Raw genomic sequence first — 115343 nt, forward strand, 5'->3', positions numbered from 1 at the left:
GTTAACTCTCCTTCGCTCATTGTCGGATATTTTTGAAACAGATACTGCGATACAGTAAGTTCCAGTACTGCATCTCCAAGAAATTCAAGACGCTCATTGTCTTCATGCGGTTTTTTTCGATGCTCATTCACATACGATGAATGCGTAAATGCTTGAGTCAATAATTTTTCATCTGTAAACGTAATACCTATCTTTTCTTGAAACACTTTAAACGCTTCACGATATTTTGTTTCGTATTTTTTTTCTCTATATTTTCGGTACGGCATAGGTCCCTCCAGATATAAGCCGAGAAAGCCCCGCTAAATAACGGGACTTCACTTAAGCATTATAGATGACTCTCTATGTAAGTCACAGCATCGCCAACAGTAGCAATCTTTTCAGCATCTTCATCAGAAATTTCCATTTCGAATTCATCTTCTAATTGCATTACAAGTTCTACTACATCTAGGGAGTCTGCGCCTAAATCTTCTTTAAAGCTTGCAGCTGGTACTACTTCAGTTTCTTCTACACCTAAACGATCAACGATGATTTTTGTTACACGCTCTAAAACATCTGCCATTCCATTCACCTCCCCTCAAATATTATATTAAATATTGTCCAAAAAAACTAGATGAAATCGATTCTTTTATTACATTACCATTCCGCCATCAACATTTAACGTTTGTCCTGTAACATATTTGCTTTGATCCGAAGCAAAAAACGTTACAGCATTCGCGATATCTTGCGCTTCACCAAACTGTGCAGCCGGAATAACTTTTAACATTTCACCTTTTATATTTTCATCTAATACGTCCGTCATATCAGTTGCAATAAATCCAGGAGCAATTGCATTAACAGTTATATTTCGACTTGCTAATTCTTTTGCTGATGTTTTTGTTAATCCAATTACACCAGCTTTAGCAGCAACATAATTAGCCTGCCCTGGATTTCCTACAACACCAACAACAGAAGCAATATTTATTATTCTACCATGACGTTGGCGCATCATATAACGAGATACTGCTTTTGTACATAAGAATACACCTTTTAAGTTTGTATTAATAACTGTATCCCATTCTTCTTCTTTCATACGCATTAATAAATTATCTTTTGTTACGCCAGCGTTATTTACAAGAATATCGACTTGTCCAAATGTATCTACTGTTTGTTTCACCATATTTGTAACATCTTCAGCATTTGCAACATCTGCTCTTACCGCAATTGCATCTGAACCTAATTTCTTGATTTCATCTACTACTTCATTCGCCTTTTGTTCATTACCAGCATAATTTACTACTACATTTGCCCCTTGTTTCGCTAAATCGATTGCAATCGCGCGACCAATTCCACGTGAAGCACCAGTTACTAATGCTACTTTCCCTTTTAACATCAGTTTTCTCCTCTCAAATTTGAAATGGTATCTTTTAATGTCGCTTCATCATATATGGCATATGCTTTCACTGATGAATCAATCGACTTCATAAGCCCAGCAAGTACTTTTCCAGGTCCAATTTCAATAAATATATCCACACCTTGTTTCACCATAGTTTCAATAGATGGGTACCATAATACAGGTGAATACAGTTGTTCAATTAGCTTCTCTTGAATATCTGCACCACGTGTAATAACATCTGCTGTAACATTTGCTATAACAGGAATATTCGTATCCTGAATTGTAATTTCATCTAACACACTTTGAAACTTCTCAGCAGCTGGCTTCATAAGAGAGGAATGAAATGGTCCACTTACTTTAAGCGGAATTGCTCTTTTAGCACCATTTTCTTTCGCTCTTTGAGAAGCAAGTTCTACCCCTTGATTTGTTCCAGAAATTACAATTTGCTTCGTACTATTCATGTTTGCAATCTGTACTGCATACCCTTCACTTGTTACTTCTTCTGTAACTCGTTTCAGCATATCTGGATCAGCACCTAAAATAGCTGCCATTGCCCCTTCCCCACCAGGAACGGCTTCTTCCATATATTCGCCACGTTTTCTTACAGCATATACAGCATCTTCAAAAGTTATAGCACCAGCTGCCACAAGAGCGCTATATTCACCTAAACTATGTCCTGCTACAAAATCAGGTGTAATGTCATACTCTTTCAAAGCTGTCAAAATAGCAAAACTCGTTGTTAATAATGCAGGTTGTGCATTTGTCGTTAATGTAAGCTTTTCCTGCGGCCCTTCAAAAATCACCTCTGAAAGTGAATCGTGCAACACCTCATCTGCTTTCGCAAACACTTTCGCAACCTCGTTATTATTCTCCGCTAACTGTCTACCCATTCCAACTGCCTGTGAACCTTGGCCCGGAAAAAGAAATGCTATTTTTCCCATTTCAAATCCTCCTCTTATTGAAGCGGCTCCTTCTCCATTACACTTGAAATTGTAGGAATTACTTCTTTCGCTACCATTTCTCTCGTTTGACGAATCGCACTAAATATCGATTGGTCATTTGAAGAACCGTGAGCCTTAATGACAGGAGCTTTCAATCCAAACAATGCCGCTCCTCCATACTCCGAATAATCCATTTTATCTTTTAATACCATAAGTTTTGGTTTTAATACCGCTGCTGCTAATTTGCTCGTAAACGAACTCATTAATTGCTCTTTTAACATAGAGAATAGCGCAAGCGCGGTTCCTTCTAGTGATTTTAGAGCTACGTTCCCTGTAAAACCATCACACACAACAACATCTGCTACACCTTGCAATAAATCTCTTGATTCAACGTTTCCAACAAAATTAATTGGTGCATCTTTGAGCATAGCAAAGACCTGTTTTGAAAGCTCGTTTCCTTTTCCATCCTCTGTTCCAACATTTAAAAGTCCAACACGAGGGTTTTTAATTCCTCTTACCTTCTCTGCGTAAACAGAACCCATCACTGCATATTGATATAAATGAACTGGTTTTGCATCAACGTTTGCTCCAACATCTAACATAACAAAACCTTCTCCATCAACAGTTGGCATTGTCGGTGATAAAGCTGGTCGTTCAATTCCTTCCATACGACCGACAACAAATAATCCTGCTGCCATTAAAGCCCCTGTACTACCTGCTGATATACAAGCATCTGCAATACCATCTTTCACTTGCTGCGCTGCTAGTACCATTGAAGCTTGTTTTTTTCGACGAACCGCCCTTACTGGCTCATCTGTCGATTCAATTTTTTCGTCTGTATGAAGGATAGTAATTCGCTCTTCACTCGTTAAGTATTGACGGATTTCTGCTTCTTTCCCTACTAACGTAATATGTAAATCTGAATATTCCTTAATAGCTTTCATTGCTCCTAATACTACAGCCTTTGGAGCGTGATCTCCGCCCATTGCATCTATTGCGATTTTCATAAGTTGTTACCTTCCTCACTATTATTACTAGATCGATACATTTCAAAAGTGCCTGTAAAAACAAGTTCTTCTCCAACAAAGCTACGCACTTTGACAACCGTCCGTCCTTTATCATTCTCTACATCTTCAACGCGCGCTTTTGCAACTACACGTTCTCCTAATTTTACAGGACGAATGTATCGAATGGTAGACTTTGCAGTTAAAGCTAATTCTTCATCAATAACTGCAACAGCTAGTGAGTTTGCTTGCGCAAACAAATGATGCCCACGAGCAATTTGATTTCTTTTAAATACATGTTCTACCTTTACTTCAAAGATAGATATCGCATGTCTATCTAATTCTATATCGATAATTTCTCCGACAACCTCTTCTAACGGTAAAGATTTCACATCTTCTTCATGTTGTTTTGTAGCCACATGCTTAATTCGTTCTCTCAATTCAGGAATAGATAACTCCATACGATCCAGACGAACAGTCTGTATGCTCACTTGAAATTTTTCTGCTAAATCTTCATCCGTTATAAAAGGATTCGTTTCTATTGTTTGTTGTAATAATTCTTGTCTTTCTTTTTTACTTCTTCTCTTTTTCATACCGCACCATCCATTTTTATGACTAGGTACTAACAGTAGTATATAATCATTAAAAGTAGAATGCAACAAAAACTTTTGCAGACTACTTTTAATCGAGCTTCTCTCCCTGGAACACACCTGTTCCGTCAAGATAAGTACGCAACGAAGCATACTGATCATTATGCCAAAACGCTTCTGAATCAACTAGTATCGCCGCATCTTGTCTCGCTGTTTCTAACGCCCGATAATCATGTACCATATCAGCAACCTTAAATTCTGGTAGACCACTTTGCTTACTTCCAAAGAAATCCCCAGGACCTCGTAACTCTAAATCTTTTTCTGACAATACAAATCCATCATTTGTTTCAGTCATAATACGCATTCTTTCTTTTCCTGTTTCTGATTTCGGGTCTGCAATTAATAAGCAATATGATTGTTCACTACCACGCCCAACACGCCCCCTGAGCTGATGAAGCTGCGATAAACCGAAACGCTCCGCGTCATAAATAACCATAACAGTCGCATTTGGTACATTCACACCTACTTCAACAACTGTTGTCGAAACAAGAATTTGCACTTTATTTTCACTAAACTGTCCCATTATCTCTTCTTTTTCTTGAGATGATAGTCTCCCATGCATTAATCCAACTTGGCACTTACCTTGATAATGATGAGTCAGCATACTATGTAAATCGATAGCATTTTGTACATCAAGTTTCTCAGACTCTTCAATAAGAGGACAAATAACATATGCCTGTCTTCCTTTTTTTATCTCTTTCTCCACAAAGCCGAGAACACGGTCTAACATATCATGTTTTGCCCAATACGTTTCGATTACCTTTCTACCAGCTGGCATTTCATCGATAATAGAAACGTCCATCTCTCCAAATGCCGTAATAGCTAACGTTCGCGGAATTGGGGTTGCCGTCATAAACAATACATCTGGACTTTCACCTTTCTCACGTAAAACCCGGCGCTGCGCTACACCAAATCGATGCTGTTCATCGGTAATAACGAGACCTAACCTATGAAATATAACTTCATCTTGAATTAAAGCGTGCGTCCCAACAAGGATATCTACTTCTCCCTGCTCTAATCTCGCCAAAATTTCCTGACGTCTCGCACCCTTAACAGAACTCGTTAACAGTTCAACCGTCATACCGAAACGAGAAAACGTCTCCGCAAGCGACTGATAATGTTGTTCGGCTAAAATTTCTGTAGGAACCATTAAAGCACCTTGATAATGAGCTAATTTTGCGGCATAGAGACCAATCGCAGCAACAACTGTTTTCCCAGAACCAACGTCACCTTGCAACAGCCTGTTCATCCGATAAGGAGATGTCATATCCTTTAAAATTTCATCTACAACCCGGTGCTGTGCACCAGTTAACGGAAACGGAAGTGCATCGATAAATTCTTGTAATTCTGTTGACGGGATTTCCTTCTTCGTACCTTTTGAATTTTCTCTCTCCATTTTCCTTAGTGTTTGCATTTTTAGCTGAAATAAGAAAAACTCCTCATATACAAAACGGCGACGAGCTTGCTTTAAATCTTCTTGCCCTACCGGAAAATGCAACGCCCTGAGTGCTTCATAACGTGGTAATAATTTATACCGATTTAACAAACCATCTGGTAGCACTTCGACCATAGAATCTCCATACTCCTTTAGCGCTTGTGCAATAAAACGGCGCATCTGTTTTACTGTAAGCTTTCCTTTCACTGAATATACAGGCTCTACTTCTTGTTGACGAACAACCGATCCAAAATGAAGCTCTGATACAGCAATTGTTTGACGATGTTGATCCCATTTACCAGTAATCGTTACCGTTTCATCCAAATTTAACTTTTGCTTATAGTAAGGTCTATTAAAACATACAGCCGTAATTAAATAACGACCGACGAGAACACGAACTGTAAGACGTGATTTTTTCTTACCATAGTATTGTAGTAACGGAGCACTATGAACTTTCCCTTCAACTGTTACACGCTCATCATGCTTTACTTCAGCAAGATCTTTCATCGCATAATCTTCATAACGGTACGGAAAATGCTCTAATAGATGAGAAACTGTATAAATTCCCATCTCGTGTAGTAATTCAGATGTTTCTCCTCCGATTCCCTTTACATCTGTAACAGGAACTTGTACAACGTCATTCAAGATTCTCACACTCCGTCACATTATTTTCTTTGTTACACTCTATTTGAGTATCAATTAACATCTGCAATCGCTATCTTTCACCTTATATATTCTATCATAGGCATTCTAAGAGAAACTACTCAAATCCCTTATACACAACAAGTAAAAAAGAGCCTCACTATTAGCAGCAAGGCTCTTTTCTTTATTCCATATGCTAGCCTTTTGAATAAAAACTAGTAATAACGTTCACATTACTACTTCTGATCCATTAGCAAGTAAGTGATCCATTTATTTTCAAAACGAATCTTTTTTATTCTACAGAGAAGATGAAAGAATACACTGGTTGATTCCCAGCATGCACTTCTACTTCAGCATCTTCAAATTTCTCTTCTACAAATGCAACTAACTCAGCTACTTCTTCATCAGTTGCATCTTCACCTTGTAGAATCGTTACGATTTCAGACTCTTCATCAATCAATGCTTCTAATAATTGCTTTGCAGCTCCTACTTTTTCAGCATTTGTTGATACGATTTTTCCATCCGCAATGCACATGAAATCGTCTTTTTGAATTGCTACACCGTCAATTTCCGTATCACGAACAGCATACGTAATTTGACCCGTTTTCACATGAGATAAAGCTTCTTTCATGTTTTCTTCATTTTCTTCTAACGTTCCAACTGGATTAAATGCTAACATTGCAGCCATACCTTGAGGAACTGTTTTTGAACGAATAACAATAACTTCTTGATCAACAACTGACGCTGCTTGTTCTGCTGCCATCACGATGTTTCCGTTATTTGGTAAGATGATGATTTTTTCAGCATTCGCCTCTTCAATCGCCTTCACAATATCCTCCGTACTCGGATTCATCGTTTGGCCACCTTCGATTACTTTCGTTGCACCAATGCTCTCAAATAAAGTTTTAATACCAGATCCCATAGCTACAGTTACGATACCATATGGTTGTTTTTCTTTCGATTGAGTTGTTTGCTCAGGAACCATAGTAGGTTCATCTAATAAAGCGGTATGCTGTTCACGCATATTTTCTACTTTAATCTTAATTAAACTACCATAGCGTTGCCCATAATTCATAGGATCTCCAGGATGTTCCGCATGAATATGAACCTTAACAACCTCATCATCTGATACAACAAGTAGTGAATCTCCGTATACACTAATATCTTCACGGAATTTTTGTTCAGAGAAATTATGTTCCTTCATTTTTTCAGGCTCTAATTTCACCATGAATTCCGTGCAATATCCATACTTTATATCTTCTGTACTCAATTGGCTTTGTACACTACGGTGATGTTCTGCGCGTACCATGTCATTCATAGATGGTTGGGCAGACACATCAGAAGAAATTGTTTCTCCTTTTAAGTCAGCTAAAAATCCTTCATATACAACAACAAGACCTTTACCACCGCTATCTACAACGCCAACTTGCTTTAATACAGGTAATAAATCTGGCGTACGATTTAACGATGCATTGGCTTCTTTCACAACGTCTTCCATAAACAAAACAAAGTCGCGCTGTTTTTTCGCAACTGTCACTGCATATTTACCCGTTTCTCTTGCAACCGTTAAAATCGTTCCTTCAATCGGTTTCATAACCGCTTTGTAAGCCGCTTCTACCCCAGCATCTAAAGCTGCAGCAAAATCAACTGTTGTTAATTCTTCTTTTTGTTCAATGGATTTTGAAAAACCACGGAATAACTGAGATAAAATAACACCAGAGTTACCACGAGCTCCCATTAATAATCCTTTGGCTAAACTTACACCGACTTTACCAGCGTGCTGTGAAGGATTTGCTTTCACTTCACGTGCGCCTGAAGTCATTGATAAGTTCATGTTTGTACCGGTATCGCCATCTGGAACTGGAAATACGTTTAATGCATCAACAAGCTGAACATTATTTGTTAAATTATTCGCTCCTTGCATGATCATTTGTGATAAACGTTTCCCATCAATTTTTTGAATTGACACAGATTTTCCTCCTTAATGCACATTACAAGTTTATTACTTTAACTCCTTGTACGTAGATGTTTACAGAATCTACTGCTAGTCCTACAGTTTGATCTAATGTATATTTCACTTTCGTCTGCACGTTATGTGCTACTTCTGAAATTTTCGTACCATAGCTCACAATAATATACATATCAATATGTACTTCATCTTCATCTTTACGAACAATAACACCTCTAGTGAAGTTTTCTTTTCGTAAAATGTCTGTTAATCCATCTTTTAACTGATTTTTTGATGCCATACCTACGATACCGTAGCAATCTACCGCGGCACCTCCAGCAATTGTTGCAATTACATCTGTACTAATATCAATTTGTCCGTACTTCGTTTTAATTTCAATTGACATCTCGTTTCCCCCTTCATAAATGGTGAAAGTGAGCTAGACTACTTTAGTTACTATCATATAATCTTTTCAAAGAAAATTCCATCGTTCTTTCTTTTCACTCTCATATTTTATGTTTTATACTACACTTTTCTATGATGAGCAAAATAGTCCATTGTTATTATACAACATGTACCACTATAATATGTCAAGCAAATTTTCTTGATTTCAACTTTTCTTCACTTACATATAGTGTCAAGTAATTTTTCTTGATTTCTTTTTTCTACAGTGTTGCATTCTCTTTTTAGTTGTGTTAAATTATAGTAGTGTTTTTAGCATCGCAAAAAAGACTAACATTGAAAAATTACGTATGGTAAGGTGTCAAGGGAGGGAAATATAAATGGCTCGTGTTTGTGCTATCACTGGAAGAAAAGCTCGTTCTGGTAACTCTCGTTCTCACGCAATGAACGCTACAAAACGTAAATGGGGCGCTAACCTTCAAAAAGTTCGCGTACGCATCGACGGTAAAGTTCAACGTGTTTACGTTTCTGCTAGAGCATTAAAATCTGGCAAAATCGAACGTGTTTAATAATAAAAAAAAGAGCCGCTAGGCTCTTTTTTTACTATACCAATGGAAAAAGCACCTATTATCGGTGCTTTTTTTAGTCTTTTTTGAAGGTGTTTAACATCGCACGAACAATTCCACCAAGAAATTTAGGTAACTTAATTGTATAAAATCTCATGGTTTCCCTCCTAATCCCCTTTACTCCACTTGCCCACTATATGATGCAAGGAGCAAAATTGTTTCTTCAATCAGTGCTTCTTATCATCATTAATATGCCAGATGCGAATGAAAAAGTACCTTTTTCCTCAATGAGTTCATTACTAATACAAAGTGTCGATCCCCACTCTATCGTTTTATTAGTAAGAGGGTACTTAAATCCTTGTAGTGTAATACCTTCTACACTTTCAGTAACTGGCACAAATGATACATAGGGGAAATTTTTATTTATTCCAATTGTATATGTACCAACTTTTTTCACCATTATTTCATTTTTATTATCCACAATACACATTTCCACTTTTGCTTCTAAACCCTTTAAAAGCATCTGTATATTTGCTAAACCATGATCCAACCGCCCACCAGTTGCACCAAAAATACGAATTAATTTGGGTTTCTGTTCTAAAGCCCAACTAATTGCAATCTCTAAATCCGTTTGATCTTTTTCTCGTGGAACAATATGTAATTCATCTGTTCGCTGTCCCATCCATACTAATTCTTCTTCAGTTACTGAATCGTAATCTCCGAACGCAACAGATGGAGTAATCCCTCTTTTTAGTAAATGGTACACTCCTCTATCAACCGCCGCCCACACTACTTCTTCATTTTCATATCGAGAAAAATCTGCGCAATATTCTGCAGGGCCTCCTGCTAAAATATGAATAATCATTTTTCCTTCCCCTTCTATTGTAAAAAGGCAATCTGCCATTCGGTAGATTGCCTTTTTACATATTTTTCGCTCTATCCTTTCTAAATAGTGAAGTCTTACTAAACCCGAAACTTCACTAGGATAGGGATCTGTTCATTCATTATCCACGAATGATACGGATCGCTTCACCGCGGTCTTTTTGATTGTATACCGCTGATCCAGCTACAAGTACATTTGCTCCTGCTTCAACACAAAGTCTTGCCGTTTCAGCGTTGACACCACCATCAACTTCAATTTCGACTTCTAGATTTCGCTCTTTAACCATTTCTGCAACTTGTTTAATTTTCGGTAATACAGAATGGATAAATTTCTGTCCACCAAATCCAGGATTCACCGTCATAAGTAATACCATATCTATATCTTCTAACACATGCTCAATCACCGAAACTGGCGTATGTGGATTTAATACAACCCCTGCTTTAATGCCATGAGATTTAATTAACTGAATTGTACGATGTAAATGAGGACACGCCTCTACATGAACAGTAATAATATCCGCTCCCGCTTTCGCGAAAGTTGGGATATAGTTATCAGGATTTTCAATCATTAAATGCACATCTAACGGTAATGATGTAATCGGACGGATCGCTTCTACAATTAATGGCCCAATCGTAATATTCGGTACAAAATGCCCGTCCATTACATCGACATGAATGTAATCAGCTCCGCCTTTTTCTACATCTTTAATTTCTTCCCCTAATTTTGAAAAATCTGCTGATAAGATCGATGGTGCAATTTTAATCATAACTAATACCTCGGCTTTCTCTCTCTAATTTCTTCTACGAATTGTTGGTAATTCTTATAACGATATTCTGTAATCTTTCCTTCTTCAACCGCAGCTTTCACCGCACATTTCGGTTCAGAAAGATGTGTACACCCTCTAAATTTACAGTATTGGCTCGCTTCTTTCAACTCAGGAAAACAATATGTAAGATCTTCTACCTCTATATCTATGAAATCAAGTGAACTAAAACCAGGTGTATCCGCAACAAGTCCACTTCCAACTGCAATTAATTCCACGTGTCTTGTCGTATGTTTTCCGCGTCCTAAATGTGAGGAAATATCATTTGTTTTTAGTTCTAAATCCGGACGTAATACGTTAAGCATCGAAGATTTCCCAACACCTGATTGGCCAGCAACGACAGAAACACAACCTTCTAAAAATGGTTTTAAAATAGCAATACTTTCCGATGTATTTATAGAAGTAAATAATACATCATAACCCATTTCACGATAATCATTTGCATAAGCTTCAACGGTTTCTCGCATCTTTTCATCCACTAAATCCATCTTACTAATACAAATAATCGGCTTAATGTTATGATATTCAATCAGCACTAAAAATCGATCTAACAGTCCAGGATTAAAATCTGGTTCTACTGCAGAGAAAACAAGGATTGCTTGATCCACATTAGCAATAGGAGGCCTAACAAGTTCATTTTTTCGATCAAATACTTCAAGCACGTAGCCTTCCGTTGGGTTATCTGCTTGAAAAACGACTTGGTCTCCTACAAGTGGTGTAATTTTATTTTTTCTAAATACACCACGCCCACGACATTGTGTAACCCCTTCTTCATGTTGTACATAATAAAATCCACTTAAAGCTTTTACAATTTTTCCTTCTGGCATATAATTCTCCTTTATTTTGTATAAAGTGAAGCTGTAATTAAAACGAATAGACTAGAGTTCTTTAAACAATTATTTTAAAACCCACCAATATATAACCAGGTTCATATATTTAATCTCTACCATCAATTCGAAATATTTTTTACAACAATATCACTTGTATAGCTTTTTGAATCATATATTTTTGCCTGTTATACAGTCCACCTTGTAGACAGCATAACAGGCAAGGGTAATGCATTCCATTCTCTATAAAAAGAAAATGGAATTCACTATTATTGAGTTGGATATGGTACTTCCTTATCGATAATCGTTACTCCATCCCGTACGATTTTATAGTGACCCTTTGAGCCTTCTTGAATTACAAATTCTAAAGAAATTGTTGCCGACTCTGAAATCGTTCTAGTTTCAATTGGTCTATCCATCTTTTGTTGCATATCTTCTTTATAAATTTCTATTGTTTGCGGTTTTTTCTCACCTATTATAGAAGACTCATATGGGATAGAAATGTTATCCACCTTCACTGTTTTTGTTACTTTCGGCTTAGGGCCATTCGAGATGATAAGTGTCACTTTATCTCCTTCTTTTAACGGAGTTCCTGGTTTTGGCGATTGCGAAATTACAAGACCTTTATCAACCGTATCTGAATACTCTCGTTTTATATCTGGAGTTAATTTTCTCTCATTCAAATCACCAGTTGCACTATTTTCAGTCCATCTTGAAAAATCACCTGGTCTATTTTGATAAGGACCTTTACTTATCCAAACTTTCAGTTCTTGCTCCGCCTCTACAACCATTTGATCAGGTGTCGGTATTTGTTCTACAATTTCACCTTTTGGTTTATCATTTTCAATATAATTTTCAGTAACCTGTTTATATCTTTCTTCTAACTCGGGTTTTACACTCTCAAAGTTTTGACCTGTAAAATCCTTCATCTTACTTTTCTTTTTTCCACCTGATTGATAGATAGTAATTTTAGAACTTTCCTTCACTACTCTTCCTGCTACAGGATCAGTTTTTATTACATCTCCAGCTTCCACATCATCTGTATATACAATATTAGGTTCTGTCACTTCAAAACCTTTTTCTACCAACTTATTTACAGCTGTCGTATATTTCATACCAGCCACATCAGGAACTTTTACATCTTTCGGAATAAAGAATCCCGGAATAACAGTAAGAGCTAATGTTATTCCAATTGCTAAAAGTAAAAATGTCGTAATTAAAACCTTAATCCATTTATTACTTCGTTTTTTCTTCTTATCTAATTCAGTATGTTCTTTTCTTTTTGGTTCATCCACTTTACTTCCACTTAAAACAATCGTTTCATCAGTTACATTTTCAAATAATTGTTCTTGTTGGATAATTGGAATCGCTTTCGTCGCTTCCATATCTTCTGGTATGTAAAATGGCTGTTCATTAATTCGTTCTGGATATAAAGCCGTTTCAATATCTCGTTTCATCGCATTAGCAGATTGGTATCGATGGAACGGATCTTTAGCAGTTGCCTTTAATATAATATTCTCAACACTTTGCGGAATATTTTCATTCCATCTTCTTGGAGACGGTATTTCACTTTGTAAATGTTTTAAAGCTATTGCAACAGCAGATTCACCAGAAAACGGTTGTCTTCCTGTTAACAATTCGAACATAACAATACCAAGCGAATAAATATCTGATTGTTTATTTGCTATCCCGCCGCGCGCTTGTTCTGGTGATAAATAATGCACCGAACCAAGTACTGAATTTGTATGTGTAATAGTTGTTGCACTTGTAGCTGTCGCAATTCCAAAATCTGTTACTTTTACTACTCCATCAGCTCGAATTAAAATATTGTGCGGTTTTATATCACGATGCACAATTTCAAAATGATGAGCGTGTGCCATGGCGGATGTTAATTGCTCCATAATATCAAGAGCTTCCCCTATAGGTAACATCCCTTGCTCAATTATGTATTGCTTTAATGTTTGTCCAGGTACATACTCCATTACAAGATAATATATACCATCTTCTTCTCCAACATCATACATATTCACAATATTTGGATGCGACAACGTTGTAACAGATTGCGCTTCTCGATGGAAACGTTTAATAAACTCTTCGTTATTGGAATAGTCGAGTCTTAATATTTTCACCGCTACATCTCGGCCGAGTATGTCATCATGAGCTAAATATACATTGGCCATCCCTCCACCGCCAATCATTTTTAGCAGCTTATAACGGTCATTTAAGCGTTTTCCAATCAGCACGTTGCACTTCACCTACTTTCGTTTGTCGAATCCGCATAATCAATAAGAACAAGAGTAATATTATCCTCTCCACCACGATCATTCGCCAATTGAATGAGACTTTGCACCTTAGCTTCGAGCTGTTCATTTAACTGTAAAATTTGTTGCATATCAGTCATAGGGACTTTATTAGACAATCCATCAGAGCAAAGAAGCAATTGATCATCTTCTTCAAGTACCAATGTTTTAACATCTAATCCGACTTTTTCTTCTGTTCCTAGCGCTCTTAACAAAACATTTTTTTTCGGGTGGTATTCTGCATCTTCCTTTGAAATTTCACCATGTCTCACAAGTTCATTTACAAGTGAATGATCTTCCGTTACGAGCGACATTACTCCCTCTGATACCATATAACAACGACTATCTCCTATATGACCTATTGTTACAAAATTAGGCGTACAAATTGCTATGATAATCGTTGTTCCCATACCATCACACTCTACGTGTTGTTTAGAATATTCAAAAATGCGTTCATTAATAATTCCAACACTAGTATGTAACCACTCTTCTACTTTTTTAGGCTCATTCATATTATGCGTTTGCTTCCAATAATCATGGAATAATTGAATGGCCATCGAACTAGCTACATCGCCAGCTCGATGACCTCCCATTCCATCTGCTACTACCGCTAAAATATTTCCATCTAAATTGTGAAAAACTCCTGCACTATCTTCATTATGTTGACGAACTTTCCCTTTATCCGATAGAAACACGGCTTTCATCTCGTCACCTCGTCTCTTCTTTGCGCTCCTTCGCACGCAACTGACCGCAGGCAGCATCAATATCGTGACCTTGTTCACGGCGAATTGTTACATTCACTCCACGATCTTTAAGCGTTTTTTCAAATAAGAAAATTTGCTCACGTGGTGTTCGTACGTAATCACGTTCTGGTACGTAGTTAACCGGAATTAAGTTCACATGACACTTTACACCTTTTAAGAGCGCAGCAAGTTCTTCAGCGTGCTCAACTTGGTCATTTTCTCCTCCAAATAGTCCATATTCAAATGTAATACGACGCCCTGTTCTATTTACATAGTATTTAATAGCTTCCATTAAATCAGGTAGCTTATAAGCACGGTTAATCGGCATTAATTTTGAACGTAATTCTGAATTTGGAGCATGCAATGAAATCGCAAAATTAATTTGTAACTCTTCTTCAGCAAACTTGTAAATTTTCGGAATAATACCACTCGTCGAAACTGTCATATGTCTTGCACCAATATGAAGTCCTTTTTCATGGTTAGTGATGCGTAAAAATCCCATTAAATTATCATAGTTATCAAATGGTTCTCCAATTCCCATAACAACAAGAGAACTTACACGTTCTTCCGTTTCATCAAGCGCGCGTTGCACTTCTACTACTTGCGCTACAATTTCTCCAGCTTCTAGGTTTCGTTTTAACCCGCCAAGTGTAGAAGCACAGAACGTACAGCCAATACGACAACCAACTTGTGTTGTTACACAAATAGAATTTCCGTATTCATGTCGCATTAATACCGTTTCAATAGAGTATCCATCATATAACTGGAATAAGAATTTAATCGTTCCATCCGAAGACGTTTGTTTTACTAACGTGTTTAAAGTAGTAATATCAAAGGAATTCGACAATTTATCACGCAATCCTTTAGAAAGGTTTGACATATCCTCATAATTTTTTACACGTTTTTTATATAGCCAGTCAAAAATTTGTCCAGCACGGAACTTCGGTTCTCCTTGTTCCTTTAACCAATCTTGCATTTCATGAAGTTGTAAAGAGTAAATTGATGGTTTTTTCGTTTCTACATTTTTCTTTTGTTTTTTTACAGTCGTTTCCATGATGCTACACCTTCTTCCTTAAACAAGCAATATAAAAGCCATCCGTTGCAAAATAATGCGGTAAAATTTGTACTTGACCTTCATTAATATACGGACTTAATTTTTCTGGCATACGTTCTTTTATCGTAGTATCCCATTCAAATTCAGGATGTTCTTTTAAAAATTTATCTATTACTTGTTCATTTTCTATTTTCTCAATTGTGCACGTACTATAAACAAGACGACCGCCTTGTTTTAATAATGGTGCTATCTTTTCTAATATCGCAAGTTGAATCGTCGATAATCTTTCACTATCGCCTTTATCTTTTCCTAACTTAATATCAGGTTTACGTCTAATTACCCCAAATCCAGAACATGGTGCATCTACTAATATTTTATCAAAAGTTTCATTTGCAAAGTGCTCTTGCACTTTTCTAGCATCTAACGCTTTTGTTTCTATATTTTCTAGACCAAGTCGCTCTGCTTGTTGTTTAATTAAACGCACTTTATGCGCGTGTAAATCAAGAGACATTACTTTACCAGTTCCCTTTAAACGCTCAGCTATATGCGTAGTTTTACCACCAGGAGCAGCACAACTATCAAGAACTGTCTCTCCCTCATTCGGGTCTAAAGCACGTGCAACAAGCATAGAGCTTTCATCTTGAATAGAAAGGAACCCTTTTTTAAACGCTTCTGTATGCGCTACATTCCCTCTTTCAATTTGAATTGCATCATCTGACAAATCGCCAGACTTTGCTTCTATTCCTTCACTTGCCAACAACTCAATTGCTTCTTCTACCGTTACTTTATCAACGTTCACACGTGCTGTAGGTACTGGTGGTAACATGTTTACTTCACACATTTTCTCTGCTGTCTCTAAACCATATTCAGATGCCCAATCTTGTACTAACCAAACTGGGTGACTCGTTGCAATTGCAAGACGTTCCACTGGATCTTTGATTTCATCTAATGAAGGTACACCTTCTCGCTGAATTGAACGCAATACTCCGTTCACCATGCCTGAAATCCCTTTATGCCCACGACGCTTTGCTATTTCAACCGCTTCATGAATAGCCGCTCTTTCTGGCACTCGGTCCAAATATATCATTTGATATAAAGATAAGCGAAGCAATACTCTTACCCACGCCTCAACCTTCTTTTTTAAAAAAGGCTGTAAATAATAATCTAATGTGTCACGACGTTGAATCGTTCCATATACAATTTCAGTTAATAAACCAATATCTTTTCTATCAATTGCATTTTTTTCAATTAGATTATTTAAAAGTAAGTTACTATATGCACCACTTTTTTCTACTTGAATTAAACCATCAAGAGCTAATTCACGAACATTTTGTCTCATGCATTTTCTCCTAACTTCGTGCCAATTTCAGGTTTTGTCCCACGTAAAAATTGTGAACAACTCATACGCTTTTTACCCGACGGTTGCAATTCAGTAATTTTAACACCTATTTCATTCCCTGTTGCAACAACAAATCCATCTTCTTCAAGACCAACTATTGTACCTGGTTCAGCTTTCGCTTCTAGAGAAACTTTCTCTCCCCACCATACTTTAACAACTTGTTCTGCTAAAGTCGTATATGCAACTGGCCATGGGTTCAATCCGCGAATGTGATTGTATACTTCTTCACCTGTTTTTGTCCAATCAATTTTCTCTTGCTCACGTTTTATATTATATGCGAATGTCACTTCATCTTCATTTTGTTTAATCGGTTCTAACTTACCTTGAATTAATAAAGGTACTGTTTTAGATAGAAGATGTGCACCGGCTTCACTTAACTTATCAAATAACGAGCCCGTCGTTTCACGCTCTTCAATTTCCACTTCTACTTGCGTTAAAATATCACCAGCGTCTAATTTTTCTACCATATACATAATTGTAATTCCTGTTTTTTCTTTACCTTCCATAATTGCATAATGAATCGGTGCACCACCGCGTAGTTCTGGAAGTAAAGAGGCATGGACATTAATACATCCGTACTTTGGCGCTTCTAAAATTTCGTTTGGTACAATCTGACCGAACGCAGCTGTTACAATTAAATCCGCCTCTAATGCTAATACTTTTTCATATTCGTCTTTTTCACGAATTTTCAGTGGTTGTAACACCGGAATACCATGTTTCTCCGCTTCAACTTTAACAGGTGTAGGTGTTAATACTTTTTTTCTACCTACCGGACGATCTGGTTGCGTCACAACACCTACTACATCATAGCCATCTTCGATAAGACGACGAAGCACCGGCACTGAAAAGTCCGGTGTTCCCATAAATACTACTTTAATCATTTAAAAACCGCTCCTTTTAACACCTATTCTAATTCGTTTTCTTCATAATATCTTGTCACTTTCGATGTAAATAGAACACCGTGTAAATGATCGATTTCATGTTGAATTGCACGCGCTAAAAATCCTTCCGCTTCTAATAAAAACACTTTACCTCGGCGATTCTGTGCTCTTACTTTAATATAATCTGCACGTTCCACTTCACCATAAAGTCCCGGGAAGCTTAAACAGCCTTCGGGACCTACTTGTTCACCACGTTTTTCTAATATTGATGGATTGATTAACTCGATTTTCCCAGTATCATCATCGACATCAACAACTGCTACTTGCAAGCTTACCCCTACTTGAGGTGCAGCTAAACCGACTCCGTCCGCCATTAACATTGTTTCATGCATATCTTTCAACAATTTCACTAACTTTTTATCAAAGTTAATTACTCTTTCACATGGTGTTTCTAACACTTCATTTGGATGCTTTACTATTTCTAAAACTGCCATATTTCCCTCCGCTACATTAACATTGTTGGATTAAAATCAATTGAGATTTGTAGCTCTTTTTGCATTTCTGCTTGATAATGTTCATTTACCATTTTGAGCACGTTCTTTAAGTTTGGTTCCCGTTTGTATTTTATCATGCATTGGTAACGATATCTATCTTTTATCCTTGGAATTGCTGAAGCAACTGGCCCTAACACCATCGTTTGCTGCGAACAATGCATTCGTAAATGACCGACAATTTTTTCCGTCACTTGCACTGCCTTTAATAATTCTGGATGAGATACCGTTACAAGTACAACATAGTAATAAGGTGGATATTGTCTTGTTCGTCTCATTTGCATTTCTTGGTCAAAAAACACATCATATTGCTGGTTCTTTGCTAACTCTATACTATAATGTTCTGGCGTATACGTTTGAATTACAACTTCCCCTGGCAATTCATGTCTACCTGCCCGTCCACTTACTTGCGTCAATAATTGATATGTTTTTTCACTCGCCCGAAAATCAGGTAAGTGAAGCATCGTATCTGCAGTTAAAACACCAACGAGCGTTACTTTCGGAAAATCAAGTCCTTTGGCGATCATTTGTGTCCCGAGTAATATATCTGCTTTCTCTTCACCAAATGCCTTTAATAACTTCTCATGCATTCCTTTGCGACTTGTCGTATCTACGTCCATTCGAATGACTCGCGCTTCTGGAAATAGTTTTGTAATTTCTTCTTCTACTTTTTGTGTGCCTGTACCAAAGAAACGAATATATGTACTTTGACAAGCTGGACACGCAGTTGGCATATTCTCCTCATAACTGCAATAATGACATTTTAAACGATGGTTCATTTTATGATACGTCAGCGAAATATCACAATGTGGACATTGTACAACATACCCGCAATCACGACACATCACAAATGTTGAATGACCTCTCCTATTTAAAAAGAGAACCATTTGTTCTTTCTTTTCTAGTCGATCTGCTATTTTTTCATGCAACGCCTTCGAAAACATTGATCGATTCCCGTCGCGAAGTTCTTCACGCATGTCAACAATTTCTACTGTTGGTAAAGCTTGTTCGTTCATACGTTTTTCCATCGTTAATAGTTCATAAACACCTTTTGTCGCTCTTGCAAATGATTCAAGTGTAGGCGTTGCACTTCCAAGAACGATTGGACATTTATGATATTGCCCTCTCCACACCGCTACATCTCTTGCATGATACTTCGGGTTATCTTCTTGCTTATAACTCGATTCATGCTCTTCATCAATAATAATAATCCCTAAATTTTCAAAAGGAGCAAAAATAGCTGAACGGGCACCAACTACCACTTTCACTTCTTTTCTTAAAATCTTACGCCATTCATCATATTTTTCACCAACAGACAGTGCACTATGAAGAACCGCTACTTGCGAGCCAAATCTACCTTTAAAACGATCTACCATTTGAGGCGTTAGCGCAATTTCAGGAACGAGTACAATAGCTTCTTTTTCCTTCTTCAGCACCGCTGCTATAGATTGTAAATATACTTCTGTCTTTCCGCTTCCTGTAACACCATATAGTAAAAATGGATTGTAAGTTTCATTTGTAATTGATGATAAAATAGGTGTAATAACTTGCTTTTGTTCCTCTGTAAGTGGAAATGGTTTCGTTTGTTCAAAATCATCATCTTCATACGGATTCCGGTATACTTCCACATATTTTTCTGAGATTAGCCCCTTTTTAACAAGTGATTTTATTGGAGCATCTGTTATTTGTAGCTCTTCTGTTAACAATTTCAACTGTACACTTTTATAATTTTCCACAAAATAATAGAGTACATCTTGTTGTTTTTTACTTTTCAATTCAAATGCAGCTAATTCTAATTTATCTTCCGGCAACTCTGGCTGAACGACTCTTTGTTTCTTCTTCTGCACTTTATCTTTCACTTGATATACGACTTCCATCGTACCATTTTTAATTTCTTGTTGAATAGCGCGGTATAAATGTGGCTGCGCCTCAATAACTTCCCAATCGATTGCTTCCTTATCCTGAAATAAATACAGTATTGCAGGTGCTACTTCTTCTTGTTTACGAAGTTGTAGACGCTTTTTATACGTTGCTTTTATCGCTGTCGGAAGCATGACTTGAAATGCTGAAATCATATAACATAACGTTTCACTTGTAAGCCAATATCCAAGCTTTAATAATTCATCATTTAAAACCGGTGTTACATCTAATATTTCATGGATTGTCTTTAATTTCTTACTTTCCACGTCAACCGAATCTTTAATCTCAATAATAAAACCTTGCAATTTTCTTGGACCAAATGGAACTACTACACGCATTCCTGTCTGTACAATATCTTCCCATTTTCTAGGGATAATGTAATCAAACGGTCTATCTGTCTGACGGGCAGGTACATCAACAATTACACTTGCAAATTTCATAAACGATCATCTTCTAACATCATTTCAATTTGCTTTAATATTTCGCGAGCTACCTCTTTCTTTGTTAAAAGTGGCAACTCAATAACTTTTCCATCTTTTCTATACATTGTTACAATGTTCGTATCTGTGCCAAATCCAGCTCCTTGCGCTTTTACATCATTCGCAACAATCATATTCGCATTTTTCTCACGTAACTTTTTCGTTGCGTATTCCTCTACGTTTGTCGTTTCAGCAGCAAAACCGATAAGTAACTGTTTACCCTTCTTCTCACCTAGCGTTTTTAAAATATCTACCGTTCTCTCTAATTCAATTACAGCATCACCATTCTGCTTTTTCATTTTATTATCATGAACATATTTCGGGCGATAATCTGCAACAGCTGCTGTTTTGATGACAACATCTACATTTTGATAATGTTGAAGGACTGCTTCTAACATATCCTGCGCTGAATCCACTTGTATCGTTGTTACATGTAGTGGCGGATTTAATGCCGTCGGCCCCGAAACAAGTATGACATCAGCCCCTAAGTTCGCTGCTACTTCTGCAATCGCATACCCCATTTTTCCAGAAGAAAAATTCGTCATAAAACGAACTGGATCAATCTTTTCACGCGTCGGGCCAGCAGTTATTAACATTTTCTTACCTTGTAGTGGTTTTTGTTCCGTGAATGCTTCTTCTAACCGCGCAATAATTGCTTCAGGTTCCTCTAGTCTTCCCTTCGCTACATAACCACACGCTAAAAAGCCTTCCCCAGGCTCAATAAATGTATATCCTAACGTTTTTAACGTCATCATATTTTTTTGAACAATTTTATTTTCGTACATATGCACATTCATAGCAGGTGCAATCCATACTGGAGCTGTAGTAGCTAACAAAGTAGTTGTAATCATATCATCCGCAATACCACCAGCTAACTTCCCGATACAATTGGCTGTAGCAGGTGCAACAAGTACTACATCTGCCCAATCTGCTAAATCGATATGAGCAATAACAGCTGAGTCTTTCTCATCGAATGTATCTGTATATACATCATGACGAGAAAGTGCTTGGAATGTAAGAGGCGTAACAAACTTTATTGCCGACTCACTCATGATCACCTTTACAATAGCACCAGCTTGTGTCAATTTACTAGTTAACGCAGCCGCTTTAAAGACCGCAATGCCTCCTGTTACACATAGGAGTATCTTTTTCCCTTTTAGCATATGGCTCGTCCTCTTTCTTTTTCAAACTTATAATACTGAAACAGGTTTCTCAGCTCTTCAGTACCAATATTTCATCCTATCGTAAAAAAATAACAACCTACTTGTAAATAGGTTGTTACCGTTACATAGAAAATTATAAAGTCTATGTTTTAATTTGTCGAAAATAATATCTTAATCAATTATTTTGCCTTCGCTTGGTACATATTTTAACACTTCTACATCGATTTCTTCTAATGCTTTACCTACACATTTATGAGAAACAGGTTGTTCAATAACACAGTTGTTAGCAAGTTGCATTTCACGTGCACGCTTTGCAGCTACTGTTACAAGTGTATATTTAGAATCGATTTTTGTTAGTAATGAATCAATTGATGGATTTAACATAATTATAGACCCTCCGTCATTTCTTTATAATATTTTGCTACTCTTTCGCGGCGGCAATGTTCACCAACCACAATTGCTTTAATTCTATCACAAGCTAATTCAACTTGATCATTTTCTACAACATAGTCGTAAGCGTCCATCATTTCGATTTCTTCTTTCGCTACAGTTAAGCGATTTTCAATAACATCTTCAGTTTCTGTACCACGGCCGACAATTCGGTTTTTTAGCTCAGATAAACTTGGGGGTGCTAAGAAAATAAATACACCTTCTGGGAAAGCTTTCTTAACTTGAATTGCTCCTTGCACTTCAATTTCTAAGAATACATCTTTTCCTTCTTGTAATGTTTTTTCAACATAGTCAATCGGTGTTCCGTAATAATTACCTACGAACTCAGCCCACTCAAGTAATTTTTCATTACGAATCATTTCCTCAAATTCTTCTCTCTCTTTAAAGAAATAATCCACACCATCTACTTCACCTTCACGCGGCTTACGTGTCGTTACTGAAATAGAGTATTGAAAACGTGTATCCTCATGGCTAAACAGCTCTTTTCGAACCGTTCCTTTACCAACCCCAGAAGGTCCTGAAAGAACGATGAGCAATCCTCTTCTACTTCTCATAAATATGTAAAACCTACCCTTCCTCACTTAAATCTTCTTTATTATTCAAACGATGTGCAATCGTCTCTGGCTGAATTGGACTTAATACAACATGCCCATCATCCATAACAATAACCGCCCTTGTTTTTCTCCCATACGTAGCATCTAGTAAAGCATTATGTTCACGTGCTTCCTGTACTGTTCGTTTAATAGGAGCTGACTCCGGACTTACAATAGCAATAATTCGATGAGCAGATACAATATTTCCGTATCCAATATTTAAAAACCGCATGGCCATAGTTTGCGCCTCCTAGTAAGTCTATCCGATTTCTCCACCACGTATAACTTTATATATTTTTTGAAAGCTACTCAATATTTTGTACTTGTTCACGAATTTTTTCAAGGTTATTTTTCATTTCTACAACATATTTTGAAATTGTTAAGTCATTTGCCTTCGAACCAATCGTATTAATTTCTCGATGCATCTCTTGCACGATGAAGTCCATTTTTCTTCCAACAGGCTCTTCAATCTGCAGTGTTTCACGAAATTGTTCTAAATGACTTTGTAAACGAACTAACTCTTCATGAATATCACAACGCTCTGCAAACATCGCGACTTCTGTTAGCAATCTTTGTTCGTCTAGATCTTGATTATGTAATTCCTTTAAGCGATTTTCTAATCGTTCACGATATTTTTGTGTAACAATCGGTGCATGTGGAGTAATTGCATTTACACAATTGTGAATCTCTTGTAAACGATACGCCATATCTTTATGTAATCGTTCTCCTTCGCCATCTCTCATCGTTTTCAACATTTGAGCAGCTTGGCGAACAGCCTCATATAAACTATTCTCAAATTGTTCATTTACGTTTTCTATTTCTTCAATTGCCGTTACTTCTGGCATTGCCATTAATTGCCCAAGTGTAATAGAATCTTGCAATTGAAATTTTCCTTTTATATCTTCCATCATCGATTGGTACTGCTTGAGAAGCGACCAATTCACACTTAATTTTCTTTCAACAAGCCCTTCACCCGTTATACTAATAGACACTTCAATGCGCCCACGTCGAACTTGCTGTGCGATTATTTTACGAATTTTGTCTTCAAATACCATCATTTGCTTCGGAAGTCGAATACTCATCTCAAGAAAACGGTGGTTCACCGATTTCATTTCTACTGTAATCTGAAAAGTATCACTTTCTACTTTCGACCTTCCAAACCCTGTCATACTAGAAATCATTTTTATCACATCCAAGCCATGAAATAACTCAATGAAAAAGGTAATAGAGACAAGGCTCTACTACCTTCTGTAAATTATATCACATTTTCATATCATTGACTATTTCAAGTTTAATCCCTTCTTATATAAAAGTGGCTTTTTCTCCTTACCTTTTTTCCTTGTTAATAAAGAACCTACTAATAAGAAAGTCGGAATTGATGACAAACCTCCAATTAACAACCAATCTCTTGCTTGTATTGGCATTGTACTAAAAATTGGTTGTAACGGTGGATAATAAATAACAACGAGCATTAACAACAATGAAATGATAACAGCCCCTACTAAATACACGTTCCCAAATGGATTGCGATGAAAGACAGAATGTTCACTTCGGCAATCAAACACATGAATAAGTTGCGCAAGTACCAAAGTCGCAAATGCTACTGTCTGTGCATATTTCAGTTCATTCGGATGTTGATTATATGCGATAATAAACGCTACTAACGTCACTGCTCCAATGAGGAACCCTCGACTTATAATTTTCCAGGCAAGCCCTCTGGCGAATACTCCCTCTTTCGGATGCCGCGGCGTTCTCTTCATCACATCTCCTTCCGCCTTATCCAAACCTAATGCCATCGCTGGTAAACCGTCGGTAACTAAGTTCACCCATAATATTTGAATTGGAACCATCGGCAATGGCAGTGCCAGTAACATCGCAAATAACATAACTAAAATTTCGCCGACGTTTGATGCTAACAAATATCGAATAAACTTTCGAATATTTTCGTATATGTTTCTACCTTCTTTAATCGCTGATTTAATCGTCGCAAAGTTATCATCTAACAATACAAGCGAAGAAGCTTCTTTCGCAACGTCTGTTCCTGTAATACCCATCGCTATCCCAATATCCGCTGTTTTTATAGCTGGTGCATCGTTTACTCCATCTCCTGTCATCGCTACTATATGCCCTTTATTTTGCAATGATTTAACAATTTTTAATTTATGTTCTGGTGATACACGAGCAAATACGTAAGTATCTTCTACAACATTTTCTAGTTCCTCTATATCCATATTTGCTAGCTCAACACCTTCCACCACACGACCTCCTGGTGGTAAAACCCCTAATTGTTCCGCAATCGCCATCGCTGTTACTTTATGATCTCCTGTAATCATCACTGTTCGAATACCAGCTTCTTTACACTCTTTTACCGCCTGCGCTACCTCTGGTCTTGGCGGATCGATCATACCTTGTATACCGATTAACATAAAATCTTTTTCAACATCTCTCTCATGTTCAGTGGAATCTGTTACTTTTAATGGCTTAAATGCAACCGCAATTGTTCGAAGCGCTTGGCTACCTAAACTATGAATAGCCGCCTGTACTTCTTTTCTATATAACTCACTCATCGGTTGCTGCTTATCACCCCATAAGATTGTTTGGCTCATTTGCAGGAGGACGTCTGGAGCTCCTTTCGTAACAACAAACTTTTTCCCATCTCGATCACGGACAATAACACTCATCATCTTTCGAGTCGAATCAAATGGGAACTCACGAATAATCTCGAACTTCCCTTTCAGTGCATCACGTGTTATTCCCGCTTTCATTGCTGCAGCTACAAGTGCTCCCTCTGTTGGATCCCCATCTAATACATACGCCTTTTTCTTTTGAATAATATTTGCATTGTTACATAGTGAACCGAATGTAAGTAGCTGATAAAGCGCTTTTGTCTTAGCTGGATTAACTTCTATTTCACCTTTCATAAAAGATCCATTAGGTTCATATCCTTGACCAGTCACTTTCCACAACTCTCCACCTGACCACATATGTGTTACCATCATTTTGTTTTGTGTCATTGTTCCTGTTTTATCAGAACAAATTACAGAAGCACAACCTAATGTTTCTACAGCTGGTAACTTTCTTACAATTGCTCTCTTTTTTATCATACGCTGTACACCAAGTGATAAAGCTACTGTAACGATTGCGGGCAATCCTTCTGGAATAGCAGCAACAGCTAAGGATACACCTGCTAAAAACATATGGTATACTTCATTCCCTTGATACACACCTGCTAATACAACGAGTGCTGTCAAAATAAGAGCTACAATAATTAATATTTTCCCGAGTTGCTCTAATCTTCTTTGCAGTGGTGTTTCCATTTGCTCTGCATTTTGCAACATATTTGCAATTTGGCCCATTGCGGTATTCATACCAGTCGCTACAACGACTCCTGTTCCAGATCCTCGCGTAATCATCGTACCCATAAAAGCCATATTTTTTTGATCACCAATTGAAACATCTTGCCCTTGCAATGCTTCTATCTTCTTTTGTACAGGTACTGACTCTCCTGTCAGGGCAGACTCTTCGATATATAAACTCGATGCCTCAACGAGACGGACGTCAGCCCCAATACGATCACCACTGGAAAATTTAATAACATCACCTAAAACAAGTGCTTTAGATGGTGCCTTTACCCACTTTCCATTCCTCATTACCGTAACTTGCGGGGCGGCTAGTTCTTTTAAAGCTTCCAATGATTTTTCAGCCTTTCTTTCTTGAAAAAAACCTAGAATACCATTGATAATGACAATGGCAACAATAGCTATAGAATCAATATATTCACCTAAAAATGCAGAAACAATTGTTGCTCCAAATAAAACAAGTACCATAAAATCTTTAAATTGTGCTAAAAATACCATTAGTGCAGAAGGCCTTTTTGCTTCTTCTAATTCATTTGTACCAAATTTCTTAATTCGCCCTTCTGCTTCTTTCTCTGTAAGTCCAACCTTTACATTCGTATTCGTTCTTTCTTCCACTTCATGTGCCCGCATTCCATACCAGTTCATCCTGCCATCGACCTCCTGATTCCAGACATACTCTATTGAAAGCTTATTCAGCCTCGTCCAAAAAAATGCTATAATTAACTTTTAGTTAGAAAGGAGTGTTCATTTATGGCATTCGATGGATTATTTACAAGAGCAATTACACATGAAATTGCAAATTCTCTTTACACAGGAAGAATTTCCAAAATATATCAACCTTCAAAATACGAGATTTTATTACATATTCGAGCAAACGGAAAGAACCAAAAACTAATTCTTTCGTCTCACCCTACATATGCGCGTATGCACTTAACGAATCAAAACTACGATTCACCAGCAATACCGCCGATGTTTTGTATGCTTCTTCGTAAACATTTAGAAGGCGGATTTATTGAAAAAATTGAACAAATTGACTTAGAACGTATTATTCAAATTACAGTTCGCAGTCGGAATGAAATCGGAGACGAATCATTAAAAACATTAGTAATCGAAATAATGGGACGACACAGTAACATTATCTTAGTAGATACGAAAACAAATGTTATTTTAGATAGCTTAAAACACATATCTTTAGCGGTAAACCGCCATCGTACTGTATATGCTGGAGCTGAATATGTTGCCCCTCCAGCACAACATAAGGTTAATCCGCTTCTTATCGAAACAGCAGCTGATTTTATTAGACCGCTAGACTTTTTATCCGGAAACATGGACAAACAACTTGTCGGAGCATTTATGGGAATTTCCCCATTATTCGCAAAAGAAGTTGTAAAAAAAGCAGGTATGGCAAATGAAAAAGCATTATCTGAAGCGTTTTTCTCCATACAAAAACCATTACTAACTCATACATATTCACCAACAATGATTACTGCAAACGGAAAAGAATTCTTTTATCTTTTCCCTCTTACACACTTGCAAGGAGAAGAAAAAACATTCTCATCTGTTAGTGAATTGTTAGACCGTTTCTTTTTCGGAAAAGCGGAGCGAGACCGTGTAAAACAACAAGCTCATGATTTAGAACGCTTTATGCAAAACGAAAAAAACAAAAATGAGAAAAAACTTATTAAACTTGAAAAAACATTACAAGATGCTGGAAAAGCAGATAAATATCAACTATTTGGAGAGCTACTTACAGCCAATATGTACGCTTTGAAAAAAGGCGATAAAGATATTGAGGTCGTTAATTATTACGATGAAAATGGCGGTACTGTAAAAATCACATTAGATCCTTTAAAAACACCGTCTGACAATGCACAACGCTATTTCCAAAAATACCAAAAAGCAAAAAAATCAGTTGTTGTGGTAGAAGAACAAATCGAAAAAACCAATGAAGAAATTCTTTATTTTGATAGCTTACTTCAACAAATGGAAGCTGCTTCTTCAAAAGATATTGAAGAAATTCGTGAGGAATTAGCCGAAGAAGGATATGTGCGTAATCGTAAGACGAAAAATGCAAAGAAAAAGCCTACAAAACCAGTATTAGATAAATATGTAGCTAGTGACGGTACAGAGATTTTCGTTGGTAAAAACAATAAGCAAAATGATTATTTAACAACGAAATTTGCCCGTCGGGATGAAATTTGGTTACATACGAAAGACATACCTGGTTCTCACGTTGTCATTCGTTCTTTAGAACCTGCTGAAGAAACTTTACTAGAAGCTGCAAAAATTGCCGCTTATTACAGTAAAGCAAAAGAGTCTAGCTCTGTACCTGTTGATTTTACAAAAATACGCCATGTGAAAAAACCGAGTGGTGCAAAGCTTGGATTCGTTACGTACGATAACCAACAAACAGTATATGTAACACCAGATGCTGACATCGTAATGAAATTAAAAGCGTAAATATAAAAAATGCGTTGCTAGATAGCAACGCATTTTTTATATTCATTCACATTCGTTCCTATATCCATTAACTAATTCACACTATCTTTCTTTTGTCATTTTATATATTGTCAAAAAGATTGACAGTGTCATTACGCATTTGTATAAATTTTTTTACAGTATGTATATAAAGTTCAACTCAAGTCAATGTTTTTATCCCCTACTAATTGCAATCTGAATTTTATTAACGGCACGCCTCCCACAAAATAGCTGGATAATCGTTTATTTTCCCTAATATATATTTTGGCACGCTATTTGCTTTATTCAATACTGTGAAAAGGAGGAATTAACATGACTTTAAAAATTGATAAAATCCAAAATCAACTACATCATTATGGACTTGACGGATTACTTATTACAAAAAAAGAAAATCGCCAATATGCAACAGGCTTTACAGGTAGTGCTGGTGTCGTCTTACTCTCTGCAGATCAAGCTGTTTTCATAACTGATTTTCGCTATGTAGATCAAGCCAAAGTACAAATAAAAGACGCGGAAATCATTATGCATAAAGGGAATTTGGAAGAAGAAGTTGCCAATCAAGTATCCAGATTAAACATTCAAAAACTTGGAATTGAAGAAAATAACATGACATTGCAACAATATAAAAACTTACAAAAATACGTACATGCGGAAATGATTCAAGTGTGCGAAATCATCGAAAATATTCGTATTATTAAAGACACGCCTGAAATAGAAACAATGAAAATTGCAGCTACTATTGCTGACGAAGCATTTCACCACATCCTTACCTTTCTAAAACCAGGAATAAGTGAAACTGATGTACGAGATGAGTTAGAATTTTTCATGCGAAAAAGAGGAGCTACATCTTCATCATTCCAAATCATTGTAGCTTCTGGCGTTCGTTCTTCTCTTCCTCATGGCGTTGCATCAAATAAAATAATCGAACGAGGCGATATCGTTACATTAGACTTCGGTGCACTTTACGACGGATATTGTTCCGATATAACACGTACTGTAGCGATCGGAGAACCGTCAGAAGAATTCAAAAAAATATACAATGTTGTACGAGAAGCATTAAAACGTGGAACTGAAGCAATTAAGCCTGGAGAAACTGCGAAAAGTATCGATGATGTAACGAGAGATTACATTACAGAACATGGATACGGTCAATACTTTGGCCACTCTACCGGGCACGGTCTTGGGTTAGAAATACACGAACCGCTTCGCCTATCCCAAGAAAGTAAGGCAACTTTACAAGAAGGTATGGTTGTTACAGTTGAGCCGGGCATTTACATACCAAACTGGGGCGGTTGTAGAATTGAAGACGATATCGTCATTACAAAAGAAGGCTATGAAGTTATTACAAAATCAAATAGAGAACTAATTGTTATCCCTTGTTAAAATCATGGCCCTTTTTAAAAGGAGTTTTTCTCTACACATAGAATTCCTTCTCTGGAGTATTCGTTTAAAGAGGGGGAATTTAAATTGAATTTTGTAATCGATAAGATAGATGGTTTACAGCTTGAATTTTCAAAACTTGTTTCCATGATGAATTACGCCCGTTACACAACGATGCAAGCAGTGGAAGGTTTAACAATTGATGAACTTGATTATTTATATGACGAAGAAGCAAATTCAATTGGCATGCTATTATATCACATGGCTGCTATTGAATTTTATTACCAAATTCATACCTTTGAGGATCGTGAACCGACAGATGCCGAATTAGAACGTTGGTTACCTGCTGTAGAGTTAGGGGCTATTGGACGAGAAAAAATAAAAGGAAACTCCATCGAATTTTACATCCATACATTACAAGAAGTACGCTCTAAAACAATTGAAACTTTTCAATCCTTACCTGAGGAATGGTTATTTAAAACGACAGACTTTTGGCATGACAAACCAGCAAATAATTATTTTAAGTGGTTTCACGTATTTGAAGATGAAATTAACCATCGTGGACAAATTCGTTTAATAAAAAAGATGCAAAAAGCTCATTCAGTAAAATAAGAAAGTGCCACCTTATCCGGTGGCACTTTCTTTTATTCATTTACAAATATTTTCCCGTTTGCTTTTTTAGCAATAGCTGTTACCACTATTAAAATGAATAGTAAGTATAACCATTTTGCAACAAGTAACCACCCTTGAAAAATTGCTATGTCATTCATTTGTTCATAACCTTTTTTTAGCAAGAACGGAATTGTACTAATTATAATAACAAACTCAATGCTATAAATAATTTTCTTTTTCCGACTATACGTTTTCCACTCTTTCCAGCGGTACAAGGGAGCAAAAATGAATATGCCTATACATAATATAAATGGTGTCCATTCACTTTTTAAAAATTGTGCTGAAATGATAGATACTATTAAACAACCGAGCACACCATAATACCCTACTTTCTCTCTCATTCGTACTACCCCCATTCTATTCGCTCTTTACTATATAACTCCCTATTCTTATCATGACTCTTAGGAAAATAACGACTACAATTACAAAATAAAGACCTTTCGCAGACGACATCCATTGTTGAAAAATAGACATTTGCTCCATTTGCTTCTGACCTTCTATTAAAATAAAACCTACTACAAATGAACTAACAACAATGATATCTATCATAATTCCAATACTTTTCTTACTATGCTGTTTCATGTCATCCCAGCGAGATAAAAGCAAAAACACAAACCCGAGAACAGGCATAATACTTATCCATTCATTGTTTGTAAATAGATCTAAAATGATTAATAGACTACAAGAAATGATAAAGTGAAACTTTAATCCATGGGGGTGTCCCCCACGGATTATTAGTTGAACCAATCGGGCTTTTACGGGCAGTTGATTTCCTACCTAACTCCCTCGCATTCGCCAACTTTTAAAGTGGGAATCTTACTGCCCGTTAATGCGGGATAAATCCCCAAAAACCAACTTTTTTTGCGCATACGCCCTCCTCTAATTCCATTTTTAGGATTAATTGTATTGTAACATCCATTTTATATCCTTACCATTACAGTACATGAAATTTTATTTTTTCCCTATACTCACATACATTCACCGCTTTCATACAATGAACTACACGAACGCCTAAAGGATGTGAATGTTGTGGGAGTTGAATTAACGCTTTTACATGCTCTCTATATTCTTTGTTTACTCACTATTATTACCTTTTTTATTTTTAGAAAAGATACAACGATTATTTGTATCATTTTCACCTTTTTATTAGCATTAACCGCTACAAGTTCTATCCCTCTTGCCGTTAGCAGTATTTTTCAAAGTTTTATTTATGCCATAACTGAACTATTACCAACTATATTGATCATCTCCATTATCGTATCGATGAGTAACCTACTCGTTCATACTGGCATAAATGATACGATGATTTTACCATTTACAAAGATGATTCGTACACCTACACTTGCCTACTGGATTATCGGCCTTTTAATGATGACAATTTCTTTCTTCTTTTGGCCTTCCCCAGCTGTCGCGTTAATGGGGGCTATTTTATTACCCGTCGCTGTACGCGTCGGCCTGCCACCAATTGGGGTTGCAATTGCTATGAACTTATTTGGACACGGAATTGCTTTATCCGGCGACTTCGTTATTCAAGGTGCCCCGAAATTAACAGCGGATGCAGCTGGTTTACCAGTTTCTAGCGTCGTATCCGCAAGTGTCCCCCTCGTTATCGTTATGGGCGTTGTTACAACTTCTGTTGCTTTTTTCTTCTTACGAAAAGAATTTCATACAGGCTTATCGTTGCAAGACTCTTCTTCAGCAACTGAACCATCCAAAACTATCATTTTATTATCTCCTCACATAAAGAAATGGCTCGCCATATGTATCCCTATCGTATATATCATTGATATCCTTTGCATGATTCAATTTAAACTACAAGGAAGCGATGCAACAGCACTTATTGGCGGGACGACTGTTATTATGATTATCATTATTGCTCTCATCGCCTACAAAGGAAATGGCCTGAATAAAACGACCGATTATTTTATAGAAGGGCTCCAATTTGGATTTAAAATCTTTGGTCCAGTTATCCCAATTGCTGCACTTTTTTATTTAGGGGATAGCGGATTTGTAAAAATTATCGGGGACTATTTACCGAAAGGTTCACACGGAATCATTAACGACTTAGGAATCGCCTTATCTCAAACTGTTCCTTTAAACCAATATGTATCAGCGGGAACACTAACTATCGTTGGTGTCATAACAGGGTTAGATGGATCTGGCTTTTCCGGTATATCACTTGCTGGTTCGATTGCCAATCTTTTCGGCACAGCACTGGGGAATGAAACAGCTACATTAACAGCACTTGGGCAAATTGCTGCAATCTGGACCGGAGGCGGGACTTTGATTCCTTGGGCGCTTATTCCTGCCGCTGCCATTTGTAAAGTAGATCCATTTGAACTTGCACGCCGAAACTTTTTACCAGTTATAATTGGCTTAATTGTCACCACAATCGTTGCGATGTTTATTCTATAAAGTAAGCAGGTGTTCTCTTGCTTACTTTTTTATTGTGAAATCAATCATTTATTACGGACTTTCAAAAGGGATTATGTATATGTTAGCGAAGTTATATTAGGAGAGTATTTATTTCAAAACGTTTACGAGAAACAGATTACTTCCATTCGAAAAGGGGACATAACTATGAATGAATTGATTTTCGTCTTATTAATTTGTCCATTACTTATCTTTATCGTTTCTGTTATTGGAACCCGCAAGACGCAAACATATTACGTAATGCCAATTGTAACGTTTGCTAGTTTTTTAATACTAGGTGTCATCGCTTTTACTCCAAAATTTTTCTTTTGGATTGGCATGTATAGCATTTTCTCATTTATTGTTTCTTATATGACTCTCTTGTTTGTGAAAGGATATGAATTTGTAGAAAGCACTAAGTAGTTAGTAGTAAGGGGCTTTGATATTGATGGGAATTTGCTTGAATTTATATAAAAAGACGACCGCGTTCCCCCGCAGTCGTCTTTTTTCATATTACGCTGTGATCCAAGCTTCGTTAGCTGGATTTTTACGCCACTCTTGTAATTTTTTCGTTTCAGCTTGTCCGATCATACCTTTTTCTGCTGCTACTTCAGTTAATGCACTGTAGTCGCTTAAAGAGTATGATGCTACGTTAGTTGCTTCTAGTTTTTCTTTTCCTGCTTCTAACTCGTATGTGAAGATTGATACGATTCCTAATACTTCACAGCCTGCTTCGCGAAGTGCTTCTACACATGTAATTGCACTACCACCAGTTGAAATTAAGTCTTCTACTACTACAACTTTTTGACCTTTTTCAGCTTTTCCTTCAATTTGATTCCCTTTACCGTGGCCTTTTGCTTTACTACGTACGTAGCACATTGGTAAATTCATACGATCGCTTACCCATGCAGCGTGCGCAATACCAGCAGTTGCTGTTCCTGCAATAACCTCTACAGTTGGGAAGTGCTCTTTAATTAACTCTTCTAATCCAGCTGCAATCGCTTGACGTACTTTTGGATAAGATAAAGTTAAACGGTTATCACAATAAATTGGTGATTTCATACCTGAAGACCAAGTGAATGGATCATTCGGTTGTAAAAATACTGCTCCAATTTCTAATAAATGCGATGCGATTTCTTTTTTCATACTGTTACACCTTCCCACTGTTGTTTTACTGTTTTATACGCTTCAAGCGGATTTTCTGCTTTTGTAATACTACGCCCAACTACGATGTAGCTTGAGCCAAGTTCCCTCGCACGTTTCGGTGTTGCTACGCGCACCTGATCATTCACATCATCGCTTGCAAGACGGATCCCCGGTGTTACTGTTACAAATTCATTCCCGCATACTTCACGTAATTTTGGAACTTCAAGCGTTGAGCAAACAACGCCATCAAGTCCACTTTCTTTCGTTAATTTTGCATAATGAGCAACCGCTTCTTCTAACGTTTTCTCAATGCCGATCTCTTTTTTCATCATAGCTTCCGAAGTGCTTGTTAGTTGTGTAACTGCAATACAAATCGGTCTCTCTTTTCCTTCTTGCTTACCTTCCTCTAATCCCTCAATCGCAGCTTTCATCATACTGCTTCCCCCAGCAGCATGAACATTTACCATATCAACATCTAGACTAGCTAGGCTACGCATAGCGCTTTTTACTGTATTCGGAATATCATGAAGTTTTAAATCTAGAAAGATTTTATGTCCTTTTTCTTTTAAGTACGTAATAATCGCAGGGCCTTCTTTGTAAAATAACTCCATACCAACTTTGACAAATAACTCTTCCCCTTCAAAGTGGCGCAAGAATTGTTCTACATCTTGTTTCCCCGGAAAATCTAGTGCAACGATTAACGACTGTGACATGTTTGCTTCCAGCTCCTTCCTTGACATTCCGAAATGTGATCAAATCCTAATTCATCTAGTAATGCTGGTAACTCTTCAATAATTGTCGGACATACGAACGGATCTATGAAGTTCGCTGTACCTACTGCAACTGCGCTTGCACCAGCGTAGAAGAACTCAATTACATCTTCTGCTGACTCAATACCACCCATTCCGATAATTGGAATGTTAACCGCTTGGCTTACTTCATGTACCATACGAATTGCTACTGGCTTAATCGCAGGACCTGATAGTCCGCCCGTACGGTTTGCTAAAATTGGTTGGGCTGTTTTTAAATCTAGACGCATACCAAGCAATGTATTAATCATCGTTAAACCATCTGCACCTGCATTTTCAATCGCTTTTGCAATTTCCACAATGTTTGCCACGTTCGGTGACAATTTCACGTATACAGGTACTTCAGAAACCTCTTTTACTCGCTTCGTTAAATCAGCAGCAATTTCAGGATTTGTACCAAAAGCGATACCACCTGTTTTTACGTTCGGACAAGAAATATTTAATTCTAGTGCATGGACATTAGGCGCTTTAGAAATTTCCTTTGCAACTGCTACGTAATCCTCAGCTTGTGAGCCCGCAACATTCGCAATGATTGGAAGATCAAATTGTTCTAACCATGGTAATTCAGAATTCATTACTTTTTCTAAACCTGGGTTTTGAAGTCCGATTGCATTTAACATGCCGCCTGGTGTTTCAGCAACACGAGGCGTCGGATTTCCATAACGTGGTTGTTCTGTCGTCGCTTTAATCATGATTGATCCTAGTACACTTAAATCGTAAAACTGTGCATATTCACGACCAAATCCAAAGCATCCAGATGCTGGTATAATTGGATTTTTTAATGACAATCCTGGTAATTCAACTTGCAATCTGTTCATAGTACAACCTCCCCAATTGGAAATACCGGTCCGTCGCTACACACCTTCTTATAAGAATGTCCACTTGGATCTTCTTGTAAGTGGCATACACATGCGAAACAAGCTCCAATACCACAACCCATACGTTCTTCTAATGAAATATAGGCTTTTTTCTCTTTGTAACGTCCTTCTAATGCACGAAGCATCGCTAACGGGCCACATGAATAAAGAATGTCAAAGTCGATTCCGTAATTATCAATTACATCTGTAACAAATCCCTTTGTACCGTGTGTGCCGTCTACTGTTGCAACGTACGTATCACCAAGTTCTGCAAATTTTTCTTCATAGAAAACAACATCTTTCGTTTGAAAACCTAAGATGTGAATCACACGTACACCTTTTGCAACGAGGCGCTGTGATAATTCATAAAGTGGTGGTACCCCAATTCCCCCGCCTACTAATAAAGCCGTTTGTCCTGTTTCTGCTTCTTCTACAGGAAAACCGTGTCCTAGTGGTCCTAGTACATCTACCATTTCACCTTGTTTTCTAGTTGCTAATGTTTTTGTCCCTTGTCCTTCCGCACGATATAGCATTGTAAACTCGTTCTTCTCTTGATCTACATTACAAATACTAATCGGGCGGCGCAGAAGGGGCGCAATGCCCTCTGCTACCTTAATGTGTACAAACTGCCCTGGTTCGTTCATTTGCTGTACTAACGTTCCTTGAAGCACTAATTCGTAAATGTTTTTTGCGATTTCTTTTTGGTTAACGACGATCATATTTTGCTTTTGCATCATGCATGTACCACCTCGTGACGCTTTGTTTGCGTAATTTCTTTCATTGAATGAGCTGAGAATGTCATAGATTCTAATACTCGTAAGATTGCTCTCGTTGTATCAAGTGATGTTAAGCAAGCCACACCGTTTTCTACTGATTCACGGCGAATGCGGAAACCATCACGCGCTGGTTGTTTTCCTTTTGTTAATGTATTGATTACAAACTGTGCTTTTCCTTGGCGAATAATATCTAGTAAGTTGTAGTCTTCAGAATCAATTTTGTTTACAACTTGTACTGGGATATTTTGCTCTGCTAATGTTTGTGCCGTTCCAGCTGTTGCTAATAAGTTATAGCCGATTTCATGGAAACGTTTTGCAATTTCCATCGCCTCTTCTTTATCTTTATCCGCTACAGTGATGATTACGGATCCGTGCGTTGGGATGTTAATTCCTGAGGCAACTAGCCCTTTGTATAATGCTTTTTCAAGCGTTAAGTCTTTCCCCATTACTTCCCCTGTTGATTTCATTTCAGGTCCTAATGTTGTATCAACTGAGCGTAGTTTCGCAAATGAGAATACTGGTGCTTTTACATACACTTCTTTCTCTTCTGGGTGATAGCCCGTTCCGTATCCTTGCTCTATTAGGTTTTGACCTAAAATAACTTTCGTTGCAACATTCGCCATCGGTACGCCTGTAATTTTACTTAAGAATGGTACTGTACGGCTCGCACGTGGGTTTACTTCAATTACATACACTTGATCTTTGAATACTACAAACTGGATATTTAGTAACCCAACAATGTTTAATCCTTTTCCAAGTGCAATTGTATGTTCAATAATTTGTTCTTTTAGTTCGTCAGATAAGCTTTGTGGTGGATATACTCCAATTGAATCCCCAGAGTGAACTCCAGCGCGTTCAATATGTTCCATAATACCTGGAATGAACACATTCTCACCGTCTGAAATTGCATCTACTTCAATTTCTTTACCAACCATGTAACGGTCGATTAATACCGGATGCTCTGCATGAACTTTAACTGCATTTTTCATGTAGTGCAGTAGTTCTTCTTGACGATATACGATTTCCATCGCACGTCCACCTAGTACGTAAGATGGTCTTACTAATACTGGGTAACCAATTTCTTCAGCGATTGCTACCGCTTGTTCTACAGTTGTTGCTGTTTTACCAACTGGTTGTGGGATTCCTAATTTTGTTAATGCAGCTTCGAATTTATCTCGATCTTCTGCGCGGTCTAAATCTTCAAGTGATGTTCCTAAAATTTTCACACCGTGTTCTTCTAATTTCGCCGCTAAGTTAATTGCCGTTTGTCCACCGAATTGTACGATAACACCTTCTGGCTTTTCTAAATCGATAATGTGCATTACATCTTCAATCGTTAATGGTTCAAAGTATAATTTGTCAGAAATACTGAAGTCTGTTGAAACTGTTTCTGGGTTGTTATTTACAATGATTGCCTCATATCCAGCTTCTTTAATTGCCCATACAGAGTGAACTGTTGCGTAGTCAAACTCAACACCTTGACCGATACGGATTGGACCAGACCCTAGTACAACCACACTCTTACGATCTGTTATAACCGATTCATTCTCGTCACCGTATGTGCTGTAGTAGTAAGGTGTTGCAGATTCAAACTCTGCCGCACAAGTATCTACCATTTTATAAACAGGAGTCATATTACTTTCTTTACGCATATCGTAAATTTCACGCTCTGTTTTGTTCCAAGCATTGGCGATGTAATGATCACTGAATCCCATTTCTTTTGCAGATTGTAACACTTCCATATTTCCTGCATTTTCTTTTACTTCGTGTTCCATGTTTACGATGTTTTCAATTTTTTGTAAGAAGAAGAAGTCCATTTCACACCATGAATTAATTTCTTCTTTCGTTACACCTTGACGGATTGCTTCTGCTACAACGAACAGACGCTCATCGTCAGCTTTTATAATACGTTTTTTCATTGTTTCTTTATCAAGTTCTTTTAAATGGTCTAATTCTAAGTGATAAATCCCTAGCTCTAAAGAACGAACCGCTTTTAATAATGATTGCTCTAAGTTACGTCCAATTGACATAACTTCACCAGTTGCCTTCATTTGTGTACCAAGCGTTCTGTTTGCTGATTCGAACTTATCAAATGGCCAACGTGGAATTTTTGAAACGACATAGTCTAATGCTGGCTCGAAGCAAGCGTATGTTTTTTGTGTTACTGGATTTAGAATTTCATCTAATGTTAAACCGACTGCAATTTTCGCTGCTAACTTCGCAATTGGATATCCAGTTGCTTTAGATGCTAGTGCAGATGAACGACTCACACGCGGATTTACTTCGATTACATAGTATTGGAAGCTATGCGGATCTAGTGCAAGCTGAACGTTACAGCCACCTTCGATTCCTAATGCACGAATAATTCGTAATGAAGTGTTTCGTAACATTTGATACTCACGGTCACTTAATGTTTGACTCGGTGCTACAACGATTGAATCACCTGTGTGAACCCCAACTGGATCGATATTTTCCATGTTACATACTACAATCGCGTTATCATTCGAATCACGCATTACTTCATATTCAATTTCCTTACAACCAGCAATGCTCTTTTCTAATAAACATTGTGTTACTGGACTATGTTTTAATCCACCTGATACGATTTCAATTAGTTCTTCTTCATTACTACAGATTCCGCCACCTGTTCCCCCCATTGTAAATGCTGGGCGAACAATAACTGGATAACCAATTTCTTTTACAAATTCATGTGCTTCTTCTAGCGTATGAATAATGGTACTAGATGGAATTGGTTCATTTAATTCCTGCATTAATGTACGGAATAAATCACGATCTTCCGCTTGCTCAATTGCTGATAATTTTGTTCCTAAAATTTCAACTCCGCATTCTTCAAGTATGCCTGATTTCGCAAGTTCAACAGCCATATTTAGGCCTGTTTGACCACCTAATGTTGGTAGGATTGCATCTGGACGTTCTTTACGAATGATACGGCTTACGAATTCTAATGTTAATGGTTCTATATATACTTTATCTGCTGTTGCAGTATCTGTCATAATTGTTGCTGGGTTAGAATTAACAAGGATTACTTTGTAACCTTCTTCTCTAAGAGATTGACAAGCTTGTGTACCAGAGTAATCAAACTCTGCTGCTTGCCCAATTACAATTGGTCCTGATCCGATTACTAAAATTGTGTTAATGTCTAGGCGTTTTGGCATAACTCTTCCCCTTCTTTCTTGAAGTTTTCAATCATTTCTAAGAAATCTTCGAATAAATCATTTGCATCTTCTGGTCCCGCTGAAGCTTCTGGATGGTATTGTACTGTAAATGCTGGAAACTTCGTATGACGAAGACCTTCTACTGTTCCATCATTTAAAGCAACATGTGTAATTTCAAGATTTGTATTTTCAACTGACTCTTCTTCTACTGCGTATCCATGGTTTTGAGAAGTAATTGCTACTTTTCCAGTTGCAAGATTTTTTACTGGATGATTTAAACCACGATGACCGAACTTCAACTTACTTGTATTTGCACCAGATGCTAATGCGAATAACTGATGTCCTAAGCAAATCCCGAATAAAGGAACTTTACCGATAATGTCTTTTAACATTTCAATTGCTTCTGGTACATCTTTTGGATCCCCAGGTCCATTACTTAACATAATTCCATCTGGGCTAAGGCGTAAAATCTCTTCTGCTGTTGTATTGTAAGGTACTACAATTACATCACAGTCACGCTTATTTAATTCTCTTAAAATACCATGTTTCATTCCGAAGTCTACAAGTACAACTCGATGACCACGGCCTGGGCTTGGGTATGGGTCTTTCGTTGATACGCGTTTTACATGATCTGTAAATACTGTCGCTTTTAATTGGCTCACAATGTACTCTACATCTGCATCCATGTTACAAAGTCGTCCGCGTAATGTACCGTATTGACGAATTTTTCTCGTTAATTTTCTCGTATCAATTCCTGCTAATCCTGGAATGTTTCTTTCTTTTAAGTAATCATTTAACGAAATTTCATTACGGAAGTTTGATGGATGATCACAAATTTCATTTACGATTAAACCATTTACAGATGGGTGAATGGATTCAAAATCGTCACGGTTAATGCCGTAGTTTCCGATTAATGGGTACGTAAATGTTACGATTTGACCGCAATATGATGGATCAGATAATGTTTCTTGATATCCAGTCATTCCTGTTGTAAATACAACCTCACCTGACTTTTCGATTTCGCCTCCGAAACCTTTTCCAATTAATACTGTTCCATCTTCTAAGATAAGTTGTCTTTTCATACTAATGCACTCTCCTTTTGCCATGCGATCTTACCGCCAACGATTGTCATTACCGGCCATCCTTGGCATTTCCAACCTGCGAATGGTGTATTTTTTCCTTTTGATAAGAAAGTTTTTGGATCAATCTCTTCTTCTTGTTCTAAATCAATGATTGTAATATCAGCTACTCTACCTTCTTTCAGGCGACCTGCTTCTAAACCGAATGTATCAGCTGGTTTTTCTGTTAAGAATTGAATTAACTGTTCTAATGTAATAATTCCTTTTTTCACAAGGTTTGTGTATAGAAGTGGGAATGCTGTTTCAAAACCAGTAATTCCGAATGGTGCTCTTTCAATTCCTTGTGCTTTCTCTTCCGCTGTATGCGGTGCATGGTCAGTTGCGATCATATCGATCGTTCCATCTAATAGCCCTTCAATTAACGCTGCGTGGTCTTCTTTTCCACGAAGCGGTGGGTTCATTTTAAAGTTAGGATCAGCTGATGGGATATCATCTTCACATAACACTAAGTGATGCGGTGTTACTTCTGCTGTTACTTTAATTCCAGCACGTTTTGCATCACGGATTACACGTACAGACCCTTTCGTACTTACGTGACATACGTGATAGTGACAATCTGCCGCCTCAGCAAGCAGTATATCCCTTGCAATATGTACAGATTCACATACTGATGGGATACCGTTTAATCCGTGTTTCTCAGAAAACTTCCCTTCATGTACACAACCTTTATTAATAAGTGTATTTTCTTCACAGTGTGCAACTACTGCCATATTCAACTTCGCTGCACGCTTCATAGCAGCTAGCATCATGCTCGCATCTTGTACGCCTACTCCATCATCAGTGAAAGCGAATGCTCCAAGCTCTTTTAACGTTTCGAAATCTGTCATTTCAGAACCTGCTTGACGTACTGTAATTGCTCCATATGGTAATACATTTACGTGTGCTTTTTCTTTAATACGTTTTTGTAAGTCTTCCATATGTTCCCTGCAATCTGGTACTGGACGTGTATTTGGCATTGCGCAAATTGTAGTGAATCCACCTTTTGCCGCTGCTAGTGTGCCTGTTGCAATTGTTTCTTTATGTTCACCACCTGGCTCACGAAGATGTACATGTACATCTACTAATCCAGGTGCGATTAACTTTCCGTTCACATCGATTACTTCAGCATTATCTGCCGTAATATTTTCTGCTACTTTCGCAATTTTACCGTCTTGTACGAGAAGATCTGTTGCTACGATTATTCCTTCTTCATTCATATAACGACCATTTTTAAACAAATAATTCATGTTTCATTCCTCCTAATACATTTGGTAAGGCGCGTTTTAGTACAGCCATTCTTACGTAAACTCCATTTTCCATTTGTTTAAATATGCGTGAACGCTCACACTCAACAAGTTCACTTGCAATTTCCACATCCCGGTTGAAAGGAGCTGGATGCATAATAATGCTTCCTTCTTTCATACGTTTTTCTCTTTCAAGCGTTAATCCGTGTTTTTCATGATACTCTTTCATAATGTCTGTTTCATAATGATCATGACGCTCATGCTGTACACGAAGTAACATCATTACATCAACTTCTGGAACTAGCTCATCTAAGTTTTTGTACGTTCCAAATGTGTTTTTTTCATCTTTCCACTCTTCTGGGCTTGCAAAATAAATCGTTGCCCCAAGCTTCGTTAATGTTTCAGCATTGGATCGTGCTACTCGGCTATGGCGAATATCTCCAACAATTGCAATCTTTAAACCTTCAAAACTTCCAAACTCTTGTTTAATTGTTAGAAGGTCGAGCAGACATTGCGTTGGATGATTTCCGCATCCATCTCCAGCATTTAAGATTGGAATATTTACTTGATCTTTTAGCTCATCGAAGTAACGATCTTGCTCGTGGCGGATGACTACCGCTTTTGTTCCGATTGATTCCAGTGTTTTTATCGTGTCGTATAACGTTTCTCCTTTTTGTACGCTAGATGAATCTGCTGAAAAGTTTAATACGTCAAGTCCTAATCTCTTCTCAGCAACTTCGAAGCTAAATCTCGTTCTCGTACTATTCTCAAAGAACAAGTTCGCAACAAAAGTTTGCTCTGTTGTTTTACTCTCTTTCCCATTCGCGAAATCTTCTGCGTCTTTTAGGATTTCTGAAATTTCTAGTTCCGATAATTCACTCATCGTTAACAAATGGCTCATCGTCATCCCTCGTCTTTCTAATTTTTATGATAGCATTTATGGATATTTATAACAACATTTGCATAAAAATACCCTAGTCATGTGAGACTAGGGTGCAAGGAAGAAGCCACCCTTTTCTGTCTCACAGGACTGAATTAAAAGGTTGTTTTTATGAAGCAATCTGCTTAGATTGTTTTATTTGTTTCGTTTCTGGTAGTAGTAGATTTAACAGTACACCTACAATTGCTGCTAGTGCCATTCCTTCTACTTGGAACGATTCTCCTACGTGAAGTACCGCTCCGCCAATACCAATTACTAGTATAACTGATGCAATCATTAAGTTTCGTTTGTCACTTAAATCTGTTCTATCATCTACCATCATGCGTAAACCACTTGATGCGATTACACCGAATAGTAAGATTGATACACCACCCATAACTGGTGTTGGAATCGAGTGGATCAGTGCTGAAATCTTCCCGATAAATCCAAACATGATTGCGAATACTGCTGAACCGATGAATAAGTATACACTATACGCTCTCGTAATTGCTAGCACACCGATGTTTTCACCGTATGTTGTATTCGGTGGTCCACCGATTAGTGATGCGATTAATGTTGCTACCCCATCCCCAAAGATTGAACGGTGTAAACCTGGTTTTTCAATTAAATCTCTTTTAATAACATTTCCAAGTACAATTTGATGTCCGATATGTTCTGAAATTGTTACTAGTGCTACTGGCACCATTAAGAGTACAATCTTCCACGAAAACTCTGGTGTGTATGTTACAAACGGTACTGTGAAATCAGGTACGACAAACCATTTCGCCTCAGCTACCGGTTTTAAATCTACTAGCCCTTGGAAGTAAGCGAAGATATATCCGCCGATGATTCCAAGTAACACCGGTATGATGCTGAAAAATCCTCTTCCAAATATGGAGCAAATGATTGTAATTGCTAATGTTACTAGTGCTACTGAAAAGTGTGTAATGCTATACTTACCATCCGCACCGTTCATCGCCATGTTCACTGCTGTATGTGCTAAAGCTAAACCGATTACCATTACTACCGGACCAACTACGATTGGCGGCAGTAATTTCATAATCCACGCTGATCCAGATTTCTTAATTCCGATTGAAATTAAGATGTACACCATTCCTGCAAGTAAGCCACCAAGCATCGCTGCTCCGGGGCCACCTGCTGTTTTTGCTGCAATAATCGGTGCGATAAAGGCGAATGATGATCCTAAATACGCAGGTACTTGACCTTTCGTTATAAGAAGAAACGCTAGCGTTCCTAATCCACTTGATATTAACGCTACTGACGGATTCAATCCTGTTAAAAATGGAACAAGCACTGTTGATCCAAACATCGCGAACAAATGTTGTATACTTAAAAATAACCATTTTCCCGGTTTCGGTACTTCATTAACGTCTAACACTGGCTTTTGTTCCATTGTTACATCCTCCTTCAGTTTAAATCTTTGCAATAAAAAAACTCTTTGTGCCTGTGCACAAAGAGTCCTATACTTTCGTATGCCAAATTCGACATATGAAAGCCAAGACCCTTTGGCAGCCTCACAGGACTACATTTAAAAGGGCTTTACTTATCGTATATACTTACTCGATCTTGTTGATCTGTCTCTTGCAAATCAACTTCGATACGCTCTTCACTTGATGTTGGAATGTTCTTTCCTACATAATCAGCGCGAATTGGTAATTCACGATGTCCTCTATCTACAAGAACAGCTAATTGAATTTGTGATGGTCTTCCTAAATCCATAAGAGCATCCATCGCAGCTCGAACTGTTCTTCCTGTATACAATACATCATCTACAAGGATTACTTTTTTCTTCGTAATATCTACTGGAATATCTGAACCTTTTACTAGTGGTTCTTTATTCTTTGATTGAAGTGTTAAGTCATCACGATATAAAGTTATATCTAACTCTCCTACTTCCATCTCTTTTCCTTCAATTTGACCAATTCGTTCTGCCAAACGTTGTGCAATAAAAATTCCACGTGTTTTAATTCCGACAAGAACACAATTATCCACACCTTTATTTCGTTCCACGATTTCATGACTAATTCGTGTTAAAGCGCGGCGAATCATTTGGTCATCTAAAACGACAGCTTTTTCCTGCATGCTCTACACCTCCAAGCTATTTTTCTTGCGTGAGAGTAATGGTATAAAAAAAGTCCTCTCAGCGTGTGCGAGAGGACTTTTGAAAAAAGGGTACAACATACCCTAAGTATTTCAAACCGTTACCTTCTCAACCTCACGGGGCTGTGTTAAAGGATCATTATTTAACTGTTGTCAGTATCTCAGTTTTCTCATGATTTGTCAATACTATTTCCGTAAAATATTTAAAGTCTCTTCAAACACTTCTGGAATCGGTGCCTCAAACTGAATATATTCACCAGTACGAGGGTGGTCAAATCCTAAAATACCTGCATGAAGTGCCTGTCCATTCATGTCTAATGTTTTCTTTGGTCCATACTTTGGATCTCCTGCAAGTGGATAGCCAATATATTTCATATGAACACGAATTTGGTGTGTACGTCCTGTTTCTAAGCGACATTCTACAAGTGTGAAATCTTTGAAACGCTCTAACACTTGGAAATGCGTAACAGCATGCTTACCATTTTCATCAACTGTCATACTTTGACGTTCTTTCTTATCACGAGCAATCGGAGCATCAATCGTTCCCTTATCATGCGGAATAACACCGTGTACAATCGCTTTGTAACGTCTTGTTACTGTTTTTGCTACAAGTTGATTTACAAGTGATTCGTGTGCCATATCATTTTTAGCAACCATTAATAGGCCAGATGTATCTTTATCAATACGATGCACGATACCAGGACGCATTACACCGTTAATGCCTGATAAATCTGTACAATGATGCATAAGACCATTCACAAGTGTGCCACTTGTATGACCTGGTGCTGGATGTACAACCATACCACGTGGCTTATTTACAACAAGTACATCTGCATCTTCATAATAAATTTCTAAGTTCATATCTTCCGCTTGAATATCTAACTCTTCCGGATCAGGAATCGTTACTGTAATTTCATCATTTTCTTTAACTTTATAATTTACTTTTACCGATTTCCCATTCACTGTTACAACATCATCTTTAATCCATTGCTGTACTTGTGAACGTGACCATTCACTGTTAATTTCTGCAACGAATTTATCGATTCGCTCACTTTTTTGTTCTTCTGCAACTGTTACCTGTACTACTTCACTCATTCAATTACTCCTTCGTTTTCTTGCCTTCTAATAATGTTTGAATAATAATTAATACAACACCAATACATAACGCTGAATCAGCTACATTGAATACTGGATAGTTGTACGAGAAAATATACACGTGAATAAAATCCACTACTTCTTGTCTAAATACACGATCAATAAAGTTACCAATTGCTCCACCTAAAATTAGACCTAATGAAATTCCTAGAAGCTTGTCTGTTTTTGCATATTTTTTCATATACATTACGATAAATACTACAAAGACAACCGTAATAATGTAGAAAAACCACATTTTATTTTCTAAAATCCCCCAGGCAGCTCCTCTATTTCGATGTGATGTTATGTATAATACATTATCGATTATCGGAATGCTCATACCCAATTCCATGTTCTTTACAATTAGCCACTTCGATATTTGATCGATGGCAATGACAAATAACGCTATTACATAATATATCATTTTCATTTCCCCCACAAAGACAGTGTACCTCAAAATTTTAGCATAGCTGCTACCTTTTCACAATGAACCTTTATAGAAGAATAAAATAAATTAAAAAAAGGTAATATAATATCGTTGTGCGTATTCATACATTTACCTTTTCATAGAAAAATTCATGAATCGTACGGGCAGTCGGCATTGTTTTCATTTGCTTTGTCGAAATTACTCTCCCCGTCTCTTCACAAATACCGTACATATCTATTTCCATTTTAAATAATGCGCGTTCTACATCCTTTAAGTCCTCTTTTATATCATGTAATAGCAATTTTTTCTTTATCTCTTCCTTAATTTCATATCCAAGCTCTTGGCTGAACTCAGCATCATATTTGTGCATTACTTCTTTAGCTAGTCTCTCTTGCAACTCTTTTCTCATCAATTGCAATTCTTCTTTTATTTCCATGTAAATTTCATTCACGTGTACATTCCTCCTAGCTGTAATGTACAGTTAGTGTGTCCGAAATTTATTTGCTTACCTCACACACATTTTTCCTTCACAGGAAAGAGCCTGAAAGTTATTTCGATATACCATCAATAAAAAAACTGACTGCATCAATAGCAGTCAGTTTTTTTATTATTTTACATAGTTTTCTTTAACAACTGATGCACAACGCTCACATAATGTTTCATGTTCAGCATCTTTACCAATTGTTTCTGAAACTACCCAACAACGTTCGCATGTTTCACCAGTTGCTTGAGAAACGACAACCGCTGTATGCTCATACTTAGGCGCATCTGCTGGAGCTTCTTCCATCATACCACCAAGTTTATATTCAGAAACGATGAATAATTGCTTCAAGTCTTCGCTAATAGACTCTAACATTACTTTCATTTCTGCAGTTGGATAAAGAGTAATGCTCGCATTTAATGACTTACCAATTACTTTCTCATTACGAGCTACTTCTAACGCTTTTAATACGTCATCACGTAATGTCATAAATGCATCCCATTTCGCTTTTAACGCTTCCGAACCCTCTACTTCTGTAGCTTCCGGCATGTTAGTTAACTGTACGCTTTCTTCTGTTACACCTGGAACATATGGCCATACTTCATCAGCTGTATGAGGTAAGATTGGTGTTACAAGTTTCGTTAATGCAACAAGAACGTCATATAATACAGTTTGAATTGCACGACGATCCGCGTGATTTGCACCTTCAATGTATAAAATGTCTTTTGCAAAGTCTAAGTAGAATGAACTTAGATCAATTGTACAGAAGTTGTGAATAGCATGATATACAGCAGCAAAGTCATATGTTTCATATGCTTCTTTTACTTTTGTAATTAAGTCATTTAACTTCACTAACATGTAACGATCTACTTCACGAAGTTCAGCTACCGCTACTGTGTTTTCACTTGGCTTAAAGTCATCTAAGTTGCCTAATAAGAAACGGAATGTGTTACGGATTTTACGATACACTTCTGCTACTTGTTTTAAAATATCATCTGAAATACGTACGTCAGATTGATAGTCAACAGATGATACCCATAAACGTAAAATATCTCCGCCTAATTGATCCATAATTTTCTTCGGTACGACGATGTTTCCAATCGACTTACTCATTTTACGTCCTTCACCATCTAGTACGAAACCATGGCTTAGTACGCCTTTATATGGAGCTTTACCTGTTACAGCAACTGCTGTTGATAATGAAGAGTTAAACCAACCACGATATTGGTCAGATCCTTCTAAATATAAATCAGCTGGACGTTGTAAGTCATCGCGCTCTTCTAATACCGCTTGGTGAGATGAACCTGAGTCGAACCATACATCCATGATATCTGTTTCTTTACGGAATTCACCATTTGGGCTACCTGGATGTGTAAATCCTTCTGGTAATAAATCTTTCGCTTCACGCTCAAACCATACGTTAGAACCGTGTTCACGGAATAAATCTGCTACATGGTTAATTGTTTCATCTGTAATAATTGGATCACCATTCTCAGCATAGAATACAGGAATTGGCACACCCCATGCACGCTGACGAGAAATACACCAGTCACCACGGTCACGAACCATGTTATGAAGACGAGTTTCGCCCCATGCTGGTACCCATTTCGTTTCCGCAACAGCTTCTAATAACTCTTTACGGAATGCTTCAATAGATGCAAACCACTGTGCTGTCGCACGGAAAATAATTGGTTTTTTCGTTCTCCAATCATGTGGGTATGAATGCGTAATGAATGTTAGTTTCAGTAACGCGCCTACTTCTTCTAATTTTTCTGTAATTGGCTTGTTAGCTTTATCATAGAATAAGCCTTCAAATCCAGGTGCTTCATTTGTTAATACACCTTTATCATCAACTGGGCAAAGTACTTCTAATCCATACTTTTTACCAACAACGAAGTCATCTTCCCCATGTCCTGGTGCTGTATGAACACAACCTGTACCTGCATCTGTTGTTACGTGATCTCCTAGCATAACTAATGAATCACGCTCGTAGAATGGGTGTTTTGCAACTGTATACTCAAGTTCGCTACCTTTTACCGTTTTCACAACTTCAGCTTTTTCCCACTCTAACGTTTTTGCAACTGTCTCAAATAATTCAGAAGCGATAATATATTTCTCGTCATTTACTTTTACAATGCTATATTCAAGCTCTGGATGAACAGAAATACCTAAGTTCGCAGGTAATGTCCAAGGAGTTGTTGTCCAAATGATAAATTTCTCATCACCTTCTAATACGTTCTTTCCGTCTTTTACAGGGAACGCTACATAAATAGATGCTGATTTTTTATCTTGGTATTCAATTTCAGCTTCTGCTAAAGCAGACTCACTTGTTGGAGACCAGTAAACTGGTTTTTGCCCTTTATAGATGTAACCTTTTTTCGCCATATCACCAAACACTTTAATTTGTTGTGCTTCATAAGCTGGCTCTAAAGTAATATATGGATTATCCCAATCTGCACGTACACCTAGGCGCTTAAATTGTTCACGTTGACGTTCTACTTGTTCATATGCATACTCTGCACATAACTTACGGAACTCAGCAACTGTCATTTCTTTACGTTTTACACCTTTATTCGTTAACGCTTGTTCGATTGGTAAACCGTGCGTATCCCAACCTGGAACATATGGTGCACTGAAACCAGTCATTGACTTATAGCGAACAATAAAGTCTTTTAACACTTTATTTAATGCATGTCCCATATGAATGTCACCATTCGCATATGGAGGTCCATCATGCAACACAAATAAAGGACGGCCTTTTGTATGTTCTTGTACTTTTTCATAAATATTCATTTCAGCCCATTTTTCTTGCATTGCAGGCTCACGTTTTGGTAAATTCCCACGCATTGGGAACTCTGTTTTTGGCATCAGTAATGTATTTTTGTACTCCATGCTCAATTCCTCCTTACATGTATAAAAGAAATACTTAAAAAACGGAATAAAAAAGAGACCTTCTCATCCCAAAAAGGGACGAGAAAGTCTCCCGCGGTACCACCCTAGTAGATTCTATACATATGTATAAAACCCTCTTTATATTCTTAACGCGAATACACGCCTACGCTTACTCTATTTGTTCAGCGCGGAACTCCAGGGTGATATTCCCACTAATCTCCTTATCCTGAGCTTACACCGTCCTCAGTTCGCTATATAAGGTTTGAAAAGGTACTTATCCCTATCTTCGTTTTTCTTAATAAATATGTTGTTTAAAATTATATGTAATAATGAGAAAAACGTCAAGCTTACACTGTTTCTTCTTTTTTCAACAGCTCATCTACTTCGTCTTCTAACTCAATTAGTTTATCCCAATCATCGTTGTTTAGCATTTCAAGCTGTGTCTCTAATAACATACGGAAACGAGTTCGGAATACTTTCGCTTGTTTCTTTAGCTCTTCAATATCAAAAGCAACTTTTCTTGATTTTACTAAAGCTTCGTTAATGATACGATCTGCATTTTTTTCAGCTTCACGTACGATTAATTTCGCTTCTTTTTGCGCATTACGTTTTACTTCTTCCGCTGCTTCTTGTGCAACAACGATAGATTTGTTTAACGTATCTTCAATGTTAGAAAAATGATCTAACTTTCCTTCTAATTGCGCAACTTTTTCTTCTAAAGCTTTTTTCTCACGAATGACTAATTCATAATCTTTGATAATTTGATCAAGAAACTCATTTACTTGATCTTCATCATAGCCACGGAATCCGCGACCAAATTCTTTGTTATGAATATCTAATGGTGTTAACGGCACAACGCCACCTCCAAGTAGTTATCTAAATTTCCTCTTTCAATTATATCTTTTCTTCGACAAAATAGGAGGATTTCCTTCTAAAAAACCAATCATTTTAGTATACCATACAAAATTCTCCATTTGTCGCGTTTTGTTCTACCTTCTACAGAAAACAATTTACTTCGCCCATATCCTCTCACCGAAAACACATCTCCTGGATAACATTCATAAGAAGTTTGCTCTACTGTTTTCCAATTGACTTTTACTAAACCATTTTTTATGAAAGGTTGCACTTTCTGTCTGGATATATGTAACATTTCAGCCAACATAACATCTAAGCGAAGTGAAGAAACCGTTCCAGATTTCTCTCCCCACGTTTCATGAGTCTGTAGAATTTGTTCTCCTTGTACTGCTGATAAGGAGACTTTTACTTTCCCTATTGCTTGTAAGTTCATCTCAATGTAAGATACGATTTCTTTCGCAACTACAATTTGGGCACGATTTTCTTGAAGCAAAATATCACCACATTTTTCTCTCGTTAAACCAAGTGACATAAATGTACCTAATATTTGCCTATGTTCTAGCGTATAAAACTTGGAAGGATAGTCAATTTCTAATACTTCTACTTGAAATTCTTCTTCATTTAATTCTAGATAGTCTGGATAAATAAGTGCTCTTCTACGCTCTGCGTAAGGCGTTGCACCATCAAATTGCACAGCAACATCTCCTTGTCCAATTACCATAGAAACAATTTGTTGCTGTCTTGGATCAAGGAAATCTGTTAGTTTCACTTGATGGTACTCTGCTGCTCGCTTCCACTCTAGCACTTTATCTACAAAGACCTCTTCATCAGGTCTGAAATGTTCGTAAATGCTCATGTATTTAGCCTCTTATTACAAGAAATAGCTGAACAAACTGAACAAACCACTTTTAGCAAGTTTTAACGCAAAAATCGCAACGAGTGGAGAGATATCAATCATACCAAACGGCGGAATAAATCTGCGAAATGGTTCTAAATACGGTTCACAAATACGTGCAAGAAAATCTCCAAAAGTTGATTCCTTTGCACCAGGAAACCATGATAGGAGGATGTAAATGATAAGTGCCCACGAGTAAATCTCGATAGCAGTAAGTAAAACATTTAAAACGGTTGTCATGGCGTATTACCACCTCTTTATATTTGTTTCTTCTTCTTCGCCGAATAATTCTGAAATTGCACCAACAATATCTACATTTTCAGGTGTACACATAAATGTTTTCGGTCCTATTTTTTGAATGTCCCCGCCTATAGCGTATACAGTACCACTTAAAAAGTCAACGATACGTACTGCTTGATCAGTAGACATTCTTTGCAAATTAATTACAACAGCTCGTCTACCTTTCAAATGGTCCGCAATACCTTGCGCTTCCGAATACGTGCGTGGTTCTAATAAAACAACTTTTGAAGATTGCTTTGCCGTTTCAATGCTCACAACATTTTGTTTCGGTTGTGCTTTCGGAAACGTAACATCTTGTTGTTCCGGCGGATCTTGCTGCTTCTTCATATCCGTTTGCTCCTTTTCATAGCTATATTGAGCTGCTTCTTTTTCTTCTGGTGTATCAAAAAAGAAGTATTTTACTTTTGACCAACTCATAATAAGATTCTCCTTCCTTTTACGCTTTTCCTACTAAAATCGTTCCCAAACGAATATATGTAGCACCTTCTTCAATTGCAATCGTGTAATCATTGGACATTCCCATTGATAATTCTTTACATGGCGCATGTAATAGATTTAGCTCCTGCACCTCTATTTGTAGCTTGCGCAAGTCCTTAAAGCAGCGACGAACTTCTTCCTCTTCTTCTGTAAATGGCGCCATCGTCATTAGTCCAACCACTTCAATCTTATCCAATTCTTGCAAACTTTGAATAAAAGAAACTGTTTCTTCTATTGCCAATCCTTGCTTTGATTCTTCAGATGAGGTTTTCACTTGAATAAAGCATTTCACTTTCTTATCAGCACGTTTCTGAATTTCTTTCGCCAGAGAAAGACGATCTAACGAATGTAAATAATCAATTTCATTAATGATTTCTTTTACTTTTCTCGTTTGTAATGAGCCAATAAAGTGCCAATTAACTTTTGAGCCAAAATGCTCGTATTTCTGTAAGAAACCTTCATTTCTATTTTCACCTAAATCGATAATTCCAGCTTCCATTACTTCGTTTGTTTTTTCAATCCCTACAGTTTTTGTAACTGCAACAAGTTTAATATCTTGCAACGAACGTCCAGCTCGTGTGCAAGATTCTTTAATAGCTTCGTTTACAATTATTAAATTTTCTTGTACTGTCACTTGTTTTCTTCCTCCTTAAAACCTATGAAACTCAACATTCTCCCTGTCTTCCCTTGATCACGACGATGAGAGAAAAATAGTTGTTCTTCACAGCTTGTACAAAGAGATGACATTACAATATGCTCTTCTTTTATGCCTGCTTGTACACATAATACACGATTAATTTCTTTTAAATTAATTGCGTACTGTCCATCAGAAATTTTTTTATATGGGACAGAACCGTTTACTACTTGCTGTGCCGCTGTTAACACTCTATCATCAACAACATAACAACAAGATCCGATTGCCGGTCCAATTGCAACATGAATTTCATCACTTGAAATCCCTTCTGCACTCCATTTTTGAATCATTTCATTTGCAATCTCTTTTACAGTCCCTTTCCACCCAGCATGCGCAAGTCCTATCATACCATGTGATGGTGCATAAAAATAGAGTGGGACACAATCCGCGTAACAAGACGTTAAAAGAACATCGTTATTAGTCGTATAAATGCCATCTGTTTTTGAAATGCCATCCTCATATGAATAGACGCCACTTCCTTTTTCTTGTTGTCCTACTTTTTCAACCTGGTGATCATGAACTTGTTCAGAGCAAATCCAGTTTTCCAATGGTTTTTGTAACTTATTTGCTAAAATGCGTCTGTTTTCATGAACGTTCTCCACGATATCATTCACATGTAATCCTAAATTCATCGCATGAAAGGAGCCCGTACTTATCCCACCATCTTTTGTCGTAAATCCAGCAGTAATGTTTCCAAGTTCTTTCCACGCTTGTAAATACAGTATACCGTCCACATATTTAAATGGTTCTCTCATAAAGCGGCTCCTTTTTAATTAAAATAACAGAAAAAAGCATGGTACTTCCTGTCTATTTTACCATACTTTTATTTTTTCATAATACCAACAGAAAAAAAAGAGGAATTTGTAATATTCTTTATGAAATTGTCGTTGTTTGTATTGATTCTGTTACAGAATTAACAGGATTTACTCTTACAAGTATGACATCTTCCCCGATTTTCATAACTTCCTCCCAAGGAACTATAATTTCTACGTCTTTCCCAAAAATCCCAAGCATACGTGCCTGTTTGGAAATAATAATAGAGCAAATCTTCCCTGTATCGATATCAATCTCAATATCTCCAATATTTCCAAGCCTTTTCCCATCTGAAATATTTATAACATCCTTCATCTGTAACTCTGAAATCCGTATCACTCTCATCCTCTCCCTTATATGGCGAATTGGAAGTACACAGACTACTGTATTTCATATTAACAGGAAGTAACCGCTACTAAGGTTCATATTATTTTCATTATATGAACACGACCTCATTGCTATGAACGCAAACTATAATAGTACATATAAAAAGGCCTCACCATAAATGGTGAGACCTTATCCTTGAATCGTTTTATTCATTTGTTTAATAGCCGATTTCTCTAAGCGTGATACTTGAGCTTGAGAAATCCCGATTTCTTCTGCAACTTCCATTTGTGTTTTTCCTTGAAAGAACCGTTTTCGAATAATCATCTTTTCACGATCATTTAAACGCTTCATGCCTTCTTTCAGCGCTAACTCTTCAACCCACTGCTCGTCCTTTTGTTTTTCATCACTTAATTGATCCATAACAAAGATAGGATCTCCCCCATCGTTATAAATCGGCTCAAATAATGACACTGGATCTTGAATCGCATCTAAAGCAAATACAATCTCTTCGTGAGTCACTTCTAGCACTTTTGCAATATCCATTGCTGTTGGTTCTTTTGAATTTTCTGCGATCAATTTTTCTCTTACTTGCAACGCTTTATACGCAATATCTCGTAACGAGCGAGATACGCGAATCGGATTGTTGTCACGCAAATATCTGCGTATTTCTCCAATAATCATCGGCACAGCATACGTTGAAAATTTTACATTTTGGCCTAAATCAAAGTTATCAATGGATTTCATAAGTCCGATGCAACCAACTTGAAATAAATCGTCAACATATTCTCCTCTGTTATTAAATCTTTGGATGACGCTCAATACAAGACGTAAGTTTCCATTCACTAATTTCTCTCTTGCGCTTATCTCTCCACTTTGCATTTCACGAAATAATTTACGCATTTCTTCATTTTTTAGTACTGGAAGTTTTGCTGTATCAACACCGCAAATTTCTACTTTGTTTCTCGTCAAAGTGTTCCCTCCTATCGGGAGTTGCTGTACAGTGTAAAGTATTTCCTTTGAAGGGGATTTTATGCATGTGGTTTTCTCTTCATTTTTCATTTTAATTCCCCCTTCTTCTACAACTAAACAGAATAAGACCAGCCTACATAAAGGCTGGTCTTATTCTTTACACCATTTTATTAAATTCTTTTCGTAACCTTTTTATGATTCTTTTTTCTAAACGTGAAATGTATGACTGTGAAATCCCAAGCATATCCGCCACATCTTTTTGCGTCTTTTCCTCTTCTCCAGCAAGCCCAAATCGAAGCTCCATAATTTGTTTTTCCCGATCATTTAATTGGTGCAATGCTTTCATTAGAAGATGACGATCTACAGTAGCCTCTAAATCTTTTGTAATAATATCATCATCTGTACCTAATACATCTGATAACAACAGTTCATTCCCATCCCAATCAATGTTAAGCGGTTCATCAAAAGACACTTCCGAACGATTTTTATTATTTCGGCGCAAATGCATTAAAATCTCATTTTCTATACAACGAGATGCATATGTTGCTAATTTTATTTTCTTTTCTGGATTAAATGTATTTACCGCTTTAATAAGGCCAATTGTTCCTATACTGATTAAATCTTCAATATTTATCCCTGTATTTTCAAATTTCCTTGCTATATATACAACTAGCCGTAAGTTGCGTTCAATAAGTAATGACCTTGCAGCTTGATCGCCTTTTGGCAATTTATTCAAAAGAACTTCTTCTTCTTCTTTCGTTAACGGCGGTGGCAACGCTTCACTTCCACCAATATAATAAATTTCATCGGTCTTAATTCCTAGTTTCAGCAATACTTTATACCAAAGGTATACTAAATAAAATTTTAATTTCATCATATTATCCCGCCTCTCATAATTAAGCAATTACCATTTTTTGCGAAATCAACATTTTTGGATGTACAATGCATTGATACTCTCCATTGGTAGACAGTTGTTGTGTATTTAACCCAATCAATACTTTGTTTACAACGATTGAACTACCTTCATGATCAACTTGCACACTATCAGGCTTAATTGCCCACAAAAATTGACTCTCTACTCCTACTGCTCGGAAAGGAATTAAGCGTAATTTTGTCGCCCATCCAGAATCTTTTTCTGGTATTTGAGGAATTTCTGTTTTGGAATAAATTTGTTCTGTTAACCAAGATGGCAAACAATGTTCTAATGATGAAATATGCATAATCATTACGGGTGTTTTTGTTAACGGGTCGTAAAGTTGATTCCCACTGTCAATTAAACCTGCTAGTTCCAATTCTTCTTCAGCTAATTGAATTTTCACTTTCACGATTTGGTCATAGTGTATTTTCGTGATTTCTACGCTTTCAATACGCTTTTTAGAAAAATAATAAATTACTGGAAAACCTAAAATAACAAACAACCAACTAATTGGATCACCGTAAGAAATCGATTGAGATTGAACCAATCCATTTACCATCTCATTCGTTTGCAAAAAGAAATGAGTTCCCATTAATCCTCCACCAACCATAAAAGTGACAAAGTAAAAAGTAAAAACAGTTTGTGTATAATTTCTAAACGTTGTAAACCCAAAGGCTGTATACACAATAAGTAACGAGTACAGTAGTTTCATAATCGGATGTGTCATCATAGAAGCAAAAGGAGTAAAGGCAAAAATAACAATGGTGGAACCTATAAATGCCCCTAACACAAGCCTCCATCTTTTGATCTTCTTTTTTAACACGGTAGCTGTTAATAAAAGTAAAAGAAAATCAATGCAGGCGTTTAACAACCAAACAACGTCGGCGTAAACAACCAAACAATTCACCTCTTTTTTTAAGTTGAGACTAGTATAATGCATATCCAATGGGAAAGTGTGTCAATTTGCGGAGGTGTTTTTTTGTTATTTTGTGATTTCTAGACATAATCTGTCGGTAAAAAATAAAAGTATAGTTTCATAGAATGATATGTTTTTATTTTTTACCGACAGATGGGCTGAACTATATGTAACGAAAATTAAAAATCCTGTACTACAACTTTAACGCGCAATTTTAATCAGTAGAATCGGTTCCTTTTAACCCACATAAACCGAGCTTTTACGGGCCGTTAATGCGAGATAAATTTAAATATACAAAATAAAAAAAGACCTGCTCAGCAGGTCTTTTCCATTCAGAAACAAAAAAGGAGCATGAATGCCCCTTTTTTTTATCGTCTACGACGGTTACGTAAAAATGCTGGAATATCGATATCATCTGAATCTGAATGACGCTCATGTACAACCGGCTCTTCACGCTTCATTTCACGTTTTACTTCACGTTGTTTTGAAGGCTGAGCCACTGGTTGTTGCTGTTGTTGCGTGTGATTCGCATTCGGACGAATCATTGGTTTTGGTGGTTGAGTTGCAATACTATCATCAAAGCCAGTTGCAATTACAGTTACAATGATATCATCTTTTAATCCTTCATTAATAACAGAACCGAAGATCATATTTACTTCTGGATCCGAAGCTGAAGCTACAATGTCTGCTGCTTCTTGTACTTCGTATAAGCTTAAGTTAGCTCCACCCGTAATATTCATAATAACACCTTGAGCTCCATCAATAGATGTTTCTAGTAATGGACTAGAAATCGCTTTTTTCGCAGCTTCAGCAGCACGATTTTCCCCATTACCAGAACCGATACCCATTAAAGCAGAACCTCTATTAGACATAATTGTTTTTACGTCCGCGAAGTCTAAGTTAATTAGACCTGGTGTAGCAATTAAATCAGAAATACCTTGTACACCTTGACGTAATACGTTATCTGCTTCACGGAACGCTTCTAACATTGGCGTATTTTTATCAACAATCTCTAATAAGCGATCGTTTGGAATTACAATAAGTGTATCTACATTTTCTTTAAATGCCGCAATACCAGATGCAGCTTGTGTTGCACGCTTACGTCCTTCAAACGTAAATGGACGTGTTACAACACCAACTGTTAATGCACCTAGTTCTTTTGCAACTTGAGCAACAACTGGAGCTGCACCAGTTCCAGTTCCGCCACCCATACCAGCAGTTACGAATACCATATCTGCACCACGAAGTGCTTCTTGGATCTGTTCTTTACTTTCTTCTGCCGCTTTTTTCCCTACTTCAGGGTTTGCGCCTGCACCAAGTCCACGCGTTAATTTTCCACCAATTTGCATTTTTGTTTCAGCTTTTGATAGATTTAACGCTTGTGCATCAGTATTCACAGCGATAAAGTCAACACCTTGTACACCGTGCTCAATCATACGGTTTACAGCATTGTTTCCGCCACCGCCGACACCGATAACTTTTATATTCGCTAATTGATCTTGAGTAGTATCAAACTCTAACATGTCGAAATCCCCCTAGAACCTCATTTTTCGTGTCCAATTTTAATCCCATAAATAACGGAATACACGTTTTACTTTTGACATCATACGGTCATCATTTTGATTATTATTGTTTTGATTACGGGTTTTTTGTTTCGCAGGTTGTTGTTGTACCGGCATTGGTGCTGGTGCTGGTACTGGTTCAAAATGTTCTTGCTTTTCCTGCACATTTTTCCCACGTAATTTAGCTTTTTGATATGAATGTTTAATTAATCCAACTCCACTTGTATATTGGGGCTCACGCACACCAATATAGTCAGGAGTTGCTACACGAACATTTTCATGTAAAATATCATATGCAAGATCAAGAACACCTGGCATAGAAGCTATTCCACCAGTTAGTACATACCCAGAAGCTACTTGCTTTACTCCTAACTTACGTACTTCATCTTGAACAAACATTAAAATTTCCTCTACACGAGCCTCGATAATATCCGATAACTCCAACTGAGAATATTGTTCTGTTTGATCGCTTCCCATAATAGGAACCGTAAACATTTCTTCTTCCGATGCTGTATCATAAAAAGCATGTCCATATTTCAACTTAATTTGATCTGCATTTTCTGTTGAAGTTTTCAACCCAATCGCAATATCCTTCGTTATATGGTCTCCACCTAATGGTAATACGCTTGTCGCTTGTAACTCTCCATCTTTAAAAATAGATAAAGTCGTAGATCCTCCCCCCATATCAACAAGGGCTACTCCTCTATTTTTTTCATCCGAAGATATAGCAACTGTTGCAGCCGCTAAAGGTTGAAGACAAATATCAACAATTTCAAGACCTGCTTTTTCTACACAACGAAGTAAGTTATGTAGTAAGGTTCTCGATCCTGTAATAAGTGTACCTTCCATTTCTAATCTTACACCGATCATTCCACGTGGATCGTTAATCTCGTCAAGACCGTCTACGATGAACTGTCGAGGTACCACATCAATAAACTCACGTTCTGGAGCAATTGACACAACTTGTGCTGCATCTAGAACGCGTAAGACATCTTCATTCCCGATTTCACGATCTTCATTTGAAACAGCGACTACTCCATGACAAGGAAGTAGCTGTACCTGGTTTGCATTGACACCTACTACAACTTGCTCAATGTGGATTCCCACCATGCGCTCAGCTTGTTCAATTGCTTTTTTAATTGATCGAACAGTCTCATCTATATCGACTATCGATCCCTTCTTTAAACCATTCGATTTTACATTTCCAACACCAATAATGTTTAAGCTGTCATTAACCATTTCACCAATGATGACTTTAACATTGGATGTACCGATGTCAAGACTAACATATATTTCATTGCTGTTCATTCTTTGGCACCTCCTTCTTTATTTATACCATACAACTCAATATATGGAACAACAATCGCAACTTTACTATTTATAAGAAAAATATTCAACGTCTTTATACGTTTCCCTTTTTTAACCCTATATTTTTCTTATTTTTATTTAACATTCATTTAAGAATATCGCAGTAACCTGTGAAGAACTGCTTATCTTGAAATAATTTTATTTCAAGTGTAAAAATTACCGCCAAGTATAAGTCTACACTAAGATGTACTCATAGAAAAGTGAAACTTGTACCAATCCTAGTATGAATCTAAGAATTTTTACATATTTTTCATCAAATGAACCATTCTAGTAAATTCGTATGCATATGATAGAACATTCGTTTCTCTTTTTTCTATATTAATGCAGTGAATACTACCGTTCTATTCTTTTTTTTCTTCTACACCTAACTCTTTCGTATATGCACCTACTTCTAAGTCAATTAACACCTTCTTACCTGGCTCAATTGTTTTTAAAATAAGTGGATAAGTTTCCATACGCTTTGCGAAATTTTGAATCGTAGTGCTCACTTCATATCCTTCATTCATATATAAAGTAAGATGGTCTTCATTCGCATTCGTCGGTGAATAACGAATTTCAGAAATAGACCTTAAAATAGTCGGAGTTAACTTTTCTAGTTCAGCAATTAGTCCCTTCATTTTCTCCTCTTTAAAAGGTTCAAAAATTGGTGCTGCAACAGGAAGTTTTCCATTCGGGAGTACATCAAGTGTTTTCCCATTTTCTAATAACGGTTGTAATTTTCCATCTTTGTTTATATAACCAATCGTTACATATTCTTTAATATGAACATCAATTTTGTTTGGAAAACGCTTTTTTACATTTACTGCTTTAATTTCTTTTCGTTTCGTTAAATTTTCTTCCGCTTTATGTGCTGTCACTCGGAAATAACTTGTATCATATGTCACACCTGATTCCTTCATTACTTGGTCATCTGTCATATAATGATTTCCATACACACTTATCTTTTTTATATTACTAAGCGGAGACCGAAAATAAATTAAAAAGAGTACTAATAAAAATAAAATTGATATGTATAAAATCAGCCGATGATTAACATTTTTTTTGTTTTTTTTCTTTTGATTTTTTAATTTTGGTACACGATCTTGTAGTTTAATCACTTTACTATTTTTCATGTACGATCCCCCTATGTAACATAAAGAACGGCATGTTCCTCATGCCGTTCTTATCTTCTTATTATAACATAAATGATAATGAGCGGAATGAATAACCGTTATCTTCCAATGATTTCTACTTCTGTGTGCATTTCTACACCAAATTTATCCTTAATTGTATGCTTTATTAATGAAATCAAATCTAATACATCTTGCGCTGAGGCTCCCCCAGTATTAATAATAAAATTCCCATGCATTTCAGAAATTTGAGCTCCACCTATTTGATAGCCACGAAGCCCAGCTTTCTCTACTAAATCTCCAGCAAAATACGGGATTGGATTCCGAAACACACTTCCAGCACAAGGATGATTCCACGGTTGTGTTTCACGGCGGTAATCTTTATTCTTTTGCATGTTTCTTACGATTTTCTCACGCTCTCCTACCTGTAATTGAAACTCCGCCTCCAAAACAATACCAGGACGTTTCGTTTGCAATACAGATGTACGATATGAAAACTCCATTCCTCTATTCGTTAACCATTCAATTGTTCCGTTTTCAAATAGAATTAGAGCCTTTGACAATATGTTTGATATGTCTGATTTATGTGCTCCAGCATTCATATACACTGCACCACCGACACTTCCTGGAATACCACTTGCAAATTCCAATCCAGCCAACCCTTGGCGACTAAGTAATGTTGACAATTTAATAAGGGGATATCCGCCACCAACTCTTACCCTATGTTTTTCGACCTCTAAGTGGTCTAATCCTTCTCCTAAACGAATAACAACACCTTCTATCCCTTTATCAGATACAAGAAGGTTTGAACCTCGACCAATTACAGTCCACTTTATTTTATATTTCTTTACTAACTGCAATATTTTCTCAATACCGGCAACATGCTTTGGCACAATTAAAATATCAGCTGGTCCACCTATCTTCATAGTTGTATAACGTGCTAACGGCTCGTTAACTAACACGCGACCAACATTTGCTTCTATAAGCTCATTTACTAATTGTTCCATAGACGCTCTCCCCCAATATTAAGTTTCCTTATTACAGTAATATGCAGGGCGTTCACCTAACGTTATTTTTTCACAAGCTTATTCATTACTCCATACAACTTATTTGCTGCATCAGGAATACCTAGTTGCTTAGCAGCTAGCTTCATATTTTGTAATGTTTGTGTATCTAATAAAATCTCATCAATATCACGAATAAGCGTTTCAGCTGTTAATTCTTTTTCAAGTAACATTTTCGCCGCTCCTTTATCAACAACTGAAAGTGCATTCTTCTCCTGATGGTTATTTGTTACGTACGGACTCGGAATTAACACACTCGGCTTACCTAATGCTGTTAATTCTGCAAGTGTTGTTGCTCCGGCTCTTGAAACAACAAGATCAACGCCAGTTAGTACCTCTGGCATATTATGAATGAAAGGTTTAATAATAACATTATTCGGATTGCCTTTTTCCTTCACAGCATCCATCACTTTGTCATAATGCACTTCACCTGTTACGTACAATACTTCGTAACTTTTATTTCCAAACTGTTCAATTGCTTCTACGAAAGCATCGTTAATCGGTCTAGCTCCGCGACTTCCCCCAAAAATAAGTACGGACTTTTTAGGAAGAGATAGACCAACTGAACGTTTCCCTTTCATTCCGTTTTGATCCATTACCTCTGATGCTCGCGGATTACCTGTCATTACCACTTTTGACTGTGGAAAATGTTCTGTAGCTGCTTCAAAACAAACCGCAACTTTATCAACGTAACGACTTAAAAATTTATTCGTTACACCTGGTACACTATTTTGTTCATGTACAATAGTTGGAATACCTAGTTTTGCTGCCGCATATACAACAGGTCCACATACGTATCCACCCGTTCCAATCACTATATCCGGATTAAAACGACGAATATATCGTTTACTATCTTGTACACCCTTTAGAAAACGCATAACCGTTTTCACATTATCTAACGATATTTTTCGTTTAAATCCACTTATAACAATAGATTGGAACGGAATACCAGCTTTTGGAACGATGGTACTCTCTAATCCATTTTCTGTACCAATGTATAAAAATCTTGCTTCCGGATTTAATTTTTTTATTTCTCTAATTAAAGCAAGAGCTGGATAAATATGGCCTCCAGTACCCCCACCACTTACTAATACTCGCACTACTAATTCCTCCACTTCCCTGTTCTTATTCAATTGTATTTATTTCCATATACATATTGTATTTTCCACACATACGAAAAACCCTGTCTTTTAAACAGGGTTTAATAGCGAGAATGGCGACTTATATTCAATAATACACCTACTGCCATTAACATTAAGGTCAAACTTGATCCACCATAACTTAAAAATGGCAAAGTAATACCCGTAACAGGCATTAGTCCCGTTACAACACCAACATTAATCATTACTTGAATCGCAATCATCGCCACAATACCTACTGCTAAAAACGTACCATATAAATCTGGCGCTCCTAATGCTATACGAATCCCGCGCCATAGTAATAGACTAAATAATAATAACACAAATGAACCGCCAATAAAACCTAATTCCTCGGATAAAATTGCAAATATAAAGTCTGTTTGTGGTTCAGGTAAATAAAGAAATTTTTGTCTACTTTGCCCAAGTCCAAGCCCAAATAAACCACCAGGTCCAATTGCGAGTAACGATTGAATAATTTGAAATCCACTTCCGAGCGGATCTGACCACGGATCTAAATATGATGTGATGCGTTTCATTCGATATGGTGCTGATGCAATTAACCCTACAAATCCTGCTACACCAAGCAAACCAAACATTGCAAAATGAAAGACCCTTGCTCCCGAGATAAATATCATAATAATACATGTCCCAACCATTACCGTTCCCGTACCAAGATCTGGCTGTAACATAATCATCCCAAAAGCAAGAAATACAAAACTAAGAGCAGGTAGTAATCCACGTTTAAACGATGTAATTAACTTTTGTCGTTCCGCTAAAAATTTCGCTAAAAAAATAATCATCGCGAATTTCATAAACTCTGACGGTTGAATGGAAAATGCACCGATTCCAATCCAACTTCGTGCTCCCCCACGGACAAGACCTACTCCTGGAATTAGAACGAGAATGAGAAGAACGAAACAAACTAGCAAAATTACTTTTGAATATGTCCGCCACACCCAATAATCAATTTTCATGATAAAAAACATAGCCACTACACCAATACTCGCAAACAACAATTGTCTTTTTGCAAAAAAGAATGAATCCCCCATTTTATAAGAGGCCCAAACCGCACTCGCACTATAAACCATAATCATTCCGATTGTTAACAACGCAAGTGTAACGATAATAAGAATATAATCAGGCGTCTTCTTCATTAGCCATGAACACCACCTCTTTAGGCAGAATCTTTTGCCCTATGTAACAAAACATCAGTAGGTGTTAGCCTACTGATGTTTTGATTTACTTTATATAAGTTTATGCACAGCTTGTATAAAAATGTCTCCTCTTTCTTCAAATGTTTTAAATTGATCCCAGCTTGCACATGCTGGGGAAAGAAGAATTACATCGCCCTCCGTAGAATGAGCGTAAGCTTTCACTACTGCTTCATCTAAAGTGTCGACACTTTCAATTATATCTAATCCCACTTTTTCTGCTGCTCTTACTAATTTTGGTGCTGTTTGTCCAAATGTTACAAGCGCTTTTACATTTTTGAAATATGGAATTAAATCATCGAATTCATTTCCACGATCAAGCCCACCTGCTAATAACACAATTGGTTGTGTAAACGCAGATAAAGCTTTCTCAGTCGCTAACATATTCGTCGCTTTTGAGTCATTATAAAACTTACGGTTGTTAATAGTTGTTACATATTCTAATCGATGTTTTACACCTGTAAAACGTTTTAACACAACCGTAATAGCTTCATTAGAAACACCTAATAGTTTCGCAATACTCATCGCAGCTAAAATATTCTCTAAATTATGCTGACCAGGTAAAACAATATCGCTTACTTCAACAACTTTTTCACCTTTGAAATAAAGAGCGTTATCCTTTATACACGCACCATCTTCATTTTCTTTCGCTGTCGAGAATATTATTTTTTGACCTTTACTATAAGCAGATAAAGCCATCACATCTGCATCATCTGCATTTATTACACTATAATCGTTTTCTGTTTGGTTTTTAAAAATATTAGCTTTTGCTAAACCATATTCTTTTTTCGTCCCATGATAATCTAAGTGAGCCTCAAATAAGTTTAAAAACACAGCGATTTTAGGCTGGAAAGATTCTACTCCCATCAGTTGGAACGATGAAAGTTCTGTAACTACAACTTCATTCTCTTTTGCATCCTGTGCTACTTCACAAGCTACAGTGCCTATGTTCCCTGCAATAATAGGATGCTTTCGTCCTTCTTTTAGCATTTCAAACGTAAGCATTGTCGTCGTCGTTTTACCGTTAGACCCCGTAATGCCAACAAATGGCGCTTCTGAAATACGGTATGCTAATTCAACTTCCGTAACGATTGGAATCTGCTTTTCTTTCGCAGCAACTAATATTGGGTTAGAATACGGAATCCCTGGATTTTTTACTACAAGAGAAATATTTCTCTCTAATAATTCCAAAGGATGCCCCCCGCATACAACGTCCATTCCTTTTGCTTGTAATTCTGCAGCAAGCGTATTTTCTGCTAAAGGCTTTCCGTCATTTACAATAACATTTGCCCCTAATTTTTGTAACAAGGTAGCTGCTGCATAACCACTTTTTGCAATGCCTAATACAAGAATATTTTTATTTTGAAATTCAGTTACAGTTTTCAATTACATCCACACCCCGATATAAATTCCTAACATAGCTAATAAAAATCCTACAGACCAAAACGTCACAACGACGCGCCATTCTGACCAACCACATAATTCATAATGATGGTGTAATGGACTCATTTTAAAGACACGCTTTCCGGTTGTTTTAAACGAAATGACTTGAATAATAACAGATAAAGTTTCCATTACGAATACTCCACCAATAATTACAAGTAACAATTCTTGTTTTAGTAAAATTGCTACAGCTGCGATCGCTCCACCTAAAGCTAAGGAACCCGTATCTCCCATAAATACTTTCGCTGGATTCGCATTGAATACTAAAAATCCAAGTACAGCTCCTACAACTGCCATACAGAATATTGCTACTCCGAATTGCTCTTGTGCCACAGCAATAATACTAAACGCTCCAAATGCAATAGCGGCTGTTCCCGATAATAAACCATCTAAACCATCAGTTAAGTTAACTGCATTCGACCCACCAATAAGCATAAATAATACAAGAACAAAATACGCCCAGCTTAGTTCAAACTTAACATCCGTCCCTGGAATCATAATGTATGTGTGAAATGCTTGCCCTTTTCCAATTAAAAAGAACGCAATTGCAATAATAAGCTGTCCTAGTAATTTTTGTTTCGATGTTAAACCAAGATTTCTTTTCTTAACTACCTTTATGTAGTCATCTAAAAAACCAATTAATCCATAACCAAATGTCACCAATAATAGTAACGAAACCTCTGCACCTAAATGATTAAACTTAATTGCCATAATTAAGGTCGTTACCATCATAGATACATATATGACAATACCGCCCATCGTTGGTGTCCCTGATTTTTTTTGATGTGACTTCGGTCCCTCATCACGAATACTCTGTCCGAACTTTAATTTTCTTAAAAATGGAATAAACAGTGGCGAAAGGGCAACAGAAATTAAGAATGCTACCCCTGCCGTTACTAATAAACCTTGCTCAAGCACATGTAGTCCTCCTCTCACGTTGTTACTCTTCGTTGTTTAGACGCCCTGTAATTGCTTCTTTAGCAACTTCACGATCGTCAAAATGATGAACTTCTTTACCAATAATTTGATACGTTTCATGCCCTTTACCAGCAATAATAATAATATCTTCTGCTTTGGCTTTCGAAATAGCATAACGTATCGCTTCTTTTCGATCAACAATTACTTCATAATTATTCCCTTTTGCACCTTTTATCATATCATCTAGAATAGCCACTGGATCTTCGCTTCTTGGATTGTCTGATGTATAAATCGCTTGAGTTGCATATTCTACCGCGACACTTGCCATCACTGGCCTTTTCGTGCGATCTCTATCACCACCACAACCAACGATACAATACACATCACCGTTCGCAAACTGTTTCGCTGTTTTTAGAACGTTCTCTAAGCTATCAGGTGTATGTGCATAATCCACAATAACTGTGTAATTTTGTCCACCATCAACAACTTCAAAACGTCCAGGCACACCAGCAAGCTCTTTAATTACATCAATAATTGTTTGTAAGCTTACGCCTGAAACAAGCCCTGCTGCTGTTGCAGCCAACACATTGTATACATTAAACTTACCAATTAATTTCATCGTAACATCTACACTTTCATACGGTGTTACAAGTGTAAATGTCGTACCACCGCTCGTCATAACGATATCTTTCGCCATAATGTCACTTGAAACATCTATACCGTAAGTTACAACAGTTGCCGCTGTGCTTCTCATATACTCTTCCGCAACTGGATCATCGCTGTTTAATACAGCGTATTTTTTACGATTATGATTATAACTATTGCCCAGCTGTGCAAAAAGCAAGCCCTTCGCATGTTTATATTCTTCCATCGTTTTATGATAGTCTAAATGATCTTGTGTTAAATTCGTAAATACTGCAACATCATAATCGCATCCGTGTACACGCCCAAGATCTAAAGCATGAGATGAAACTTCCATTACTGTGCTATCTACACCTTGTTCAACCATTTTTGAAAACGTCTGTTGAAGTGTTAGTGCATCTGGCGTTGTATTTTTCACCTCAAATGTTTCATCACCGATTTTCATATTAATCGTTCCAATTAGCCCTGTTTTATGACCATGTGCGCGCATAATTTCATCCATAATATGCGATGTTGTTGTCTTTCCATTTGTACCTGTAATACCGATTAAATGTAACTTGTGTGTTGGTTGACCATAAAAATAATCAGCTAAAACCGCTAACGAACGAAAAGTATTTTTCACAAGTACAACTGGAACGTCAACATCAATTGGTCTTTCCGCAACAATAGCAGCCGCTCCTTGTGCCGCTGCTTGCTTAGCAAAATCATGGCTATCAACCGTATACCCTTTCATACATATAAATAAGCTTCCCTCTTTCACTTTACGTGAATCAGCTTCAATAGATGTGATTTCTGGATTTTCTTTTGGAACAACTGGAAAATCATGCAAACATGATACAAGTGTATGCAACTTCATTTCACTAAACCCTCTCTACATTGTTTATTTATCTCTTTTTTAGTAAGCAACACATTACCTCCTAGTTAATTTAAATAGGAGGTACGTGCTACTATCGTCTAATACATAGACCTATTTATTAATGAGACACTTGCTGTCTCAAATTAAGTAACTCTTCTATAAAGAACTCACTTCCACCAATTGTACCATAAAACGCACTATGTTACCTTTAATTCCCGAAGTAAATTCTAATTTTTGAGCCTTCTTTTACCTTGGCCCCAGCTTCTGGTGATTGTTTAATTACTCTCTCTCCATCTCCGCTTATATCAAGCTTCAAATCAACAAGTTGAGTTTGTAAATCCTTCTTTTTCATGCCAATTAAATTCGGAACTTCTACAGTTGGTGTGTCGCCCCATTTATATTCTTTCTCAACTTGTTCTTTTCTCGGTTTCACTCCCATAACAGGAAGTGCATCCCGAAGAATATTCCCAACAATTGGAGCCGCTACTACTCCACCAAATTGAGTGACTCCTTTTGGATTATCAACAGCTACATAAACAACAATTTGCGGATCATCCGCTGGAGCAAAGCCAATAAAAGACACTATATAATTATTCTCTAAATATTTACCATCTTTCACCTTTTGAGCAGTACCTGTTTTTCCACCTACACGATATCCGTCAATAAACGCACCTTTACCAGACCCCTTCGCTACAACATTCTCTAATGCATAACGAACTTTTTCTGAAGTTTCCTCGGAAATAACTTTCCTTTTATCAACAGGTGTTTTTTTACTAACAACTTGATTATTTTTCGGATCAATAAACTCCTTAGCTATATATGGTTGGTATAACGTTCCACCATTTACAGCCGCTGCTACAGCTGCTACTTGTTGAATTGGTGTAACAGAAACACCCTGACCAAATGAAGTTGTTGCTTGCTCAACTGGACCAACTTTATCTAACTTAAATAAAATCCCACTACCTTCACCTTGTAAGTCGATTCCAGTCTTCTGTCCAAAGCCGAAATTACGAATGTATTTAAACAATCTGTCTTTACCCAGTCGATCACCAAGTTCAATAAACCCTGGGTTACACGAATTTTGAACGACCTCTAAAAACGTCTGGCTACCATGACCTCCAGCTTTCCAACATTTTAATCTAGCCCCACCAACTTCAGCTGCTCCATCATCATAAAACGTATCTTTCTCTAAGTCTACCAAATTTTCATTCAAAGCGGCCGCTAACGTAATGATCTTAAATGTTGAACCAGGCTCATACGTACTCCATACAGGTAAATTTCTATTATACACTTCTGGAGAAACACTTTGAAAATCTGCTGGATCAAAACTCGGTCGACTCGACATGCCTAAAATCTCACCATTTTTTGGATTCATTGCAATGGCAATCATACCATCGGGATTATACGTTGACTCTGCGATATTCATTTCTCTTTCCATAATTCTCGTAATACGCGCATCAATTGTTAAGCCTAAGTTCAGTCCAGCTTCTGGTTTTTTGAAATCATCACCAATGTTAGGCATTCTTTGTCCTTTTGCATCTGCAAAAAAACGGACATGACCTTTATCACCATTCAGCTCTTTATCATAATATTTTTCTAACCCCATAAGACCTTGATTATCACTACCTGCAAACCCTAATACGTGTGATAAAAAATTTCCAAATGGATAGTACCGGATAGAATCCTCTGCAATATAAACTCCCTTTAAACTTAATCCTCGTACCTCTTTCGCTTTGTCATGCGATATCTTCCTGCCACCCTTATCTAACCTTACAATTGATTCCTTTTTTGTAACCCTCTTATAAATCTCGTCTTTTTCCACACCTAATACTGCAGCTAACTTCTCTGCAGTCTCTGCTGGTTTTTCAATTTGCCTCGGCACTACAAATACCGTCGGGGCACTTTTATTTGTGGCAAGTTCCACACCGTTTCGGTCTAAAATTTTCCCTCTTTCAGGCTCAAAAGTAATATTACGACTCCACGAATCTTTCGCGCGATCCGTTAACATATTCCCAAGAAAAAACTGTACATATCCAAGACGAATATCGATGATAGTGAAAATAAGTATACCTGATATAAGTATAAAAATAAGTCGTTTTCTAACCGTTACATTTGATACACGCATATTGGAACAAGCCTCCCTTACGCCTAGCTTGTTCCAATATATGCTTGTACTTATTTAATTAGAACTCCTTGCTTCTTACCATTACGGTTTTTCTGCTTCTTGTTGCGGTTCAAGTGGTGGTACTAGTGTTACACCTAATTCTGTACCCGGTTGCAGTAACGTTCCTTCTGCTACACTTTGTTCAGTTACGTATCCGGTACCAGAAGGTTTTAAGTTAAGCTGTAATGTTTTCGCCAAATTCATAACATCACGCAGTGCCCACCCTTGTATATTTGGCATTGTTGGCTTATCTCCCACTAAAAAGACTCGATCACCTTTTAATGTTTGTTCAGTCGCTTTTGGTACTTGTTGCTGCACTTTTCCTTCACCTAGTATGATTGGACGGAGTTTTGCTTTTTCAATTGCTTTCCCCGCTTCAGTCATCGTTTTACCAGTTACATCTGGAACAGCAGTTTGTTGCTCTTTTAAATGCTTCTTCGGATCTTTCACTTCATTTGGCTTTATCTTTAAATACTCTAAACTATTTTTTGTTACATATTTAAAAATATCAGCTAACGGCTGTGCGCCGTTCTCATCACCTTTCAATTTCGGCTGTTTAACAGCTACATACACAACAAGTTGCGGATCCTCCATCGGCGCCATCCCTAAGAATGAGAATATATAATTCTCTCTTCCTGTCATATAGCCACCTTTCCCATCCGGCATTTGCGCTGTCCCTGTTTTACCACCAACTGAATATCCATCGACTTTATAAGCAGTTCCTGTTCCTTTCGGAGATGTAACAACACGTTCTAACAACTGTCTTACTTGCGCTGCTGTTTCTTTTGTAACAGGCTTTCCTACTTCTTCTGGTTTATGCTCTAATTTTACTTCCCCTGTTATCGGATCTACAATTTTGTCAATCGCATATGGTTTCATCATTTTCCCATCATTTGCAATAGACGTTGCAGCTTGTACAAGCTGAATTGGCGTTACAGTAGAACCTTGTCCAAAAGCCGTTGTTACTTGCTGTATTTGCTGATCAAATAAAATTGTATTAGAACCTTCACCAGGTAAATCAATATTTGTTTTCTCATCTAGCCCAAAAGCATTAATATATTTACGGAAACGTTCTGGACCAAGTTTTTGATCACCTAAAATAGCAAACGCTACGTTTGAAGATCTCTCCACCCCTTCATCGAATGTAATAGAGCCCCAGCCAGCACCGCCATTATGATCATTTATCTTCCGATTTCCAACTTGATATGTACCAGACTGATAATAATCTTGTCCTTTGTACACACCTTCATTAATAGCTGCCGCTAATGTGAAAATTTTCATTGTTGACCCCGGTTCAAATGCATTTGAAATCGCATCATTGAAGAAATATTTAATTTGACGATCATTAGGATCATAACTAGGTTTAGTAGACATCGCTAATATTTTTCCAGTTTTCGGATCCGCAACAATCCCTATTAAACTTTCTGGATCATATTGTTTACTTGCCGCTTTCATTGCATCTTCTAAATAACTTTGGATTCGTTGATCCATTGTTAAATACACATTATCTCCATTTTTAGGTGCCTTTACATTCACTTTTCCACCATCGAGAGATACACCTTTACGATCACCTGTATAAGCTACTTCTCCATTAGAAGCACTTAAATATTTATCCAAACTTTTTTCTAAGCCAAATTGTCCTACCGAAGTTCCCTTTTCATTTGGTTTCGCATGACCTATGACGTAAGACGCAAAATCACCGTTTGGATACACTCTTGCATTTTCTGTAATAAAAGATATTCCCGGCAAATTCAATGCCTCTATTTGTTTCTTCTGTTCTCTCGTCAAATCCTTGCCTAGTGTTCCAAATTCGACTTGACTTCTGCCTTCCTTATTTAATGCAGCTAAAATATCCTCTTCGCCTTTTCCTAGTACTCCTGCAATTTTCTTTGCAGTATCCTCTTTATTCTCAACAGGTTTCGCACCTTTTAATTCAGCTACAAGTTTATAAGAGTTTGCATCTTGCGCTAACACATGACCATTTTGGTCATAAATCGTTCCTCGATTCGCTTCGAGAACTCCTGTTTTACTATGTTTTTGCTTAGCAAGGTCATCCAAATCCTGATTATGCACTGTTCCTGTCGCTTGTATGTAAAAAAATCGGGCTAATAATAGCAAAAAGAGCAGGAGGAAAAATATCATAAAATAACCTGCTCCTTTATTGGTATGAAATTTAGTCATATTTTTCTTCATCTTTCCTTCACACCTATTGCCTTACTTGAGGCCTTTCACATTATTCGCATTAATTTCTAGCCCATGTTTTTTTGCAACTTCAGCGATTCGTTCATAGCGACTTAGCTTCTCTACTTCAGCTTGCAATTCTTGATTTTCTTTTTGCTGCTGTACAATTTTTTCTTCGATCGTCGCTGCTTCTACATTAACTTGATAAAGCCCTGCTTTATTCCCAATAAACGCTACACAGGCATACAATAAGAAGCCAATAAACGCTACATACATCAGTTTTTCGACCCTTGTGATCTTTGCTTTAACCTTCGGCTTAACCATCTGCTGTGGGGGCGTTTGAATTTGTACCTCTTCTTGCGCTTGTTGTTTGTACTTTACAGCTAAATTAGTCATACCTCTCTCTCCTTTTTATCGTTTTTCAGCGATTCTCAACTTCGCAGAACGCGCTCGATTATTTTCTTCCAGCTCTATATCAGAAGGTAAAATCGGTTTTCTTGTAATAAGCTTTAATTTCGGCTTAAATTCATCTGGGATAATTGGTAACCCTGGCGGCAATTGCGGCGTTGTACTATTTCGCTTAAATGTTGTTTTACAAATACGGTCTTCTAATGAATGGAATGTTATAACACTAACTCTTCCACCAGGCTTGACCATCTCAATAGCAGATTCCAACGCTTCTTCAAATACTTTCAATTCATCATTTACAGCAATACGGATTGCCTGGAAAACTCGCTTCGCAGGATGTCCACCAGTTCTACGCGCAGGAGCCGGAATACCTTCTTTTATTAGTTCCACTAATTCTCCTGTCGTTTCAATAGCTTTATTTTCACGATACGCTTCAATTTTTCTTGCTATTTGCTTTGAAAATTTCTCTTCACCATACTGGAAGAAAATTCTTACAAGTTGTTCATATGACCAGCTATTTATAACATCATATGCTGTTAATGGGGCATCTTGATCCATCCGCATATCTAACGGTGCATCATGATGATAACTAAAGCCTCGCTCTGGTGTATCTAATTGTGGGGATGAAACACCTAAATCGAATAAAATACCGTCTACCTCTGTTATGCCTAATTCCTGTAGTTTTTCAGATAAGTAACGGAAATTGCTCTTTACCGTTATAAACTGCTCACCGTATGAAGAAAATTTTTCTTTTGCATTTTGAATCGCTATCTCATCTTGATCAAAAGCAATTAATTTTCCCCCATCAGTCAATTGGGATAATAAATAAGAACTATGTCCTCCTCCCCCCAGTGTACAATCTACATATGTACCATCTGGCTTTATATCTAAGCCGTCTACTGTTTCTTTCAAAAGCACTGTTACGTGTTTAAACATTGTTGCACCTACTCTTTTTCCAATTAATTTATGTTAAATGTATTCCTTCCTCTAAACGTATTTCTCACGATCAGAGAATGAAATACTACTAAAGAACGACTCAGTTAACTTACCAACAAAGGCAGCATACTATATAAATCGCTATTTTCTTTTATTATATACTAAATTTTATCATTTTTTACGGGAATTTAAATAAAAAACTGTCGAAAAAGAGAATAATACGTTTACATTTTGTGTGATTTTGTCATATATTTAAGTATCCTACATATATACAATCTCTACCAGTTACAAAATGATAATTCAGAAAAATTTCACTTCACAGTAAATTCAACAGAATAAAAATAAAATCCTGCTCCAAAGAGCAAGATTCTATAGTTTTATAACATGATGTTTTCCATCCCAAGAAAATGAATTCTCCATCACTCGATCAACGAAATCCAAACCGAACTGATTTAAATAATAACATACATTCCACACGCGCTCTTGCGGAGCTCCTAATGGACGAATTGCACATTGTATACGGCGGAATTTATTTAGTTGAACTTCATGTTTTTTCTCAACATTTCTTTTCAACATTCTTTCTAACAGTTCAATTTGTTCATTAATTTTCAACTCATTCTTCCCTGCGAATTCACTTAATCCTGGATCTATTTTTTTCACAAACTGTTGTAATGATGTATGAATATCAATAATTTCTTTTTTCGCCTCTATAAATCGATCGTCGATTGGTTCCTCTATTTGATCAGACAACCAGTTTTCACGTAATTTATCTACATCATGTAAAAACGGATCATTTTCTTGCAACTGTAAATCATTTAAATCTGTCGCTATATCTCTCTCTATATAAGTCATTGTAAGACGAGGAACGACAGGCGGCATTTGGAAACCAACAGTATGGAATACTTGTTGCAGTTCACTCCAATAAGCTATCTCCCCTGGACCTCCAATAAACGCTAGCGTAGGAAATACATACTCTTGCATAAGAGGACGTGTTACAACATTATTACTAAAACGCTCTGGACTTCTCTCCAACTCTTCAATCAATTCTTCATATGAAAAAGAATGTGTCCCATCTTTTCCGACAAACTTTCCTTGATTGTCTTCAAGCAGCACTCGCTCATTATCGATTTCCATGAATATATGCACTGCATTAGACTTTGTTTCAATAATTGGCTTATACCCTAATTCTTTAATTACTTCCTGCTGATTGTGAAGCCCCTCTTGCACTTCTTTATACTTGCTTATAATACGTTTGAAGAATGGAACCTCTAACTTCCTTAATTCAGGATGATGCGAATCAACAAGAATTAAACCAGAATTAGCAAACATTTTTGTAATAAGGTAAGCAAAGAAATCTACATACGTATTCGATTTATTCAAAGCATCATCTACAAATCGTAATACATCCTTTGTAAAATTCGTTTCTGGGTATGTTTTAAAAATCTCTTCCATCCATTTTCTACAATCTTCAACAGACAGTTCAGACTCAGAAGCACTCGCCTTTTTCGGATTACGGTCATGAAAAATAGTCTTTTTTATTTTTTTATTTTTCGTTACAAAAGTATGATTAATCTCATCCATATCATGATCTTCACCAGCAATCCAGAATACAGGAACGACTTTAACGCCTAAACTTTCTTCCTTTTCCTTTGCAAGCTGTAAAATTGAAATAACTTTATGAATTGTATAAAGCGGTCCAGTTAATAACCCCGCTTGTTGTCCAGCTATAACAACATATGTATTTTCATCTCCAAGCGCTTTTACATTTTGAATTGTAGATTCTCCCGCTTGCAATTTTGTATTATATTCTAATAAATGCGCTACTAACTCTTGGCGGAAAAACTTCCTTTCACGCAAATCATGTAAACGTTGTTTAAAAGCAACTTCTGTTAACATATAATCAAAACACGACTGTATCTCTTTTTTACCGTTCATATAGTCCGCTACAATACCTTGTTGCGGAACAGAGATTTCGTTTATCTCCATATAATTCTTCCTTTCGTATCCAGTTCTCTCACCAATCCACATTGTAGTCAATGTTTCACGTAAAAGCAAAGAATAACACTTATTCTTTTACTTCTAATCCTTTTATTGCATCGAACAAAAATTGAAGTGTCGGAACTGGTCGTTGCTGTTTCTTAGCTTTCTCTAACACATATCCAACAATTGCATCGATTTCCGTTTGTCTATTCGCTCTTACATCTGCTAGCATAGATGATGTATTATGAGACGTTCTTTCACATATACCTCGTACCATTTCCCATACCATTTCTTGTTCTTCACTAACAAGAAATGCAACTTCCCTAAATACTTGCTCCATCATTTGATAAAAAAAAGGATTCGTAATTAACTCACCGTTCTGAACCCGCAATAACGCTGTCAATGGATTAATACATACATTTACTACTAATTTTTTGTACATAATACCTTTCCAATCAGCCTCTATTTGAATTGGAAAATGAGCAAAAGGAAAATAATCGAATACTTTTTTAAAATATAAAAATGGACCGCGCACTACCCCAAACTTCGTTATACCTATTCCAGTATGATGGACCGTATACCTTTCTTCTTTTTTCGCACCGTGTTCTACAATACCAACAGCTATATTCTCATTTCTTATTTTCTGTATAGCATGAAGATGCGACATTCCGTTTTGCAAAAAGATTAATGATGATTCTCCTTGCACAAACGGTAATATGTCATTTATATGGTATTGCTTCACAGCAATAAATGTATAATCTAACTTCTGATCTAACATATATTCTATCGGTAAAATGGATGGAAATACCGTTTCACGTTTCCCATCTCTAATACAAGTTACACCTGTTTTATTCAATTCTTCAGTCTGCTTAGCCGTCCTTGTAAACAACGTGACATCTTGATTACTTTTTTGTAAATAAAATGTATACAATAGACCAATAGCACCTGATCCTACAATTCCAATTTTCATTTTCACCCAAGGAATTCATATTAAATTTCCTTGCCTTCCCTCCCTTTATATCTTTCTAATTCACATGCATACATCCTACGCTTGCACTGACTCCTAACAGATAAATGCAACCTCTTCTTTCACTATGTATATACTACCTATTAACGTGCTTCTATTCTTAGTTTAGCAAATCCTCAAAAAAATAATAAAAGAAATATACTATCTTCTTCATAAAAATAAAAAAATAAGTTATAATATTATTATAAATATTTTTACTTTTCTGGATTCAACAAGATAAGAAAAGGATGTGATGTAATGGGATTCCCAAAAGTTGAGCGCTTGCTCATCAATTATAAAACATTAGATGAATTTAAAAAATTTAAAGGTTGCGGAGCTCTAGAACTATCTATGTTGGAAGAGTTACAAGCAAACATTATTGAAAACAATAGCGAATCACCATTTTATGGTATTTATTATGGCGGATCACTAATCGCACGTATGAGTCTATATATGAAAAGGGATGGTGGCGAACCATTTGACATTACTGGCCCTTACCTAGAACTTTATAAACTTGAAGTGTTACCAACTTTTCAAAAACAAGGATTTGGACAAATGCTTGTGAATTATGCAAAACAACTACAGTTCCCAGTTAAAACGATAGCACGTATCCATTCAGCTGGTTTTTGGGATAAATTAAATTTCCAACCTGTATCAGTAACTAATGGTGATTTTTATATTTGGCATCCAGAAACAAATATGAATGCGATTACAAACGAGGAATCTGCATAAGAAATAAAAAAAACAGCTGCGTAACAGCTGTTTTTATTTCTTTAACTTCTCTAACTTTCCATTCGAACGAACACTATTTCTTTCCGCTACCATTACACTTCTTTTTTGATCGATATAATCAAGTAATGTTCTATACTCTTCCTCATATACTGATAATCGCTCTAGAAGTCGTTCTCTCTCTGTCTGTAGCGATTCAACTTGTTTTTGCAACACCATTAAAGAGTTTTCATCTTTATAATTTTGCAAGAAATCAATAACATCATTCAGTGTAATTGACGTAGGCTCTAATACCTCCGTCTCTTTCACTTCATAATTTTCTACTTTACGAAGTTGTTTCGCTTCTTCAATACGTTCTTTATATTGCTTTCTCACGTAAGAATTCCATCTAAATCCACATGCTGCTGGTGTACGAGACAAATGTCTTCCCACTTCTTTAAAGGCAGAAAGTTGCGTTCCACCTTCTTGAATATGCCGGAGTACTACTTCTGCCAGAAGCAAATCTTCATCATCAGTCCAAGCATCTTGTCTTGTTGTCGCCATCTCTCTAGTCCTCCCTATGCATTTTTTATTAAGCATATGCAGTTACTAGAAAAGATAGAATACAACAACTAAAGAATAAAACAAAAAAAATAAACGCAGAAGATATCTTCTACGTTTATTTTCCCGCAATTACTTGCTGATTACTTCTTTACCTTTGTAAGTACCGCATGCTTTACATACACGGTGAGCTAATTTCGCTTCACCACAGCTTGGGCACTCTACCATACCAGGTACTGATAATTTGAAATGCGTACGACGCTTTCTTTTTACTGTTTTAGAAGTTCTTCTAAAAGGTACAGCCATTCTTCCCACCTCCTTAAAAGAAATAATTATTTTCATATGAAGGCCTAAACCAGTCTTCCGATTATTTGTCAAAAAACTTTGCAAGTCCTGCCAATCTTGGATCAACAGCCTTTTCTTTGTTTTCTTCCGAAATCACTTGCCAGTCTTGACCTTGCATCGGTGCTCCACCAGAAACATCATCACTGAAAATTTGCATTGGAATCTCCAAAAGTATATTTTCCTTGATTACGGGCAGTAAGTCAAGTACTTCTCCTTCTAAACAATGAATTTCAGCTTCTGTTTCAAACTCTTCTTCTGAAGTTTGGAACACCTCAGTTGTTTTAATGTCAAATGGTAATGTCACATCTACTAAAGAGCGAGAACATGGTAAAACCATGCTTCCAGTTATATGTAGATGGAACGTAAACTTCCCGGAGCCAAAATCAACTCTTCCTGTTACATGAACAGGATTAATTTCACGAATATCTTTCTCGACCTCTTTTAGCTCACTTACATCTACCATCTCATCCAATGTCAATCCTTTATTTCTCAATTTATTCAATTGATGGATGGACCATTTCATATCATATCACCTCAAGGCAACAAACAAAATTATAGCTAGCCATTTTATATTTGTCAATGTTTTTTCTTTACACTATAATGAAGTCATCATAGTAAATAATATATAGAGTATCATGTTTTCCAAAAAGATGCTACATCGAAAGGAGAGATTATCATAAAAGCCAGTGGTATTGTCGTTGAATATAACCCTTTTCATAACGGTCATGATTATCATGTGCAACAAACAAAAAAGTTAACACACTCTGATATTATAATTGCCGTTATGAGTGGCCCTTTTTTGCAGCGTGGTGAGCCCGCACTCATTTCCAAATGGTATCGCACTAAAATGGCCTTAGCAAGCGGTGTAGACCTTATTGTAGAGCTTCCATACGCATTCGCAACACAAAAAGCTGAAACTTTTGCAAATGGTGCTATTTCCATCTTAAATGCCTTACGCGTTTCTGAAATTTGTTTTGGCAGTGAAGATGGACAAATCGAAAATTTTTATAATACCATCTCTGTACAAAAAAACGAAGAAGCGACTTTTAATCGTCTCGTAAAGCAATTTATGAGCGCAGGTAATAGTTACGCCAAAGCTACATCTGAAGCCTTTCTACACATTTTACCATCCAAAAAAAACATCGATATGTCACAACCAAATAACATTTTAGGCTTTCAATACATAAAAGCAATTCTGGCGCAAAATAGTTCTATGCAAGCACAAACTATAAAAAGATACGCATCTCATTATCACGATGAAACATTTAGTAACCAACATATCGCAAGTGCAACGAGTATTCGTAAACAACTCTTTAGCGAAAATGGTTCATTTACAGAAATTGAGCCTTTTATCCCGAAAGCAACCGCTTCTCTTTTAGCAACTTATAAACAAAACTTCGGGATATTACATAATTGGGAACAATACTTTTCATTTTTTAAATACAAACTTATGACGATGTCTCCAGGGGACTTACGACATATATATGAAATCGAAGAAGGTTTAGAGCATCGTATTTTATCAAAAATACAAAACAGCTCTTCCTTCCACTCATTCATGGAAGCATTAAAAACAAAACGTTATACATGGACTAGATTACAAAGAGCCTGTACACATATTTTAACAAACACGACAAAAGAAGAGATGCATATGGCAAATATAGAACAACATGCACCGTATATTCGTCTACTCGGCATGTCACAAAAAGGACAAACTTATATTTCAAAAAACAAGAAAAAAATAGAACTTCCAATCCTTACTCATACAAAAAGTTTTGACCATCCTACTTTACATATAGAGCGAAAAGCAAATTCTGTATATTTCTCTATCATGCAAGAACCATTACGGACACAACTACTAAAACAAGACGTAATACACCATCCAATTCGTTACGATGAAACAACTACAACGTTTCTATAAGAAAAACCTCTCTATTTCAGAGAGGTTTATTTTTTCTCACCCATTTTTTCCAAATACTTCAACGCATCATCCAGCGTATCCACTGGTACAACCTTCATTTTTGTTTTAATATCTTTCGCAGCCTCAAGTGCATCTTTATAGTTGGATTTCTCCGCACCTTTTTCATTTGGCGCAAAAAACACCTCAGCACCCGCATCACTAGCAGCTACCACTTTTTGCTGTATACCACCAATTGGGCCAATTTCTCCCTTTTCATTAATTGTACCTGTTCCAGCAATTTCATGTCCTTTTGTTAAATCTTCTTCCACAAGTTGATTATATATTTCTAATGTAAACATTAAGCCTGCTGATGGCCCACCTATTTCATGGGAATCAATTTTCACTTTCGGATCTACTACTAACTCTCTTTCCGTCACGATAGAGACACCTATACCTACGCGGCCATTTCCATTAGGAATTGTCTTTACATTTAAATTTTCTTTTAACTGTTTTCCGCCTCGCATGTACTCAATATTTACTGTATCTCCTTCTTTTTTCCCTGTCATATACTCAATAAATTGATCCGTCTTTTCGAATGTTTTTCCGTCGACAGCTATGATGATATCTCCAAGCTTAAGCTTCCCCTCTGACGGCATACCCTTCGCTACACCAGCAACTAATACGCCTTTATTTTCAAAAGAAACAGTACGATTCGCTTGTTTATACGCATTATAAATTGCTGCATTTTGCGAGTCTTTCATTGCATAATTTTGGCGGAATTGATATTCTTCATCACTCTCGCCCCTTTGCAATATTTCTTCCGCCTTCGAAACATGTGTATATTTATTAAATTGTGCCGCTATTAAATTCACCACATTTGCCGGCCCCATCGAAACCGTTACAAGCATAAAATCACCAGATTCTTTTGTTCCACCCTCAACTTGGACATACGGCTCTAATTTCGCAGCCATTCCTGGTTTTGTTACATAGTACGGTAAACGCACATAAACAAGTAACATCGCCAATATCACACCTATTAAGATTGCATATATAAACCGAAAACGCTTAAACATTATGTTTCTCCTTCCACTGCTCAATTAATAAATAAATATTTGAAACATGTTTTTCTGCTTCTACTTCTCCGACTCGAATAATGTCTTCAATGTTTGTAAAAGCACGTGAACTAAATTGTTCCACAGCTGGTCGCATCATTAAATCTGATGCAATTTGCCGATTCATTACAAGCTCATGCTGCATAATTTCAATACTTTGCATAATTACATCATAAATAGATGTAACCTCACCATTCACCTTAATCGGAGATACATCAACAGCAATAACAATATCGGCACCTAACTCTTTTACAACCGAAACTGGGATGCGATCAATCACTCCACCATCTACTAATAATCGTCCATTTACCTTTTCTGGCACAAACACTCCAGGGACAGATATACTAGCCCTCACCGCATCTGCAACAGGACCACTTGTAAAAACCACTTTCTCCCCCTTCAATATGTCAGTAGCCACAACAGCTGTCGGGATATCTAACTCTTCTAAATTTTTATTATATGTAAACATTTTAATCATATCTTTGACACGTTTACCAGCAATAAACCCCATTTTTGGTACCGTGAAATCTAAATAGTATTTCCTCTTAAAAACAGTCGCCAATTTATACAATCGTTCAACGTTACAGCCAGCTGCATAAAATGTACCTATTAAGGCCCCCATACTACTCCCTGCAATCATATGAATCGGGATACCCGCTTCCCTTAAAACTTTTATAACGCCAATATGAGCAAATCCTTTCGCTCCCCCAGATCCAAGCGCTAAACCAATCTTCGGTTCTTTCATTTTTCTCACCCTTTAATTTTTTTCATCCCTTTTTCATACTTATGGTCTAAATTCACCACGTATCCACGTATACTGAAATGAACGTTTTTTGGGACAAAGGGGGATTTACTTACATGTATGAAAAATGGAAAACCGCTTTCCTTACCATATCAACACTATTTTTAACCTTTTCTCTTGTACTCCACCCCCAAGCTGCTTTGCAAGCTTCCATTCGAGGGTTAAATATATGGTGGGAAGTTGTATTCCCTTCACTATTACCGTTTTTCATCATTGCGGAACTTCTAATTAGTATCGGTGTTGTAAAATTTATAGGCGTTATATTAGAACCACTCATGCGACCACTTTTTCGCGTTCCAGGAATAGGTGGATTTGTTTGGGCAATGGGCATGGCCTCAGGGTTCCCTGCTGGCGCCAAATTAAGCGCTAGACTGCGAAAAAGCGATCAAATAACACAAATTGAAGCCGAGCGCCTCGTATCTTTCACAAACTCTTCTAATCCACTTTTTATTTTTGGAGCTGTTTCTATCGGTTTTTTCAATAATCCGAAATTAGGAATCGTACTAGCTGCTGCACATTATTTAAGCAACTTTGCCGTCGGATTAATAATGCGTTTTTACGGGCATAACACATCTTACACAAATGATAAACAAACTACTAAAAAACGTCCTTTTCAAAACCCTTTTTCAATCCTTCACCAAACACGCTTGCAAGAAAAAAGACCAATAGGAAAATTACTTGGGGACGCTATCGTTTCTTCCATTCAAACATTACTTATGATTGGCGGATTTATTATTTTATTTTCTGTGTTAAACAAAATGATTACTGTATTCCATATTACAGCAACTCTTTCTTTTATTATGCAACATATTTTATCATTCTTCCAACTAAGTACTGATTTTAGTATTCCGATATTATCAGGTATTTTTGAAATGACACTCGGAAGCCAAATGATTAGTCAAATAAATGAAACACCCCTTCTGCAACAAGCGATGGTAACAAGCTTCATTTTAGCATTTAGCGGCCTTTCAATTCAGGCACAAGTTGCTAGCATACTAGCTGAAACGGATATCCGATTTAAGCCATATTTTTTCGCACGACTTATCCAAAGTATTCTTGCTCCTATTTTTACGTTTATATTTTGGAAACCTTTTTATGAGAAAGTAAGTTCTTTCTCACCTATGGAAAAAGATATTCCCGTATTTTTATCCAATCATTCTTCTACACTACTTGAAATTTGGACATCTTTTGTACACTACGGACCGATTTTCACATTATTTTGTTTATACTTATATGTTATCTTATTGTTTTTACGCATGAATAAAGAAAAACCCCGTTCACTTTAACGGGGTTTGAAACTTTTCTTTTAAAGCACGCTCTACAATAGGAGGCACAAGATCTACTACACTTCCTCCATACCTCGCAACTTCTTTCACAATACTCGAACTTAAAAATGAATATTGGTTGTTTGTCATTATAAAAAAGGTTTCAATATTTTCATCTAATTTTCGATTCATAGAAGTAATTTGCATCTCATATTCAAAGTCAGAAACCGCTCGTAAACCACGTAAAATTGCATTTGCATTACGCATTTTTGCATACTCCACTAATAGCCCGCTATGCGAATCCACTTTTACATTTGGGATATCCTTTGTTGCTTCTCGAATTAAATCTAGACGTTCTTCAACTGAAAAGAATGGTTTTTTTGATGAATTGTTTAAAACAACTACGTACACTTCATCAAACACTTTTGCTCCCCTTTTAATAATATCAAGATGCCCAAGGGTAATTGGATCAAAACTCCCTGAAGAAATAGCTATACTTGTCATTCTGTCTCCTCACCTTCATACTTATAAATCGATATTGCTGTAATCCCATAATTTTCAGCTCTTACTTTTACAAGATTCCCTATAGAATCAGGTAAAACAACATCATTACCATGCTCTGACATAATTAATCCATCTCTATGTAGCAATCCATGTTGATCCATCACACTAATCAAAGATACAATTTTTTGATCTTTGTATGGAGGATCTATTAGTATAAGATCGAATGACATTTCACGCTTTATGAGCGCTTTCACCGCACGCTCTGCATCATTTCGATACACTTCAGCTTGTTCATGTATTCTACAACTTTCTAAATTTTGATGAATGACTTTTATCGCTTTACTATCTCGATCAACAAAAATCGCTTTTTCAATCCCTCTACTTATAGCCTCAATTCCAAGGCCACCACTACCCCCAAATAAATCAAGAGCGGTACCACCATCAAAATAAGGGCCTATCATATTAAAAATAGATTCTTTTACTTTATCCGTCGTTGGACGTGTTGTATTGCCGGGAACCGCTTTAAGTGGGTGCCCTTTACATTTTCCTGAAACTACTCTCATCTGTTGTCACTACCTTTATTTCAATCTATCGAGCGCTTATAAAATAATTTCCCACTTCAGTAACCGCTGCAAAACTATATGTAACTTTCACCTATCCATAAGAAACTTTCTCTAAAAATAACCGCTCGTCATTTTTTATGTATTTATCTCGCCATTCGCTAACACAAACCCATTATGTACATTAATTCCACTTTCCCCCGCATTAACGGGCAGTAAAATTCCCAACTCAAAATTCGGTTAGAACAAAAAGTGAGGTGGGAAATTAACTGCCCGTAAACGCCCGATTAGTGAAGGCTAATAATCAGCGGGGATGCCCCCACTGATTAAAGTTTCACTTTATCTTTTTTTATCCTATCATAAAATAAAAAAAAGAAAAATAAAAAGCCAAACATAAAATTTAAATTCATTATGTATATCTTCATTTAGATTGGACATAAATAATTATAACAACATCACCTTCGATGTTGTTGCCAACCGCGGAGAAGACTTACGTTTCCCCATAAGTTCTTCCTCCGGTTTCTCCTCTCCCTTTGCCTTCTTACTAGTACATACTAGTATAAGAAGGGCCCTGCTTTGCAGGGTTTTTTTTCTTTGTCTACTTTTCATTTAAAAAGTGAGATGGTACAGTAAAAGAAAGAGGAGGAAAAAATATGATTCAACGCTTTATAGAACTTGGAGAAGGCTACTCTGATTTATATGAATTACTTGAAATTGCCAAAGCAAACCAAGAACGTATAACACATATGTTACAATTTGAAACAATTAAAAACGAAAAGAAAGTATGCTCGCTTGTTGTAATATTAAAACCGACCACTACTGGTGATTTCCAGCCATTATACATATGTCGTGAAGGTATTCCTATGCCTGAAAATAAAAAAAGTAAACGTGTCATTTTATTTGAAGAAATGGCAGAAAAACTAGGAAAAAAAGTGACCACATTTACTGTAAAACCGTCCACAACTTTCCCAGAAAAAGAACTATTTTTCAATCATCTAATTGGTATTTTACGAATGAATAATTTCATTCCTCCAATGAAATAACACTTTATTTAAAGTAAAAAAATCCCACGCTAAACGTAGCAGGGGATTTTTTTACTTTAACTATAATCGTATTCTTTTGCCCGATCAGGACGGGAATTTTCAAATTCCGTTTTTAAAAACGGACGGTACGACTGTTCTATCTTTTTCACAAAAGGAAGTTTATTCAACTTATGCATCATATGCTCAATTTGTTCCATATCACAATATACAACGGCATATTTTAATCGTTTTGATATGTAATGTATGTTACCATATTTTCTTAAAATCTTGGCATGTTTCAATGAATGTAAATAAACAATCATACTTTGTCGTTGCCCGAACATAATCTTCTCCATCTTCTCCTTTTAAAAACTTATATTTTATATTTTTGAAAACTAACCAGAAATTTATGACATAATGAAACAAACTCTGTATACGTTTTCTTACATCTTCTAAAAAACGGGGTACATCACCCCGTTTTTTTACAACCGCAACCTCCGCCAGTACCGCAACCTCCGCCACAGCCACCAGCATCGAAAAATGGATTTCCTGTTGGAACTTTAATAGAAGAGGATACCTCAGAACCAATTGCTACACTAACTTCATCTAATAACTTTTGTAAAGCAGTTTCTGCTCGTTTAAAGGTTGCAATCTTATCATGCAAGTCTACAGAACGCTTTAATTCCCTCATTTTTGTTGACACGATAGTATAGTCAGGATGGTATTTCCCAAAACGCTGCACTTCCTCATATCGTTCCTTCATCGCTGTAAATTGCTGAATTAATGTCTGAACTTCCACATCCTCATGCAATTCTTTATAACACTTACGATAATCTTCTGCTATATCTGAACAGATGATCGCTTTTGCAAGCTGCTCTGCCTTATCTAATATTAATACGCTTTCTAGCGTCGCTACAATCATGAGAGACACCTCCGAGTATTCATCATACCACATTTAGAATAGAACTACTAATTGAAGTGACTCACTTAAAAGAAAGATATGACTCTAACTATTTTCAAACAATCTCAGATACGCTTATACATTAATATGTTCCGCAATATTATATTTAAGAACATCCCATTCTCCGCCGTTTTCTTTCACATAACTAATACATGCATTTTTTAACGGGGTCTTAAACGTAATTTCATCTGGTGCAATTGCATGTAAAATAGCTTTTATCGCATGTGAATGAGCAACAATAATAATACGTTTACCAGAATGAGTTACTGCAACATCTTCTAAAGCAGCAAAGCAACGAGCTACAATTTCTTTATCTAACTCCATACCTTCTACTTTACCCTCCGCAATTAACTCTCTAACAGTCGCAACCGGCTTCCCTGAAGCTTCTCCAAAATTCCGTTCAACAAATCGTTCATCTAATAAAATGGATTGTAATCCAACTGCCTCTGCGATTGCCTTAGCCGTTTCTTGTGCTCTAATTAACGGACTACTTATAATAATATCCCACGATTCTACTTGCAAAGCAGCCGCACTTTGACTCGCTTGCTTTTTCCCAACTTCATTAAGTGGAATATCTTCACGCCCCTGAATAATCTCTTGAAAATTCCAATCAGTTTGTCCATGTCGTACTAAACAAATTTCCGTCATGCTGCAACTCCTTTTTTAAATAATCCGCTTCTATTGTAACAAAAGTTCTGCATGACGGACATAGTTTTCCCTTCCAATTATGTCGTATTTTGCTGCTTCATATACTGAAACATATCAATCATGATCGAAGCAACCGCCAATTGATTTTGAAATTTTTCTACTTTATCTGGTATCGTTTTTTTGAAATGTTGCATAGCAGCCAGCTCAAAAGCTTCTTTTTCTTCAGGATTTCGGGTTAACTTCCTATACCAGTATGGCTGCTCCCTAATATAACGCGATAAGTCCTCATCAGCCTTTATAAACTCCATAAGTTCTTCTCTCATCATCTTTCCCCCTAATCCTTTTGAAAGAAAAATGGATTATTTTCTTTGGAAGTACTTTGTTCTTGTTGCGTGCGACTTCCTTGAAACTGTTGAATAACTTGTTGCACACTCCCGATAGCACTCGTCACATTAGCTAAATGATGCTGCATTTGTTCCACATCTAGCTTTTTAAAAAAAGAAAGCATTTGTCCCATCACATCAGCAGTTTTTTCCTCTTCAGTTCGATTGTCTTTTTCCTTCTCTTTTTTATTTTCTTTTACTGAAGAAAAGGCAGGCGCTCCATCAGGTCTATAAGTTGCCCATATTGGATCTTCCTCACCAAGTAAGTACCATTCTTCATAAAATTGCTGCCAAGTTTTTTGACCACTTCTAACGTCATGAACCATTTTAGGGTGATGGTTTACAAATTCTTTAAACTGTTGAACCGATGGATGTAACGGTCCTTTTGTTGTTGGCATAATCCTCACCTCTTCATGTATATCTACTTATATTGTAAGAAAAAAAAGGCGCATGGTTCGCCTATTTTTAGACGATTCATGCACCTTTTTTACACTACTTAAAGTTTCACTTTATTTTCGAATAAAGTTTTGCGTATAAAATTTATCATATACCCCAACACCTAATCCGGTAAATTGTTCATTAAATAAATTTTTTCTATGCCCCTCACTATTTAACCAACCTTGTACCGCCGCAATTCCATCACTATGTTGTGCCGCTATATTCTCACCAGCAAGCTGAAACCCTACTCGTCCTCGTTGTAAACGATCTCCTAACGTACCTAATGTAGGTGAATCATGTGAAAAGTAATTATTGTCTTTCATATCTTTGCTATGTCCAATAGCAACATCTGCTGTTTGTTGATCCCACGTTAACAATGGTAGTTCATGACGACTTCGAATAATATTTGTTAAATCAAAAATTTGTTGCATATTCCCATTCTCTACTTGTTTCATCTTTTCTGGTGTTAATGGTTGTTCTGCTATTAATTCACCTGAATAAACAAGCTGATACGGTCTTTGGCGCAATAACGTTTCATCATCCATATAACGAACACCAACGAGTTCATGTGTGAAATGATCAAAATATAATTGTGCCCATCCATCTTCTACAGGTACTAACGGCTGTTCCATTACTTCCGTATCAGATAACTCAAATTGATAACTATTCTTCCCTCTTTTTAATGAAATCTCATGCGAGAGCGGATTCTTTTTGTATACATCTTCATATTTTTCATTTATATAATAAGGCGGTACCTTAACTTGTTCACCAGCAACATACGCTGTTACAATTTTACGTTCAGCAACTCCAAATTGAACGTACTGATTTAAATCTTGATTGTACACCCACCATTCATAACCGTAAGCAGATGGCTCTATTCGAGCTGGTTCTCCCCACTTTGCCAATAGATTTTCAGAATCTCCACCAATCATATTTAAAACAGTGTCTGAGGAGTCCTCATCGACTTGTTTTTTCTTTTTCACAATTTTATTTTCTTGTTTTGATTGAGATGGGGTTAATATATATTGTGAAACGAGTAATTTCCCGTATAAATCAACAGCTAAAATTAAAAATGTAATCATTACGATACGCAATAATTTCTTCAAACGATATACCTCCTGCACAAAACATAAAATTGAGATATACACAAATCCTTTTATTTCCTTTTTTGTGTGTACCGTACTCTTTTCACTATATCATATTTTCACAAAAAAAGTCTGGATTATCCCTTTTCTCTCAATATGAATTGCACTTTCTTATTATTCATACTATTATAAAAATAATGATGTAACATTAAAAAAGGAGGTATTATATGCAATTTACAAATACGAAATTTAATGGGGCCGTCGTTGATTTATCCCTTTTAACTGAGATTATGGAAAAGAACCATTTTGTACTAGCTGGACAGTGGGATTACGAAAGAGTTACATACGATTATAAATTTGAAATATTAAAGGATATTTATTACTTACGAGTGCGCGGAGTTGCTGTTGAAGGCGACATTGGCAGCAGACACGCTGAAGTAAAACTACTCCCTCCCTTATTAGGAAAACATTATTATCCTCACGGTGTTGAATATGGTGATGATGAGACTTTCCCAACAAATGTACTCCAAAAAAGCGAACAACTCCTACAAAATGTCGAAAAAGAGTTAAAAGCATTTCAAATTATTGAGTAAACCGAACAAGCGCATCAATATGATGCGCTTGTTCTATTTATCTTCCTTAAGAATGAATCGTCTTTTTAACTGGATACCCATAAATGGATCCATCTTTCACTTTAATCTCATCTTCCCAGGGAACTTTATACTTACCTTCAGCTAAATCTTTTACAAACGTATACGGGTTCTCTTTCACTCCACCAGGAGTCGCTACATATCCCCTTGAGCCTAAATTATATATATTATTTTCGAGCCCCCATCCTAATCTAGCCTGATCTGCTAGCTCTGGATATACTTCGGCAGTAACAATCTCCCAAGGGTTTCGGTGCCCCTGCACTAAAGTAGTCCCATCAAAATTACATACTTGTCCTTCACCAAAGTAATAAAATACACCATCATAACCCGCTAAGTTCACTGACAATGTATACATTAAATTTTGCCATGCATTTGAACGATTGGTTAACATCCATTGTTCACTAACTTGTGTGCTATATCCAGAAATACGGATCAAGACATTCGCGCCTTTATAGGCTGCTTCACGGGCTACTTCAGGGAACATGCCATCATGACAAATACAAACAGCTAATTTACTCCCTCCAGGTCCATCACAAACAGGTAAGCCTAAATCTCCAGCTTTCCAAGGCTCGACCGGCACCCAAGGATTTAACTTACGATACTTCAAAATCATTTCACCCTGTGGATCAATAATAATCGCTGTATTATAAGGTTCTCCACCATCAGGATTTCTTTCCATTATAGAAAAAACACCATACACTTCAGATTCTTTACATGCCTCAGCAAATAAGTCTGTTTCTGGCCCAGGCACTGTACATAAAAACTCTTCTGTAGTCCATTTTTTTGTATTGAGCCCTTGTGTACTATATTCGGGAAATACTATTAATTCTAATCCAGGATAACCTGATTTAGTTGAATGAATTGTTTTTATGATTTGTTTAATTTGTTTATCAATGTCTGCACGTGACTCTACTACCGGTACTGGATATTGAATTAACGCTGTTAAAAAACCACTAATCGGCTTTACCATACTTCCGCTACTACCCATTTAAATTCCCCCTTAAAATAGTTCGTGTTTATTAAAGATAACAATATAAATTTGTAACTCTCTAAAAAACTTGCACTACATATGGAATTATTACGCATGAAAGCTAGTAGTAAATTTTATATCCACTTTTAGTACACGCCAACACTAACTTAACACAAAAAGATTGAAAATTCAATCTTTTATAAATACCTAAAGCTAAAACTAAAAAAAAGAAAAAGCATATGGAATCCCATACACTTTTTTACTTAGTCTGTAAATATGGCGGCAATTGTTGCAACTGCTCCTTATCCTTTTCGCGTTCTCTACGCGCCCATTTAAAGAATACATAGCCGATAATCGTACCGTACACTATTTCCTGGACAATTTTCATAATGATACCGCCCGTTTGTTGGTCTTGTACTACTGGCATCCAGTGCAAAAATTCTGGTCCAGTTATATTTAATTCTGATAAAGTTCCCGCAGGTACGCATAGTTCCATCGCTTTCATCCAAGCAGCTGAATCCGTATACGTTGCAAATAACGGTGCAGTTGCAAAAATTATTAATGCACAAGCTGGCGTTAATAATATACCGTTAGCAAACATATAACCAAGTTTCTTTATATCACTTAACGTTTGATATTCTGGTAACGGATTTAACATCGGCCACCACATCATGATTGCCGCAAAAAATAATATAGCGAGGCAAATCGGATGGGCAATTTGACTTTGTTTTACTGCATCAAAAACAACTGGCAAATGATAAAAAGAAAACAGTCCATTAAATACAAACAATGCAATAAGCGGTTTAGCAAAAATTTTCAACACAATCTGAACTAGCTTAAAAGAAGTAATATAACGATATAACCAAACTGGTATACCAAATAATAATAAAGGCGGAACTGCAATATACATGACTGCCATTTCAAACATATGTGCACTAAATATAATATGGCCAATTAAATCAATAGGTCCACCCTTTACAAAATACAAAAGAACAATTCCAGACGTAAAATAAAAAATTTGCTTTTTACTTACCTTCGTCGCATTTTCAAATCGAGTTCTATATGGTCCAATAATTAAGAAGTATCCAATAAGAATCGAAAGCATAAATAATAAAAAGAATGGACTCCATAAAGCTTGAAAGCCAAATATCCATAAGTTACTCATTGTCACCCCCACCTTCCTAATGGTTATCCTTCCACATAATGTGAAGAGGGGGCTGTGACAACACAAGCCCCCTTATTCTTCACTTTTCAAATCCACACGATTGTCATAAAAGCTAAAATTGTAATTAATCCTATTAACAGGCCAGAATACAGAAAGAAACTTGCAGCCTCATGCCCTTTATGGCTCATATGCATAAAATAATACAATTGAAAAATCACTTGCACCACTGCTAATAGTAAAATAAACGGAACAGAGAAGGTTGGACTAAAAGTTTTTGGATATGCTACCGCTACAAATGCAACTAATGTCAGGAAAATCATTAGCGCAAACGTAATAACTTGGTGCTTCATCTCCTCTGCACTTTTTCTCTTCCGATAAACAAGATCCACCTTAGGATTATTTGTTTGTCTTATCGCCATTGTTTATCCCACCATTCCCATTAAATATACTACAGTGAAAATAAACACCCAAACTACGTCAATAAAGTGCCAATAAATTGATGCAACATAAAACTTTGGTGCGTTGTATAAATTTAAACCACGCTTCGCATTTCTAAAAATTAATGTTAAAATCCAACACAATCCAAACAATACGTGAAGTCCATGTGTACCAACAAGAGCATAAAATGCAGAGCCAAATGCACTACTTCTCATAGTATGCTTAAATTCATGTGTATAATGATAAAACTCATATATTTCAAATCCCAAAAACCCTAAGCCAAGCAACACTGTTACAAGTAGCCAAAGTTGCATTTTCTTAAAATTAAAGTTTTTCATATGGTACATCGCATATACACTCGTTAAACTACTCGTTAATAAAAGCATCGTCATAATGAAAACGAGCGGCATTTGAAACATCTCTTGAGATGTTGGTCCACCATTTGTAGAGTTTTTTAATGCTAAATATGTGCCAAACAAGGAAGCGAACAATACTGTTTCGCCTCCAAGAAATAACCAAAAACCGACAAACTTATTTTTCCCCTCAAGGGTTGCTTTTTCAGGCTCTGCTGGAAATGTTTCATTCGTTAATTTTTCATCTACATGCATTATGCCTTGCCCCCCTTATCCTCTAAATCTTCCTTATGAATATGATATCCATGATCATCGACTACTGAACGAAGGAACATTGCGCCAAATGTAATGATTAAACCAATAATTGCTACTAATAACCAGAACTTATCTTTTCCACCTTGCATATACATTGCACCGAATGCCGCTATGAATAAGCCTAGAGAAATGATAAATGGTGAAAATGAAGCATTTGGCATATGAATATCACCAACTGGTTCCGCCGCCGTCATCTCTTTATTACCTTCACGTTTTTCAATCCAAAACGGATCTAACCCGCGAACAAATGGTAATTGTTTGAAATTATATTCCGGTGTAGGTGCTGGCATTGTCCATTCTAGTGTACGTCCATCCCATGGATCACGACCAGCCTTCTCTTTTGATACAGTTGTTTTTATTACATTGAATAGAAGAACAATCGTTCCAAGAGCCATAAACACAGCTCCAATAGAACTAATCATATTCCCCATTTCCAATCCTTGCCCCTCAAGATATGTGTAGTAACGACGTGGCATACCAATCAATCCAAGGAAATGCTGAATAAAGAATGTTAAATGGAAACCGATAAAGAATAACCAAAATGTTATCTTACCTAATGTTTCATTTAATATTTTATTAAACATCAGTGGCCAATAATAATGAGCCCCTGCAAGTAAACCAAATACAACACCACCGACGATTACATAATGAAAGTGCGCTACTACGAAATAGTTATCATGAAATTGATAATCAGCTGGTGCAGATGCAAGCATAACGCCTGTAACTCCACCCATTACGAATGATGGAATAAAAGCTACCGCCCACATCATCGGTGTTGTAAAACGAATACTTCCGCCCCACATTGTAAAGAGCCAGTTAAATATTTTAATACCTGTCGGAACCGCAATTGCCATTGTCGCAACTGAGAAAATAGCATTTGCAACTGGACCAAGGCCAACAGTAAACATGTGATGCGCCCATACCATGAATCCTAAAAATCCAATTAATACTGTCGCAAACACCATCGATGAATAACCAAATAATCGTTTTTTCGAAAATGTCGCGAAGATTTCTGAGAATATTCCGAAAGCTGGGAGTATAAGAATGTATACTTCCGGATGACCGAAAATCCAGAATAAATGCTCCCATATAATTGTGTTCCCACCTAATGCTGGATTAAAGAAACTTGTTCCAAATAAACGATCTAACATTAAAAGTCCTAATCCTACAGTTAACGGCGGAAAAGCAAATAATATAAGTGAAGATGTTACAAACGTTGTCCATGTAAACATCGGCATACGCATATACGTCATTCCTGGCGCACGCATATTAATGATTGTAACAAGGAAGTTAATACCTCCAATTAATGTACCAATACCTGAAATTTGCAAGCCGAGTACATAAAAATCAACACCATGGCCTTTAGAAGCTAAAGCTAATGATGCATAAGATGTCCATCCTGCATCAGGTGCTCCACCTAAAAACCAACTTAAATTTAAAAATACTCCACCAAAGAAAAATAACCAAAATCCGAGTGAATTCAAAAACGGGAACGCTACATCACGCGCACCAATTTGAAGTGGCACGGCGGCGTTCATAAATGCAAACACGAGTGGCATAGCTGCGAGGAAAATCATTGTTGTACCGTGCATCGTTAATACTTGATTATAAGCATCCCCAACAAGAAAAGCGTTGTTAGGAATCGCTAATTGAAGGCGAATAAATAGTGCTTCTATTCCGCCTATTATAAAAAACAATCCACCTGCAATTAAATAGAGAATGGCAATCTTTTTATGGTCTACTGTCGTTAAATAATCCCATATGACAGCACCCATCCCCTGTTTTTTTGCTACAGAGCTCACGTTTTCAACCTCCCCTTCGCGAATAATCCCTCTTTACTTTTCAATCTTTAACGTTTGTAAGTATGCATTTAATGCATCAATTTGATCATCCGTTAAGTTGCCATATTTACCAGTCATTTTATTTCCTGGCTTCATATTTTCAGGATCTTTCAGCCATTTTTTTAAGTTTTCTTCATTATTTTCGGCAATACCAGCAACCGTATCACGATCAGCAAAGTTCGCTAAGTTTGGTGCGATACGAGCGGAAGGTGGTCTACTATCATTAGATCCAACTGCATGACAACCAATACAGCTTTTATTAAATATTTCTTGGCCCTCTTGCGCCTTTGTTGAAGCTACTTCTTTTTTCCCATCAATCTTCTTCATATCAGCAAGCCATTTTTTGTACTCGCTTTCATCTAAAGCTTTCACTTTAAATTGCATTAAAGAATGTGACGGGCCGCAAAACTCTGTACAAAAACCATTATAAGTGCCCGATTTATCTGCCTTTAACCACATTTTGTTTACATTGTCTGTATTTGTATCCATTTTACCAGCTAAAGATGGAACCCAGAATGAATGTTTAATATCGGCACCCTTCAAATTCAAATACACTTTCTTACCTGTGGGGATAACTAAATCTTGAGAAGTTACTATTTTTTCTGATTTATAAGAAAATTCCCACCAATAAAGATTCGCTGTTACATCAACAACGATCGTATCTTTATCAATATTCTTTTTCTCCATCGCACTTACATCAGCAAGTTTGAATGTATATGTAACCGTCGGAACAGCTAAGATTAGTAAAAGAATAATCGGAATAACTGTCCATATAATTTCTAGTTTGTGATTCCCTTCAACTTGTTCTGGAATATAATCTTCCTGACCTTTCTTTTGTCGGAAACGCACAATTACATACAAGAAAATAATAGTAACTACTAGTACTACTCCTACCATGATCGCACTCGCTAGTAAGAGCAGATCATATTGCATTTTTGCTACTTCTCCTTGCGGAATTAAAGTAGATTGAAAGGCTTTACCGCATCCCCCTAACAGTAAAGCCAGCAGTGAAACGAACGAAAGCAGTCGCCACTGTTTCTTCATACAAACAACCCCCACTTTCCTTGTGAATTAGATTGTACTTTATAGTTAAGTAAAGTAAATCTCAACGTAAAGAAATCCAATTATGTCGTTGTCTTAGAAGAATGTAACTACAATCATTGATACAAATAAGATTGTTAAATAATTTAGGGAATAAACAAACATTTGTACGGACCATTTGATGTCATCCTTCTTACGGAAGCCATAAAATCCTAAAACGATCCATCCGATGTTAAGCAATGTTGCAAGTACCATAAATGTTATCCCAAGTCCACTCATATAAAATGGTAGTGGTAATAAACATACTGTCCAAATCATAATTTGGCGTTTCGTAATTTCAAATCCATGAACTACAGGAAGCATTGGAATTCCTGCATTTCGATATTCATCAACACGTTTCATCGCTAACGCAAGGAAATGTGGGATTTGCCAAATAAACATAATTAAAAATAACATCCAAGCAATTGGATGGCCTAAAGATGGATCAATTGCTGCCCATCCAATTAAAGGTGGAACTGCTCCAGAAATACTACCTACAACAGTATTTAGCGTATACTTTCTCTTTGTCCATAAAGTATATAAGACAACATATGTGAAGGCACCAATAAATCCCATTAATACTGCCATCGGTGTTGTTAATAATAAGAATACAAATCCAAGTAGTAATATAACTAGTCCAAATGTAAGTGCAAAACCTGGTTTATACTTTCCTGTAACCGTTGGACGGGTTTTTGTTCTTTCCATTAACGGATCGATGTCTCGATCAATGTAGTTATTTAAACAACATACCCCTGCCATAATTAATCCGGAACCAACGATTGTAAAAAATAGCTTATCCAGATTGTCCATCACACTTAATCCATTAAAGTGTAACGCCAACCAAAATCCTGTAAATACAGTAAGTGTATTTGAGTTTACAATCCCCATTTTAACGAGCGCTGATAAATCTTGTAACCGAGTTGTTTCGGGTACACTTGTTACAGCTGACTCATCATGCAGCTCACTTGTTGCATGGTTCATCACTTTAACCCCCTCTTAAAACTTTCATCTTTCTTTTTGCGCCTATTTCGAATGAAATAATTCGCTTCTATATAGCAATATTATTACAGTAGAAATATTGTTAACCCATTCTACTACTAATCTACGCCCATACTCCAATATATTAAATCATATTTCCCGAACATTTTGTGAAGAAAACATGAACTTTTTGTGTCGAATATAAAAAAGCTTACTTCTTACTTATCCTTATCATAACATGATGTTACTTTCTATAATAAACTATTTTGTCATATTTAACACGTATTCTCCCCATTTCTTTTCAAAATAGCCTATTTTCCTCCTAAAATTTCCCTTATAAATTCTATTTTCACACCCTTTTTCTCCCCTTTGTCTTCCCCCTCCATTTCTTTGCTATTTTATTATTTTTTATATATCATAGGAACTAGCGCGTTTTATTCTATACATAATGGAATGAAAATATTTCGCAATAACTTCATAGCAGAAAGATGGTGAAAGAGATTGCAACGCTTTATTAAATGGTTAGCAGTCATTACAAGTCTTGATTTATTAGTAGTATTATTAGGAGGCGCTTTAGTTACAAAAACAGGTTCTGGCCAAGGCTGCGGTAAATCATGGCCGCTTTGTAATGGTGAGTTAGTTCCATCTAATTTATCGATGGAAACTATTATTGAACTAAGTCACCGCCTTACATCAGGATCAGCAGGAATACTTGTCACTCTCCTTTGTATTTTATCCTGGAAGTATTATAAACATGTGCGCGAAACAAAAACGTTAGCAATTTTATCCTTCGTATTTTTAGTTGCACAAGCATTAATGGGAGCGGCAGCCGTTGTTTGGGGTCAAATGCCAGCTGTACTTGCTATCCATTTTGGTATTTCCTTAATTTCATTCGCTTCTGTTATTTTGTTAACGTGTCTTATTTTTGAAATTGATCAGAAATTTGATGCACGTTCACTTATTATGGATAAAAAAATGAAATTTCACATTTATGGTGTAACAATTTACAGTTATATCGTCGTCTACACAGGGGCTTTAGTACGTCACGAACGAGCTAGCTTAGCCTGTCCAGACTTTCCTTTATGTAGTAAAAATAGACCATGGCCGACTCAATTACATGAGTGGGTTCAAATGGGGCATAGAGCTGCAGCGATATTAATATTCCTTTGGATACTATACGCAATGATTATTGCTATTCGTCAATATAAGCAACAAAGCGTAGTATACTGGGGATGGATTATTTCCTTTATTCTTGTAACACTTCAAGCTATTGTTGGGATTTTAGTTGTATATACAAATGCTAGTTTAGCAATGGCATTATTACATTCCCTATTCATTTCTTGCTTGTTTGCTGTATTATGCTATTTAGTTATGTTAGGAACAAGAAGTAAAGTGAACGCAAAAGAATCCGAATCAACTTCTAAACAAACAAAATAATTTAAAACTAAAATCTCTTGCCGAATCGGCAAGAGATTTTTTGCAATAAAAAAAGAGCTGTATTTACACAGCTCTTTCCTTATTTTAGTGATCTAATTCAATAAGTAAATCACCCGTTTGAATTGCATCACCATCGTTAACATATACTTTCTTCACTTTACCATTGAACGGCGCTTGAACTGTCGTTTCCATTTTCATCGCTTCTGTAATTGCCATAGAATCGCCTTTTTTCACTTCATCGCCTTCTTTTACAACTACTTTAATAACCGTTCCTGGCATCGTTGCGCTAATATGGTTTGGATTTTCACGGTTTCCTTTCACACGTTGTGCAACTGTTGCTTTCACACTTTCGTCTTTCACAACAATCTCACGTGGTTGTCCGTTAAATTCTAAGTAAAGAATACGATTTCCATCCGGCTGAGGTTCTCCAATTGATACTAGTTTAACCATCAATGTTTTACCTTGCTCAATTTCCACATCAATTTCTTCACCAAGTCTCATACCATAGAAGAATGTCGGTGTATCAAGCACAGATACATTACCATACATCTCAGCAACTTTTTCGTAGTCCATAAATACTTTCGGATATAACGCGTACGCAACTACATCGAAAATCGTTACTTCGCGTCCAAGTTTATGGAATAACTCTTCTTTTAAAGCATCAAAATCTACTGGCTCTAACAATTCACCCGGTCTTACTGTTAACGGCTCTTTCCCTTTTAAAATAATCTTTTGTAATTCTTTCGGAAAACCACCGTACGGTTGACCTAAATCACCAGAGAACATTTCAACAACAGATCCTGGGAAATCCAAAGCATGTCCACGCTCTAAAATATCTTGTTCTGTCAAATGGTTTTGAACCATAAATAATGCCATATCACCAACAACTTTTGAAGATGGCGTTACTTTTACAATGTCTCCAAACATGTCATTCACACGACGGTACATTACTTTCACTTCATCGAAGCGATCTCCTAAACCAACCGCCTTTGCTTGTTGCTGAAGATTACTATACTGCCCACCCGGCATTTCGTGCATATATACCTCTGTGTGAGGTGCATTCATACCACTTTCAAACGGTGCATAGTATTTGCGTACATCTTCCCAGTAATGAGATAGTTTTTCTAATGAATCTATATTAACATCTGGTTGTCTTTCATTTCCGCCTAATGCGTAGTATAGTGTGTTCGCACTTGGTTGTGACGTTTGACCTGCCATTGAACTCACCGCTACATCGACAATATCAACACCCGCTTCAATTGCCTTCGTATACGTTAATATACCGTTTCCGCTCGTATCATGTGTGTGCAAGTGAATCGGAATCGATATTGTCTCTTTTAATGCAGAAACTAAATCGTATGCAGCATTAGGTTTTAATAAACCTGCCATATCTTTAATACCTAATATATGAGCACCTGATGCTTCTAATTCTTTCGCCAAGTTTTTATAATAATTCAAATCATATTTACTACGTAACGGATCATGAATATCTCCTGTATAACACATTGTCGCTTCTGCAATTTTGCCAGTATCTCGTACAGCATCAATCGCAACTCTCATACCTTTTACCCAGTTTAAGCTATCAAAAATTCGAAATACATCAATGCCAGCTTGAGCAGAACATTCCACAAATTTTTGAATTAAATTATCTGGATAGTTTTTGTAACCAACTGCGTTTGAAGAGCGAAGTAACATTTGGAATAAAACATTCGGCATTTTTTCACGAAGATCTAGTAATCGTTCCCATGGATCTTCTTTTAAGAAACGATACGCAACATCGAACGTTGCACCGCCCCACATTTCCGCTGAGAATAAGTTCGGTAACATTCTCGCTGTCGGCTCTGCAATTTGATGTAAATCTTTTGTACGAATACGAGTTGCAAGTAGTGACTGATGCGCATCACGGAATGTTGTATCAGTTAAAAGTACACGTTTTTGATCTTGAACCCACTTTACTAATCCATCCGCTCCACGCTCATCCAAAATTTGTTTTGTTCCATTTTGTATCGGCTCTGAGTGTACTACATTTGGTATACGAGCATCCGGGAAAATTGGTTTCTCTTTTTTCCCTACTCCCGGGAAACCATTTACTGTTACTGAACCAATGTAATTTAACATTTTCGTTCCGCGGTCTTTACGTTTCGGGAATAAGAACAGTTCAGGTGACGCGTCAATAAACGACGTATCATATTCTCCTGATAAGAAGTTTTTATGTTTTACTACATTCTCTAGGAATGGAATATTTGTTTTAATACCACGAATACGGAATTCTTTTAAGTTACGTTCCATTTTTGCAGCAGCTTGTTCAAAAGTAAGAGCCCAAGTCGTAACTTTTACAAGTAAAGAATCGTAGTACGGTGTAATAACTGCACCTTGGAAACTATTACCTGTATCAAGACGAACACCAAAGCCACCGCCTGATCGGTACGCCATAATTTTTCCTGTATCCGGCATAAAATTATTTAGTGGGTCCTCAGTCGTTACACGAGATTGGATTGCAAATCCGTGCACAACCACTTCTTCTTGCTTCGGAACACCTACCATTTTACTATGTAATGCATGTCCATCAGCTATTAAAATTTGCGATTGAACGATATCCACTCCTGTAATCATCTCTGTAATCGTATGTTCAACTTGAACACGTGGGTTTACTTCTATGAAGTAAAACTCATCACCTTTTACAAGAAATTCTACCGTTCCTGCGTTTAAATAGTTTACATTTTTCGTTAACTTCACAGCAGCTTCACAAATACGTTGACGCAAATCATCTGAAAGCGAAACGCTTGGTGCGATTTCGACAACTTTTTGATGGCGACGTTGCACAGAACAGTCACGCTCGAATAAGTGAACAACATTGCCTTCTTCATCTGCTAAAATTTGTACTTCTATATGTTTAGGTTTTTCAACGAATTTTTCAACGTATACTTCATCATTACCAAAGGCTGCTTTTGCTTCTGATTTCGCGCGATTATACGATTCTCTTAATTCTTCACTAGCTCGTACTATACGCATACCTCGACCGCCACCACCAAGGGACGCTTTAATAATAATCGGGTAATCATACTTTTCAGCAAACTCTTCGACTTCTTCTATTGAATCTATTGGGCCATCACTACCAGGAATAACCGGAATTTGTGCTAGCTGCGCTTGTGTTCTTGCTTTCACTTTATCTCCAAACATATCTAAATGCTCACTTTTCGGACCAATAAAGATAATTCCTTCTTCTTCACAACGTTTTGCGAATTGGATATTTTCTGACAAGAAACCATATCCAGGGTGGATTGCATCTACATGATTGCTTTTCGCAATCTCAATAATGCCCTCAATATCTAGATAAGCATCAATTGGCTTTTTCCCTTCCCCAACTAAATAGGACTCATCGGCTTTATAGCGATGATAAGAACCGCTATCCTCTTTAGAATAGATTGCAACTGTTTTTAATCCAAGTTCCGAACAAGCTCGAAACACACGAATTGCAATCTCTCCACGGTTAGCTACCAATACTTTTTGAATACGTTGCAGCTTTGTCATGATTTTCCCCCTCTACTTTCCTACCACTCTAGAGATAAAATATATACACACCATAAAAAGCGTGAAGTTCTTCACTTTCCACATTATATTATACTTAGAAAGTTTCACTTTATTTTTATCCATCATACCTTATTTTTTAACAAATGATAAGTTTTCTGTGCAATTTGTTTCACAAAAATAGTATAGCATACCTCTTCCTTTTCGAACAACCTAATTGTATATCACATTTATTTTAATGTGATATATCTTTTGGATATAAAAACAATTAATATATCACATTTGAAATTACTTTAAATAAAAAAACACATTGTGCTCTACAGCACAATGTGTTTTTATTTTACAACTACAAGATGCGGTCCACCTTGTTCTCTTTCTTTAACTAACTCATTTTGTTGTTTTTCTTGTCTTTTCACATGACTAGCAATATTCAATAATATCCCCATCGCAAGTAGATTAGCTAACAAGGAACTTCCGCCGTAACTAACAAAAGGTAACGGTACCCCAGTAAGCGGTATTAATCCAGACATACCACCGACATTGATAAACGTTTGAACTCCAAACAAACTTGCAATTCCGATGGCTATTAAACTTCCAAATGGATCTGTACACTTTTGCGCCACTCTAAATGAGCGAATGATAATTAACAATAAACAGATTAAAATGATAGCTACACCTATAAAGCCTAGTTCTTCAGATATAATCGCCATAATAAAATCCGTTTGGGGCTCTGGTAAGTATCCATACTTTTGCACACTATTCCCTAACCCTCTACCATTTAACCCACCTGAAGCAATTCCAATAAATGAATTTATTAATTGAAATCCATCCTTTTGCGGATCGCTAAATGGATCCAGAAAAACTGAAAATCGCGCTTTTTGGTATGGACTTAATTTATAATTCCCAATAAAATACAACATCGGGACCCATACTATAGACGTTAATAAGAATCTTTTTATCCATAAATTAACACTAACTCCTGAACAAAGAAACATGATTCCTACCGTTCCCGCAATTAACATATCAGTACCTAAGTCATTTTGCTTTAAAATTAAAAACATAATTAAACCAATACCTAAAAGTACCGGTCCCGATCCTTTGAAAACGGACGTATTCGTTTCTTGCCTTTTCGCAAAAAAATGAGCCAATACGAGAATAACTGTTATCTTTACAAATTCCGCAGGCTGTATTCCAAATATCCATCCATTTGCACCATTTACTTTCTTAGTGAAAAAGGCAGCTGCCGCTAATAAGGCAACACTAGCACCGTAACTCCCCAACAAAAAAATTCGTTTTCTCCAAACTTTATATGGGATAGTAGCCATAATTATTAATACCATTGTCCCAACAACTAAAGTAAGTAATTGTCTTTTAAAAAAGAAATTTGCTGGTTTATCAAACCGCGAAATCGCAACAATGGAACTAGAACTATATACCATTATGACTCCCAGCACACATAAAATAACAAGAGGAAGTAATAATGAATAATCCATTGATTTCCATATTCTTTTCATTTCATTTCCTCTCTCTGTTTCAAATTAATTATTGTTGTATTCCATATGTATATACGTTCTTCCTGCTTTATTATACAAATAAAAAGCTCAAACTGTTTTAGTTTGAGCCCCCTTATTTGAACCCGTTATTGTTGTTTGTTTGTAAATGCTTCATGAAGTGCAGATAACTCACGTTCGAGCTCTCCTAACATTGCTTTCCCTTGCTCTTCTGCAATAAGACCAAGGCGAACCGCAAAATCGACCTCGCGGGATAGTCCAAACATTTGTGTGTCTAAAACTTCTTCATATAATGGACATTGCGGCATTGTAAGATGGTCCATTTGCACCTTAATAAGTCTTAAAATCTTCTCTGCATCCGCTTGTAGAAGGGCTAGTGCCTTTTCCTGATGATTTGATACTGTCTCAGACGCCAAATTGATTCCCTCCGTTTCCGTCCTACTCTCTCATATCTATTAATATTAGCGATAGTTTTAATAAATTGCAATAGAAACATTTTTTGTGACAACAGTGTCTAATACTATTATACTGAAAAGTGGGAGTATAACACAAATGGGGGAACAACAATGAGCGAAATTTTATTTATTAATGGAAAAGTACGTTTTCCAATCACTATTGATCCAACTGTTTGGATTTTTGACGATCGAAAAGTAGATTTGACAACTTACTTTGATGAAACTAGAGAAAACACGTCTGAACTAGAAGCTTACTTAAAGAACACTTCAGAACATTGGGATCGTGAAATCCGTGATGGTGCTGCCTTCCCGCCAATACAACAAAGTGTAAAGAAATATAAAAAAGAACAGCTGATTACTGGGACATTTGGTATACCATTTCATCCATTTCTTGCTAACGCCGAAATTTTAGAGGACGCTATGCAAGTTGAAATTGAAACAGTAGATACTACCATTACACTACCATTAGAAACGGTCAACAAGGCCATTCTTGGTTTTTCAAAAGAAGGAAAACCATTAAAAGAGGACGGACCTGTACATCTATATTTCAATGATGGATCTAATAGACAAAATCCAATCCGTAACATCCGTAAATTCACAATTATTTAACGAGTATACTAAAAAAGGAGTGAGCTGAAGCTCACTCCTTTTTATAATAAATCCGCTGCTAGTTGAGCTAAATTCGAGCGCTCCCCTTTAACAAACTTTACATGACCACTAATACGTTGCTCTTTAAATTTCTCGACAACGTATGTTAAACCGTTATTATATTCATCTAAATATGGATGATCGATTTGCTGAGGATCTCCCATTAATACAATCTTACTTTTCTCTCCTACTCTCGTTAATATCGTCTTCACTTCATGCTTCGTTAAATTTTGTGCCTCATCAATAATAATGAATTGGTCTGGAATACTTCTGCCACGTATATAAGTAAGAGCCTCTACTTCAATCGAACCCATTCCAGCTAAAATAGCATCTAATTCCCCTGGCTTTTTCGTATTAAATAAATACTCTAGATTATCAAAAATCGGCTGCATCCATGGTCTTAACTTTTCTTCTTTTTCTCCTGGTAAATAACCGATATCTTTTCCGACTGGAACAATTGGTCTTGCAACAAGTAATTTTTTATATAACCCTAAATCTTCCGTTTGCATTAATCCCGAAGCTAACGCAAGTAACGTTTTTCCTGTACCAGCTTTCCCCGTTAACGTTACAAGCGGAATATCTTCGCGAAGCAACAATTCTAATCCCATTATTTGCTGCACGTTTCGTGGTCGTATCCCCCACACTTGCTCATTGTGAAAAATAAGTTTCTTCACCTTCTTACCTAAGTGATCTACAATGCCAAGTGCAGAACTAGAACCCCCAAGTGCATCCTTCATTACCACAAACTGATTTGGATAAAAAGGATGATTTGCAATTTCAGATAAAGGTAATTCACCTTTTTCATAAAAATAATCCAATTGTTCTTTTGATATATACCCTTCTAAAAACCCTGAATATATATTATCTACTTCAATTACGCGATCACTTAAATAATCTTCAGCCTTCAATCCAATTGCATCAGCTTTTACCCTTACGAGCACGTCTTTACTTACTAAAATAACAGACTTCCCGTCCTCTTTTTCTTGTTCTTCTAAAGATAGATTTTTTGCTACTGCTAAAATTCGATTATCATTTGTTTTTTCTACAAAAATATCTTGTAGTTGAACAAATGAACGATGATTTAATTCAATACGAAATGTACCGCCGTTTTCTAGCGGAATACTTTCATGCAGCTTTCCTATTTCACGAAATTTATCTATTAACTTAGATACATAACGAGCATTTCGTCCTACTTCGTCCATATAACGTTTCTTCGAATCAACCTCTTCTAATACAACTGCCGGAATCACTACTTCATTGGTTTCAAATGAAAAAATAGATAAAGGATCCTGCAAAAGTACATTCGTATCTAACACATAAATTTTATCCAACCTGTTACCCCCTGACTCCACTTTTAAATTTGTAGAACAAGGGTTTCATCCATAAAATATGGACGAACCATTGTTATAATTATATGTACCGTATAAACGAGGTAGAATCGAAAATTATAGCAATTAAACCTTTTCTTTATTTTTTATTCATTTCTATTCAATATATTACTTTTAATTTTAATTATTAACGTTAAACCACAATAACTGATTCCAAAAGTTAATGAACAATTTTCTTATTCATCTCACTTATAATTCTTTTATCCCTACCAACACTTGGTTATCCAGTTTTTTTGCTGCCCGAAGATCGTATGTTTTTTCATATTTTGGTTCAATTGCAAGTTTTGCTCCATAAAACATAACATCACGTACTTCTTGCACACTTACTTCTATTACAGCTAATTTTAGAGGAATGCCTTCCATTCTATCTGTCAAAATTTCACCTGCACCACTTATGGAAAATACGGATCCATTCGCCATTATAGTCAATACCACTCCCGGATTGCGCCTTATATTTTCCACAATACGTGAACGTTGATCTACCGCAAATCGAATACTAGTTTCACTCACTGCATACACCCAAGAAATAGCACTTACGTTAGGAACTTGTTTTTCGAAATCTGTTGTTGCTACCATAACAATACATTCTTTACGGAACGTTTGTACTAAATCATCTGTTAATGTAGGCTCTACTACATTCGCCATATTTCCACCTCCAAATATACTTAATATATCCTTATCATAACTTATTTTTCGAATTGCGAAAATATTATTTTTTCCTCCTATTATTCAAAAACATCATACTTCCATGATATACTTATACCGATAGAATTCGTATTGAGGTGACGAAATGAGAGTCAAATGTATGATCTGTGATAAAAAAGATATGTTAGATGACGAAAATCCTACGGCAAAAAAACTGCGTAATCGCCCTATTCATACATATATGTGCATGGAATGTTCGGAACGAATTGCAGAGCGTACGATGGAACGTCATGCAAGTGGTAATTTCCGATTATACCGTGATAAAAAAGTTGAAGACGATTGGTAAAATATAAATAAGTCCTTAATCATATCGATAAGGACTTATTTATATTTTTCAGGTTCACGATTCATCTGATCCAAAAAACAATCAATAGCTTCTAATGGAAATCTCACAGATTTTCTTTCCCCATCAATTTCATATGTAATCAAATACATTTCCTCATTCTTTTTAACTTCCACATCCCTTAATTTATGTTCTTCATATATCATATTTTGAAATAACAAATACGTTTCTTTCGCAGCACTATCATCGGGGCGTGCTTCCGCAACTGTTTTAATCGTTAACCAATTATATAGTGCATCTTGTACTGAACGCATGTCATTAATTCCCCCTCATCCTACTTTTTCTTGTTTTGCTTGACGTAAGCGCAATCTATAAATTCCTAGTACAATTGCTGCTACAACAAGCCCCTCCCCAACAGGTAAAAATACAGCAAAAAAGGTTAACACTGTACATCCAATTGCTAAAGAAATATATATCACGATATTTTTTAGTACAGATAATTTTCTAGCAAATCCTAAATTATAAACGAGAGCACTTAATATAATAATCGTTCCATAAAGTAACCACATTCCTAACTCTGGATTTTCATCCACCTTACATAATTTAGCAAAAAAAGACATCCTTTCTAACACACTCTTCCCCCCTAGCTATAAAAACAAGTTTTCTTTATACACTTAATACAAGAGTAACTCGCAAAAAAAATACTGTCCACAAAAAAGAATAAATATTCTAAAAATAAATAAAAACAAAAAAAACAACTACCTTTTGGAAAGGTAGTTGTTTTTTTATTTTTACGCTTCTACAGATTTCTTTTTCTTAGCAGCTCTTTCGCGCTCGCTCTTATCAAGAATCTTTTTACGTAGACGGATTGATTCCGGAGTCACTTCACAGAACTCGTCATCGTTTAAGTACTCTAATGACTCTTCTAAAGTCATTAAGCGTGGTTTTTTCATTGTTGAAGTTTGGTCTTTCGTTGCAGAACGAATGTTAGTTTGTTGTTTCATTTTTACAACGTTAACTGTTAAATCATTTTCACGTGTATGTTCTCCAACAATCATACCAGCATATACTTCTGTACCTGGTTCAACGAAGATTACACCGCGATCTTCAACTTGCATAATACCGTATTGTGATGCTTTTCCTGTTTCAAGTGAAACTAGAACACCTTGACGACGTCCACCTACTTGTCCAGCGTGTACTGGTTGGTAGCAATCGAATGTATGGTTTAAAATACCGTAACCACGAGTTAATGTTAAGAATTCTGTTGTGTAACCAATTAAACCACGTGCTGGAACCATGAAAGTAAGGCGAACTTGACCGTTTCCGTTATTCACCATATCTAACATTTCACCTTTACGTGCACCCATTGATTCCATAATAGAACCAGTGTATTCTTCAGGCACATCGATTTGTACGCGCTCTACAGGCTCACATCTTACGCCATCAACATCTTTAATAATTACTTCAGGTTTAGATACTTGTAGTTCATAACCTTCACGACGCATGTTTTCAATTAGGATAGATAAATGTAACTCACCACGTCCTGATACGATCCACGCATCAGGAGAATCTGTATTATCTACACGTAAACTTACATCTGTTTCTAATTGTGAACGAAGACGCTCTTCAATTTTACGAGATGTAATGTATTTACCTTCACGACCTGCAAATGGGCTGTTATTTACAAGGAATGTCATTTGTAGTGTTGGCTCATCAATACGTAATAATGGTAAAGCCTCTTCATGCTCAACTGGGCATACTGTTTCACCAACGTTAATGTCTTCCATACCTGAAACAGCTACTAAATCTCCAGCTTTTGCTTCTTCAATTTCTTGACGTTTTAATCCAATGTAACCAAATAATTTCGTTACACGGAATTGTTTTACACTTCCGTCAACCTTCATTAATGCAACTTGTTGTCCTACTTTCATAGTACCGCGGAATACGCGTCCAACTCCGATACGACCAACGTAGTCATTGTAATCAAGAAGTGCTACTTGGAATTGAAGTGGCTCTTCACTGTTATCCACTGGTGCTGGAATATGTTCAATAATTGTGTCAAACAATGATTTCATATTCTCTTCTTGATTTGCTGGATTTGAATCTAAGCTTGCTGTTCCGTTCATTGCTGATGCAAATACAACTGGGAACTCTAATTGATCTTCGTTTGCACCAAGCTCGATGAATAAGTCAACAACTTCATCAACTACTTCGTCAGGGCGAGCAAAGTCACGGTCAATTTTGTTTACAACTACGATTGGTGTTAAGTTTTGCTCAAGAGCTTTCTTTAAAACAAATCGTGTTTGTGGCATACAACCTTCATATGCATCAACAACAAGTAGAACACCATCAACCATTTTCATGATACGTTCTACTTCTCCACCGAAGTCCGCATGACCAGGTGTATCTAAAATGTTAATTCTTTTATCTTCATAGTGAATCGCAGTATTTTTCGCTAAAATTGTAATACCGCGTTCTCTTTCTAGATCATTTGAGTCCATTGCGCGTTCTTCAATATGTTCATTCGCACGGAACGTCCCCGCTTGACGTAATAACTGGTCAACAAGTGTTGTTTTACCATGGTCAACGTGGGCAATAATTGCTATATTTCGTAAATCTTGTCGTTTTTTCAACATGTCCAACTCCTAATGTCTTTTTAATCCTTCTCTATTATAAGAGCGAAGGGGATACAATGGCAATCAAAATAAAATCAAGAATGAAAATATAGTTGTATTCTTACTTTTGTGAAAGTAAAATGAGATTGGAGGGTGAAGAAATGGAACACATTCAATATCGCTTTTTATTAACTGCAATTATCGGTGTTATTTTCTTAATCGGTATCGGCATTATGGTTGCTGAAAATAGTCCCATTGGTATTATTATTTGCATTATCGGCACATTTGTTACAGTTGGATATGGTTTTGTAACAAAAAGAAAAATGCGTAAATCGCAATAATGTTAAAAAGTAAGAAGCTTGTATATAGCCTCTTACTTTTTTTGTTACTGCGATATAAATGATAATACTTCCTCATATACTCCCGGTTTTGCAACTAATACACTGCTTTTCTCTATAATAGACAGCGGAGCTCCGGAGAATGTTGTCACCTTTCCTCCAACTTCCTCAACTATGATCTGCCCCCCACCAAAATCCCATGGTGATAATCTCGGCGTTACATATGCATCTATTCTTCCCGTTGCAACGTATACCATTTCTAATGCTGCACAGCCATATGATCTCGTACCCCTTGCTTTCTTAACAAGTGCCATCATACTTTCCATATTAAGCAATGGATTGTCGGTAAGCCATATCGCATTTAAAGCTATAATACCATTCTCTACTGTTCCTTTTTCCAATAGAGGAATTGGCGTATCATTACAAAACGCTCCAACTCCCTTTACCGCATGATATAATTCATCATGAACAGGATCATAAATAAGACCAATTTTTCCGATACCGTTCTCATAAATTCCAATTGAAATTGCGAAATTTCTTTTTTGATGTACAAAATTCATTGTACCATCAATTGGATCAATTAACCAAACAACCCCGTCAGAAGAAGTTATCTCATCTCCATAGCCTTCTTCTCCTAAAATATTATGGGTTGGGAATGTTTCTTTAATTTTCCCAATTAAATACTGTTCTATTTCCCGGTCCATGTTTGTTACTAAATCAGCTGCATTTGATTTCGTTTCTATAATAAGTGCTTGTTTCAGTGATGCCATTAAACGCTCTCCTGCATCTCGAATCCACCGTTTGGCGTGTGCATCGATATCTTTCCATACCTCTTGCATGTTTAAACACTCCGATCTATACTGTTCACAGAAAAAACGAACCCTTTATAAGGTTCGCACCAACTAATTTTTTATACATATACTATTATTACGCTTCTAAACGAATCATTTCAAGTCTCAACACTTCTAATTTTTGTACGCACTCTTCTTTTTTCTGTTTGTCATCCTCCATCATTGCATCATATAAAGTTGCTAATTCATAATCTAACTCCAAACGTAGCACCGGTATTCTCTTTTCAGCATCTGTTCTCTTTAACGCATTAATCACCTGTCTCATATTATTTGCCTCCTCCCAATATTCGTCTGCCCTCGGACTAGAATTAATTAAATTTTCTGATTTTTTGTTTTATACTATACTATGTTGGATAAATCATCTATGCAACAAAATTATATTTTTTTATTTAAATTTTTTTGTGCTGTTTTTTTTATGAATAGTACAAGCTATGCTAAAATAAAAACAAAATAGGAGTTGGAGGAACAATCATGACACTACAAACATTCAAATCAACTGATTTTGATGTCTTTACAGTTGATGGTCTCGAAGAACGAATGAGTGCAATTAAAACGAACATTCATCCTAAGCTAGAAGCTTTAGGGGAACAGTTTGCAGAGTATTTATCCAAACAAACTGATGAGAACTTTTTTTATCATGTTGCAAAACATGCACGCCGCAAAGTCAATCCACCAAACGATACTTGGGTTGCTTTTTCAATAAATAAACGAGGATATAAAATGCTACCACATTTTCAAATTGGTTTATGGGGTACTCACGCCTTCATATACTTTGGTTTAATCTATGAGTGTCCACAAAAAGTGGAGACGGCTCACGCCTTCTTAGAACATTTAAATGATTTAAAAACAAATATTCCAAATGACTTCGTTTGGTCCATTGACCATACTAAACCAAGTGTAAAATTGCATAAAACGCTTGAAACAGAAGACTTACAAAAGATGATTGGACGTTTAGCTACTGTGAAAAAAGCAGAACTATTAGTTGGTATTCATATATCACCAGAGGAGTTTTCAGCAATGACCAACGAACAATTCCTTGCTAAGATTGAATCTACGATGCAATCACTCCTTCCTTTATATGCACTTTGTAATCGATAGTAGAAAACGGACAATTTATATTGTCCGTTTTTAGTTGTTATCACATTATATCACTTCAGTTTTTATTTTTCAAAATATTTTTACATTTTTACAAGCTTTTGTTCTTCGACTTCTTTCGCCCTTTGAATAGTACGATATATAGAATATCCACTTACTTCTTGAAACTCTTTATCAATTTTCTTTTCTTCTGCTTTTGATGGAACAATCTCTTTAAAACGACGATATAATCCCATTAATTCTTCTCTTCTAATTCCTTTTTCATATGCCTTCTCAATTGCTTCATAAAACTTCACAATGGCAACCATTTCTTCATTTGACCAATCGTAATCTAACGGATATTGATATTCCATTTTGCACCTCATTTATCATTTCTACGTGTTTCATTATGCTATCTTAAAGAGAATTTTTTATTCTTCATTATAGCTACTCTGCATTATACACTATTTATTCATTTTAATGGAATTGTCTTCCTCTATGAGTTGACTTGGAAATAACTATTACACATACTCACCATAAAAATATTTTTTTATATACATCTATAATTATTGGTGATATAATGCTTTTGTTTTATAGAAAATAAAGTGTGACTACCATCCAAAAGGATTTTGTGAATGGCAGGAAAACAAGTCTCGTTTTAAAAGTTAATTACCTTACTTTCCTTTTAGAATGAGATGAAATCATATAAAACAAATTCTAATAAATATTACAAAAAAGAAGGGGTGTATAGATTGTCCCAATACGAAACACCATTGTTTACCGCTTTAGTTAAGCACAGTAAGCGAAATCCAATCCAATTCCATATTCCTGGTCATAAAAAAGGACAGGGCATGGATCCTGAATTTCGCGAATTTATTGGGCATAACGCATTAGCAATTGATTTAATTAATATTGCGCCACTCGATGATTTACATCATCCAAAGGGTATGATTAAAGAAGCACAGGATTTAGCTGCTGCTGCATTTGGTGCAGATCATACTTTCTTTTCTATTCAAGGTACAAGTGGCGCTATTATGACAATGGTGATGAGCGTTTGCGGTCCTGGCGACAAAATCCTAGTACCACGAAACGTGCATAAATCAGTAATGTCAGCTATTATTTTCTCAGGTGCAAAACCTATTTTCATGCATCCTGAAATCGACCCAAAACTTGGTATTTCTCATGGAATTACAATTAAATCTGTCAAAAAAGCACTTGAAGAACACTCAGATGCCAAAGGCTTACTTGTTATTAATCCAACCTACTTTGGCTTTGCTGCAGACTTAGAACAGATTGTACAATTAGCACATTCGTACGATATCCCTGTACTAGTCGATGAGGCTCATGGTGTTCATATTCATTTTCACGATGAATTACCGATGTCAGCGATGCAAGCTGGTGCAGATATGGCAGCAACAAGTGTTCACAAATTAGGAGGCTCTTTAACTCAAAGTTCTATTCTTAATGTGAAAGAAGGTCTTGTGAACGTAAAACATGTTCAATCTATTATTAGCATGCTTACGACTACATCAACTTCTTACATCTTATTAGCATCTCTTGATGTTGCAAGAAAACGTCTTGCTACAGAAGGAACAGCGCTCATAGAACAGACAATACAATTAGCTGAACATGTTCGTGATGCTATAAATGCTATTGAGCACCTTTACTGTCCTGGAAAAGAAATGTTAGGTACAGACGCTACTTTTAACTATGATCCTACAAAGATAATTGTGTCTGTGAAAGATTTAGGTATTACCGGCCATCAGGCTGAAGTATGGCTTAGAGAGCAATATAACATTGAAGTAGAACTCTCCGATTTATACAACATACTATGTCTTATCACTTTTGGAGATACAGAAAGCGATACAAATACGCTTATTGCAGCATTACAAGATTTAGCGGAAACATTTAGAAATAGGGCAGATAAAGGTGTTCAAGTACAAGTAGAAATTCCAGAAATACCGGTGCTAGCACTTTCTCCACGAGATGCTTTTTATTCAGAAACAGAAGTCATTCCATTTGAAAATGCGGCAGGTCGTATTATAGCTGATTTTGTTATGGTTTATCCACCAGGGATTCCAATCTTTACTCCGGGGGAAATTATTACACAAGATAACTTAGAGTATATTCGTAAAAATTTAGAAGCAGGTTTACCTGTACAAGGTCCTGAAGATATGACATTACAAACATTACGTGTTATTAAAGAGTACAAGCCTATCAGTTGATAGGCTTTTCTTTCACCTTTTTTCCCTTTCTTCATACGCTACTAAAGAATGTAACGTATAGGTGGGGATACCATTATGATTGTAATAGGTCGTTCTATTGTACACCCTTATATCACAAATGAATATGAGCCATTTGCAGCTGAGAAGCAACAAATTTTATCCATAATGGCAGGAAATCAAGAAGTTTATTCCTTCCGAACTGCTGACGAACTCAGCTTTGATTTAAATTTGCGAGTTAATATTATTATTTCTGCATTAGAACTTTTTCAAAGTGGATTTCAGTTTCGTACGTTTCAACAATCCTTTTGCAACCCTCAGTTTTGGAAAAGAACATCTTTAGGGGGATTCCAACTACTTCCAAATATACCACCTTCTATTGCCATACAAGATATTTTCAAAAACGGGAAACTATATGGGACTGAATGCGCAACCGCTATGATAATTATTTTTTACAAAGCTTTACTATCATTGTATGAGGAAGAAACCTTCAATCGCCTCTTTGCAAATCTTTTACTTTATACTTGGGACTACGATCAAGATTTAAAACTCATAACAAAAACAGGTGGCGACCTTGTTCCTGGCGATCTCGTTTACTTTAAAAACCCACAAGTGAATCCAGCTACGATTG

116 protein-coding genes and 1 other annotated feature (2 of these 117 cut by a window edge) are annotated in these 115343 nt (G+C 36.6%); of the genes, 18 read left to right on the forward strand and 98 right to left on the reverse strand.

What is annotated here, in order from left to right; all coding sequences use genetic code 11:
- The 9 genes from rncS to MHB70_RS17570 all read right to left on the reverse strand — a co-directional run.
- A protein-coding gene (rncS, locus tag MHB70_RS17530) for a ribonuclease III (protein WP_001146877.1) crosses the window boundary here: on the reverse strand, positions 1-266 show its beginning. It extends 472 nt beyond the left edge of the window; only the first 266 of its 738 coding nucleotides appear in the window; it begins with the start codon at positions 264-266; its stop codon lies beyond the left edge, outside the window.
- Between the two features lie 59 nt (positions 267-325).
- Positions 326-559: an acyl carrier protein gene (gene acpP, locus MHB70_RS17535; RefSeq protein WP_000786062.1), complete on the reverse strand. Its 234-nt coding sequence runs from the start codon at positions 557-559 to the stop codon at positions 326-328.
- Between the two features lie 69 nt (positions 560-628).
- Positions 629-1369: a 3-oxoacyl-[acyl-carrier-protein] reductase gene (gene fabG / locus MHB70_RS17540; RefSeq protein ID WP_000911780.1), complete on the reverse strand. Its 741-nt coding sequence runs from the start codon at positions 1367-1369 to the stop codon at positions 629-631.
- Positions 1369-2313 (reverse strand): ACP S-malonyltransferase, encoded by a 945-nt coding sequence (fabD, locus tag MHB70_RS17545; RefSeq protein ID WP_061529569.1) that lies wholly within the window; start codon positions 2311-2313, stop codon positions 1369-1371. Before fabD ends, fabG begins: the two co-directional genes overlap by 1 nt.
- A gap of 14 nt (positions 2314-2327) precedes the next feature.
- Entirely contained in the window at positions 2328-3320 is a 993-nt protein-coding gene (gene plsX, locus MHB70_RS17550) for a phosphate acyltransferase PlsX (RefSeq protein WP_000684090.1), read from the reverse strand.
- The gene (fapR, locus tag MHB70_RS17555) at positions 3317-3910 is read right to left on the reverse strand and encodes a transcription factor FapR (protein ID WP_000747351.1); all 594 of its coding nucleotides are present in this window, start codon (positions 3908-3910) and stop codon (positions 3317-3319) included. The genes plsX and fapR overlap by 4 nt, the downstream gene beginning before the upstream one ends.
- Before the next feature lie 88 nt (positions 3911-3998).
- Entirely contained in the window at positions 3999-6047 is a 2049-nt protein-coding gene (recG, locus tag MHB70_RS17560) for an ATP-dependent DNA helicase RecG (RefSeq protein ID WP_061529570.1), read from the reverse strand.
- A 289-nt stretch (positions 6048-6336) separates the two neighbouring features.
- On the reverse strand, positions 6337-8013 hold the full coding sequence (locus MHB70_RS17565; RefSeq protein ID WP_000027119.1) for a DAK2 domain-containing protein: 1677 nt from the start codon (positions 8011-8013) through the stop codon (positions 6337-6339).
- Positions 8014-8035: 22 nt separating this feature from the next.
- Complete coding sequence (locus MHB70_RS17570) at positions 8036-8398, reverse strand: Asp23/Gls24 family envelope stress response protein (protein WP_000021109.1); 363 nt, start codon at positions 8396-8398, stop codon at positions 8036-8038.
- Between the two features lie 376 nt (positions 8399-8774).
- On the opposite strand from MHB70_RS17570, the gene rpmB reads away from it, so the two are divergent.
- Entirely contained in the window at positions 8775-8963 is a 189-nt protein-coding gene (gene rpmB, locus MHB70_RS17575; protein ID WP_000124776.1) for a 50S ribosomal protein L28, read from the forward strand.
- Positions 8964-9036: 73 nt separating this feature from the next.
- On the opposite strand, the gene spoVM is transcribed toward rpmB, so the two are convergent.
- From spoVM to MHB70_RS17660, 17 genes are all read right to left on the reverse strand, one after another.
- Complete coding sequence (spoVM, locus tag MHB70_RS17580; RefSeq protein ID WP_001213599.1) at positions 9037-9117, reverse strand: stage V sporulation protein SpoVM; 81 nt, start codon at positions 9115-9117, stop codon at positions 9037-9039.
- A gap of 66 nt (positions 9118-9183) precedes the next feature.
- Positions 9184-9864 carry a thiamine diphosphokinase gene (locus MHB70_RS17585; protein WP_061529571.1) on the reverse strand — a complete coding sequence of 227 codons (681 nt, stop codon included), beginning with the start codon at positions 9862-9864 and terminating at the stop codon, positions 9184-9186.
- A gap of 100 nt (positions 9865-9964) precedes the next feature.
- Complete coding sequence (rpe, locus tag MHB70_RS17590) at positions 9965-10609, reverse strand: ribulose-phosphate 3-epimerase (protein ID WP_000589965.1); 645 nt, start codon at positions 10607-10609, stop codon at positions 9965-9967.
- Positions 10610-10611: 2 nt separating this feature from the next.
- The gene (rsgA, locus tag MHB70_RS17595; protein WP_001113946.1) at positions 10612-11493 is read right to left on the reverse strand and encodes a ribosome small subunit-dependent GTPase A; all 882 of its coding nucleotides are present in this window, start codon (positions 11491-11493) and stop codon (positions 10612-10614) included.
- 269 nt (positions 11494-11762) lie between these two features.
- Positions 11763-13736: a serine/threonine protein kinase PrkC gene (prkC, locus tag MHB70_RS17600; protein ID WP_000904738.1), complete on the reverse strand. Its 1974-nt coding sequence runs from the start codon at positions 13734-13736 to the stop codon at positions 11763-11765.
- An 8-nt stretch (positions 13737-13744) separates the two neighbouring features.
- Complete coding sequence (locus tag MHB70_RS17605) at positions 13745-14497, reverse strand: Stp1/IreP family PP2C-type Ser/Thr phosphatase (protein WP_000648690.1); 753 nt, start codon at positions 14495-14497, stop codon at positions 13745-13747.
- A gap of 4 nt (positions 14498-14501) precedes the next feature.
- A complete protein-coding gene (rlmN, locus tag MHB70_RS17610; RefSeq protein ID WP_000450536.1) occupies positions 14502-15590 on the reverse strand; it encodes a 23S rRNA (adenine(2503)-C(2))-methyltransferase RlmN in 1089 nt (362 codons plus the stop codon).
- 4 nt (positions 15591-15594) lie between these two features.
- Positions 15595-16929, reverse strand: a complete 1335-nt coding sequence (rsmB, locus tag MHB70_RS17615; RefSeq protein WP_001249655.1) for a 16S rRNA (cytosine(967)-C(5))-methyltransferase RsmB — start codon at positions 16927-16929, stop codon at positions 15595-15597.
- Entirely contained in the window at positions 16926-17870 is a 945-nt protein-coding gene (gene fmt / locus MHB70_RS17620; protein ID WP_000598797.1) for a methionyl-tRNA formyltransferase, read from the reverse strand. Before fmt ends, rsmB begins: the two co-directional genes overlap by 4 nt.
- A 23-nt stretch (positions 17871-17893) precedes the next feature.
- On the reverse strand, positions 17894-18364 hold the full coding sequence (gene def, locus MHB70_RS17625; protein ID WP_000279472.1) for a peptide deformylase: 471 nt from the start codon (positions 18362-18364) through the stop codon (positions 17894-17896).
- Positions 18365-18375: 11 nt separating this feature from the next.
- Positions 18376-20781, reverse strand: coding sequence for a primosomal protein N' (priA, locus tag MHB70_RS17630; protein WP_061529572.1), 2406 nt, complete (start codon positions 20779-20781; stop codon positions 18376-18378).
- The gene (gene coaBC, locus MHB70_RS17635) at positions 20778-21983 is read right to left on the reverse strand and encodes a bifunctional phosphopantothenoylcysteine decarboxylase/phosphopantothenate--cysteine ligase CoaBC (protein ID WP_000911716.1); all 1206 of its coding nucleotides are present in this window, start codon (positions 21981-21983) and stop codon (positions 20778-20780) included. The genes priA and coaBC overlap by 4 nt, the downstream gene beginning before the upstream one ends.
- A 171-nt stretch (positions 21984-22154) precedes the next feature.
- Positions 22155-22367, reverse strand: a complete 213-nt coding sequence (gene rpoZ / locus MHB70_RS17640; protein WP_000933967.1) for a DNA-directed RNA polymerase subunit omega — start codon at positions 22365-22367, stop codon at positions 22155-22157.
- Positions 22368-22369: 2 nt separating this feature from the next.
- Complete coding sequence (gmk, locus tag MHB70_RS17645) at positions 22370-22987, reverse strand: guanylate kinase (RefSeq protein ID WP_001257739.1); 618 nt, start codon at positions 22985-22987, stop codon at positions 22370-22372.
- 13 nt (positions 22988-23000) lie between these two features.
- Complete coding sequence (gene remA, locus MHB70_RS17650) at positions 23001-23264, reverse strand: extracellular matrix/biofilm regulator RemA (RefSeq protein WP_001251456.1); 264 nt, start codon at positions 23262-23264, stop codon at positions 23001-23003.
- A gap of 67 nt (positions 23265-23331) precedes the next feature.
- Positions 23332-24207, reverse strand: coding sequence for a YicC/YloC family endoribonuclease (locus MHB70_RS17655; protein ID WP_061529573.1), 876 nt, complete (start codon positions 24205-24207; stop codon positions 23332-23334).
- A 99-nt stretch (positions 24208-24306) separates the two neighbouring features.
- Positions 24307-27030 carry a calcium-translocating P-type ATPase, SERCA-type gene (locus tag MHB70_RS17660; protein ID WP_001104768.1) on the reverse strand — a complete coding sequence of 908 codons (2724 nt, stop codon included), beginning with the start codon at positions 27028-27030 and terminating at the stop codon, positions 24307-24309.
- Between the two features lie 105 nt (positions 27031-27135).
- Between MHB70_RS17660 and MHB70_RS17665 the strand changes: the two genes are divergently transcribed.
- The 3 genes from MHB70_RS17665 (at position 27136) to MHB70_RS17675 (ending at position 30855) form a co-directional block, all read left to right on the forward strand.
- Positions 27136-28845 carry an Rqc2 family fibronectin-binding protein gene (locus MHB70_RS17665; RefSeq protein WP_000863273.1) on the forward strand — a complete coding sequence of 570 codons (1710 nt, stop codon included), beginning with the start codon at positions 27136-27138 and terminating at the stop codon, positions 28843-28845.
- Between the two features lie 330 nt (positions 28846-29175).
- Positions 29176-30246, forward strand: a complete 1071-nt coding sequence (locus tag MHB70_RS17670; protein WP_000172784.1) for a M24 family metallopeptidase — start codon at positions 29176-29178, stop codon at positions 30244-30246.
- Between the two features lie 84 nt (positions 30247-30330).
- The gene (locus MHB70_RS17675) at positions 30331-30855 is read left to right on the forward strand and encodes a DinB family protein (protein ID WP_001012024.1); all 525 of its coding nucleotides are present in this window, start codon (positions 30331-30333) and stop codon (positions 30853-30855) included.
- 32 nt (positions 30856-30887) lie between these two features.
- Here MHB70_RS17675 and MHB70_RS17680 read toward each other — a convergent pair whose 3' ends face one another.
- The gene (locus tag MHB70_RS17680) at positions 30888-31256 is read right to left on the reverse strand and encodes a YoqO family protein (protein ID WP_001208471.1); all 369 of its coding nucleotides are present in this window, start codon (positions 31254-31256) and stop codon (positions 30888-30890) included.
- Between the two features lie 16 nt (positions 31257-31272).
- Positions 31273-31647 (reverse strand): YoqO family protein, encoded by a 375-nt coding sequence (locus MHB70_RS17685; RefSeq protein WP_033660283.1) that lies wholly within the window; start codon positions 31645-31647, stop codon positions 31273-31275.
- A gap of 297 nt (positions 31648-31944) precedes the next feature.
- Between MHB70_RS17685 and MHB70_RS17690 the strand changes: the two genes are divergently transcribed.
- Both MHB70_RS17690 and MHB70_RS17695 read left to right on the forward strand, forming a co-directional pair.
- Positions 31945-33330 (forward strand): hypothetical protein, encoded by a 1386-nt coding sequence (locus tag MHB70_RS17690; protein WP_061529574.1) that lies wholly within the window; start codon positions 31945-31947, stop codon positions 33328-33330.
- A gap of 165 nt (positions 33331-33495) precedes the next feature.
- Positions 33496-33750 (forward strand): YbeF family protein, encoded by a 255-nt coding sequence (locus MHB70_RS17695; RefSeq protein WP_001003941.1) that lies wholly within the window; start codon positions 33496-33498, stop codon positions 33748-33750.
- Positions 33751-33840: 90 nt separating this feature from the next.
- On the opposite strand, the gene pyrE is transcribed toward MHB70_RS17695, so the two are convergent.
- From pyrE to panE, 39 genes are all read right to left on the reverse strand, one after another.
- A complete protein-coding gene (gene pyrE, locus MHB70_RS17700) occupies positions 33841-34473 on the reverse strand; it encodes an orotate phosphoribosyltransferase (RefSeq protein ID WP_061529575.1) in 633 nt (210 codons plus the stop codon).
- Positions 34470-35186, reverse strand: coding sequence for an orotidine-5'-phosphate decarboxylase (gene pyrF, locus MHB70_RS17705; protein WP_000083496.1), 717 nt, complete (start codon positions 35184-35186; stop codon positions 34470-34472). The genes pyrE and pyrF overlap by 4 nt, the downstream gene beginning before the upstream one ends.
- Positions 35171-36100 (reverse strand): dihydroorotate oxidase B catalytic subunit, encoded by a 930-nt coding sequence (gene pyrD / locus MHB70_RS17710; RefSeq protein WP_001081058.1) that lies wholly within the window; start codon positions 36098-36100, stop codon positions 35171-35173. The genes pyrF and pyrD overlap by 16 nt, the downstream gene beginning before the upstream one ends.
- Positions 36097-36876: a dihydroorotate oxidase B electron transfer subunit gene (pyrK, locus tag MHB70_RS17715; protein ID WP_000983363.1), complete on the reverse strand. Its 780-nt coding sequence runs from the start codon at positions 36874-36876 to the stop codon at positions 36097-36099. Before pyrK ends, pyrD begins: the two co-directional genes overlap by 4 nt.
- Entirely contained in the window at positions 36873-40091 is a 3219-nt protein-coding gene (carB, locus tag MHB70_RS17720) for a carbamoyl-phosphate synthase large subunit (RefSeq protein ID WP_061529576.1), read from the reverse strand. Before carB ends, pyrK begins: the two co-directional genes overlap by 4 nt.
- Positions 40076-41173: a carbamoyl phosphate synthase small subunit gene (locus tag MHB70_RS17725; RefSeq protein WP_000828672.1), complete on the reverse strand. Its 1098-nt coding sequence runs from the start codon at positions 41171-41173 to the stop codon at positions 40076-40078. Before MHB70_RS17725 ends, carB begins: the two co-directional genes overlap by 16 nt.
- Positions 41170-42456, reverse strand: coding sequence for a dihydroorotase (gene pyrC / locus MHB70_RS17730; RefSeq protein WP_001108361.1), 1287 nt, complete (start codon positions 42454-42456; stop codon positions 41170-41172). The genes MHB70_RS17725 and pyrC overlap by 4 nt, the downstream gene beginning before the upstream one ends.
- The gene (gene pyrB / locus MHB70_RS17735; protein ID WP_000018838.1) at positions 42440-43354 is read right to left on the reverse strand and encodes an aspartate carbamoyltransferase; all 915 of its coding nucleotides are present in this window, start codon (positions 43352-43354) and stop codon (positions 42440-42442) included. The genes pyrC and pyrB overlap by 17 nt, the downstream gene beginning before the upstream one ends.
- A gap of 148 nt (positions 43355-43502) precedes the next feature.
- A complete protein-coding gene (gene uraA, locus MHB70_RS17740; protein WP_000435917.1) occupies positions 43503-44786 on the reverse strand; it encodes a uracil permease in 1284 nt (427 codons plus the stop codon).
- A gap of 146 nt (positions 44787-44932) precedes the next feature.
- Entirely contained in the window at positions 44933-45475 is a 543-nt protein-coding gene (gene pyrR, locus MHB70_RS17745) for a bifunctional pyrimidine operon transcriptional regulator/uracil phosphoribosyltransferase (protein ID WP_001156491.1), read from the reverse strand.
- A 204-nt stretch (positions 45476-45679) separates the two neighbouring features.
- Positions 45680-46588, reverse strand: coding sequence for an RluA family pseudouridine synthase (locus MHB70_RS17750; RefSeq protein ID WP_000005848.1), 909 nt, complete (start codon positions 46586-46588; stop codon positions 45680-45682).
- A 4-nt stretch (positions 46589-46592) separates the two neighbouring features.
- Entirely contained in the window at positions 46593-47051 is a 459-nt protein-coding gene (gene lspA, locus MHB70_RS17755) for a lipoprotein signal peptidase LspA (RefSeq protein ID WP_000642175.1), read from the reverse strand.
- Between the two features lie 124 nt (positions 47052-47175).
- A complete protein-coding gene (locus MHB70_RS17760) occupies positions 47176-47505 on the reverse strand; it encodes a hypothetical protein (protein WP_001002952.1) in 330 nt (109 codons plus the stop codon).
- Between the two features lie 156 nt (positions 47506-47661).
- A complete protein-coding gene (gene ileS2 / locus MHB70_RS17765) occupies positions 47662-50427 on the reverse strand; it encodes an isoleucine--tRNA ligase (RefSeq protein WP_000455940.1) in 2766 nt (921 codons plus the stop codon).
- A 71-nt stretch (positions 50428-50498) separates the two neighbouring features.
- Positions 50499-50723: a binding site (T-box leader), on the reverse strand.
- Between the two features lie 51 nt (positions 50724-50774).
- Positions 50775-51281 (reverse strand): septum site-determining protein DivIVA, encoded by a 507-nt coding sequence (gene divIVA, locus MHB70_RS17770; protein WP_001131611.1) that lies wholly within the window; start codon positions 51279-51281, stop codon positions 50775-50777.
- An 89-nt stretch (positions 51282-51370) separates the two neighbouring features.
- Positions 51371-52138, reverse strand: a complete 768-nt coding sequence (locus tag MHB70_RS17775; RefSeq protein ID WP_000029703.1) for a YlmH family RNA-binding protein — start codon at positions 52136-52138, stop codon at positions 51371-51373.
- Positions 52139-52153: 15 nt separating this feature from the next.
- The gene (locus MHB70_RS17780) at positions 52154-52417 is read right to left on the reverse strand and encodes a YggT family protein (protein ID WP_000214326.1); all 264 of its coding nucleotides are present in this window, start codon (positions 52415-52417) and stop codon (positions 52154-52156) included.
- 6 nt (positions 52418-52423) lie between these two features.
- Complete coding sequence (locus MHB70_RS17785; protein ID WP_000119137.1) at positions 52424-52894, reverse strand: cell division protein SepF; 471 nt, start codon at positions 52892-52894, stop codon at positions 52424-52426.
- 19 nt (positions 52895-52913) lie between these two features.
- Positions 52914-53588, reverse strand: coding sequence for a YggS family pyridoxal phosphate-dependent enzyme (locus MHB70_RS17790; RefSeq protein WP_000218001.1), 675 nt, complete (start codon positions 53586-53588; stop codon positions 52914-52916).
- Positions 53585-54403 carry a peptidoglycan editing factor PgeF gene (gene pgeF / locus MHB70_RS17795; RefSeq protein ID WP_001209015.1) on the reverse strand — a complete coding sequence of 273 codons (819 nt, stop codon included), beginning with the start codon at positions 54401-54403 and terminating at the stop codon, positions 53585-53587. Before pgeF ends, MHB70_RS17790 begins: the two co-directional genes overlap by 4 nt.
- A gap of 118 nt (positions 54404-54521) precedes the next feature.
- A complete protein-coding gene (locus MHB70_RS17800) occupies positions 54522-54806 on the reverse strand; it encodes a YlmC/YmxH family sporulation protein (protein ID WP_033657297.1) in 285 nt (94 codons plus the stop codon).
- Between the two features lie 171 nt (positions 54807-54977).
- On the reverse strand, positions 54978-55757 hold the full coding sequence (gene sigG, locus MHB70_RS17805) for an RNA polymerase sporulation sigma factor SigG (RefSeq protein ID WP_000197755.1): 780 nt from the start codon (positions 55755-55757) through the stop codon (positions 54978-54980).
- A gap of 157 nt (positions 55758-55914) precedes the next feature.
- Positions 55915-56634, reverse strand: a complete 720-nt coding sequence (gene sigE, locus MHB70_RS17810; RefSeq protein ID WP_000976947.1) for an RNA polymerase sporulation sigma factor SigE — start codon at positions 56632-56634, stop codon at positions 55915-55917.
- Positions 56635-56653: 19 nt separating this feature from the next.
- A complete protein-coding gene (gene spoIIGA, locus MHB70_RS17815) occupies positions 56654-57571 on the reverse strand; it encodes a sigma-E processing peptidase SpoIIGA (protein WP_000261990.1) in 918 nt (305 codons plus the stop codon).
- A gap of 386 nt (positions 57572-57957) precedes the next feature.
- Positions 57958-59112 (reverse strand): cell division protein FtsZ, encoded by a 1155-nt coding sequence (gene ftsZ, locus MHB70_RS17820; RefSeq protein WP_000888977.1) that lies wholly within the window; start codon positions 59110-59112, stop codon positions 57958-57960.
- Positions 59113-59151: 39 nt separating this feature from the next.
- Positions 59152-60459 (reverse strand): cell division protein FtsA, encoded by a 1308-nt coding sequence (gene ftsA / locus MHB70_RS17825; RefSeq protein WP_001087556.1) that lies wholly within the window; start codon positions 60457-60459, stop codon positions 59152-59154.
- A gap of 401 nt (positions 60460-60860) precedes the next feature.
- On the reverse strand, positions 60861-61631 hold the full coding sequence (gene divIB, locus MHB70_RS17830) for a cell division protein DivIB (protein ID WP_000798216.1): 771 nt from the start codon (positions 61629-61631) through the stop codon (positions 60861-60863).
- A 98-nt stretch (positions 61632-61729) separates the two neighbouring features.
- Positions 61730-62635: a UDP-N-acetylmuramate dehydrogenase gene (murB, locus tag MHB70_RS17835; RefSeq protein ID WP_000437054.1), complete on the reverse strand. Its 906-nt coding sequence runs from the start codon at positions 62633-62635 to the stop codon at positions 61730-61732.
- A gap of 62 nt (positions 62636-62697) precedes the next feature.
- Positions 62698-63792: an undecaprenyldiphospho-muramoylpentapeptide beta-N-acetylglucosaminyltransferase gene (gene murG, locus MHB70_RS17840; RefSeq protein WP_001265419.1), complete on the reverse strand. Its 1095-nt coding sequence runs from the start codon at positions 63790-63792 to the stop codon at positions 62698-62700.
- Positions 63793-63893: 101 nt separating this feature from the next.
- The gene (gene spoVE / locus MHB70_RS17845; RefSeq protein ID WP_000753526.1) at positions 63894-64985 is read right to left on the reverse strand and encodes a stage V sporulation protein E; all 1092 of its coding nucleotides are present in this window, start codon (positions 64983-64985) and stop codon (positions 63894-63896) included.
- A 90-nt stretch (positions 64986-65075) separates the two neighbouring features.
- Positions 65076-66428 carry a UDP-N-acetylmuramoyl-L-alanine--D-glutamate ligase gene (gene murD, locus MHB70_RS17850; protein WP_000860107.1) on the reverse strand — a complete coding sequence of 451 codons (1353 nt, stop codon included), beginning with the start codon at positions 66426-66428 and terminating at the stop codon, positions 65076-65078.
- A complete protein-coding gene (gene mraY / locus MHB70_RS17855) occupies positions 66429-67403 on the reverse strand; it encodes a phospho-N-acetylmuramoyl-pentapeptide-transferase (RefSeq protein WP_000893065.1) in 975 nt (324 codons plus the stop codon).
- 22 nt (positions 67404-67425) lie between these two features.
- The gene (locus tag MHB70_RS17860; RefSeq protein ID WP_000766294.1) at positions 67426-68901 is read right to left on the reverse strand and encodes a UDP-N-acetylmuramoyl-L-alanyl-D-glutamate--2,6-diaminopimelate ligase; all 1476 of its coding nucleotides are present in this window, start codon (positions 68899-68901) and stop codon (positions 67426-67428) included.
- Between the two features lie 208 nt (positions 68902-69109).
- On the reverse strand, positions 69110-71026 hold the full coding sequence (locus tag MHB70_RS17865; protein WP_001266239.1) for a stage V sporulation protein D: 1917 nt from the start codon (positions 71024-71026) through the stop codon (positions 69110-69112).
- Between the two features lie 81 nt (positions 71027-71107).
- On the reverse strand, positions 71108-73258 hold the full coding sequence (locus MHB70_RS17870; RefSeq protein ID WP_080451807.1) for a penicillin-binding protein: 2151 nt from the start codon (positions 73256-73258) through the stop codon (positions 71108-71110).
- A 21-nt stretch (positions 73259-73279) separates the two neighbouring features.
- A complete protein-coding gene (ftsL, locus tag MHB70_RS17875; protein ID WP_000182809.1) occupies positions 73280-73642 on the reverse strand; it encodes a cell division protein FtsL in 363 nt (120 codons plus the stop codon).
- 15 nt (positions 73643-73657) lie between these two features.
- On the reverse strand, positions 73658-74590 hold the full coding sequence (rsmH, locus tag MHB70_RS17880; protein ID WP_000472506.1) for a 16S rRNA (cytosine(1402)-N(4))-methyltransferase RsmH: 933 nt from the start codon (positions 74588-74590) through the stop codon (positions 73658-73660).
- Positions 74591-74959: 369 nt separating this feature from the next.
- Positions 74960-76576 (reverse strand): bacillithiol biosynthesis cysteine-adding enzyme BshC, encoded by a 1617-nt coding sequence (gene bshC / locus MHB70_RS17885; RefSeq protein WP_000405028.1) that lies wholly within the window; start codon positions 76574-76576, stop codon positions 74960-74962.
- A 79-nt stretch (positions 76577-76655) separates the two neighbouring features.
- On the reverse strand, positions 76656-77540 hold the full coding sequence (panE, locus tag MHB70_RS17890; RefSeq protein ID WP_061529702.1) for a 2-dehydropantoate 2-reductase: 885 nt from the start codon (positions 77538-77540) through the stop codon (positions 76656-76658).
- 294 nt (positions 77541-77834) lie between these two features.
- On the opposite strand from panE, the gene MHB70_RS17895 reads away from it, so the two are divergent.
- The gene (locus tag MHB70_RS17895) at positions 77835-78308 is read left to right on the forward strand and encodes an N-acetyltransferase (protein WP_000506685.1); all 474 of its coding nucleotides are present in this window, start codon (positions 77835-77837) and stop codon (positions 78306-78308) included.
- 33 nt (positions 78309-78341) lie between these two features.
- On the opposite strand, the gene MHB70_RS17900 is transcribed toward MHB70_RS17895, so the two are convergent.
- From MHB70_RS17900 to MHB70_RS17910, 3 genes are all read right to left on the reverse strand, one after another.
- Positions 78342-78848 (reverse strand): RsfA family transcriptional regulator, encoded by a 507-nt coding sequence (locus MHB70_RS17900; RefSeq protein ID WP_000246458.1) that lies wholly within the window; start codon positions 78846-78848, stop codon positions 78342-78344.
- Between the two features lie 129 nt (positions 78849-78977).
- On the reverse strand, positions 78978-79151 hold the full coding sequence (rpmF, locus tag MHB70_RS17905) for a 50S ribosomal protein L32 (RefSeq protein WP_001984764.1): 174 nt from the start codon (positions 79149-79151) through the stop codon (positions 78978-78980).
- 61 nt (positions 79152-79212) lie between these two features.
- Positions 79213-79713, reverse strand: a complete 501-nt coding sequence (locus MHB70_RS17910) for a YceD family protein (protein WP_000872142.1) — start codon at positions 79711-79713, stop codon at positions 79213-79215.
- 153 nt (positions 79714-79866) lie between these two features.
- Here MHB70_RS17910 and MHB70_RS17915 point away from each other — a divergent pair, with 153 nt between their 5' ends.
- On the forward strand, positions 79867-81108 hold the full coding sequence (locus MHB70_RS17915; protein ID WP_165497424.1) for a nucleotidyltransferase: 1242 nt from the start codon (positions 79867-79869) through the stop codon (positions 81106-81108).
- Between the two features lie 26 nt (positions 81109-81134).
- Here MHB70_RS17915 and MHB70_RS17920 read toward each other — a convergent pair whose 3' ends face one another.
- Positions 81135-82160 (reverse strand): SepM family pheromone-processing serine protease, encoded by a 1026-nt coding sequence (locus tag MHB70_RS17920; protein WP_000476315.1) that lies wholly within the window; start codon positions 82158-82160, stop codon positions 81135-81137.
- Positions 82153-82944 (reverse strand): patatin-like phospholipase family protein, encoded by a 792-nt coding sequence (locus MHB70_RS17925; protein WP_000662585.1) that lies wholly within the window; start codon positions 82942-82944, stop codon positions 82153-82155. The genes MHB70_RS17920 and MHB70_RS17925 overlap by 8 nt, the downstream gene beginning before the upstream one ends.
- Before the next feature lie 113 nt (positions 82945-83057).
- Here MHB70_RS17925 and ylbJ point away from each other — a divergent pair, with 113 nt between their 5' ends.
- A complete protein-coding gene (gene ylbJ, locus MHB70_RS17930) occupies positions 83058-84287 on the forward strand; it encodes a sporulation integral membrane protein YlbJ (RefSeq protein WP_000273078.1) in 1230 nt (409 codons plus the stop codon).
- Here ylbJ and coaD read toward each other — a convergent pair.
- Both coaD and rsmD read right to left on the reverse strand, forming a co-directional pair.
- Complete coding sequence (gene coaD / locus MHB70_RS17935) at positions 84279-84770, reverse strand: pantetheine-phosphate adenylyltransferase (protein WP_000200597.1); 492 nt, start codon at positions 84768-84770, stop codon at positions 84279-84281. The two genes, ylbJ and coaD, sit on opposite strands and share 9 nt — an antisense overlap.
- Positions 84767-85333 (reverse strand): 16S rRNA (guanine(966)-N(2))-methyltransferase RsmD, encoded by a 567-nt coding sequence (gene rsmD / locus MHB70_RS17940; protein WP_001266984.1) that lies wholly within the window; start codon positions 85331-85333, stop codon positions 84767-84769. Before rsmD ends, coaD begins: the two co-directional genes overlap by 4 nt.
- 650 nt (positions 85334-85983) lie before the next feature.
- Here rsmD and MHB70_RS17945 point away from each other — a divergent pair.
- Positions 85984-86373: a DUF7147 family protein gene (locus MHB70_RS17945; protein ID WP_000616007.1), complete on the forward strand. Its 390-nt coding sequence runs from the start codon at positions 85984-85986 to the stop codon at positions 86371-86373.
- A 56-nt stretch (positions 86374-86429) separates the two neighbouring features.
- Here the strand turns inward: MHB70_RS17945 and MHB70_RS17950 are convergent, their stop codons facing one another.
- From MHB70_RS17950 to MHB70_RS17975, 6 genes are all read right to left on the reverse strand, one after another.
- Positions 86430-86696 carry a YlbG family protein gene (locus MHB70_RS17950; RefSeq protein ID WP_002093356.1) on the reverse strand — a complete coding sequence of 89 codons (267 nt, stop codon included), beginning with the start codon at positions 86694-86696 and terminating at the stop codon, positions 86430-86432.
- A gap of 125 nt (positions 86697-86821) precedes the next feature.
- Complete coding sequence (locus MHB70_RS17955) at positions 86822-87274, reverse strand: YlbF family regulator (RefSeq protein WP_000634357.1); 453 nt, start codon at positions 87272-87274, stop codon at positions 86822-86824.
- Between the two features lie 114 nt (positions 87275-87388).
- Positions 87389-87961 (reverse strand): histidine phosphatase family protein, encoded by a 573-nt coding sequence (locus MHB70_RS17960; RefSeq protein WP_061529577.1) that lies wholly within the window; start codon positions 87959-87961, stop codon positions 87389-87391.
- Between the two features lie 77 nt (positions 87962-88038).
- Positions 88039-88284, reverse strand: coding sequence for a YlbE-like family protein (locus MHB70_RS17965; protein ID WP_001206442.1), 246 nt, complete (start codon positions 88282-88284; stop codon positions 88039-88041).
- Between the two features lie 11 nt (positions 88285-88295).
- Positions 88296-88742 (reverse strand): YlbD family protein, encoded by a 447-nt coding sequence (locus MHB70_RS17970; RefSeq protein WP_001143329.1) that lies wholly within the window; start codon positions 88740-88742, stop codon positions 88296-88298.
- A gap of 111 nt (positions 88743-88853) precedes the next feature.
- Positions 88854-89888: a CAP domain-containing protein gene (locus tag MHB70_RS17975; protein WP_000735382.1), complete on the reverse strand. Its 1035-nt coding sequence runs from the start codon at positions 89886-89888 to the stop codon at positions 88854-88856.
- Positions 89889-90094: 206 nt separating this feature from the next.
- Here MHB70_RS17975 and MHB70_RS17980 point away from each other — a divergent pair, with 206 nt between their 5' ends.
- Complete coding sequence (locus tag MHB70_RS17980; protein WP_001160934.1) at positions 90095-90460, forward strand: YugN family protein; 366 nt, start codon at positions 90095-90097, stop codon at positions 90458-90460.
- 46 nt (positions 90461-90506) lie between these two features.
- On the opposite strand, the gene MHB70_RS17985 is transcribed toward MHB70_RS17980, so the two are convergent.
- The 7 genes from MHB70_RS17985 to ctaB all read right to left on the reverse strand — a co-directional run bounded on the left by MHB70_RS17985 (position 90507) and on the right by ctaB (position 97660).
- Positions 90507-91505, reverse strand: a complete 999-nt coding sequence (locus MHB70_RS17985; protein ID WP_000535796.1) for a formamidase — start codon at positions 91503-91505, stop codon at positions 90507-90509.
- Positions 91506-91746: 241 nt separating this feature from the next.
- Entirely contained in the window at positions 91747-92652 is a 906-nt protein-coding gene (gene ctaG, locus MHB70_RS17990) for a cytochrome c oxidase assembly factor CtaG (RefSeq protein ID WP_061529578.1), read from the reverse strand.
- Between the two features lie 86 nt (positions 92653-92738).
- Positions 92739-93071, reverse strand: coding sequence for a cytochrome c oxidase subunit IVB (gene ctaF, locus MHB70_RS17995; protein WP_001007827.1), 333 nt, complete (start codon positions 93069-93071; stop codon positions 92739-92741).
- Between the two features lie 3 nt (positions 93072-93074).
- Positions 93075-93698 (reverse strand): cytochrome c oxidase subunit III, encoded by a 624-nt coding sequence (gene ctaE, locus MHB70_RS18000; protein ID WP_000557861.1) that lies wholly within the window; start codon positions 93696-93698, stop codon positions 93075-93077.
- Positions 93698-95533 carry a cytochrome c oxidase subunit I gene (gene ctaD / locus MHB70_RS18005; RefSeq protein ID WP_170957719.1) on the reverse strand — a complete coding sequence of 612 codons (1836 nt, stop codon included), beginning with the start codon at positions 95531-95533 and terminating at the stop codon, positions 93698-93700. The genes ctaE and ctaD overlap by 1 nt, the downstream gene beginning before the upstream one ends.
- A gap of 60 nt (positions 95534-95593) precedes the next feature.
- Positions 95594-96643, reverse strand: coding sequence for a cytochrome c oxidase subunit II (coxB, locus tag MHB70_RS18010; protein WP_000745270.1), 1050 nt, complete (start codon positions 96641-96643; stop codon positions 95594-95596).
- A gap of 93 nt (positions 96644-96736) precedes the next feature.
- A complete protein-coding gene (ctaB, locus tag MHB70_RS18015; RefSeq protein WP_001015063.1) occupies positions 96737-97660 on the reverse strand; it encodes a protoheme IX farnesyltransferase in 924 nt (307 codons plus the stop codon).
- Between the two features lie 498 nt (positions 97661-98158).
- Here ctaB and ctaA point away from each other — a divergent pair, with 498 nt between their 5' ends.
- The gene (gene ctaA, locus MHB70_RS18020; protein ID WP_001188753.1) at positions 98159-99094 is read left to right on the forward strand and encodes a heme A synthase; all 936 of its coding nucleotides are present in this window, start codon (positions 98159-98161) and stop codon (positions 99092-99094) included.
- Positions 99095-99178: 84 nt separating this feature from the next.
- Here ctaA and pyc read toward each other — a convergent pair whose 3' ends face one another.
- From pyc to MHB70_RS18035, 3 genes are all read right to left on the reverse strand, one after another.
- Entirely contained in the window at positions 99179-102625 is a 3447-nt protein-coding gene (pyc, locus tag MHB70_RS18025; protein ID WP_053445959.1) for a pyruvate carboxylase, read from the reverse strand.
- Positions 102626-102957: 332 nt separating this feature from the next.
- On the reverse strand, positions 102958-104136 hold the full coding sequence (locus tag MHB70_RS18030; RefSeq protein WP_053445958.1) for an FtsW/RodA/SpoVE family cell cycle protein: 1179 nt from the start codon (positions 104134-104136) through the stop codon (positions 102958-102960).
- 125 nt (positions 104137-104261) lie between these two features.
- On the reverse strand, positions 104262-104549 hold the full coding sequence (locus MHB70_RS18035; protein WP_000135695.1) for a YlaN family protein: 288 nt from the start codon (positions 104547-104549) through the stop codon (positions 104262-104264).
- A gap of 150 nt (positions 104550-104699) precedes the next feature.
- Here MHB70_RS18035 and MHB70_RS18040 point away from each other — a divergent pair, with 150 nt between their 5' ends.
- Positions 104700-105197 (forward strand): hypothetical protein, encoded by a 498-nt coding sequence (locus tag MHB70_RS18040; protein WP_001289791.1) that lies wholly within the window; start codon positions 104700-104702, stop codon positions 105195-105197.
- Between the two features lie 41 nt (positions 105198-105238).
- Here the strand turns inward: MHB70_RS18040 and MHB70_RS18045 are convergent, their stop codons facing one another.
- Both MHB70_RS18045 and MHB70_RS18050 read right to left on the reverse strand, forming a co-directional pair.
- Complete coding sequence (locus tag MHB70_RS18045; RefSeq protein ID WP_000358079.1) at positions 105239-106567, reverse strand: PhoH family protein; 1329 nt, start codon at positions 106565-106567, stop codon at positions 105239-105241.
- Positions 106568-106813: 246 nt separating this feature from the next.
- Positions 106814-107269: a pyridoxamine 5'-phosphate oxidase family protein gene (locus MHB70_RS18050; RefSeq protein WP_000024575.1), complete on the reverse strand. Its 456-nt coding sequence runs from the start codon at positions 107267-107269 to the stop codon at positions 106814-106816.
- Between the two features lie 145 nt (positions 107270-107414).
- On the opposite strand from MHB70_RS18050, the gene MHB70_RS18055 reads away from it, so the two are divergent.
- Complete coding sequence (locus MHB70_RS18055; RefSeq protein ID WP_002093346.1) at positions 107415-107615, forward strand: YlaI family protein; 201 nt, start codon at positions 107415-107417, stop codon at positions 107613-107615.
- 35 nt (positions 107616-107650) lie between these two features.
- Here the strand turns inward: MHB70_RS18055 and MHB70_RS18060 are convergent, their stop codons facing one another.
- The 3 genes from MHB70_RS18060 to typA all read right to left on the reverse strand — a co-directional run bounded on the left by MHB70_RS18060 (position 107651) and on the right by typA (position 110248).
- Positions 107651-107926, reverse strand: a complete 276-nt coding sequence (locus MHB70_RS18060; RefSeq protein WP_001258146.1) for a hypothetical protein — start codon at positions 107924-107926, stop codon at positions 107651-107653.
- 15 nt (positions 107927-107941) lie between these two features.
- Entirely contained in the window at positions 107942-108244 is a 303-nt protein-coding gene (locus tag MHB70_RS18065) for a YlaH-like family protein (protein ID WP_000893661.1), read from the reverse strand.
- Between the two features lie 159 nt (positions 108245-108403).
- On the reverse strand, positions 108404-110248 hold the full coding sequence (gene typA / locus MHB70_RS18070; RefSeq protein ID WP_000914753.1) for a translational GTPase TypA: 1845 nt from the start codon (positions 110246-110248) through the stop codon (positions 108404-108406).
- Between the two features lie 140 nt (positions 110249-110388).
- Between typA and MHB70_RS18075 the strand changes: the two genes are divergently transcribed.
- The gene (locus MHB70_RS18075) at positions 110389-110568 is read left to right on the forward strand and encodes a DUF5325 family protein (protein WP_000400129.1); all 180 of its coding nucleotides are present in this window, start codon (positions 110389-110391) and stop codon (positions 110566-110568) included.
- 44 nt (positions 110569-110612) lie between these two features.
- On the opposite strand, the gene MHB70_RS18080 is transcribed toward MHB70_RS18075, so the two are convergent.
- Positions 110613-111404, reverse strand: a complete 792-nt coding sequence (locus tag MHB70_RS18080) for an inositol monophosphatase family protein (protein ID WP_001158712.1) — start codon at positions 111402-111404, stop codon at positions 110613-110615.
- An 88-nt stretch (positions 111405-111492) separates the two neighbouring features.
- The gene (locus tag MHB70_RS18085; protein WP_001250164.1) at positions 111493-111681 is read right to left on the reverse strand and encodes a hypothetical protein; all 189 of its coding nucleotides are present in this window, start codon (positions 111679-111681) and stop codon (positions 111493-111495) included.
- Positions 111682-111887: 206 nt separating this feature from the next.
- Between MHB70_RS18085 and MHB70_RS18090 the strand changes: the two genes are divergently transcribed.
- On the forward strand, positions 111888-112514 hold the full coding sequence (locus tag MHB70_RS18090; RefSeq protein WP_061529579.1) for a YktB family protein: 627 nt from the start codon (positions 111888-111890) through the stop codon (positions 112512-112514).
- 80 nt (positions 112515-112594) lie between these two features.
- Here the strand turns inward: MHB70_RS18090 and MHB70_RS18095 are convergent, their stop codons facing one another.
- Positions 112595-112864, reverse strand: coding sequence for a UPF0223 family protein (locus MHB70_RS18095; RefSeq protein ID WP_000456544.1), 270 nt, complete (start codon positions 112862-112864; stop codon positions 112595-112597).
- A gap of 378 nt (positions 112865-113242) precedes the next feature.
- Between MHB70_RS18095 and speA the strand changes: the two genes are divergently transcribed.
- Positions 113243-114715 (forward strand): arginine decarboxylase, encoded by a 1473-nt coding sequence (gene speA, locus MHB70_RS18100; protein WP_061529580.1) that lies wholly within the window; start codon positions 113243-113245, stop codon positions 114713-114715.
- A 75-nt stretch (positions 114716-114790) separates the two neighbouring features.
- Positions 114791-115343: the 5' portion of a protein-glutamine gamma-glutamyltransferase gene (locus MHB70_RS18105; RefSeq protein ID WP_000635336.1), read on the forward strand. Its footprint extends 278 nt past the window's final position; 553 of the gene's 831 nt are visible here — the first part of the coding sequence; the start codon lies at positions 114791-114793; the stop codon falls past the right edge of the window.

This window comes from Bacillus sp. FSL M7-1020 (genome assembly GCF_038050415.1).
GTDB classification, from domain to species: Bacteria; Bacillota; Bacilli; order Bacillales; family Bacillaceae_G; genus Bacillus_A; species Bacillus_A toyonensis.

Coding starts and splice junctions, on each gene's coding strand:
- acpP (WP_000786062.1), bottom strand. CDS start 559: ATGGCAGATGTTTTAGAGCGTGTAACAAAAATCATCGTTGATCGTTTA.
- fabG (WP_000911780.1), bottom strand. CDS start 1,369: ATGTTAAAAGGGAAAGTAGCATTAGTAACTGGTGCTTCACGTGGAATT.
- fabD (WP_061529569.1), bottom strand. CDS start 2,313: ATGGGAAAAATAGCATTTCTTTTTCCGGGCCAAGGTTCACAGGCAGTT.
- plsX (WP_000684090.1), bottom strand. CDS start 3,320: ATGAAAATCGCAATAGATGCAATGGGCGGAGATCACGCTCCAAAGGCT.
- fapR (WP_000747351.1), bottom strand. CDS start 3,910: ATGAAAAAGAGAAGAAGTAAAAAAGAAAGACAAGAATTATTACAACAA.
- MHB70_RS17570 (WP_000021109.1), bottom strand. CDS start 8,398: ATGTCAATTGAAATTAAAACGAAGTACGGACAAATTGATATTAGTACA.
- rpmB (WP_000124776.1), top strand. CDS start 8,775: ATGGCTCGTGTTTGTGCTATCACTGGAAGAAAAGCTCGTTCTGGTAAC.
- spoVM (WP_001213599.1), bottom strand. CDS start 9,117: ATGAGATTTTATACAATTAAGTTACCTAAATTTCTTGGTGGAATTGTT.
- MHB70_RS17585 (WP_061529571.1), bottom strand. CDS start 9,864: ATGGCAGATTGCCTTTTTACAATAGAAGGGGAAGGAAAAATGATTATT.
- rpe (WP_000589965.1), bottom strand. CDS start 10,609: ATGATTAAAATTGCACCATCGATCTTATCAGCAGATTTTTCAAAATTA.
- rsgA (WP_001113946.1), bottom strand. CDS start 11,493: ATGCCAGAAGGAAAAATTGTAAAAGCTTTAAGTGGATTTTATTATGTA.
- MHB70_RS17605 (WP_000648690.1), bottom strand. CDS start 14,497: ATGAAAGCCGTGTTTCTATCGGATAAAGGGAAAGTTCGTCAACATAAT.
- rlmN (WP_000450536.1), bottom strand. CDS start 15,590: ATGGAAACGACTGTAAAAAAACAAAAGAAAAATGTAGAAACGAAAAAA.
- rsmB (WP_001249655.1), bottom strand. CDS start 16,929: ATGAGACAAAATGTTCGTGAATTAGCTCTTGATGGTTTAATTCAAGTA.
- fmt (WP_000598797.1), bottom strand. CDS start 17,870: ATGATTAAAGTAGTATTTATGGGAACACCGGACTTTTCAGTGCCGGTG.
- def (WP_000279472.1), bottom strand. CDS start 18,364: ATGGCAGTTTTAGAAATAGTAAAGCATCCAAATGAAGTGTTAGAAACA.
- priA (WP_061529572.1), bottom strand. CDS start 20,781: ATGAAATTTGCAAGTGTAATTGTTGATGTACCTGCCCGTCAGACAGAT.
- coaBC (WP_000911716.1), bottom strand. CDS start 21,983: ATGCTAAAAGGGAAAAAGATACTCCTATGTGTAACAGGAGGCATTGCG.
- rpoZ (WP_000933967.1), bottom strand. CDS start 22,367: ATGTTAAATCCATCAATTGATTCATTACTAACAAAAATCGATTCTAAA.
- gmk (WP_001257739.1), bottom strand. CDS start 22,987: ATGAGAAGTAGAAGAGGATTGCTCATCGTTCTTTCAGGACCTTCTGGG.
- remA (WP_001251456.1), bottom strand. CDS start 23,264: ATGGCCATGCGGTTTTTAAATATTGGATACGGAAATATTGTATCTGCT.
- MHB70_RS17655 (WP_061529573.1), bottom strand. CDS start 24,207: ATGATTTCTAGTATGACAGGGTTTGGAAGGTCGAAAGTAGAAAGTGAT.
- MHB70_RS17660 (WP_001104768.1), bottom strand. CDS start 27,030: ATGAACTGGTATGGAATGCGGGCACATGAAGTGGAAGAAAGAACGAAT.
- MHB70_RS17665 (WP_000863273.1), top strand. CDS start 27,136: ATGGCATTCGATGGATTATTTACAAGAGCAATTACACATGAAATTGCA.
- MHB70_RS17670 (WP_000172784.1), top strand. CDS start 29,176: ATGACTTTAAAAATTGATAAAATCCAAAATCAACTACATCATTATGGA.
- MHB70_RS17680 (WP_001208471.1), bottom strand. CDS start 31,256: ATGAGAGAGAAAGTAGGGTATTATGGTGTGCTCGGTTGTTTAATAGTA.
- MHB70_RS17695 (WP_001003941.1), top strand. CDS start 33,496: ATGAATGAATTGATTTTCGTCTTATTAATTTGTCCATTACTTATCTTT.
- pyrE (WP_061529575.1), bottom strand. CDS start 34,473: ATGAAAAAAGAAATCGCATCGCATTTATTAGAAATTGGAGCAGTATTT.
- pyrF (WP_000083496.1), bottom strand. CDS start 35,186: ATGTCACAGTCGTTAATCGTTGCACTAGATTTTCCGGGGAAACAAGAT.
- pyrD (WP_001081058.1), bottom strand. CDS start 36,100: ATGAACAGATTGCAAGTTGAATTACCAGGATTGTCATTAAAAAATCCA.
- pyrK (WP_000983363.1), bottom strand. CDS start 36,876: ATGATGCAAAAGCAAAATATGATCGTCGTTAACCAAAAAGAAATCGCA.
- carB (WP_061529576.1), bottom strand. CDS start 40,091: ATGCCAAAACGCCTAGACATTAACACAATTTTAGTAATCGGATCAGGA.
- MHB70_RS17725 (WP_000828672.1), bottom strand. CDS start 41,173: ATGAAAAGACAACTTATCTTAGAAGATGGAACAGTATTAATTGGAAAA.
- pyrC (WP_001108361.1), bottom strand. CDS start 42,456: ATGAATTATTTGTTTAAAAATGGTCGTTATATGAATGAAGAAGGAATA.
- pyrB (WP_000018838.1), bottom strand. CDS start 43,354: ATGAGCCATTTGTTAACGATGAGTGAATTATCGGAACTAGAAATTTCA.
- uraA (WP_000435917.1), bottom strand. CDS start 44,786: ATGGAACAAAAGCCAGTGTTAGACGTTAATGAAGTACCGAAACCGGGA.
- pyrR (WP_001156491.1), bottom strand. CDS start 45,475: ATGCAGGAAAAAGCTGTCGTTTTAGATGACCAAATGATTCGCCGCGCT.
- MHB70_RS17750 (WP_000005848.1), bottom strand. CDS start 46,588: ATGAGTGAAGTAGTACAGGTAACAGTTGCAGAAGAACAAAAAAGTGAG.
- lspA (WP_000642175.1), bottom strand. CDS start 47,051: ATGATATATTATGTAATAGCGTTATTTGTCATTGCCATCGATCAAATA.
- ileS2 (WP_000455940.1), bottom strand. CDS start 50,427: ATGGAGTACAAAAATACATTACTGATGCCAAAAACAGAGTTCCCAATG.
- MHB70_RS17775 (WP_000029703.1), bottom strand. CDS start 52,138: ATGAGCATTTACGAACATTTCAGACCTGATGAAGAGGTCTTTGTAGAT.
- MHB70_RS17780 (WP_000214326.1), bottom strand. CDS start 52,417: ATGACAACCGTTTTAAATGTTTTACTTACTGCTATCGAGATTTACTCG.
- MHB70_RS17785 (WP_000119137.1), bottom strand. CDS start 52,894: ATGAGTTGGTCAAAAGTAAAATACTTCTTTTTTGATACACCAGAAGAA.
- pgeF (WP_001209015.1), bottom strand. CDS start 54,403: ATGAGAGAACCATTTAAATATGTGGACGGTATACTGTATTTACAAGCG.
- MHB70_RS17800 (WP_033657297.1), bottom strand. CDS start 54,806: ATGAGAGTGATACGGATTTCAGAGTTACAGATGAAGGATGTTATAAAT.
- sigE (WP_000976947.1), bottom strand. CDS start 56,634: ATGATGAAATTAAAATTTTATTTAGTATACCTTTGGTATAAAGTATTG.
- ftsZ (WP_000888977.1), bottom strand. CDS start 59,112: ATGTTAGAGTTTGATACTACTCAAGATCAATTAGCGAATATAAAAGTT.
- ftsA (WP_001087556.1), bottom strand. CDS start 60,459: ATGAACAGCAATGAAATATATGTTAGTCTTGACATCGGTACATCCAAT.
- divIB (WP_000798216.1), bottom strand. CDS start 61,631: ATGAAAAATAGTAAAGTGATTAAACTACAAGATCGTGTACCAAAATTA.
- murB (WP_000437054.1), bottom strand. CDS start 62,635: ATGGAACAATTAGTAAATGAGCTTATAGAAGCAAATGTTGGTCGCGTG.
- spoVE (WP_000753526.1), bottom strand. CDS start 64,985: ATGAAGAAGACGCCTGATTATATTCTTATTATCGTTACACTTGCGTTG.
- MHB70_RS17860 (WP_000766294.1), bottom strand. CDS start 68,901: ATGAAGTTGCATACACTTGTATCATGTTTGCATGATTTTCCAGTTGTT.
- MHB70_RS17865 (WP_001266239.1), bottom strand. CDS start 71,026: ATGCGTGTATCAAATGTAACGGTTAGAAAACGACTTATTTTTATACTT.
- MHB70_RS17870 (WP_080451807.1), bottom strand. CDS start 73,258: ATGAAGAAAAATATGACTAAATTTCATACCAATAAAGGAGCAGGTTAT.
- ftsL (WP_000182809.1), bottom strand. CDS start 73,642: ATGACTAATTTAGCTGTAAAGTACAAACAACAAGCGCAAGAAGAGGTA.
- rsmH (WP_000472506.1), bottom strand. CDS start 74,590: ATGTTTAAACACGTAACAGTGCTTTTGAAAGAAACAGTAGACGGCTTA.
- bshC (WP_000405028.1), bottom strand. CDS start 76,576: ATGGAGATAAACGAAATCTCTGTTCCGCAACAAGGTATTGTAGCGGAC.
- panE (WP_061529702.1), bottom strand. CDS start 77,540: ATGAAAATTGGAATTGTAGGATCAGGTGCTATTGGTCTATTGTATACA.
- MHB70_RS17895 (WP_000506685.1), top strand. CDS start 77,835: ATGGGATTCCCAAAAGTTGAGCGCTTGCTCATCAATTATAAAACATTA.
- MHB70_RS17900 (WP_000246458.1), bottom strand. CDS start 78,848: ATGGCGACAACAAGACAAGATGCTTGGACTGATGATGAAGATTTGCTT.
- rpmF (WP_001984764.1), bottom strand. CDS start 79,151: ATGGCTGTACCTTTTAGAAGAACTTCTAAAACAGTAAAAAGAAAGCGT.
- MHB70_RS17910 (WP_000872142.1), bottom strand. CDS start 79,713: ATGAAATGGTCCATCCATCAATTGAATAAATTGAGAAATAAAGGATTG.
- MHB70_RS17920 (WP_000476315.1), bottom strand. CDS start 82,160: ATGTTTAAGCGTTTTCGGTTTATATATGCAATCTTAATAGGTGTGATA.
- MHB70_RS17925 (WP_000662585.1), bottom strand. CDS start 82,944: ATGAAAGAACCGAAGATTGGTTTAGCGCTTGGATCTGGGGGAGCGAAA.
- ylbJ (WP_000273078.1), top strand. CDS start 83,058: ATGTATGAAAAATGGAAAACCGCTTTCCTTACCATATCAACACTATTT.
- coaD (WP_000200597.1), bottom strand. CDS start 84,770: ATGACAAGTATAGCTATTTCTTCAGGGAGTTTTGATCCAATTACCCTT.
- rsmD (WP_001266984.1), bottom strand. CDS start 85,333: ATGAGAGTAGTTTCAGGAAAATGTAAAGGGCACCCACTTAAAGCGGTT.
- MHB70_RS17945 (WP_000616007.1), top strand. CDS start 85,984: ATGATTCAACGCTTTATAGAACTTGGAGAAGGCTACTCTGATTTATAT.
- MHB70_RS17950 (WP_002093356.1), bottom strand. CDS start 86,696: ATGTTCGGGCAACGACAAAGTATGATTGTTTATTTACATTCATTGAAA.
- MHB70_RS17955 (WP_000634357.1), bottom strand. CDS start 87,274: ATGATTGTAGCGACGCTAGAAAGCGTATTAATATTAGATAAGGCAGAG.
- MHB70_RS17960 (WP_061529577.1), bottom strand. CDS start 87,961: ATGACGGAAATTTGTTTAGTACGACATGGACAAACTGATTGGAATTTT.
- MHB70_RS17965 (WP_001206442.1), bottom strand. CDS start 88,284: ATGAGAGAAGAACTTATGGAGTTTATAAAGGCTGATGAGGACTTATCG.
- MHB70_RS17970 (WP_001143329.1), bottom strand. CDS start 88,742: ATGCCAACAACAAAAGGACCGTTACATCCATCGGTTCAACAGTTTAAA.
- MHB70_RS17980 (WP_001160934.1), top strand. CDS start 90,095: ATGCAATTTACAAATACGAAATTTAATGGGGCCGTCGTTGATTTATCC.
- MHB70_RS17985 (WP_000535796.1), bottom strand. CDS start 91,505: ATGGGTAGTAGCGGAAGTATGGTAAAGCCGATTAGTGGTTTTTTAACA.
- ctaG (WP_061529578.1), bottom strand. CDS start 92,652: ATGAGTAACTTATGGATATTTGGCTTTCAAGCTTTATGGAGTCCATTC.
- ctaF (WP_001007827.1), bottom strand. CDS start 93,071: ATGGCGATAAGACAAACAAATAATCCTAAGGTGGATCTTGTTTATCGG.
- ctaE (WP_000557861.1), bottom strand. CDS start 93,698: ATGCATGTAGATGAAAAATTAACGAATGAAACATTTCCAGCAGAGCCT.
- ctaD (WP_170957719.1), bottom strand. CDS start 95,533: ATGGGTGCTGTCATATGGGATTATTTAACGACAGTAGACCATAAAAAG.
- coxB (WP_000745270.1), bottom strand. CDS start 96,643: ATGAAGAAACAGTGGCGACTGCTTTCGTTCGTTTCACTGCTGGCTTTA.
- ctaB (WP_001015063.1), bottom strand. CDS start 97,660: ATGAACCATGCAACAAGTGAGCTGCATGATGAGTCAGCTGTAACAAGT.
- pyc (WP_053445959.1), bottom strand. CDS start 102,625: ATGACAAAGCTGCAACGTATTCAAAAAGTATTGGTAGCTAACCGTGGA.
- MHB70_RS18030 (WP_053445958.1), bottom strand. CDS start 104,136: ATGAAAAGAATATGGAAATCAATGGATTATTCATTATTACTTCCTCTT.
- MHB70_RS18040 (WP_001289791.1), top strand. CDS start 104,700: ATGAGCGAAATTTTATTTATTAATGGAAAAGTACGTTTTCCAATCACT.
- MHB70_RS18050 (WP_000024575.1), bottom strand. CDS start 107,269: ATGGCGAATGTAGTAGAGCCTACATTAACAGATGATTTAGTACAAACG.
- MHB70_RS18055 (WP_002093346.1), top strand. CDS start 107,415: ATGAGAGTCAAATGTATGATCTGTGATAAAAAAGATATGTTAGATGAC.
- MHB70_RS18060 (WP_001258146.1), bottom strand. CDS start 107,926: ATGCGTTCAGTACAAGATGCACTATATAATTGGTTAACGATTAAAACA.
- typA (WP_000914753.1), bottom strand. CDS start 110,248: ATGTTGAAAAAACGACAAGATTTACGAAATATAGCAATTATTGCCCAC.
- MHB70_RS18075 (WP_000400129.1), top strand. CDS start 110,389: ATGGAACACATTCAATATCGCTTTTTATTAACTGCAATTATCGGTGTT.
- MHB70_RS18080 (WP_001158712.1), bottom strand. CDS start 111,404: ATGCAAGAGGTATGGAAAGATATCGATGCACACGCCAAACGGTGGATT.
- MHB70_RS18085 (WP_001250164.1), bottom strand. CDS start 111,681: ATGAGACAGGTGATTAATGCGTTAAAGAGAACAGATGCTGAAAAGAGA.
- MHB70_RS18090 (WP_061529579.1), top strand. CDS start 111,888: ATGACACTACAAACATTCAAATCAACTGATTTTGATGTCTTTACAGTT.
- MHB70_RS18095 (WP_000456544.1), bottom strand. CDS start 112,864: ATGGAATATCAATATCCGTTAGATTACGATTGGTCAAATGAAGAAATG.